Genomic DNA, 113,093 nt, shown 5'->3' with positions numbered 1-113,093 from the left:
ATGGCGGCGCTACATGCTGCCCAGGGGCGTCACTGGGGTCTGTCTGCGCATATCAAGGCCATTTATGCAGCGGGACGGCGTGAGGATGCGCTGGTCGAGGCACTATCGCTGATCATGTGGCCGACAGGCGTAAACCACTTCCTTGATGCCTGTGGCGTCTGGCTTGACATGATGCAGAGCGGGATCATCGAACCGTCCGAGCGCTTCCGCGTATGGGCAGAGACACCGGCGCAAGCAGGCCATACGCCCGCGTCGCCCCACTATTGATGAAGCGTTTCGTCAAGGCTGAAATCCGCCTGCCTGAATCTCTATCCGGAATTTACGCTCTCAAGCGTTGAAATGGCGCGCCCGAAAGGATTCGAACCTCTGACCCCCAGATTCGTAGTCTGGTGCTCTATCCAGCTGAGCTACGGGCGCGCATCGACTGTCTCGCAGTCTTTCAACCGGTAGCGCCAATTCATCAGCGCTGCGTCGGTGAGCAGCTAACTAACGGCTGCAATTTGGAAAAGCAAGGCGCAAAAAGAAAAATTTTGTCGGCATCGTGACAGTTTTCACAGATGCGTCACGAAGCCCAAGGGTGAACCGCGCAAACGCGCGGTTTCAAAAATCAATTCCTTCCTTCCCAGTTTCCGCAAATGCAGCGATCACCCCTCGCCGCGCCCCATGCGCTTGCGCGCCGAGGCGAGATTGACGGGGCGATCGGGGATGGAAAGCATGAAATGCGTGTATCCGGATCGCGATTCCACAAGTTCGATGGTCCCCCCGTGCGCCGTCACCAGCTCATGCGCGATTGCGAGGCCAAGTCCTGTCCCCCCGCTTCGCGCCGAACCGCGGAAAGCGGCAAAGAGATTGTCCCGCGCCTTTTGCGGCAGACCCGGGCCGGTATCGCTGACATGGATACGACACAGACCTCCGTCGCGAGATGCGCCGATTTCGATTCGACGCACCACCGATTTTTCTTCGCTCGTCCCCATGGCTTCGATCGCGTTGCGGGCCAGATTGTTGAGGACACGAAAGAGCTGGTCGGCATCGGCATCGACCTCCAGATCGCCAGGCACAGCGTTGATGAACTCAATATCGCTGCGCGACGGCTCCAGCATCGCCTCCAGCTCGTCCACGAGAACCGACAGGCGCAGACGAAACCGCACCGGTTCATCCTCGCGCGCCGCGCCATACGCCAGAACGCTCTCCGAGTAGGAAACAGCACGGTCAAGCGTGCGCACCAGCTTTGGCGCAAAGCTCTGCACAGCCGGATCACGCACACTGGCGAGACGATCCGACCAAAGCTGGGCGGATGCCAGGACATTGCGCATGTCATGATTGATCTTGGACACGGCAAGCCCGAGATCGGCCAGATGCTTCTGTTCCCCCAGCGTGCGCTGCAGACGCTTCTGCATCTTGGCAAGCTCCTCATGCGCAACGCCGAGCTCGTCACCGCGATCAGGATCAGGGCTCAGAACAGTCGTGGGATCGCTAGGACTTTCCGCGAAATCAAGCATCGAGCGGGTCATGGTACGAATCGGCCGGATCATCAGCTTGTTGATGACGGAGAAGACCAGAACGGCGGTGAACAGGGAGATGGCGAGGGAAAGGAGTGCAACATTGCGCGAATAGACCAGCATCGCCTTGCGCAGCTTTGCATCCGCAACCACGATTTCATAGCCTATGGCGCTATCACCTATATGGCCGGTGACGTGGATGATATTTTCCTTTTTGACGGCCAGCGTGGACAGCGCCTGCCAGACGGACTCGAGTGGCGATATGGCATCGAGCTCCACATGCAGATCAACCGTCGGCGGCTCATTGGCCATGATAAGCAGGCGCGAAGCCTCCCCGTCGCGCAGGCCCACGGCCTTGACGCCGAGGCCGCGCAGAACCTCGTTCTGCACCGCTTGCGAAAGATCCGCACTCTCATCCTGCGACAGGACGACGCCGACCGTTGAGGCCGCGCTGAGACGTTCCTCAAGCCAGCGCAACCGGAAATCCGCGATGGAGGGAATGAAGATCAGAATTTCTGCCAGAAGGACGAAGAGGGCCGTCAGCCACAAAAGCTTGGTGGAAAGACTTCGAGCCCGCGGCACGATGCGACCAGCTGCGGGACGCGGAATTACGCCCCTGCCACCCTCGTCATCCCTGCTATGCTGCGCCTGCTCCATTCGCACCTAATTCCCGCCCAAGCTTTTCTTACCCATAAATGAAGAAGGGAAACCAGCGCACCAAGACACGTTCCCGTCATAGGCTCCTGAAAGCTAGCATTTGCGGCGCGTGACGCAAAGTCTCCACAGGGCGCATCCATTGACTTTGAGCCGCCTCAACTCTATAAGGCGCGCGAACGTTCGGGTGCTCCGCAACGGCTTGGCTTGTCCAGGTCTCAGAGAACCCGACCTTGTTTCACCCAAATGCGATCAATTCAAGAAGGGCCGCACGCCGCGGTAATTAAATAAATGAAGCGCACCTATCAACCTTCCAAGCTTGTCCGCAAGCGTCGTCACGGCTATCGCGCACGCATGGCCACCAAGGGCGGCCGTGCCGTCGTCGCAGCCCGCCGCACCCGCGGCCGCAAGCGTCTGTCCGCGTAAAGCGGAGCGCCGCCGTTGTCGGGAAAACACCCCGAGCGGCTTCGCAAACGAGCGGAGTTTCTAGCTGTCCGGGGCGGTGAAAAACGTCGCGGGCGGCTTTTCCTGCTTGAACTGCGCGATCGCGGCGACGAGAAGCCGGCTCGGGTCGGCTTCACGGTCACGAAAAAGTGCGGCAATGCCGTGCGTCGCAATCGTATTAAACGCCGCTTGAGAGAAGCGGTCCGCCTGTATGCCGCTGACGCAATGGCGGTCGGCGTGGATTATGTGGTCGTAGGCCGATCAGACATTCTCGATGCATCATTCGATGCGCTGGGTGCAGAACTGGCACGACGAATTCGCGAGAAGCGTTAAAGGTCTTCTGGATGGAAAATAACCGTAATTTCTTCATTGTGATCGCGCTTTCCGTCGCGATCCTGACGCTGTGGCAAGTCTTCTATGTCAACCCGCGCATCGAATCCGAGCGCCAGGTTGCTCAAATCGAGGCAGAGCGCCAGACCAGCCAGCAGACCGACCAGGGCGCAAGCGGGCTACCGCAACACACGCAACCCCAGGGTCAGGCAAACGTGCCCGGTGCAAGCGGCGGCAGCGTTCCCGGCACTGACGGCACGACGACGCCTGCAACGCGTGAAGCCGCGATTGCAGCAACCCAGCGCGTGAGCATCGACACACCCGCCCTTTCCGGCTCCATCAACCTGACCGGCGGCAGAATCGATGATATTCGCCTCAAGGATTATCGCCTTACGGTCGATGAGAACTCGCCGACCATCGAACTCCTTAATCCGCAGGGGCTGCCGAATGGACAGTATGCCGAACTCGGCTACACCTCGACGCAAGCAGGGACGAACCTGCCTGGCCCGCAGACACAGTGGACAGTTCAGGGCAATGCGTCGCTTACCCCTTCGACGCCGGTGACGCTGACTTATTCCGCAGGCAATGGCGTGGAATTCACGCGTACCATCGCGGTGGATGAACATTACATGTTCACCATTACCGACGCCGTTTCCAACAACGGTTCGGCGCCCGTGCAACTTGCCGGTTACGGTCGCATCACGCGGTTCGACAAGCCCGCCACAGCAGCGGCCTACGTGCTGCACGAAGGCCTGATCGGCGTGACAGGCGAAAGCGGTCTGGCCGAAATCAGCTATTCCTCCATCGAAGAAGACAAGCAGATCACCCCTGGCAAGTCGACTGATGGCTGGCTTGGCATCACCGATAAATATTGGGCCGTGACGCTCGTGCCTTCCAAGGCCGCTCCGTTCCAGCCGCGCTACTCCTACTTCGCCGACGGCCGCCCACGCTATCAGGCCGACTTTCTGGGCGACACGCTAACGATCGCGCCAGGCCAGACGCAGAATTTCGAGAACCTCGTCTTTGCGGGCGCCAAGGAAGTGGGGCAGATCCAGACCTATGAACAGGAGCGTGGCATCCGCCAGTTCGACCTCCTGATCGACTGGGGCTGGTTCTATTTCATTACCAAGCCAATGTTCTGGCTGATCGACTCGCTGTTCAAGATTCTCGGCAATTTCGGTCTCGCCATCCTGGCAACGACCGTCATCGTCAAGGCCATTTTCTTCCCGCTCGCCAACAAGTCCTACAAGTCCATGGCGAACATGAAGAAGATCCAGCCGGAACTTATGGCGCTGCGCGAGAAGTACGGCGATGATCGTATGAAGCAGCAGCAGGCGATGATGGAACTCTACAAGCGCGAGAAGATCAATCCGGTGGCAGGTTGCTGGCCGGTGCTGATCCAGATTCCCGTGTTCTTTGCGCTCTACAAGGTGCTCTACGTCACCATCGAAATGCGCCATGCGCCGTTCTTCGGCTGGATTCAGGATCTGGCTGCGCCCGATCCGACATCGCTATTCAACCTGTTCGGCCTCCTGCCTTACGACGTGCCCCAATTCCTGATGATCGGCGTCTGGCCCATCATAATGGGCATCACCATGTTCCTGCAGATGCGTATGAACCCGACCCCGCCGGATCCGACCCAGGCGATGATCTTTACCTGGATGCCCGTCGTGTTCACCTTCATGCTGGCCACCTTCCCGGCGGGTCTGGTGATCTATTGGGCCTGGAACAACTTCCTGTCGATTCTCCAGCAAGGCCTGATCATGAAGCGCCAAGGCGCCAAGATCGAGCTGTGGGACAATCTGGCGGGCTTGTTCAAGAAAAAGGAAAAGCCCGCCGAGTAAAGCGCGGGCGTCCGACGAGTCTCTCTCACCTCCCCCCGATGGGGGAGGTTCCTGGCCAAGCCCAGGGTGGGAGTGAAATTGCGTAAGCAACGCGATTAAACTAATATTATCCTACCCCACCCGCCAATTATTTCCGCGAGACTTGACACCTCGCTTCGGCGGTCAGACCCTCCCCTCGATGCGAATGCGGGCATCTGCATTCACCTGATACGCGACTGGAAAGAAAGCGCCATGACCGAGACCGAACAGACCGATCCGCTCAGCGCGCGTATCTTCACCCTTCCCTGGATCTTCATTCGCGGCGTTCCGTCCATGAAGGTGCTTCCACCGGAGGGGCCGCCGGAAATCGCCTTTGCCGGGCGATCCAATGTTGGCAAATCCTCGCTGATCAACGCGCTCGTCAATCACAAGGGACTTGCCCGCACTTCGAACACGCCTGGTCGCACGCAGGAACTCAATTACTTTGTCCCGGACGGGTATAGCGGGGAGGCTGGCGACCTGCCGCCGATGGCGCTGGTTGACATGCCGGGCTATGGCTTTGCCAAGGCGCCCGTCACACAGGTAGAGAAATGGACGAAGCTGATTTTCTCCTATCTGCGCGGGCGCGTGACGCTGAAGCGCGTCTATGTGCTGATCGATTCACGGCATGGCATAAAGAAGATCGATGAGGAATCGCTCGATCTTCTCGATAAGGCCGCCGTTTCCTATCAGATCGTACTGACGAAGATCGACAAGATCAGGCAGACGGATGTGCCGAAGCTGATTGCGGAAACCAAGGACAAGATCGCCAAACGTCCGGCAGCGTATCCCGAGGTATTGGCAACCTCGTCCGAAAAAGGACTTGGGATGGACGAGCTTCATCAAGCCATCCTGACTGCGATCAAGAACTGAGAGTTTTCGCGCGACAGTCATTGTCGTAGCGCGCAGATATGCTAAAGCGGTCTCCGACTTTTTGGCCGAACAGACATCTACGCTCGCAATTCCGGACATAAAACCGGTGACCACTCTGCTGGAATTGCTCTAGGAGGACGCATTCTCATGACCGACGAAAAGCTTTCCAGCGCCGCCCAGCAAGCCGATCTTCTTTCCGCAGCCCTGCCCTTCATGCAGCGCTATGAAAACAAGACCGTGGTGGTGAAATATGGCGGTCATGCCATGGGCGATCTTGAACTCGGCAAGGCCTTCGCACGCGATATCGCCCTCCTCAAGCAATCGGGAATCAACCCGATCGTCGTGCATGGAGGCGGCCCGCAGATTGCCGCGATGCTCGCCAAGCTCGGCATCGAGTCCAAATTCGAAGGCGGCCTGCGCGTGACCGATGCAAAAACGGTCGAAGTGGTCGAGATGGTTCTGGCCGGCTCGATCAACAAGGAGATCGTCGCGCTCATCAATGCCGAAGGCGAATGGGCAATCGGCCTGTGCGGCAAGGACGGAAACATGGTCTTCGCCGAGAAGGCGCGCAAGACCATCCTCGATCCGGATTCCAACATTGAGCGGGCACTCGATCTGGGTTTCGTCGGCGAACCGGTCGAAGTCGATCGCACCTTGCTCGACCTCCTGGCCCGCTCCGAAATGATCCCCGTGATTGCGCCCGTCGCGCCTGGACGCGACGGCAACACCTACAATATTAATGCGGACACTTTCGCGGGAGCGATTGCGGGCGCGTTGCGGGCCTCGCGCCTGCTCTTCCTTACCGATGTGCCGGGCGTGCTCGACAAGGACAAGAAGCTGATCGACGAACTTTCCGTTTCGGAGGCGCGCGCGCTGATCGCAGACGGGACGATTTCGGGCGGCATGATCCCCAAGGTCGAGACCTGCATTGATGCCATTGAGCGCGGTGTCGAGGGCGTCGTCATTTTAAATGGCAAAACCCCGCATTCCGTGTTGCTGGAGCTGTTCACCGAAGTCGGTGCAGGTACGCTGATCGTCAGGGACTGATTGCCCAGGGCCGCGAAAGCGGCCCCTTTCTTATCCAAACCGTGCCAGCACTAGAATGCCGAAAACGATCAGGGCGCAGCCAAGGAACTCAAAGCGGTTAACACGTTCCTTGAAGAAGAAGATCGTCGTGGCGAAAGCGAAGAGCATTTCGACCTGCGCAAGCGCTTTTACCACCGCCGCCTGCTGGAGCGTCATTGCGGAGAACCAGCCGAAGGACGCGGAGGCACCGGCTATGCCGACGAGCAGCGACGGCTTCCAGGCCTTGCGAATGCGAACAAGCTCTTCGCGTTCCTTCCAGACGATCCAGGCGAGCATTGCCACGGTCTGCACGATGATGACGAAAGCAAGCGTCGTCGCTGCCTGAACGGCAAAATGCGGCCCGCCCAGGGACAATGACGCTGCCCTATAGGTAACCGAAGAGACGCCGAACAGCGCGCCCGATGCCAAACCGATGAGAGCGGTGCGACTGAAGGTCGACACGACCATCGCGCGCCAGGAAAAATCTATCCGGGCCACGGAGATCAGCATGACACCGACCACGGAAATGGCAATGGCCAGCACTGCGCCGGCGCTGATCGTCTCACCAAACAGGACCAGCGCGAACAGCGCCGCCTGCGCAGGTTCCGTGCGCGAATATGCGGTGCCAACCGCGAAATTGCGGAATGAGAAGAGATGAACAAGCAGAAACGTCGCGGCTATTTGCGTCGTGCCGCCTATCAGCGCCCATAGCATGAACCCCGCATTAAGCGCGGGAAGCGCATAGCCGGTAAAATGCAGGGTCAGCGCAAGATAGAGCACGACGAACGGCAGCCCGAAGCCGAAGCGCACAAAGGTCGCCCCGGTCGTTCCCATTGCGCCTTTCAGATATTTCTGCATCATCGAGCGAACGTTCTGCAAGAACGCCGCGGCGATTGTAATGAGCGCCCAAAGCTCCATATCGTGTCCCCTCTGACGCGCCTTATGGAAGATGAAGGAGGGAGTGGCAAGGACTTGTCGCAGCCGCGTTGCCGCGTCATAAGGAGGGAATGATCGATCATGCTCCCGACACCCGCCTCGCCCATGTCAAAGACTGGGTCTTTGACCTCGACAACACGCTGTATCCGAGCGGCAGCAATCTGTTTTCGCAGATCGGTGACAAGATGACTCTGTTCATCCGCGAGCTGCTGCAGGTCGAAGAAGAAGAGGCGACAAAACTACGGCGCGACCTCTATCTGGAATATGGCACGACCCTCGCAGGCCTGATGGCGCGCTACGACATTGATGCCAATGCGTTTCTCGACAAGGTGCACGACATTGATTACAGCTGGATCGACGCCGACCCGCGCCTGGGCGACATGATTGCAGGCCTTCCGGGCCGCAAATTCATCTTCACCAATGGCGACCGCAAACATGCAGAGCGCACGGCGCGCCAGCTGGGCATTCTCGACCATTTCGACGATATTTTTGATATTGTGGCCGCCGACCTCGTACCGAAGCCCGCCCGCGAACCCTACGACAAGTTCATGGCGTTGCATAAGATTGCCGGACCGAATGCGGCGATGTTCGAAGACCTGCCGCGCAATCTCATCGAACCCAAGAAGCTGGGTATGCAGACGGTATTGATCGTACCGAAGAATCTCGAGGAAGAGGTCGGCGAAGCAATCCACAACACGAACCCCTACGAACATGACTACATCGATTTCGTCACGGACGATATTGGCGGGTTCCTGGGTGATATCCTTGGGAAGTGAGAACGGGAGCGACAATCACCGCTCCCGAAACCACTTCATGGCAGTTCGTAGAACCTCTTGATGATTTCCCAGGCTTCATCGGCCGAGTCGACATAGTCGATAATATCTTCATCGCCGGGAGAGATCGTGCCCTGCTCGGCAAGATAGGGAATGTTGATTGCGTTCTTCCAGAACTCCTTGCCGAAGAGCAAAACCGGCACGCGCTCCATGCGGCCCGTCTGGATAAGCGTCAGCGTCTCGAAAAACTCGTCCATCGTGCCAAAACCTCCAGGAAAGACTGCAACGGCTTTGGCGCGCATGATGAAGTGCATCTTGCGGATGGCGAAATAGTGGAAGTTGAAGCAGAGTTCCGGCGTGACATATTCGTTCGGGGCCTGCTCATGCGGCAGGACGATGTTGAGGCCGATCGATGGCGCACCGACATCGGCCGCGCCGCGATTACCCGCTTCCATCACACCCGGTCCGCCCCCGGTAACGACCACGAATTCACGATAATAGGTCTTGGCGGAATAAGTAGAGCAGGCTTGCGCGAATTTGCGGGCCTCTTCGTAATATTTGCTGTTCTTTTCCAGGTTCTTCTTCTGAATGTCGTTCTTGGCCGCCCAGGCCGCACCGCCTGGCTCGGGCAACCGTGCGCCACCGAAAAGGATGACGGTGGAGCGAATGCCGCGCTCGGCCAGTGTCATCTCAGGCTTGAGAAGTTCGAGCTGCAGACGGACGGGGCGCAGCTCGCGCTGCGTCATGAAATCTTCGTCGTTCCAGGCAAGACGATAGGTCGGCGCGCGAGTCTGCGGAGTGTCCGGTATCTGCTTGGCGTGCTCCAGATCCTCGTCGGAATGCGGCAGCGGCGACCAGTTCGAAAATTCCTTATCGTCCATTTCTCGTTCCAAATTCCTTAAGCACACGATTCACCGCGTTGACCCTCCCCAAACCTTGACATAGGTTCGCGGCGAATTTCCGCCAATAAGCAAGATCTGCGCGCGAGCCTGCGCGCGCAAAGAGAGGGTACATGACGACATCTACACTGGCTTCGCTCGAAAAGACAATCGAGGACGCATTCGAAGCGCGCGACGGCATTTCCGTTTCAACCAAAGGTGAAGTGCGCGACGCTGTCGACGAAGCTCTCAATCTGCTTGACAAGGGCGAAGCACGTGTGGCCGAGCGTCAAGCTGACGGCAACTGGACGATCAACCAATGGCTGAAGAAGGCCGTGCTGCTGTCGTTCCGTCTCAACCCGATGGAAGTGATCAAGGGCGGCCCCGGCGATTCCGCGTGGTGGGATAAGGTGCCCTCCAAATTCGACGGCTGGAGCGCGAATGAATTTGAACGTGCGGGTTTCCGCGCTGTACCGAACTGCATAGTGCGCCGTTCCGCTCATATCGCCAAGAACGTCATCCTCATGCCATCCTTCGTCAATCTTGGCGCTTTCGTCGATGAAGGCACGATGGTCGACACCTGGGCTACGGTGGGCTCCTGCGCACAGATAGGCAAGAACGTACACTTGTCCGGCGGCGTCGGTATTGGTGGCGTGCTGGAGCCGCTGCAGGCCGGCCCGACCATCATCGAAGACAATTGCTTCATTGGCGCGCGCTCGGAAGTGGTTGAAGGTTGTATCGTCCGTGAAGGTGCAGTGCTCGGCATGGGTGTCTATATCGGCAAGTCGACCAAGATCGTCGATCGCGCCACAGGAGAAATCTTCTATGGTGAAGTACCGCCCTACTCGGTTGTCGTTGCCGGCACCATGCCCGGCAAGAACGTCCCTGGCGAGAACTGGGGGCCGAGCCTTTACTGCGCTGTGATCGTCAAGCGCGTCGACGAGAAGACCCGCTCCAAGACCTCGATCAATGAACTCCTGCGCGACTAGTCGCCTTTGACTTAAAGTGCGGCCTTGCCCAGCAAGGTTTCTCGGATTTTTGCCTCTACAAGAAGCCGTGGCGCGCAAGCGCTGCGGCTTTTTCATGAGGACAGGCAAGATCATGTTCGGGGATGGATTTCTATGGGCGGCGGGCAGTTTTCGCGGAAGGCTGTCGCAGGGTTCAGCTTTTCTCGTTGCGACGTGCCTGACGCTTGCCTCGGCAGCCTGCATAATCCTCTATTATTACACGGTGCTAGATTATATGCCTTCCGAGCCCGCCCCGGAGCTTGTGCGGGCCATCCTGTTCGAAACGCTCCCGACAGGCTGGCTGCTTTATGCAGTCAATGTAAAGCGCTTGCACGATTTCGGTTTCAGCGGCTGGTGGGCACTTGCCGGATTGGCACCCGGGATCGGCGATTTGATTTGGATCATCTACCTTGTGCCGGGAACAGGCGGCCCCAATCGATATGGCCGCGACACGAATAGTTCGGTGTGATCCCGGCGGCCTGGAACGAAATGCCCTGCCAGCCAATGCGCGAGTTCCTTATTGCTGCACCGAAAGCAGCAGCTTTGCCCCGCAGCGGATTTCCGCGCGAGGGAGAAAGGCCGGGAGGTGATCGCCAATCCCTGGAAAGCATCGGGCTTCCCGTGTTTGGCGATGAATGCGAGGGGGACATGAAGCCCGTCTCGGTATGCGGATGGATGAGGAAGTCGTGAGACGGGCCTCATGTTCGCTGCAAGGGAGCAAGCACCTCTCGTGCCCGACGGCGCCGCTTTTATTCATCCGGCTGCCCCCTTTCGCTCATGCCTGAACGATGAAGCGTTTCCTTTCCCCGCTCTGACCTGGGAAAAGGTGCCGGACGCGGTCACCCGCTTGCGTCCCGTACGTTGGTCCCGCTCAAGGCATGGGTGCGTGAAGCCCATGCAGTAGCGGCGTACGCCAGCGGCCCTTCCCTCAAGATCCGTCTGCGCAGACCAGAGCCCCTCGAGAAGTGCTGAGGACGATAATAAGCCAGGCTGCGGGGTGTGGGATAAATCGGCGCATGAACGACGGGATGAAGGCAGGATCTTCCCGCCTTTCCATTGAAACTATTGCGGAATATTTTCGCCCGCTCCGGCAAGGGCGAGAAATCCATCCACGATTTTGCTTAGGCGGTCTAACGACGACATTTCAGTGATATGCCTTGCACATTATCCCTGCGTCAACGATATGTAGGCCGCAAACGGGGATCAAGACGGGTGGTGGAAACGTGCAGACCGACAAAAGCATGAGCTGGGTATTCTTTGGGGCGACCGGTCGCATTTCCCGCATGGTCTTCCTGCTCGGCAATTTGCTGCTTGCGGTCATTCAGGCCTTTTTTGTCTATCAGATGGCCATCAGCCCGGAAGGAAGCGCGGCGCAAAGCAACTGGGCCGCCGTCGCAAGCATCCTTTATTTCTTCTTCCTCTGGCCGATGGTCATGCTCGGCATCAAGCGGCTCCACGACATTGACAGACCAGGCATTTTCTCGATCTCACTAGTCGTGCCGATCCTCTCCATCGCTGCCTTCATCTATCTCTGCGTGCAGCCCGGCACGGCCGGCGCCAATCAGTATGGCTACGAGACAAACCGGGCAAATCCGGTCGCGCCCAGAATCTGATACCAGAGCCGTGGTAAAACCCGATTGCCCTTGTACCGGCAATTGGGTATCGCTCCAGAATGTCAAAGTTCTCCGATCCCGCAGCTAATCTCGCAACTCTGATCGCCTGTCCATCGGTGACGCCTGCCGAGGGAGGCGCGCTTGCGGCACTCGAGGCTATGCTAAAACCGCTGGGCTTCCGCATCGAACGTCCCGTCTTTTCGGATGAAGGCACGCCCGATATCGAGAACCTTTATGCGAAGCTAGGAGATCAGGGCCCGCATCTCATGTTCGCCGGGCACACCGATGTCGTGCCTGTCGGGAATGAAACCGACTGGACGCATCCGCCTTTTTCGGCCGCTATCGCCGATGGGATGATGTATGGCCGCGGCGCGGTCGACATGAAGGGCGGCATTGCCTGCTTTATCGCCGCTGTGGCGCGCCAGATGGAGACGCATGGCCGCCCGAAAGGATCGGTCTCTCTGCTAATCACCGGAGACGAGGAAGGCCCTGCCATCAACGGCACGGACAAACTTCTTCGCTGGGCAGCCGAACGTGGCGAGACATGGGACGCCAGTATCGTCGGCGAACCGACTAATCCCGACCGCCTGGGCGACACGATCAAGATCGGTCGCCGCGGTTCGATTTCGGCGCGCCTGACCGTGCATGGCAAACAGGGACACGCTGCATATCCGCATCTGGCCGATAATCCGGTTCCAGGAATGGTGACACTGCTCGAAGCGCTGCTTTCCCAGCCAATCGATGCCGGAACAACAGAGTTCCAGCCGACCAATCTCGAGGTCACCAGCGTCGATGTCGGAAATAGAGCGACCAATGTCATCCCGGCGGCGGCAAGTGCGATCTTCAATATCCGTTTCAATGATAGCTGGTCGGCAGACAGCTTGAAGACGCACATTGCCGAACAGTTGGCGAAAACCGCCCGCGAGCGCCATCTGCGCCCGTACGGACATGACGATATTCGTTACGAACTGGAATGGCTCGGTCGCCCAAGTCCGGTTTTCCTGACGCGCGACGAGCGACTTATCGAGACCTTGAGTGCGGCTGTGACTCAAATCACAAAAACAACGCCGAAGCTCTCAACCTCCGGCGGCACTTCGGATGCACGCTTCATCAAGGATTACTGTCCCGTAGTCGAATTCGGTCTGGTTGGGCAGACGATGCACATGGTAGATGAGCGCGTGGCCCTTGCCGATCTTGAAACCTTGACGCAGATTTATGGCTTGTTCATCGCAAACTGGTTTGAGCGACAGTGAGGAAGGACCATTTTCATCTGCCTTCACGCATTAGCAGCCTTTGTCCTGTCAAGCTGGCTCGCACACAGGACGGCCACGGACCGAACGCATCATGATGCCAGGCGATGAACTGCACCGCTATCTGAACGGAGTCGTTCTTCTGCTGAAGGGCGACAAGAGGGGTTTGACGCATTTCGACTTTTCGCCCGATGGTTTCTGGTCTTCCTTCCGCGCCATTCTCGTGTGCTTGCCGTCGATGTTCATCCAGTGGCTGACCGCGGTTTACGGTCGTACGACTTTTCCGGACGACGAGATGAGTCCGGTCTGGCTTGTTCTCTGCCTTGCGCTGATCGATCTGGCGACCTGGATCATCCCGTTGATGCTGCTTTTCGTGCTGGCGAAGTTTCTGGATATCAGAAAACGGTTTGTCAGCCTCGTTGTCGCCAGCAACTGGTCGCTGGTGCTCTTCAACTGGCTTGTTCTGCCGATCATCTCGATTCGCTTCTTCTTTCCGGAGAGCGCATCGATCATCGAGGCATTGATGCTGCCCCTGGGCATCGCCATCATTTTCTTCAGCTGGCGGATCGTACACATGACGATCGACAAGCCCGTCGGCTTTTCGATCGCAATCTATGCTATGATGCTAGTGAGTTCGGTTATGACAGTTGCCTTCATGCAGAGCCTGCTTGGGCTGTCCTTCGCGGGCAGCGATTTCTGAGCTAATCGTAGTCCACCTGCATGAAATACAGTCCGTGCGGCGGCGCGACCGGACCGCAATGCCTGCGATCTTTCGCCTCCAAAGCCGCTTTGACATCGGCACAGTTCCAGGCCCCCTCGCCTACACGCTTCAAAGTTCCGGCAAAGGAACGTATCTGGTTATGCAGGAAGGAACGGGCCGAGGCGTGAATTTCCACCAGCTCGCCGTGCCGGATGACATCCAGCCGCTCCAATGTGCGAACAGGACTTTTTGCCTGACACTGGATGGAGCGAAAGGTGGTGAAATCATGCCGCCCGACAAGCGCTTGCGCAGCGTCGTGCATCGCATCCGCATCAAGAGGTCGTGCAACATGCCAGGCCTGATGGCGCTCCAGTGCCAAGGGAGCCCGGCGGTTGACGATACGGTAGATATAGTGGCGGCGGATCGCCGAGAAGCGGGCATCGAAATCATCCGCGACAGGACACACTTCCACGATGGCAATCGTGTGCCCCGCCTGTCCGAGATGCGCGTTCAACGCATCGCGCACCGTGTCCGGCTTCCAGTTCCTAGCAAAGTCGACATGGCCGGTCTGCCCCCTTGCATGCACCCCCGCATCGGTGCGCCCGGCACTTGCCACCCTCACCGTTTCGCCAGAAAATGCCAGCGCCGCCTGCTCTATCGCCTGTTGAACAGAGGGCTGCTCCACACGCTGACGCTGCCAGCCATGATAGGACGTGCCGTCATATTCGATCAGCAGGCGATAGCGCGGCATGGTTAAGAGCCTTTCCCTTTTCGCGGCGATCTTCGCATATCCGAATGCTGCGCGGCGCTGTGAAGCGCTCTAAACATTTCTACGTGATTCCGACGCGGAACCGATTCCCATTTCGCTGGAAATTACTCTAAAGCCGGTCAAAGGCGCGCGGATAGACGAGCCGACCCACCTCCGGCGCGCTGTCGGAAAAGACGCGTGCCTGCAATTGCGCGCATTGATAATCACTATCGAAACCGGCGGCGCGGTCATGCGCATAGCCGAAACGCCCGTAGTAATCCGGATCGCCCAGAACGATGCTCAAGGTCTCATTGCGCTCTTCAAGCAGTGCATGCGCCCGGGTGATGAGGGCTGTACCAATGCCACAAGCCTGCGCATCAGGCTCGACAGAGACAGGTGCCAGCGCCACCGCCGGAGCCTGCGCCTGCGCCTGGCCGGTTTCGACGACAAGGCGCGAGAAGGCAACATGGCCAAGCAGCTTGCCTTGCTTTTCCGCCACAAGCTCAAGCACGATGGAGCCTTCCGCCGCCAGCATCTCCACCAGACTGGCCTCAGCCGCGATGCCGAAGGCCCGCTCGACCAGGGCCTTGATCGCACCACGATCGGAAGCAACGGCCTCACGAATATTGAACTCCGCGATCATGTAATATCCAGCTCCAGGCTAGAGCCAAGCCCCCTGAGGAAATCCGCGCCCGAGACAGGGCGAGAACCGGCACGTTGCACTTGAACAAGCTCGACGCTCCCCTCCGCGCAAGACACGACCGGCCCCTGCGCATCATCATCGGCAAGGCGGCTTTTCAGCACCTTGAGACGCTCCTTGCCCTTGGGCCCGTTAAATTCGCACCAAGCGCCGGGAAACGGCGAAAGTCCGCGGATCATATTGTGCACGTCGCGCGCCGGCCTTGCCCAATCGATACGCGCCTCGGCCTTGTCGATCTTTCTGGCGTAGGTCACTCCCTCTTCCGGCTGCGCGGTCAGCGGGAGCGAGCCGTTTTGGAGCTTTTCCATGGCCTCGACCATGAGAACAGCCCCGGCCTGGCTCAAAAGATCGTGCAATTCTCCGGTAGTCATGTCGCTATCGATCGCAACCTCTTTGGTCAGCGCGGTGGGCCCGGTATCAAGCCCCTCGTCCATTTTCATGACCATCATGCCCGTGCTCTCGTCCCCCGCCATGATGGCACGGTGAATGGGAGCGGCACCACGCCAGCGAGGCAGCAGCGATGCATGAGCATTGTAGCAACCGAGCCGCGTGCCTTCGAGAATGGCCTGGGGCAGAAGCAGGCCATAGGCGACGACAACTGCGACATCGGCTTTCAGTGCAGCAAATGCCTGCTGCTCTTCGACCGATTTCAGCGAAACAGGCGTACGCACTGGAAGCTCAAGCTCTTCGGCAGTCTTCTGCACCGGCGATGGCGTCAGCTCCAGACCACGGCGTCCCCCAGGCCGCGGAGGCTGCGAATAAACACAGACGATTTCATGGCCCGCCGCATGCAGGGCGCGCAGCATCGGCACCGAAAAATCCGGCGTTCCCATGAAGATGAGGCGCAAGCCCATGAAATCAGCCCACCAGCGGCTGGTCTTTCGCCAGCTTCTTGAATTTGCGGACCACCATTTCACGCTTGAGCCGCGAAATGTGATCGATGAAAAGAACCCCGTCCAGATGGTCGATCTCATGTTGCAAACAAGTGGCCATCAGGCCGTCAGCCTGTATTTCCTGCTCCTTGCCGTCCCGGTCAAGATAGGAAACCGTGACCTCGGCAGGACGCTCGACCTCGGCATAATAATCCGGGATAGAAAGACAGCCCTCTTCATAGACCGAACGCTCGCTGGAACTCTCCAGGATCTTCGGATTTATAATGACGAAAGGCTCTTTCTCCTCCCCTTCCTTCGAAAGATCGATCACCAGCATGCGTAGCGGCAGGCCGACCTGGATCGCGGCAAGACCGATGCCAGGCGCGTCATACATGGTTTCCAACATGTCGTCGGCCAGCTTGCGCACGTCTTCATCGACCCGCTCCAGTGGCTTCGAAACCAGACGCAGCACTGGGTCCGGCAAGATGATGAGCGGTTTGATAGCCATGAACAGTCACCCGGAGCGCCGGCCCGATCGCAATCTCGCGATATTGGCGCGCTCTACCTATTTTCGTTTCCTTCAGCGCGCAGAGGAAGTACGCGCTCTTCTTGGCCTTCGATTAAGGCGAATGGCGCATAAGGTCAATCTATGCAAATTCCACATGTTCATGATTTGATCTGGTTTTGTGTTCGGAATCGCGTATGGTTCAGTCATGGAAAACATTTCGTCGACGCTTGAAGCACAGCTTTTTGGCCCCGTGACGCTGGGGATGGCCCTGGCTTTTGCCTTACTCGCCATCATTCTCCTTTGCCTTTCTGCGGCAGTGCGGCTTTGGCGCGGAGAGGACAGGGAGAATGTGGAAGACGATCCGCGTGTCGAGGCCATTTTACGGAGTCAGGCGGAAATGCAGGGGCGTCTCGGAACGATGGCAGAGATTTTCGGCTCCCGACAGGCGGAGCTTAACCGAAGCCTGACGCAACGGCTGGATTCGATGGCCGGGCGCATCGGCCAGTCGATGACAGATCAGCAACGGGCCACGCATGAGAACCTTTCGCGTCTGCAGGCGCGCCTCGCGGTAATCGATACGGCACAGAGCAATATACAGAGTCTGGCAGGCCAGGTGGTGGAACTGCAATCCATCCTCTCCAACAAGCAGACGCGCGGCGCTTTCGGGCAAGCGCGGATGGAAACGATCATTGCAGACGCCCTGCCACCGGGAGCCTATGAGTTTCAGGCGGGCTTGAGCAATGGCGCACGGCCCGATTGTACCGTGCGGATGCCGAACGGCGCGCCCAGCCTGGTGATCGATGCGAAATTCCCGCTGGAGTCGTGGAATGCCATGCGCAAGGCGGAGACGCCGGAGATCGCCAAGATCGCAGCGCAAAATTTCCGCCGCGACATGGATGTCCATATACGCGCCATTGCGGAGAAATATCTGATAGCTGGAGAGACACAGGATACGGCGTTTCTCTTCGTGCCCTCGGAATCAATCTTTGCGGACATTCACGAGCAATTCGAGTCCATCGTGCAACGGGCGCACCGGGCGCGTGTGGTGATCGTCTCACCATCACTGCTGCTCCTTTCCGTCCAGGTGATCCAGGCAATCCTGAAAGATGCCCGGATGCGTGAGCAGGCCCATCTGATCCAGGCCGAGGTCGCACATCTGACAGAGGATATGCGCAGGCTGGACGAACGTGTCGCGAAGTTGCGCGGCCATTTCGACATGACGGCGCGCGACATCGATTCCATTCTGGTTTCGACATCGAAAGTGATCAAACGGGGCGAAAAAATCGAAGCACTGGAGCTTGGCGAAAAAAGGGAGGCGACGAGGGAGAGCGAGACGGCGCCCGCACCTCGCAAAGCAGAACCGGCGCCTGAACCAGCCGCAAAATCACGCACCGGAAACCTGAGATTGCGGCTGGTCGATGGCGAAGATTGACGAGCGGGAGGCGGTGCGCCAAGACGGCAAGGTGTGACTGCACTGTTCACCGAAGCGCTACTGGTGGCAGAAGCGAGCAAGGCCTAGATGATGCGCAACTGTTCGGCTTCTGAACAAGGCATCGACGGCATTTGACCGAGGTGCATCAAGAGGACCAAAGAAATGGAATTCGGGCTTTACACATTCGGCGACGTCGCGCTTCCGGGGGCCGAGGGCGTCGATCCACATCAACGCATGCTCAATCTGATGGAAGAAATCGAACTGGCTGATCAAGTCGGACTCGATGTTTTCGGCCTGGGTGAGCATCATCGTCCCGACTATGCAATTTCTGCTCCCGCAGTCGCGCTCGCCGGTGCGGCGACCCGCACGAAGAAGATCAAGCTGTCGAGTGCCGTCACCGTTCTGTCCTCGGACGATCCGGTACGCGTTTTTCAACAATTTTCGACGCTCGATCTCCTGTCTTCGGGGCGGGCCGAGATCATTGCCGGACGAGGCTCATTTATCGAATCCTATCCGCTGTTTGGCTACAATCTCGAGGATTACGATCTGCTTTTCGCGGAAAAGCTCGAACTGCTGATGCAGATTAACGAGAGCGAGAAGGTGACCTGGCAAGGTCAGACACGCGGCGCGATCAATAATCGCGGCGTCTATCCGCGACCTTTGCAGAAGAACCTGCCACTGTGGATCGCCGTGGGCGGAACGCCCGCCTCGGCCGCACGTGCCGGTGCGCTCGGACTTCCGCTGGCGCTTGCCATCATCGGCGGGCAGCCGCGCAGATTCGCACCGTTGCTTGATCTCTATCGCCAAGCGGCTCGCCGCACCGGGCAGGATGAAACAAAGCTCAAGACCAGCATCAACGTGCATGGCTTCGTGGCCGAAACCTCGCAGGGCGCGCGGGAGGATTTCTACCTGCCGCAGAAGCAGGTTATGGACCGCATTGGCCAGGAGCGTGGCTGGGGGCCTTCCACCAGGGCGCAGTATGATGCGTCGACGGGCCCCGAAGGCGCGATCTTCATCGGCAGCCCCGAAGAGTTGGCCGAGAAGATCATCGCGCATCACAAGATCTTCAAGAATGACCGCTTCGTGATTCAGATGGCTATCGGCAACGTGCCGCACACCAAGATGATGAAGGCGATAGAACTCTACGGTACCCGGGTCGCGCCAATGGTACGCAAGGAAATCGGCGCCGTAGCAGCAACGGCTTGAGGCTTTCGCGGGACCGGAATTTCCTGGCCGCGCCCGATCAGTTCCAGAAGAGCATGCCCTCAGTCCGGGGGGCATGTCTCTTCCCGTTTCATTCCGTCTGTATCTGTGACCTGCCGCATGGATCATCGTGCCCTGTGGCGCGTTAACGCCTCGCCAGATGATTCCAGAAATCAGGAGAGAATGCATGGGCGAGAGCGCCGGGCCGCCGCACAAGCAGGAAGAGATGGAGGCATCATGGCCGATCGCCTTCGACCGGGGCCGCGCCATCTTCATGATGATCCTCGGCCTTTTCATGATCGCGCTTTGCGCAGCCCTCTATTTTGCCCGCGACTTCTTCATGCCCGTGACGCTGGCTTTTCTTCTGGCGCTGACCCTGACGCCGATCGTCCGCTTTCTCGGCCGCCATGGCATACCCGCCGCGGTCTCAGCACTGGTGATCGTCCTATTCTCGCTCGTTCTGGTCAGCATGGCCGCCTGGGCGCTTAGCGGGCCGATCATTTCGCTCATTCAGGACGGGCCGGAAATGGGGCGCAAGCTTGCTGTCCGTCTCGAGGAGATGCGCACGCCCTTCACGCCGCTTTTGCGCATCGCCGAAGAGCTGGAGCGTATTTCGGCGGCCGGATCCCCGGACGATACAGCCCCCACCGTCCAAGTGCGCCAGCCTGGCTTCATGACCCGTGCGGCCGGCGATCTGTTCTCCATGGTGGCGCTGATCGCGATCACCTTCGTCCTCTCAATATTCCTGCTTTCCTCAGGCACGCTGTTTTACGAGAAGCTCGTCAAGTCCTTCGCGCATATGAGCGCCAAGAAGCGTGCCCTGCGCATTGTCTACGATGTGGAGCGCGAAATCTCGCTCTATCTGCTGACGATCACGGTCATAAATGTCGGCCTTGGTTTCGTCATTGCACTGGGACTGTGGGTGATTGGCATCCCGAATGCATTGCTTTGGGGCGCCATCGCCGCATTGATGAACTTCCTGCCTTACATCGGCGCCACCCTGACCACGATCGTTGTGACAGGTGTGGCCCTGGTCACCTTCGACACGACGAGCCAGGCTCTGCTGGTGCCGGCCTTCATGATCTGCTGCAACATGCTGGAGGGGCAGTTCATCACACCACTTCTGGCTGGTCGCAGGTTGGAATTGAATGCGGTTGCGATCTTCATAGCACTCGCCTTCTGGTCCTGGCTCTGGGGTATTGTAGGTGCGTTGATTGCCGTCCCGCTTCTCGTCATCACAAAGGTCATGTGCGATCACTTCGAGGCTCTGCAGCCTTTCGGCCACTTCCTCTCTGCGCAGGCACCACCCGACCCGCCGGAGACCGCGAAAGAAGAGGGACAGATCGACGAACCGAACGAAATCGAAACGGATCGCGCCAAAGGACTCATGTTCTAGCATATGGTTTTCATGAAGCCTGCTTCAGCATTGCTGATTTGATGGGAGGGGGAAGCGTTCCTATATCGCTTGAAACAGTGACCCAAGGACATCGCATATGATCCCGCTTTCCGTGCTCGACCTTTCGCCCGTTCCCAGCGGCAGCAATGTGGCTCAGTCGCTGCGTAACACGCTTGATCTGGCGCAACATGCGGAAGGCTGGGGGTTCAACCGCTACTGGCTGGCGGAGCATCACAATATGCCAGGTATCGCCAGCGCTGCGACCTCGGTGGTGATCGCACATGTCGCGCAGGTGACGAAGACGATGCGGGTCGGGGCTGGTGGCATCATGCTGCCCAACCACGCGCCGCTGATCATAGCGGAGCAGTTCGGCACGCTGGCGGCCCTGCACCCCGGTCGCATCGACCTGGGGCTTGGACGCGCACCGGGAACCGACATGCTGACAGCCCGCGCGCTGCGCCGCGACCTCGAAGCCTCTGCCAATAATTTTCCGAACGATGTCGTCGAACTCATGCACTATTTCTCAGCTTCCGAAGAAGGTGCACGCCTGCGTGCCATTCCCGGCGAGGGCGAAGATGTCGATGTCTGGATCCTCGGTTCGTCGCTGTTCGGTGCGCAGCTGGCGGCAATGCTCGGTCGCCCCTATGCTTTTGCCTCGCATTTTGCGCCTGCCGAGATGGCCGGGGCCTTACAGATCTATCGCGAACGTTTCGAAAACGGGACCCGCCCCCATGCCATGCTCGGCCTCAATATCGTGGCCGCCGATACGGATGAAGAAGCGCAGTTCCTGTTTTCCTCGCAGCAGCAGGCGTTTGTGAACATTCGGACCGGCCGTCCCGGTCAGCTTCCTGCGCCAGTCGAGGGTTACTACGAAACGCTGGACGAACACGCGAAGATGGTTCTCGAGCATGCGCTTTCCTGCGCTATCGTCGGCTCGAAAGAAACGGTGCGCAAAGGCCTCTCCGCCTTCATCGAACGCTGGAAACCGGACGAGTTGATGATCACTGCGATGATCCACGATCACAAGAAACGTGTTCGCTCCTACGAGATCGTCGCCGAGGTCATGCGCGAGGCGAATGTGGGACAGGCAGAACGAGTCATTTCAGCCGGCTGACCAGGCTCCTGTCTGGAAAACAGGTGGGCGAAAGATCATTCTTCGCCTGCCAATGTCCTATGGAGCGGCGCGTCTTGAAGCCCGGCAGGCCATCGGCGCCGCCAACGTCATAGCCCAGCTTGACCAGGGCATTTTGCACGGAAGCGATTTCCGATCGATAAAGGGCATCGGTCTTTTGCCAACCGCCGGCGAAGCGGCTGTCACCATAAGCGATGCGATCTCCCGCATGGCCGACGAAAAGCGCATAGGCGTCGCTCTCATTATAGGCCTTCAACACGTAGAAATTGGGCGTGACGATGAAGGCCGGTCCATATCGACCGGCAGGCATCAAGAGATAGGCTTCCGCGTTCGTCTCGTGCGGCGGAAACGCCTTTCCGCCAACGCGAGCAATGCCCAAGGCGGCCCAGTCGGAAATGCGGCGCCCCTGATCCGGGCCCTCCAGCGCGCATGACACGGAAGCAGGCACGGTCACCTCGAAGCCCCAGTCGCGACCTCTCACCCAACCCTTCTGCGCCAGATAGTTGGCGATGGAGGCTAATGTATCGGCATCCGAATTCCAGATGTCGGCACGACCGTCGCCATCCCCATCGACTGCATAGCGCAGATAGGAGGTCGGCATGAATTGCGGCTGACCGAGCGCGCCTGCCCATGAGGATTTCATCGTGGCGCGAGTGGCCAGGCCCTTCTGGATCATTTCGAGCGCGGCCAGAACTTCCTCGCGAAACATCTCCTTACGGGCAGCGAGAAAAGCCTTGGTGGCCAGAACCTGCATTGCGTCATGCGGGATCTTCGCCGTGCCGAAGGCCGATTCGCGGCCCCAGATGGCAAGCGCGATGTGGCCCGGCACACCATATTGACGCTCGATACGTTGCAGAGTAGCGCCAAGATTGCGCGCCCTCGCCCGTCCACCGGCCGTAACGCCGCCAAGTGTATTCTCAGCGAAATAGGCCGCAGGGGAGCGAAATTCCGCCTGATGCTGCTTACGCGGCCCGTCCTGTTTCCTGCCGGGAATGACGAGATCCGGAAGATCCAGATTGGGACGCATGCCTTCGAAACTGCTTCGGAACGTACGCTCCGAAACACCGCGCGACCGGGCTTCCGGCCATAGATCATTGGCCAGCCATTGCCGGAAACCACCGTTAATATCCGCGCGCGCTGGCAAGACGGCAACTGCCAGAAGAACGCAGGAGAGAATCAGTTTTCGAAGACGCTTGCTCATGCGCTGCATGATTGGCGCGCAATGCGTGGCGCACAAGACGCTGACGCGATTTTTATCGTCCGGCTCACTACCGCTGCCGCTGATTGCGGCTTGTTCACACTAGAAATTCGTGCGGGCGCGAAGAGCTGCGGTCAGCGTTCCCTCGTCGAGATAGTCGAGTTCCCCGCCAACGGGGACGCCGTGGGCAAGACGAGTGACCCTCACCTCGTAGCCCGACAGCTGGTCGGTGACATAATGCGCGGTGGCCTGGCCCTCCACGGTGGCATTCACGGCCAGAATGACCTCCGCAACCGCGCCTTCCGCCACACGATCGACCAGCGAGCGGATATTCAGCTGATCCGGCCCGACGCCATCGAGCGGCGACAGGACGCCACCCAGAACATGATAGCGCGCGTTCATCGCCGAAGCCCGCTCCAGCGCCCACAGATCGGAAACATCCTCGACGACAATCAGCGTGGCCTCGTCGCGCCGCGGATCGGTACAGACGACACAGGGATCGACCGTATCGACATTGCCGCAACGCGAACACACCTTCACATTATCCAGCGCATCACGCATCGCAACGGTGAGGGGAGCGAACAGCTGATCCTTCTTCTTGATCAGATGCAGGGCTGCCCGCCGGGCCGAACGCGGCCCGAGCCCGGGCACCTTGGCCAGAAGCTGGATGAGACGTTCAATTTCAGGACCGGCAATACGCTTCGACATGACAGATGCTGCTTAGAATGGAAATTTCATGCCGGGAGGGATCGGCAGTCCGGCAGTCAGTTCCTGCGTACGTTGCTGCACGATGGCTTCGACCTTCGCCTTGGCATCATTGTGAGCGGCCAGGATCAGATCCTCGAGGATTTCGGCTTCGTCGGCCTTGATGAGCGAGGGATCGATCCTGAGCGCCTTCATTTCCGACTTACCGGACAGCGTGACCGATACCAGACCGCCGCCGGACTGGCCGACGGCCTCGATATTGGCCATTTCTTCCTGCATATTGGCCAGCTTCGACTGCATTTCGCGCGCCTTGCTCATAAGGCCCATCAGATCTTTCATCTTTCGCTCCTGGTAGAAATGGCGTCTCGGCGCCTAAAACAGATCGTCTTCGTCGAGATCAATGCCGTTCTGAACGCCTTCAGGCGTAATCATCTCGTCATTTTCCTCATCGACTTCCGCCTCGGCAGCCAAACGCACGTCAAGCACCTTAGCGCCCGGAAACTTTGCAAGAATGGCGGCGACCGTCGGGTCGGAACGTGCATCCTCGAAGACGAGTTCACGCTTCTCGTTTTCCTGCTCGGCGATGGTCGCGCCACCCTGTTCCGTGGATACAGATACCACCCAGCGGCGCTTGGTATAGAGATGGAGCTTGGCGGTGATCTCGGCAGCCAGTGTCTTTGGCGCGTCCTCAGTGAAAGAGGCCTCCAGAAGACCAGGTTCCACGCGGACGGGCCGTACATAAAGCTTTAGTTGCGACTTGAATTGTACATCGCGGTTCTGCCCCGCAAGCTCGACCATGTCGGCGAGTGACCGTATTTGCAGCCCGACATCCGCAACCTCCGGCTCCGGAACGCGCTCAAACCGAGGATTGCTTTGCACGAGGCGCATTGCAGGCGCATTCTGCTGCGAGGGCTGTGCCATCATGCGGGGACGGCCACCGCCGGCTTGGGCCTGCGCCACTGCGCCGCCGCCGCTCGGGCCGCCCGAATAGGTGCCGCCATTTCCGCCGGACGTAGCACTATCCTGTAATCCCTTGATAACTTCATCAAGCGGCGGCAGGTCCGCCGCGTGCGCCAGACGGATCAGCACCATTTCGCCGGCAGCATATGGGCGCGTCGCGCTCTCGACCTCTCCGATGCCTTTCAAAAGCATCTGCCAGGCCCGGGAAAGCACCTTGACGGAGAGCGTGGTGGCGAATTCGGTGCCGCGACGTCGTTCGTCCTCCGAAAGGGACATGTCTTCGCGCGCATTCGGGACAAAACGCAGTCGCGTCACCAGATGCGTGAAATCGGCAAGATCGGTCAGCACAGTGGCGGGGTCGGCGCCGGCCTTGTATTGCGCGGCAAACTCATCGAGGGCAGCGGTAACATCGCCCTTCATGACATGATCGAAAAGATCCACGATGCGAGCACGATCGGCAAGCCCCAACATGGCTCGTACGGCTTCCGCCGTCACGTTGCCGGCGCTATGGGCGATTGCCTGATCGAAGATGGAAAGCGAATCGCGCGCAGACCCCTCGCCCGCTCGCGCAATCATCGCCAGCGCTTCGTCTTCGACCTCGATGGCTTCCTTAGTGGCGATGGAGCGCATATGCGCGACCAGCTCGGCAGCGTCGATGCGGCGCAGGTCGAAGCGCTGGCAGCGCGACAGAACCGTGATCGGGACCTTGCGGATCTCAGTGGTTGCGAAGATGAATTTCACATGTGCAGGCGGCTCTTCAAGCGTCTTCAGCAGCCCGTTGAAGGCCTGCGTCGAGAGCATATGCACTTCATCGATGATATAGACCTTGTAGCGTGCCGAGACGGGCGCATAGCGCACCTGCTCGATAATCTCGCGAATATCGTCAATGCCGGTATGAGAGGCAGCGTCCATCTCGACCACATCGACATGACGACCTTCCATGATGGCGCGGCAGTGCTCACCTTCGACGGAAAGATCGATGGAAGGTTGATCGACCTTATCAGTGCGGTAATTCAAAGCTCGCGCGAGGATGCGAGCTGTCGTCGTCTTGCCTACACCGCGGACGCCCGTAAGCATCCATGCCTGTGCGATACGACCTGCGGCGAAGGCGTTGGTCAAGGTGCGGACCATCGGCTCCTGACCGATAAGACCCGTGAAATCGGAAGGACGGTATTTGCGCGCCAGAACGCGGTAGCCGGGTTTCTTCTGATCGTCCGCCATGGTCCTCGGTTTTTCCGGCTTGTCGTTGACCTAAACTGATCGGACTGAACGCCGGCGTCAACCGGCCGGACCAGTGATCCAACGAAGCTTTTAGCACGCCGCGAAAATCGTTTCCGATCTTTCGAGCCCATGCGGTCGCGCAAAATGAAAAGGTGGGAGGCTGGCACGATGACCCGTGCCGGGCTCGTTAGGGCTGCTTCCTTCCGGACCTGACCCGGTTGGCGAGTGGCTCGTCCACCACCAACCTCCCGCGCTTCATATCGTCAATCGGCACAGGAATTGCAAGCGGTTTCAAAAATTTCCGTAAAATCATCTCCTTGCCAACCGCCCGAAATTAGATAACTCTTCTGGCTGATAACCGGCCTTTTGCCGGACGTAACATAATGAGGCGATGTATGGCGGCTGAACGCTTCGTTCTCGACCAGAGACTGGAGGGTGATTCCATCAAACTCACCCGGCTCGGTCTCTGTACACTTCGCCTCATGAACGACAGCCGGTGGCCCTGGCTGCTGCTCGTGCCGCAACGCGTCGGCATCGAAGAAATCCATCAGCTTACACCGCTCGACCAGACGATGCTGACCTTCGAAACGGCGCTCGTCAGCGCAGCACTCAAGGAAGCGACGGGTTGCGAGAAAATCAATATAGGAGCACTCGGCAATCGCGTCCGCCAGCTCCACATCCATGTGATCGCCCGCAATGAAGCCGACACCAACTGGCCAGACCCCGTCTGGGGCTTTGGAAAAAGGAAAGCCTATCAGGATGACGAATGCAAGGAGCTACGCAAGCGCATACTCGGGAAGCTGGAAGCACAAAACATTTGATTGGGCGCGGTGATATCTTGAATTTCATGCCATATGAGCCAAGCGCGCGTACCGCTTTTTCGGGCAATAGCATCCAGCGACATAGCGAGCAGCGAACGGAAGACAGTCTCCCCGAGGCAATTGCTGACGCGTCCAGTCGCTATCTTCTCCTCAAGGGCACGAAAGTGTTTTGTGCAGTAGATGGTCCGGAGCATCAGATCTGGCACGATCGGGAGACTGCCGAGACGCACTCGGACGGCTTCAAGAATGCGATTCTGCTTGGCCATGATGGGGGAAAGGCAATTATCGCCGCACCCTGCAGCATGAATGCGGAGGAACCGGAAGACGGCTTTGCAGCCGTCGAACTGCGCAGCTTCTACATGCTGGGGCTTGCCAACACCCGCGATCAAGGTGCGCTTGCCCAGGCCGCATCATGGCTTGCCTGGCACGATAATAACCGCTTCTGCGCTCGCTGCGGCGGCGAGAGCCAAATGCGCGCCGGCGGCGTAAAACGCGTGTGCCTTGCTTGCCAGGCCGAGCATTTCCCTCGTCTCGACCCCGTGGCGATCATGCTGATCAGCTTGCATGACCGTTGCTTGCTTGGCCGAAGTCATCATTTTTCGCCTGGGCGCTATTCGACACTGGCAGGCTTTATCGAAGCAGGTGAAACAATCGAGAATGCCGTGCGGCGCGAGGTATTCGAGGAGGCCGCGATCAAAGTCGGGGAGGTGCATTACCATGCCAGCCAGCCCTGGCCTTTCGCGCATTCGCTGATGATCGGCTGTTATGGCGAAGCTCTGAACGAGAAAATCGACTTCGACACTGAAGAGCTGGATGACTGCCGCTGGTTCAACCTGGAGGAAGTCAAGGACATGCTGGCGGGATGTCACAAGCATGGCTGCGAAATACCGCCGCCAGGCGCGATCGCCTGGCGTTTGATAGCGGATTGGGTGGAGATGAAGGAAGGCCGCGCCTAGCTTTTTGCGGGATATCCCTCACGCGCTTCATGAGCGTGATAAACCCCGAGCACCCGCACTTCGCGCGAGAAGAAAGACAGTTCCTCAAGCGCAAGTTTGACATTGGCGTCGTCCGGGTGGCCTTCAATATCCGCATAGAACAGCGTGGAGACGAATTTCCCGCCGAGCTGATAGCTTTCCAGCTTTGTCATGTTGATGCCATTTGTTGCAAACCCGCCGAGCGCCTTGTAGAGCGCTGCGGGAATGTTGCGCACCTGGAAGATGAAGGTCGTAACCATGAGATCGACCGCGGAAGTGCGCGGCGCGATCTTCTTTTCCTTGGAAAGAATGACGAAGCGCGTAACGTTATTATCGGCGTCCTCGACATTCTCTTCGATGATATCGAGGCCGTAGAGTTCTGCCGCCAGGCGCGGCGAAAGCGCTGCCTGCGTGCGATCCTGCATGTCGCGCACCAGGCGTGCCGCCCCCGCGGTGTCGCCGGCGATGATCGGCTTCCACCTGTTTTCGCGAACGAGATTACGGCACTGGCCCAGCGCATGCACATGGCTGTGAACCGTGGTGATTTCCTTCTTCTTGACGCCTGGAAGCACCATGAGCTGGAAATGGATCGGCAGGAAATATTCGCCGACAATGTGCAGCTTGGAACGCGGCAGAAGATAATGGATATCGGCGACCCTCCCCGCCAGCGTGTTCTCGATGGGGATCATGGCAAGGTCGGCACGCCCCTTCTCCACTGCCACGAAGGCATCCTCGAAGGTCGGGCACGGCAGCGGCTCCATGTCCGGAAACATGTCACGGCAGGCGGTGTCGGAATTGGCTCCTGGTTCGCCTTGATAAGCGATCCGGTTCGTTGCTTTTGCCATGACGTTCATCCCTGCGTGGCGAGTATTTTGCGGGCGCGTTCCAGATCCTGCGGCGTATCGACGCCAAGAGGTACGGAACGCACGATTTGTGCATCAATGCGCATACCGGCTTCAAGCGCGCGTAATTGTTCGAGGCTCTCGCGCCTTTCGAGCGTCGACGGCCTCAGCGATACGAAGCGTTCGAGCGCAGCGCGGCGATAGGCGTAGAGGCCTATGTGGTGATAGAGCGGCCCTTCGCCATGAGGCGCCGTGGCGCGGGTAAAATAGAGTGCGCGCAGACGATTGTCCGCAACCGGCGAACCGACAATCTTCACAACGTTAGGATTGAGTTTCTCTGATTCGTTCTCGATTTCAACGCCGAGCGTCGCGATATCGACGCCATCATTGTCAAACGGAAGCAGTGCAGCCTTGATGATCTCCGGTTCGATCGTCGGCAAATCGCCCTGGACATTGACAATCGTGTCGAACCTGCCTTCCGGATCCACCGTCTGCAACGCCTCGAAGATGCGGTCCGAGCCGGATGCATGGTCAGCGCGGGTCATGACTGCCTCATGGCCGTTGGCACGCACGGCATCTGCGACTTCCAGACTATCGGTCGCAACAACCACCGCGCCAAAGCCCGCAAGTGCGGCACGATCCGCGACGTGAACGATCATCGGTTTGCCCGCAATGTCGGCGAGCGGCTTGCCTGGAAGCCTCGTGGAGGCCATACGGGCAGGAATGAGAACAAGGCTGGACATGCGATCTGCTCAAACGTCTTTCACGGCGAAGTGTCAAAAGGTCTCACTTTGATAAGCCTTATATGTGTTGCAAGCCTTTCGCAAAAGACCTAGTTTTCGGGCGTTTCCAAAGTCCGGCGGGAGAGGCCGGACCAGTAGGTAAAAACGGGCGCGACTGTGGGTTCCGCGGTCGGGTGGAGGAGCCTAACGCGCATGGACTCATTTGAATTCAACAAGATATTGGGCGCAGTGCTCGGTGTCGTCTTTCTTGCATTTTCTGCCAGCCTGGTTTCCGACTGGCTGTTTCATTCTCCGGCACCCGAACAGGCCGGCTATGCCATCGAGGAAACAGAGGTGGCAAGTTCCGCCGCGCCGGAAGAGGCGGCAGTGCCAATCGCCAATCTGCTGCAAAATGCCGATGCAGCACGCGGAGAAACGTCCTTCAAGAAGTGCACCGCCTGCCACTCCGGTGAAAAGGGCGGACCAAACAAAGTCGGCCCGGACCTGTGGGACATTGTCAACCGCCCGATCGCCACGCATGAGGGATTTGCCTATTCGGGAGCGATGAAGGAATTCTCGCAAGGCGGACAGGAGACGTGGACTTTCGAGCACCTGAACGATTTCCTGCTTTCGCCAAAGGGCCTGGTGCGCGGTACCGCCATGGGCTTTGCCGGCATCAAGAAAGACGAGGAACGTGCCGATCTGATCGCCTATTTGCGGACACTTTCCGATAACCCAGCGCCCTTGCCGGAGCCGGAAGCTGAGGACGCGACGGCTCAGGGCGAGGCAGGTGGCGCGCCAGCCGAAGGTGAACAACCCGCTGAGGGCGAGCAGTCCGGTGGCGAGCAACCCGCGCCCCAGGACGATCAGGCGCAGCCGCAACAGCCACCGGTTCAAAATCCCGATGCACCAGTTGAACAGCCTGCCCAGCAGAACAACGCGCCAACCGGCGACGGAAGCGCTCAACAGCCGACACAGGGCGAGGACACGCAACCGCCTTCAACTGACGGAAACCAGCCACGGCCTGTCCCGGCACAATGATCCCTTAAAGCCCAGCGCACGCGTTGGGCTTTTTCATTTCTGACGCCAATTTGAATTTCTCCTCATTTTCATCTGCCCTGTTTGGTTTACATTGCAAATGTCGGATCACGATTGTCGAAGGATCCGATCTGAGCGCGACCTGACAAAGACGCGCCGGCGGTGAAAATGTCGCGGCGAACACAGTCTCGACACGGTCACCGGCTTCGATGACGAAGCGTCACGTTGGCGCGCAGACAGTTTAGACGACTTCGCACCAGGACAACTTCCGATCCTGGCTCACGAAGCGTTTCGAAGAGGACGCAATGGCCCTGACCAATCGAGCACTCGTTTTCGCCCTCCCCTTCCTCGTGGCATCTACCTTCCTCGCGCAGGCACAGGAAAAAGTCTGGCACACGACCAGCTCCCTGCAAGACGAGACAAAATATGGCGAAGATTTCGAGCGTTATGATTACGTCAATCCGGACGCGCCTAAAGGCGGCACTCTGAATTCGACGGTCCTGGGCACATTCGACAGCTTCAACCCCTTCATCACGCGCGGCACGCCGGCAGCCGGATTCACCGATTTCGGAGGCGGATTACTTTACGATACACTGATGGAACAGGCGACGGACGAACCGGGCGTCAGTCATCCGCTTATCGCGGAAGCCTTATCCTTTCCAGACGATTACTCCTCTGCCAGCTACCGCCTCAACCCTGACGCCAAGTGGCACGATGGCAAGCCAATTGCTGCGGAGGATGTGGTCTGGACCTTCGACTTCCTGAAAAAGAACAGCCCGCGCTACATGGCTTATTTCGCCAATGTGACGAAGGCTGAAGCCGTTAATGAGCATGAGGTGCTTTTTACGTTTGACCAGAAGGGCAATCGCGAATTGCCGCATATCATGGGGGATCTTGTCGTACTGCCCAAACATTGGTGGGAAGGCACGAATGCACAGGGGCAAAAGCGCAACATTCTGGAACCGACATTGGAGCCTCCGCTTGGCTCCGGCCAATATAAGGTGAAAAGCTTCCGCCCGGGTTCGAATATTGTCTGGGAGCGCGTCGACGATTATTGGGGCAAGAGCGTACCGGTGAAGGTGGGACGCGGGAATTTCGGCATCCAACGCTTCACCTATTTTACCGACGACAACGCGATCTGGCAGGCTTTCATCAAAGGCGGCATCGAAGACATCCATGTCGAGAGCACTGCGCGGCGTTGGGCGACAGGCTATAGTTTTCCCGCTTTCGAGAATGGTAGCGTAGTGAAGAAGGAGTTTCCGATAGAGCGGACTGCCACTATGCAGGCCTTCATTCCCAATATGCGCAAAGAAAAATTCCAGGACGTGCGCGTGCGTGAGGCGCTGACCCTCGCCTTCGACTTCGAGACGCTCAATCGCACACAGATGTTCAATTCCTACAAGCGCACACAGAGCAATTTCCAAAATTCCGAGCTTGCCTCCAGCGGTGTACCGCAGGGTCGGGAACTTGCCCTGCTGGAGCCATTCCGCGACCAGCTTCCGGCCGATCTTTTCACCAGGGAGTTCAAGCTGCCGGTCAATGAGAATCCACAGCACCAGCGCGACAATCTGCGTCGGGCATCGCAACTCTTCCGGGAGGCCGGCTGGACAGCCAAGGATGGGAGGCTGATCAATGAAAAAGGCGAACAATTCACGATCGAGTATCTCGGACGGTCGCCAAGCGATGAGGTTATTGCCGGTAGTTTCCTCGCCAATCTGCGCCGACTCGGCATCAATGCCACAATGCGCATTGTCGATACGAGCCAGTACATCAACCGCGTGACCAGCTTCGATTTCGACATGATCACCTATCGCATGCTGCAATCGACGTCGCCCGGCAATGAACAACGCGATTATTGGGGCAGCCGCGCCGCAGATCAGCATGGTTCGCAGAACGTCGCCGGCATCAAAAGCCCGGTTGTGGATGCGCTTGTCGACAAGATCATCTTTGCGCCCGACAGAGAAGCGCTCGTCACGGCAACGCATGCGCTCGATCGCGTATTACAGTGGAATTATTACATGATCCCGCAGTGGTATCCGTCCACCATCAACATCGCCTACTGGAACAAGTTCGGCATGCCGGAGAATCAGCCGGGATATGCTGGCGTAGACATAGAATCCTGGTGGATCGAAGCGGCACAGGAAAAGGCCGTGGAAAAAGACATAGACAAGACACCTCAGCAATAGGAGGTGGCAGAGATGACCACGCGACGCGATTTTCTGACCCTGGGGTCTGCCGGCTTCGTTTTATCGATGCTGCCGGCGAAACTCTTTGCCAAGGCGCCACGCGGTACGCCGATGCACGGACTATCGGCTTTCGGGGAGCTGAAATATCCTGCGGATTTTACGGCTTTCGGCTATGTCGATCGCAGTGCACCGAAGGGCGGCACGCTCAATTTCCAGCCCCCGAACTGGGGCTTCAACCAGAACACAGTTACATTCAACACATTGAACTCCTTTACCATGCGTGGCGACGCACCACCTCGGATGGAACTGTGTTTCGATACGCTGATGACACGCGCATTGGACGAGCCGGATGCCCTTTATGGTTTGATAGCCAAAACCGCAACGATCTCGGAGGATGGCACGGAGATCATGTTCGAACTCCGTCCGGAAGCACGTTTTCATGATGGCTCACCGCTGACGGCCGAAGACGTGGCTTTCAGCTATACGATTCTGAAAGAGCATGGACATCCCTCACTTTCTCTGGCGCTCGACGCAATGACGGAGGCGGTTGCCGAAGGGCCGCAGAGCTTCAGGCTGCGCTTCTCGCGACCGCAGAACGAAAAGCTTTTCCTGCAAATCGCCGTTTATCCGATTTTTTCTAAAGCTTATTATGATGGCAAGGATTTTGCCGCTTCGACGATGGAGCCGCCGCTTGGCTCGGGCGCCTACAATGTAGGACGCGTGCAGCCCGGCACGGTCATCGAGTATGAGCGCGTGCCCGATTATTGGGGCGCGGATCTGCCTGTCAATCGCGGCCAGAACAATTTCGATCGCATCCGCATCGAGTTCTACCAAAACAGGCAGGCTTCATTCGAAGCCTTCAAGAAGGGCCAAATCAACTTTCGACAGGAGTTTTCCTCACAGAGTTGGGCGACGGGCTATGACTTTCCTGCGCTGCGCGAAAAGCGGGTCATTCGCGGCGAAATTCCGGCCACCAGACGTCCGATGATGCAAGGCATGGCGTTGAACCAGCGACGCGAGCGCTTCAGAGACGTGCGCGTAAGGCGTGCCCTGGCGCTCTGCTTCGATTTCGAATGGACGAACCGGAATTTCTTCTACGGCTCCTATGTCCGCTCCAACTCCTATTTCGAGACTTCCGATTTCAAAGCCTCCGGCCCCGTCCCGCAGGATGAGCTGGCGCTGCTCGAGCCATTGCGCGGCAAGATCCCCGATGAAGCTTTCGGCGAGGCATTCGTGCAGCCGGCATCGGATGGGTCAGGCAGCGACCGAAAACTGCTTTCGCAGGCGCTGAAGCTCTTCAACGAAGCAGGTTGGAAGCGTGAAGGCAGCAGGCTCGTCAATGACATGGGAGAGCCATTCCGCCTCCAGCTCATGATCGACGAGGAAATCTGGGTGCGAGTCTTCGGGCCTTTCGTGAAGAACCTGCGCGCCATCGGTGTGGACGCCAGCCTCACCTCGCCGCTCGACGGCGCGCAGTATCAACTACGTATGAACGATTTCGATTTTGATGCTGTGACGGCCGCTTTTTCCTTTACCTCTTCTCCGGGACGTGACGAACTGGAACAATTCTTCCACTCTCGCACCGCCCAGCTGAATGGTTCACGCAATCTTCCCGGTATTGCCGATCCGGGCGTCGACGCATTGATCGAGATGATCGCGGAGGCCGATAGCCGGGAAAGTTTAAACGTGTCTATGCGTGCGCTCGATAGGGTCTTGCGCGCAAGGCTCGACTGGATTCCAAATTGGCATTCGGCGAATCAGCGTCTCGCCTACTGGGACGAGTTCGGTTTTCCGGAAACCCAGCCAGAATACGGGTTTCCGGTGGAGACCCTGTGGTGGCACGATAAGGAAAAGGCGAAAGCGATTGGCAGAGGCTGACTTTAGCAAGATACCATACCGAAAGGCCTGCGCCTGATGGGAGCCTATATTCTTCGCCGCCTGCTTTTGATGATCCCGACTATTCTGGGAATCATGGCGGTTTCCTTCGTCGTCGTGCAATTTGCTCCAGGCGGGCCCGTCGAGCAGGTGGTTGCCTCCCTGACCGGGCAGGGTGGCGGCAATGAGATCGGTGGCGGTCAGGCCTCGGATTTCTCCGGAGGCGGCGGCTTCGACAGCGGCGCGAATTCACGCTATCGCGGCGCGCAGGGCCTCGATCCTGAATTCATCGAGCGGCTAGAGCAGCAATTTGGCTTCGACAAACCGCCGCTTGAGCGTTTTCTGACCATGATCTGGAACTATGCCCGCTTTGATTTTGGCGAGAGCTACTTCCGCGACATTTCGGTGGTCGATCTCATCGTCGAGAAAATGCCGGTTTCAGTATCGCTCGGCCTCTGGATCACCCTGATTTCCTATTTAATCTCGGTGCCGCTCGGCATCCGCAAGGCGGTGCATGACGGCTCAAGATTCGACGTCTGGACGAGCGGTATCGTCATTATCGGTTACGCCATTCCAGGCTTTCTTTTCGCCATCCTGCTGATGGTGCTCTTCGCCGGCGGCTCGTTCTTCGACTGGTTTCCGTTGCGCGGTCTTACCTCGGAAAATTTCGCAGAACTCTCCTGGCCCGAGAGAATCATCGATTACTTCTGGCACCTGGCATTGCCGCTCACCGCGATGGTACTTTCGGCTTTCGCAACCACTACACTTCTGACCAAGAACTCCTTCCTCGATGAAATACGCAAGCAATATGTCGTCACGGCGCGGGCAAAGGGCCTCTCGGAGCGTCGCGTGCTCTATGGCCATGTCTTCCGCAATGCCATGCTGATCATTATCGCGGGCTTTCCCGGAGCTTTCATCTCCGCCTTCTTCACGGGGTCGCTGCTGATCGAGAACATCTTCTCCCTCGACGGCCTCGGCCTGCTCGGTTTCCGGTCCGTGGTCGAGCGTGACTATCCGGTGGTCTTCGGCACACTCTACATCTTCTCGCTAATCGGCCTTTTCGTCTCGCTTCTGTCCGACCTTCTCTACACCTGGATCGACCCGCGCATCGATTTCGACCGGAGGGATGTGTGATGACCGACGGTGACATCCAGGAAAAAGCACTTACAGAAACCGTCCGGCGCAAGCGACCGTTCCTGTCCCCGCTCAACCAGCGCCGCTGGCAGAATTTCAAGGCGAACAGACGCGGTTACTGGTCACTATGGATATTCCTCGCGCTTATGGTTCTGTCGCTGTTTGCTGAATTCATCGCCAATGACAAGCCTATCATCGCGTCGTACAAGGGCGAGATCCTCTTTCCGGTGGTGGTCAACTATCCTGAAGAGAAATTTGGCGGCTTTCTGGCGACGACGGATTATCGCGATCCGTTCATCCGCGACGAGATCGAAGCCAATGGCTGGGCGATCTGGCCTCCAATCCGTTATTCCTATCGCACCGTGAACGACGAAATTCCGGAAGCTGCCCCAACCAAACCAAGCTGGCTCTACAATGCGGAGGAGCGTTGCGCGCGCTATCCCCAGGGCGCTGCCGATCCCGAATGCCGACCTGGCAACTGGAACTGGCTAGGCACCGATGATCAGGCGCGCGACGTGCTGGCGCGCGTCATCTACGGTTTCCGCCTCTCCGTCCTCTTCGGCCTAACTTTAACGGCGGCATCGGCGGTGATCGGTGTGGCGGCCGGCGCGGTTCAGGGCTATTTCGGCGGTTGGGTTGATTTGATCTTCCAGCGCTTCATCGAGATCTGGTCTTCCATCCCGGTTCTCTATCTCATTCTGATCATCGCCGCGATCCTGCCGCCCGGCTTCTTCGTGCTGCTTGGGATCATGCTTCTCTTTTCATGGGTCGCGTTCGTCGGCGTGGTACGCGCCGAGTTCCTGCGTGCCCGCAACTTCGAATATGTGAATGCGGCTCGCGCACTCGGGGTGAAGAATTCAACCATTATGATGCGCCACCTGCTACCAAATGCCATGGTTGCAACGCTGACCTTCCTACCGTTCATTCTCAATGGTTCAATCTCGACGCTGACCTCGCTCGACTTCCTCGGCTTCGGCTTGCCGCCCGGCTCGCCCTCGCTCGGCGAGTTGCTTCGTCAGGGCCAGCGCAATCTCTCCGCCCCGTGGCTCGGCATGGCCGGCTTCTTCACGCTTTCCATCATGCTCTCCCTGCTGATCTTCATCGGCGAGGCGACGCGTGATGCCTTCGATCCGCGAAAGACCTTCAAATGAGCGGTCCGCTTCTTTCCGTACGCGATCTTTCAGTCGCATTTAACCAAGGCGGCAGCGAAACGGTCGCCGTCGATCACGTCTCCTTTGACATAGGAAAGGAAGAGACGGTCGCGCTCGTGGGCGAATCAGGTTCCGGCAAGTCCGTGACTGCGCTTTCCGTGCTAAAGCTGCTTGCATATCCGGCGGCCTCGCATCCGAGCGGGAAAATCCTGCTTGACGGGACGGACCTGCTTTCGCTTGATGAAAAGGCGCTGCGCAAGGTGCGCGGCAATCGCGTCACCATGATCTTTCAGGAGCCGATGACATCGCTCAATCCGCTGCACACGATCGAGCAGCAGATCGGTGAAATCCTTTCGCTCCATCGTGGGCTGGGCAAAGCGGCAGCGCGCAAACGCACGCTGGAACTGCTCAACGAAGTGGGGATTCGAGAAGCCGACAAACGTCTCGGCTCCTATCCGCACCAGCTTTCGGGCGGCCAGCGGCAGCGCGTCATGATCGCGATGGCGCTCGCCAACGAGCCGGAATTGTTGATTGCGGACGAACCGACAACTGCACTTGATGTGACCGTGCAGGCCCAAATCCTCGAGCTACTCGACCAATTGAAAAAGAAGAATGGCATGTCGATGCTGTTCATCACGCATGATCTGGGCATTGTGCGCCGCATTGCCGACCGTGTCTGCGTCATGAACAAGGGTAAGATCGTCGAGCACGGCCCGACGGAGGACATATTCGCCAATCCGCAGCATCCCTATACCCAGCATCTTCTGGCCGCTGAGCCGAAGGGTAGCCCGCCGGCGGTGGACGAGCAGGCAAAACCCGTCATGGTGGGCAAAGAGGTCAAGGTCTGGTTCCCCATAAAGTCGGGTTTCTTTCGCAAAACCGTCGATCACGTGAAAGCCGTCGACGGCATCGATGTGATCGTGCGGGCCGGCCAGACACTGGGTATCGTCGGCGAGTCCGGGTCGGGGAAGACGACCCTCGGACTGGCGCTGTCGCGCATGATCTCTTCGCAAGGCGAAATCACATTTGACGGAAAGTCGATCAACGGACTTTCCTTCTCCGAGATGCGACCGTTGCGCAAGGAGATGCAGATTGTCTTCCAGGATCCATTCGGCTCCTTGAGCCCGCGCATGTCCGTCGCCGAGATCATCGAGGAAGGCCTGAAAATCCATGCACGGGATCTCGATGAGGATCAGCGTGACGAAGCAGTGACTTCGGTACTGCGCGAAGTCGGCCTCGATCCTGAAACGCGCTTTCGTTACCCGCACGAGTTCTCCGGTGGGCAGCGTCAGCGCATTTCCATCGCGCGCGCCATGGTGCTGAAGCCGAAATTCGTCATGCTTGATGAACCAACATCGGCCCTCGACATGAGTGTACAGGCGCAGGTCGTCGATCTGTTGCGCGATTTGCAGCGCAAGTATCAACTCGCCTATCTGTTCATCAGCCACGATCTCAAGGTGGTGCGAGCACTGGCCAATCAAGTTATCGTCATGCGCAATGGTCGCGTCATAGAGGCCGGTCCCTCAAGCCAAATCTTCGAGAACCCGCAAGACGATTATACAAAAGCCCTTATCTCGGCCGCCTTTCGCATCGAAACGACGGAGGCAGGAGCCGTCGCTCAATAGATCGCATTCTGCGCGGGCCAATAAAAGAATATTTAGAGAAACATGAGACAGGTCATCTTTTGCCGAGGCAGAAGATGATCCACGACGATGTCAGAAATATTTTTCTATTAAATATTTTTTATCTTGCGTTGATGGCAATCTATTGCGTCATCTTTGAGATTTCATTTTCCTTTTCGACCGGAATGTTTTTTGGCTCTCTGGCCGTCGGGTACGCGTCGGGAATGCTGCTCACACTGATCAAGCCTATTGCCTGGATCGGTCGCGGCTTGATGCTCGCTGCCCTTCTCGGCTGGTTCTGTCTCAACAGCACCTTGCTGCAGAGCATCCGCGTCTATGACGGGCTTGACACCTATGACTGGTTCTTTGACTGGATCGACAGCCTGACAGGATATTCCTGGGAAAGCGCTACGCTCTTGGCGTCCCGCCACCCCTTCGTCGCCGAAGCCATGAACTACGTCTACAATTCCAGCATACAACAGATCTTGCTCCTGTTTGTCTTGCTGGTTCTGTTCCGACCCCAGCATGAAGCGGCGCGCATGATCACAACGAACGGCGTTTCTCTAATGTGCGCCATGCTGATCTGGTGCGCCTTTCCAAATTTTGGTCCTTCGGCATACATCCAGCTTGAACCTGGGCTGTCGCAGATTGCGCATGTCAGCGTCGACAATAATTACGGTGCGAAGATGGTTCACGCGGCGACACATGGCCTTACCTCGATCGATTTCGACACGGTTATCGGCATGATCTCATTCCCGTCATATCATATGGTCCTGACCTGCCTTATCCTTTATTTCTGCTATCCGATGCGACCCTTGTTTTGGGTGGCCGTGCCGGTGCACCTTCTGACCATTCCCGCCATCCTGGTTACAGGCGGGCACCTCGTTATCGATCTGATAGGCGGCATCGGCGTGTTTTTGGCAGGCCTCAAGTTGAGCGATTATCTCTTGTCGCGTCGACTGCCCATGTCGTACGCCCGCTTTGTTCCAGGCCCCCTCACTCCGCTGGAGATGAACGGGGAGCCGATCTTCAAAAGACGCCTCCGCGCACGCTGATTTGGCCGCCTCCCTTGTTGAACCAGCTTCATAAAAATCATAAGCATCAAGAAATCCAATATGCTGGTGCGGGAGATGATGGTGATGGTCGACGCAAACAAGGGAAAGATCCTGCTCTCCGTGACGGGCTTCAACCCGAAGAAATGGCATGGCCTGCTTTCGCCCGAGCGAGAGGTGGTTCTTGAACCGGCTGGCGAGACCGATCCTTCGATCACCCACGCTGTGGTCTGGTACCACCCGGCGGGCCAACTCGCGAAGCTGCCTAACCTGAAGGCAATCTTTTCCATCGGGGCCGGCGTGGATCACATCATGACCGATCCCGACCTCCCCGATGTGCCGATCGTGCGCGTCGTCGCTGAAAATCTTACACAACACATGGTGGAATATGTCGTCTGGCGCGTGCTTGATCATCACAGACAAGCCAGCCATTATCGCAAGCGCCAAGGCGAGAGCGTCTGGCAGGGCATAGAGCAACGGGCGGCGCCGGATGTCACGGTGGGTATCATGGGCATGGGGACGCTCGGTGGTGCCGTTGCCAAGGCGCTGACCGCCATAGGCTTCAAGGTGAATGGCTGGAGCCGTTCGCAGAAGACTTTCGAGGGCGTGAAAACTTATAGCGGCCAAGGGGAACTCGATAGCTTTCTGGGAAAGACCGACATTCTCGTCGTGCTTTTACCGCTGACGCCACAGACGCGCGGCATCATCAATTACGACCTGCTTTCGAAGCTGCGAAAGGAGCACGGCGGGCCCGTCCTCATCAATGCCGGACGCGGCAAGCTGCAAAGCGACACGGACATTCTGCGTGCGCTGGGCGATGGCACGTTGCGTGAGGCAAGTCTGGATGTGTTCGAGCAGGAACCCCTTCCCGCTTCCAGTCCGCTCTGGAAACACCCGAAGGTTTTCATCACGCCGCATGCGGCTGCCGAGTCCGATCCCAACCATCTGGCTCCGCTCATGCTGGCGCAGATGGACAAGATCGAACGCGGCGAAACACCAGATAACATTGTCGATCGGAGCGCGGGCTATTAAGCGCTAGCCGACGAGAATTATGATCGTGCCTCGATGGCCTGCGCGACGTCGTCTGCCATCTTGAGGGTCCGGATGATCAGCGGCACGGCGAGCGCAAGCAGGTTGCGATCGAGGCCGCGCGCCGCCTGGGCCTCGCGCACCTCCTTCGCAACGGCTACCAAAACCGGAATGAAGCGCAGGACCATGGACAGTGCAAGGCTGATCTTTGCCGCGTCGAGGCCGAAGCGCTGTAAAGGTTGAAAGCCGCGCTCCATCGCCTCGAGCATGGCGGAGGTGCGCGTGGTCAGAGTCACCAGCGACGCCGCCCAGACGAGAATGGCGAAACGCAGGATCGAAATCACCGCGACCAGCCAATCCTGAAACCACCATTGCGCGAGAAAGATCATACCCAGGAACCAAAGCACCGGCTTGATCTGTCCCAGGAATAACGAAAACGGAATGCGAGCCAAGGCGTATAGGCCGGCACAGAGCATTAGCGCTGCAAGAAGAAGCAGTGGCGAGGCGATGACAAAGATAAGCGTTCCGGCCAGCGCCAGAAGCAGGAGTTTAAGCCCGGGTGCCAGTGCATGCACCGGACTATCCGCTTCATGGTAGAGTGAGGCGGCGATCATGCCATCAGATCCAGATAGCGCTGCAGCGCTATCGATGGACGATCATCAACCACCACTCTGCCCTGGTCGATAAGGATGACGCGCTCGAAATCGGCGACCAGATCGAGATCGTGCGTGACGACGATAGCACGTTGTGGCAGCGCGTCGATCATTCTGGCGACACGCCGCTTGTTGCGCAGATCGAGCAGCGTTGTCGGTTCATCAAAGACGATGATCTCGGGCTGCATGATGAGCACGCCCGCAATGGCGATTATCTGCTTTTGGCCACCGCTCAGAAGATGGGTAGGATGCTTGCGGAAGGCGCTCAGATCATAACGTTCCAGCACCTCTGTGATACGCCTTTCCTGCTCGGCGCTGTCGAGCTTCAGTGCCCTCAATCCGAAAGCCAGGTCTTCTTCGACAATGGGATAGACAATCTGGTTCTCAGGATTCTGGAAAACGAAGCCTACTTTGCGGCGGACCGCCCTTGCATCCTTCGCAGTGTCTATACCATCGACCGTCACGCGCCCATGCGTTGGCATTTGCAGGCCGTTGAGAAGTCGCGCGAAGGTGCTTTTGCCAGAGCCGTTCGCGCCGACAATGGCGATCCGCCTTTGCGTCAATGAAAGCGAAATGTCCTCCAGCACCGTGCGATTACCAAAGCGCTGGGAGACATTTTCGATTTCAATCATGGTCAAATGCTCAAGCGGACTTGGCGATGATCAGGGGGTAGGTGTTTCGCACGGTGACCGAAACCAGTGCGACGGCCGCGATCTTGATCGCATCACCGATGAGGAAAGGGGCGGAGCTGATAGCAACCTGCGCCAGCGGCAGGCCGGTCATGACGCTGACCCAGACCATGCCGATCGCGTAGAGGACCACGACGCCGCCGATGAAGGCGAAGAAACCGGCTTTCCACACATTCAAGCTGTTCCAGTAACGTTCGAAAAGTGCGCCTGTGACAAAGGCACTGGCCACCCAGCCGAAGATGAAGCCGGCGGTCGGGCCATAGAAAATGCCAAGTCCTCCGCGACCGCCAGCAAGAAGCGGCATGCCAATGGCGACGAGAACGATGAAAAGAACGACGGACAATGCACCACGCTTGGCGCCAAGAATCGAACCGGCGAGCAACGGCCCCATAGACTGCGCGGTGATCGGCACCGCGATTATCGGCAGGGTGAGTGGCGGAAAGATGCCGAGTGCTGCCGTCAAGGCTGCGAAAAGCGCAATGAAAACGATGTCACGCGTGCTCATGAATTCTCCAATAGAACCGTATCTCCGGCAGACATCGACCATATTCATGGTGCAATTGCCAGTCGAATTTGCATGGTGGCAGGCCTTTAGCCGACCACTCTGCGGAAAGCCGTTGGCTGACCATAAAGATAGGCGATGCGTGCAATTGCTTCCGCAAGCGGCTCGGACGCGACGCTCATCGTATGCCCGTTAGCGTGTATAATTCGCGTCGCGTCCTGCAAAATCGCCACGTGGCCCCTCCAGAAAACCAAGTCACCACGCCGGATATTCTCCAGATGAGAGCCAGCGTCAATATCGTCGCCAAGCCGCTCCTGCATATCCGTGTCGCGCAGAAAAGGACGCCCAGCCATCGCCAGAGACAGTTGAACAATGCCGGAGCAATCAATGCCGAAACCGGATGTACCGCCCCAGAGATAAGGGGTTTCCAGGAGACGTTCCGCCGCAGAAACATAATCTTGCGCCACTTCGCCGTCCGCAGAGAGATGGCCAAGAATTACTGCTCCACCCGTGGACAGAATCCCGTACTGTGTGCCGCGTTTTTCCGTTGTGCCTGCAACGTCGATACGCGAGCCCATGGAAAGCGGATGCAGGCGCGGGGACCGCAAGTCGGCATCGGAGTAGACGAAGGTACGCGGTGCCTTGATGACATGAGTGACGGGCGCTCGACCAGCATCGAGTTCGCTTTCCGCGATGTAGCCGACATAGCCGTCGGTCATCCCCTGCACCCAGGCGTAACCATCAGCACGGTCGAAGACCGTTACGTCCTGTCCGAATAGAAACTGCGTATCGATGCTCGAATTCTTGGATGGTTTGCGGCAGACATCGGCCACCGGTACGGCGACGTGGGCAATTTCGCCGGTTACGAACCGTGCCGCTTCAACCTTGCCCTCAAGTCTGGCATCGGCCAGATCGACCCGGTATGCATGCAGCCGCGCATCAAGTGTGGACATGGAAAACTCCGCTCTTTTCGCCGACCAGATCGCCCAGCCGCTCCACATAGAGCGCTCCCTCGACAGTCCGGCGGATCAGCACGTTGCGCCGATCCTTCTCATCCCGATGCCGCGACACAAGCATCATCGCCCCCATTGTGTCGAGCGCTCGCGTGATCACGGGCTTTGTCACCTTCAATTTCGCTGCCAGACCACGGATCGTGTGCGGCGGCGGCTCCAGATAGATGGTAAGCAGAATCGCCAGTTGCCGCAAAGACAGATCCGGCTGCTCCTCAACAACCTGCGTCAGCACAACGGAGTGCAGAAAGCCGAGAGAAACAATCGGATCAGGCTGTGTCATCATTCACCATAGCGCTTGACGAGCACGGCGAAGATGGCGCGGATGGCCTGCGCTTCACCGCCGATGCCGGCATGCGGTTTGGCGGTCGGATTCCAGCCAAAAATATCAAAGTGCGCCCAAGCCTTGGCATCCGTCACGAAGCGCTTCAGGAAGAGCGCGGCCGTGATTGAACCGGCAAATCCATCTGTCGTGACGTTGTTCATGTCGGCAATACGGGAAGAAAGCTTGTCGGCATAAGGCTGCCAAAGCGGCAGACGCCAGAGCGGATCGACCAAATCCCGTCCGGCCTGTTCCAGAGAGGCAGCCAGTTGTTCATCATCCGTGAAGAATGGTGGCAGGTCTGGCCCAAGCGCGACGCGTGCAGCACCGGTCAGAGTCGCCATATCTATCAGCAAATCAGGCTTTTCTTCATCTGCCAATGCCAGAGCGTCGGCCAGAACGAGGCGGCCCTCGGCATCCGTATTACCTATCTCGACAGAAAGTCCCTTGCGGCTTTTCAGGACGTCGCCCGGCCGGAAGGCATCGGCAGAAATGGAATTCTCAACGGCCGGGATCAAAACACGCAAGCGGACCGGCAGATTCTCCGCCATGATGAGCCGCGCAAGCGCCAGAATATTGGCCGCGCCGCCCATATCCTTCTTCATCAGCAGCATGCTGCTCGGGGGCTTGATATCCAGACCACCCGTGTCAAAACAGACGCCCTTCCCCACAAGCGTCAGCTTCGGCGCCTCGTCATCGCCCCAGCGCATCTCCAGCAGGCGCGGTTCCTGCGCCCCTGCCCGACCTACCGCGTGGATCATAGGAAAATTCTTGTCGAGCAGTTCTTTGCCGGTCGTAACCGAAACATCCGCGCCGAAGAGAGATGCCACGTCGCGAAACGCCTTCTCCAACTCCTCAGGCCCCATATCGTTCGTTGGCGTATTAATGAGATCGCGGGCGAGCGTGACGCTTGCGACGACAGCTTCCAGATGCTCCCCGTCTACGCCTTCCGGCAACAGGAACTGGATCGTATTTTGCCTGGAAGGTTTGTAGAGCGAAAACTCATAGGCTCCAAGGGCGAGCCCAAGACAGGCCTGGAAAGGATCGATGGGCATGTTGGCAAAGTGCCATGTTCCTTTAGGGAGTAGCCTTGCCAAGCCACCAGTTGCCAAGCCGCTGTAAAAATCGCCACCTGCGCCCATCCCGAAAAGCGCCGATTGCACGCGGCCTGTACCGTCTGCGATCAGCAGGAGCTTGCCCGCCTCACCGTCGAAAGCATTGGCGTTTGCCCATCCCTTTTGGTGATCGGTCAGATCAGCGCGATCAAGCGTGCCTTTTTCAATCAGATAGACTGGTAGTGAATCACCGATGGTAACGAATGAGACAGGCATGGGAATTCCTTGTACGGAGCCGAACGCGATGCGGCGCTTTAATCAATCATTAGGGTTAACGGATTATTTCTAACGCAAGGGAAGTAGTTGTTTCCTCATCATTGATCCGATTTGCATGCATGAACAAAGGCCAACATGATGCGCGCCCTGATGATAACCACCGCCATCGCATTTTCAATCGGCCTTGCAGGCTGCACGCATGATCGCCGCGATCCGATGACGACAGGTTCCATCGCGCCATCCGGCAGTGATGCCACCAACGCACGATCCCTGGCGCAAATTGGTCAGGCTTACGCAAAGAATCCGAAAGATGGGCGCATGGCCATGCGCTACGCTTCGGCTCTTCAGGCAAGTGGCAATGCAAACCAATCACTGGCCGTCATGCGAAAACTTGCCATCGACTATCCAACGGACCGGACGGTACTGGCTGAGTACGGCAAGGCGCTTGCAGCGGCGGGAGAACTCAACCAGGCACTTGATGCCATCCGCCGTTCTCAGACACCGGAATATCCCGACTGGCGCCTGCTTTCCGCCGAGGCTACGATCCTCGATCAGCTCGGGCAGGTGAACGAAGCGCGAGTCCTCTACAATAAAGCACTCACAATAAAGCCTGGCGAGCCTTCGGTTCTTTCCAACATGGGTGTTTCATATCTTCTCGAAGGCGATCTCGCCAACTCCGAACGATATCTGAAGCAGGCTGCTCAGGCGCCCGGAGTTGATCCGCGTATTCGGCAGAACCTGGCCCTGGCAGTAGGACTTCAGGGCCGTTTTCAGGAGGCGGAGCAAATAGCCGCGCGTGATCTTCCGTCCCAACAGGCGCAGGCAAATGTGGCTTACCTGCGCTCCCTGCTCTCGCAAAAAAATGTCTGGAACGATTTGCGCGATCAGAAGACGAAGGCGCAGTAATTATCGTCTCATCTACGGAAAACCCGCGACGGATGGCCAACTTTTCCCCGCAAGACTACAGCTGCATCACCTGAAGAATTGCCGGCCCGATAATGACGGCGAAAAGTACAGGCAGGAAGAACAGGATCATCGGCACGGTCAGCTTTGGCGGAAGGGCAGCGGCCTTTTTCTCGGCTTCCATCATGCGCATCTCCCGGCTTTCATTGGCCAGTGTCCGCAGCGCCGTAGCAACGGGCGTACCGTAACGCTCAGCCTGAATGAGAGCCTGCATCACGTTCTTGATCGCGTCCAGTCCGGTCCGGTCCGACAGGTTCTCATATGCCTGTCTTCGTTCCGGCAAATAGGACAGTTCCGCTGTGGTCAACGCAAGCTCCTCGGCCAGATCGACCGACTGCATATGAATTTCTTGCGCAACGCGCCGTAATCCCGCTTCCACCGACATGCCGGATTCCACGCAGATAAGCAGCAGATCGAGAGCGTCAGGCCAACCTCTTCGGAGGGAGGCCTGACGCTTGGACGTCAAATTTGAGATATAGAGGACGGGCAGATAAAAACCGAAATAAGCCGCGACAAACATGATGATCAGCTTCCGCTGAAACGACGCGGTTGGATACATACCGACCACAAAAAAAAGAACCGCAGTCAATATAAGGACGCCAATCGGCAGGGCAAAGCGGAAAAAGAGGAAGCGCGTCATCGGGTTCTCACCGCGCAAACCTGCCTGACGCAATTTGATGAGCGTGCTTTCGTCGGCCAGGAGCTTACGCAAGTCGAGCTTTTCGACAATCTGCCGCATACCCTTGGCGTCATTTTCACGCAGGCGCCCGCGCTGACCTTCCGCAGACAACTGGGCGCGCCGCTTCGCCATCATCGCATCGCGCTCCAAGGCGACGCTTTTCATCCGCTCCTTCATCGGATCGGGTCCGAGCGACGGCAGCAGCGTGAAGACCGTCGCGAACATGGCGATGGCCACAAGCAACGCGATTAGGAAGGACGGATCGCCGAGAGTACCTGCAACTATGTCGGAAATCATCTCACACCTCGAAGTCCATCATCGCGCGCATCACGAATATGCCAATCCCCATCCAGGTTGCAGCACCCGCCAAAATCAGGTTGCCAGTCGTCGTCGTGAAGAGGGGCATAAGATAGTCCGGCGTCATGACATACACAGCAAGTCCCACCAGAATGGGAAGCGAACCGATGATCCCGCCTGACGCCTTTGCCTCCATCGACATCGCCTGCACCTTCGCCAACATCTTCTTGCGCTCGCGCAAAACCTTAGCAAGATTGCCGAGCGCTTCGGACAGGGAGCCGCCTGCCTGTTGCTGTATCTGCAGAACGATCCCGAAGAAATTCGCTTCCGGACATGGAATGGTTTCGCTCATCTTCAGCGCGGCTTCGGGAAGCGGCATTCCCATCTGCTGGGCCTCCACGATCCGCCGAAACTCGGTCTTCACCGGCTCCTTTGCCTCTACCGCGATCAGTCTGACTCCGTCATTGATAGGCAGACCCGATCGGACGGCGCGTACGATGATCTCAAGCGCGTTCGGAAATTCATTCAGAAACGCCTTTATACGCTTCTTGACGCGACGCTTCAGATACCAGCGCGGGACACCCAGCGAACCAACGATGAGAGCGCCCCCTACAGCATAGAGCGGAGCACGCAGAACAAAGGCAATGAGGGCAAGAGCGCACCCGGCCAAGATTGAAAACATATAGAATTTGCGCACGTCAACATCGAGGCCAGCCTGCCTGATCTGCACCTTCAAAGGAGGCTTTTGCTTGTCGACGTTCTGACGTTGTTCGAGATCCTTCAAGGTTTCCTGAACATTCTTCTTGCGCCGTTCGCTTTCCTTGGACTTGTCGAGTGTCTGCCGGCCGGATTTATCCCGGCTACGCAACCCAGAAGATTGCATTCGCTTTTCTATGGCTGCTTCCTTCTGCAAGGACGGGAGCAGAACAGCATAGGCGACGCATGCGACAGCAAAAGCCGTAAGCAAGACAAAGAGCAATGTCGTCATGGCGTTTCGACCTTTCGAATCCTGATGATACAGCCGACCTGCGTTGCCTTCCCTCAGGCGTCGCTCGGCCCCAAGGCTTCCAGCGCGCTCAGAAGGCGCTGTTCCTCATTGTAATAACGGGCGCGGTCCCAGAAATATGGACGCGTGATGCCTGTGGATCGGTGTTCGCCTACGAGCTTGCCGTTCGCATCCTCACCGACGATATCGTATTTGACGAGATCCTGCGTGATGATGACATCGCCTTCCATACCAGTCACTTCGGTGATGTGGGTGATGCGGCGCGAACCGTCGCGCAGGCGCATGGCCTGGATTATGATATCCACCGAGCCGACAATGATTTCACGCACAGTCTTCTGCGGCAGGGAAAAGCCCCCCATCGCAATCATGGACTCAATACGATTGAGGCACTCGCGCGGCGAATTCGAGTGGATCGTGCCCATTGAACCGTCGTGGCCAGTGTTCATTGCCTGCAACAAGTCGAAAACCTCGGAGCCGCGTACTTCACCGACAATGATGCGTTCGGGGCGCATACGGAGACAGTTCTTGACAAGGTCCGTCATGGTGATCTGACCTTCGCCTTCGAGGTTTGGCGGGCGCGTTTCAAGACGCACCACATGCGGCTGCTGCAGCTGCAATTCGGCAGAATCTTCGCAGGTGATAATCCGTTCAGTACGGTCGATATAGTTGGTCAGGCAGTTCAACAAGGTGGTCTTGCCCGAGCCGGTCCCGCCGGAGATGATGATATTGCAGCGCACGCGACCGATAATCTTGAGTATCTCGGCTCCCGGCTCCGAAATCGCACCGAACCGCACAAGCTGATCAAGCGTCAACTTGTCCTTCTTGAACTTACGAATTGTGAGCGCGGCGCCATCAATGGCCAGTGGCGGTGCAATGACATTGACGCGCGAACCATCCGGCAGACGCGCGTCGCAGATCGGACTTGCTTCATCGACGCGACGTCCGACCTGACTGACTATACGTTGACAGATGCTGAGCAGTTGTTGGTTATCACGAAAGCGAATACCTGCCCTCTCCACCTTGCCCCCGACCTCGATATAAACGTCGGTTGCCCCGTTCACCATGATATCGGCAATATCATCGCGTGCCAGAAGCGGGTCGAGAGGACCGTAGCCAAGAACGTCGTTACAAATATCCTCGAGTAGTTCTTCCTGCTCGAAGATCGCCATCGCAATATTTTTGGCGGCGATGATCTCGTTGAGGATATCACGGATTTCCTCGCGTGCAGCGGTGGGGTCGAGCTTGGCCAGTTGCGACAGATCGATCGTCTCGATCATCGCGGAGAAAACCTGCTGCTTTGTCCGGTAATATTCATCCGAGCGTTCGACGCGCTTGGGTTCCGGTGGCGGCGGTGCAGCGCGTTGCACCGGAGCGGGAGTCCGCGGCGCTTCCGCCGGTCGTTCCAGAACGGCTGTATCGACCGTCTGCGCATCGCGCGGAGCCGCCCGCGGCGGTTCGACAGAACTCCGCGATTCGCCCGATTTTCCTCTTTTGCCGAACATCCTGCTTATCCGTTCATAACGTCGTTCACTTGCGTTTCAGACGGTCAATGAGACCTGCCAAGCCGCCGAGCTTGCTCGAATTCTTCTTGGTCGTTGCGGCTACTCGACCCGTCAACATATTCGCAATCTCGTTAAAGGATTGCGAAATGGGATGCTTGGGTTGTAGCTCTCCGATCATTCGGCCATTATTGGTTGCTGTGCCGAAAAGAGCTGGATCAAAGGGAATCTGAGCCGAAGGCTGGATGTCCAGCGCGTGACTGAAATCCGCTGCGGAAATCTCAGGTCGCTTCGGCATGCCAACCTGATTGAGGATCAGATACGGGGTGCTGTCATTGGGCCTATTTCGGCGCAGCATATCCACGAGGTTCTTTGCATTGCGCAGACAAGCGAGGTCGGGCGTAGCGACAATGACAACGGCATCAGCCTGAATCAGCGTGGCTTTGGCCCACGCCGTCCAGACATGCGGAATATCGAGGACGACATGCGGCGCCGTCCGCTGCATGACTTCGATGACCTGCACAAAGGCATCTGCGGAAAAATCATAAGCACGGTCCAGCGTTGATGGAGCAGCGAGCAGAGATAGATGATCGCCGCATTTAGCCAGAAGACGGTCGATGAACATTTCGTCCAGACGATCGGGCGAAAAGACCGCCTCCGAGATACCTTGAGGGGGGTCCTGATCGAAGTTGATATTCGCGGTTCCGAACGCCAGATCCATATCGGCCAGAACGGTTTCGAGCTCGAAATTCTGCGAAAGCGTCCACGCCAGATTATGCGCGATCGAAGATGCGCCTACCCCGCCTTTGACACCGACAAAAGCAAAGCTTTTGCCTATAGGTCCCTTATCGGGATCCATGAAGAGCTCGGAAATCATACGCAGTACATCGGCAAGCGACAACGGCGCCACAGTATATTCCGACACACCGGAACGCATCAGCTCGCGGTATAGCCATACGTCGTTGAAATGTCCGATAATAGCTACCTTGGTGTTGGCGTCACAATGTTCTGCCAGATCGCCAAGCGCTGCCATCAGCTCCTGCGCACTCATGCGGCTTTCTATGATGATGAGATTGGGCGTGGGCGCATCGCGATAAAATTCGATCGCAGCAGCGATACCACCCATGTTCATCTTCAGATGCGCCTTCGCCATTCTCCGATCCAAGGACGCCCGTCTTACCGGTTCGGCAACGCCTTCCGATTCACAAAAAGCATGAATGGTGACGCGCGGAATAGGCCGCAGCGAGTTCATTATTGCGGCATTGTCCTGGTGCCCTTGAACCCTGTCATGGTCCGTCCGGTAAGCCAGTTCGGCAGTATCGTTCTCAGTCATGTCAATAGCTCAGGGCTGGGGACCAGGCGCCGCTTTGTCCGCGATAGGTGGAAAGAACACCGCCACGCTTCGTTTGATCGATCTCACCGAGTTCGCGCGGGCCGAGCAGGTCATTGGGATTGGCCAGCTGCGCCGCTATGTTGTTTTGATAGGAGCAGCCAAAATTTCGATAATGACGGTTCTTCTCATTATCCATCAGGTTCTCCGGCCAGTTGCCGCACGGCGCGACTTGCGCACGTACCGCCATGTAGCTCAAGCGTACCGGCGGCGCGACTTCATCGGGTCCCGCCTGATATGTTTGCTGGATGATCCGGTCCTGCCTGATGCCACGCGAGTGCGCGTATTGACGGAAGTCCGCCGCGGTGCGAAGGGCAGCCGCATCATTCTGGCCGCCAGAGGGAATGGTGATCGCCAGCACGGGGGCCTTTGCCGCGTCGTAGCGGGAGAGGAAACCCGCCAGCGTATGGCGCTGATCTATCGACATGCCGTAATGATCCGGCGGAACTGGCAGATCGATGACATGCTCCTTGTCGGCCACGACCATCGGATGATTGGTCCGGTAATCGTCGATTGACGAGACCTGCGTACGGTCGATGGAGTTTGCGCAAGCGCCCAACGCCATGCAGGACGCCAAGGCTGCAAAGATCGAGAGGCGTCGCACCCCAGTCCGAGAACTTGCCGAAAACATGCTGACCCCCGTCATTTGTAAATATAGCCAACGACGCCGTGATACTGCCCTTGTGGGACCTGGGCATTCGCTGTGCCGTAAAGCTTGTTGATCCGTCCAAGGAAGATCGCGGCCGGATCCGACTCCGCATTGAAATTGTCGTCGGGCTTGGCGAGATCCTGACGCGCGGTCGGGCGCGCGAGATATGGCGTTACGATGATGACCAGTTCGGTCTCGTTGCGGACGAAGCTGCGGCTGCGGAACAACGTCCCGAATACGGGTATTTTCGAAAGCCCCGGCAGCCCGGAATAAGCCTGCCGTACGTCATCGCGGACCAGCCCCGCGATCATCATCGAACCACCTGAAGGCAGTTCAACCGTCGTTTCGGCCAAACGCTTGCGCAGCGAAAGGAAGGTTGTGGCGAGCTGCCCGGCACCAGCCGATAATGATGACGAATCCTCGGTGGTGGGCTCGGAGACCGATGTCCGCAGCTTCAGACTAATGCGCCCGGGAGAAAGCACTACGGGCTGGAATTCGAGCCCGATGCCGTAATCAATCTGGCCCCGCTCATAGACGATGCGTTCAGCGCCCGTCACCTCGTTTTCCTCAACCGCCTGACCAGTAATCATGTTGAACTGGCCGCCGACCCGGAAAGTCGCCTGTTCGCCCGATACTGCTGTCAGAGTGGGCTCGGCGAGCGTCTTCATGACACCGGCCTGCTCCATCGCATTCAAATATGAGGTCAGGCTGCTCGTAGCTAGCGAGACACCACTGCCCGTAATGGCATTGGCAGCGACGCCCGTAGCCGGGAGCGAGAAAGCGCCCCAGGTAATGCCGTTAGTGGTGCCGCCGCCTGTCATGCTGACGCCGAGCTGCTTCATGACGTTGCGCGAGACTTCCGCAATAGTCACCTTCAACATGACCTGGTCTTCGCCAACCACCTGAAGCAGATTGACGATGCGGCTTGTGCGGCGCGTCGTGTCCGGGTTGGAAATATCGGCGCCCGCGACGCCGCCTGCACCGCTGGCCGTACCCGCGCTCATTTGTGTATATTGACCGGTGGTTGCTTCACCGCCCGACACATAGAGCGTCGCCAGATCGATTGCGCGCTGCGAATCAAGCGGCGTCTGCACGGTTCCGCTGAGGACTACGTTGTCGTTGATGAGTTCGGCCTTGATATCCGATTCGGGAATAAAGCGCTTGAGGTGCTCTTCCAGGCCGGAAACATCGCGTTCGATTGCAAGATCTATATTGGCGATCTGCGAACCGTTCGGCCCGAAGACGAAAATATTGGTTTGGCCCACTGCCTTGCCGAAGAGGTAGATGCGGCGTGACGTCCGCGTCACGGCATCTGCAACTGCCGGATTGGCGACCAGCACGTCATAGGCATCAGACGGCAAATCGACGATGATCGATTTGTTGAGGCCAAGCTGAACTTTCTGGGCATTCGCCGAACTCGTTATAGACGAGACCTGTGCGCTAGCCGGGCCGCTCGTCAGAGCAGTCGTTGAAAAAAGCGCAGCGGCGGAAAGAACGGCGCGAAGGGTGTTCCCGGCAAGGTGTTTCATCAATTGGTCCCCACTTCGCTCATTTCACCATTCTTGATTAGACGTATCGTGTCACCTCGTCCGCCGCCGTTAACGAGATAGGTTGCCGCTGGTCCCACGCCTTCCTGTGCATCCGAGATGGAGCGCAACGCAAGCGTGAGGCTGGCTGCCATCTGGCGGGCGGCCGTCAAAATCCTCGCCTGCTCTTCATCGAGCTCCAGCGTTGCAGTATTTCCGATTTGCGTCTTGTTACCTGACGCGTCTTCCTGAATGGTCTGATCGATCGCCAAAACCTTGACGTTGCTCAGGACGATTTCTGTCAGAAAGCGGGTGGCTCCATCCGTCGTTTCGGAGCGGGTCATGATGATATCGACGAAATCATTCGGCAAAATGAAGCCGCCGGCAGCAGAATCCGTTTCGATACCCAGGGCGACGGCACGTTTACCGGAGGGCAGCAGCGCAGAAAGCACGTTCTGGCCGGGCGAAATGAGTTTTGCCTTGTTCATCGGCTCGCCCCTAAACAGAGGTGCGCGAGCCGTCGAGCCGGTGAGAGTCTCGATCGCATCGGGTTCGACTACCTTCTGAATGAACGAGGCATTCACGGCGTCGGTGGGCCATTGTTGCCAGGCAAGCTGGCCGTCGATCGAAGCGCCGACCGGAAGATCGCTTTGAACCACCAGAATTTCCGACAATGCAATCTGTGGACCGGCTTCTTCATGAATGACCTGCGGCGGTACCGACGTCATATTTCTGGCGATGAAGAAAGCGCCACCGGCGGTAACGGCTGCGACCGCCAGAACCACTGCGCGCGATATAGCCATTGTCGGGACCTCTTTAAACGATTTCAACGTCCCGTAACTATTGCTGCAATTCGTCAAATTACGGTTAATCTTTGGTATTCAGACGTACTTAATATATCGTTTATGTAATATATTATGCTTTTCTTATATGTACTTAGAAGGATGCCTTGATCGCCCACTGCATCAGAGGAGTGGCCGGATACACGATGACGGCCGCTATGCCGAGCGCAATTCCGTAAGGAACGCCCTGCTCCGTATTAACGATGTTCTTGAGGAAAACATTGCGTCCGTAGACAATGTCGAAAGAGCGTCCTCGCAAGACCAGCATGAGGATCGCCAACCCGCCACCGATTATTGCGGCATAAAGCAGATAAACAACCAAGTTGGCGTCAAAACCGATCCAAAGGGCGGTGGATGCAAGCAATTTCGCGTCGCCTCCCCCCATACCACCAAGAGCAAAAAGCGCGAAGGTGACGCCGAGCACCATGGCAAAGGCTGCGAAGTGCCAGCCGAACGCATACCAATCCATGCCTGTCAAAGGTGCGAGAATTGCGAAGGCAATAATCAGTGTAATGGAAATGCGATTTGCAATCGTCATGGAAAGAAGGTCCGACAACGCCGCAAACATCATGCAAAATGGAAAAATGACGAAAATGGCTGCTTGAACCATACGACTTCTACCCCACAAACAAACTGCCCTCGCTGAAGCGCAGACCCGCCAACGCGGTATGTAAAAGAAAGTCCTGATCAAGACGTAAAGGCGTGCGACGATTGTAGCTTCGGTGCCTGAACGTCATGATCATCTGCACGAATCGAAGCCCGCGCCTGTTACACAGGCGCGGGCGAGAAACCAAAGGCTGGAGCTACCCGTTAGGTGCTGCTGTTTGCGGCACCGATCTCGCTACCGATCTTGGTGAAGGATTCCTTCATCTGCGTACCGAGCGTGGTGAGAGCACCAATGCAGACAACGGCGATAAGGGCTGCAATCAAACCATATTCGATGGCCGTCGCACCAGATTCGTCCTGTGCAAATTTTACGAAAACATTCTTCATATTCAAACTCCAACAACGTTGTACAAATTATCAACAGCGGCTTGTGCCTGCCGCTTGACGAGCCGAATATGCCTCCGAAATCTCTCTGCAATGGAAAAATTATATTTTTAATTATACAATATAAAAACGGAAATACATTATAGGTAATAAATAATAAACCAGAAAATTCAAGCAAGTTATATTATTGTGCATTATTAAATTATATAAGTACACAAAATTATCGAACTAGATTTCATTAATAGGGAATTCACCATTCTTCGCCATGATGGAAAAAATGATCCGGCCTGGAGCACAACTAATGCGGCGTATCCCCCTGTCTATAAGAACCAACCTCTACATCGCATTCCTGGGCGGCGTTTTTCTTGCAACCCCAGCGCAAGCAGAGATCAACGTCACTATAAATAAAGCCGCAATCCTGCGCATCGGTGAGGCTGCAGAAACGGTCGTTGTCGGCAACCCAGACATCGCCGATGCAACAGTGCAAGATGCCCGAACCATCGTCCTGACAGGTAAGAACCCTGGCAATACGAATATTGTTGTGCTGAACCAGCACGGCAACCCGATCGTCGACGAGACGATATTCGTCGGAAACGAGCAGGAGGGATCAGTTCGGATTTATCGGCGCGCGGAGAAACAGGTTCTTTCCTGCACTCCCTTCTGCGAAAGCGCCTATAGCGCTGTGAAAGAACAGTAGGCATCCCACATCGCTCTTTCCGAAACAAATCGTTGTGCGCCCTTTGAACGGGCGCATTTTACTTATTTCGGAAACATTTCTTCAAAGAAGATTCAGCATTATCGCCGCCACTGATTGATTTAATGGATTTTCGATAAATGCTGCAAAAATCCCCAAGGCGAATACGCTCGGGCCAGTCTCAATTCAGACGCAACGAGGATGGAGCAACGGCCGTTGAGTTTGCGATTCTGGCGCTGCCCTTCCTTATGCTTGTATTTAATACGCTTGAAACAGCCTACTCCTTTGCAGGACGCCAGATGATGGCCCACGCCGCTGACAGTGTTTCGCGCCAGTTCCGTACCGGGCAGATGCAGTCGGTTGATAAAGTCTCTCTGGAAACCATGGTTTGTGACCGGATCAAGCTCATGGTCCGTCCGGGATGCCCCGATCTTATCGTCGACATGCGAACAGCCGGAACCTTTGCCGAGCTCACTCAGGTCCAGATTGACCGCGATGGGAAGATCGTCGGCGACAATTACAAATATGAGATCGGCGGCGCCATGGAGAAGAACATGCTTCATGTCATGTACAAGTGGCCGATTTTTACCGATCTAGTTGGCCGTTTCGCTTACCAGATGCCGAGCGAGCGCGGGAAAATGCTGATCTTTGCCACCGCGATCTGGCAAAATGAACCTTTTTAGTGGCGGAAGAACAATGCTCGCTCGTTTTTTCAATGCAGCACCAAGACGTTTCGCTTCCGATCGCCGCGGCGTTGCGGTTGTCGAATTCGCCATTATCGCACCTCTGTTGATCATGATCTACTTGATGATGGTGGAGGCGAGCCAGGCGATCGACACAAACAAGAAACTCGACCGTTCTGCTTACATGGTTGCCGACCTGATCACCCAGCAATCCAGCATCAGCAGGCAGGATATCGACGCCGTCTTGACGCTGGGCCGCAACCTTCTGCGTCCATATGATAGGTCCGTAGCCCAGATATCGGTCGCCATGTACAAGAAGGACGGTGGTTCAGGGAAAATGGAGTGGTGGAATGCTACTGATATCAGCCATAAACCCGTCGCGGTAGACCCCTCTCCCCCAACGTCGCTGGCCGATGGTGATTTATACCTGAAAGCGGCAGTCGACCTCAGGTACAAACCGATCCTGACCTACAACAACTCGCAAGACAGCCTCAATCTGACTAATTTCAACATTAGCATGGGCTCGACGCGCGTCCTCGTTCCTCGAATGGACAATACGGAGTGCGCTGACTGCACGAAGAACTAGGATTAATCGGTGCGTTGCGTCTCGATCCACCCGTCGAACACGGCGATGGCAGGTGCAACATCGGCTTCGGTCGCTTCAACGAAGCCAGCATTGTAGACCGGCTCGAGTTGCTCGAACAGCTCGAGGCTCGTGGTGTCCTCTCCCTCCATCATGGAAAGCAGGAGCTTTCTCGCTTCTGCGGGGACGTTTTTTCGAACCGCATGAATGCCAAGCGGCAATATTGCGCCGGACTCCCATACGAGCACTATCCCGTCATCGGAGTTTTCAGAGAGCTGGATGCGTTCTCCTTCAAGAGAGACCAGCTCCCAATCGAGGATCATGTCGGCCTTGTTCTCGGCAAAGAGTTTGCGTGCCTCCTCCTGCGTGGGAGCAGGCAGTATCTTCATATCTGCGGGAAAACCGTATTCCGCACGTACCAGATCCCATGCATGAAACGACACGGTGTCTTGCGCGGCGACAAGCCGCCGCAAGCGTGCAGCCCCGTTGCTCCGCTCGCGGATAAGAATTTTCTGCCCGGCGACCCGTAAATTCTCTTCTCCGTCGACCCGCCCCAGCGGCATTACAAGCGGCGACACGCATTTGCAGAACCGCGTACCGGCCGCATAAGCCAGAGAGGAGTAAATCGCGTAGTCGACCCGCCCGCTGGCCTGCGCGTCGATCAGGCTCGGATAATCCCGCACCAGGACAATGTCAGCCGGCATTCCAAGTTGCCTGGAAAAGGCTTCTCGGATGAGGGTTCGATCCGGCAGCGGCTGCCCTGGCTGAACAACGAGACCTATCTTGAAAGTTCCAATCTGGTCGCGCCAGCCTGCTTCCTGGGCTTGAGAAAAAGTGGCAAGGAGACTTAAAGAAAAACAAGCAGCCACGAGAGCAGACAGGGAGGGCTTCGGCATGAGCGACCACCTCTTTTTGCGAACATCGACGGGATCGGCATTTCGATTGCCGATATCGTAGCATCGCCCTATCTACGAGGATAGGCAAAGACAAAAACAGGGTTTGCGTCTGCTTACCCTAGACAGGAAGCGGAATTGGGATGGCCAGAGCCTTTTTGTTCGTTCTCGACTCGGTCGGCATCGGTGGCGCGAAGGATGCAGCCCGCTATGGAGACGAAGGCGCGAATACGCTTGGTCATATCACGGCCGCCTGTGAAAAAGGGCAGTGCGACAGCCGACTAACCGGGACCGGCCCCTTGAAGCTCCCTAACATGATGGCGCTTGGCCTGCCGCAGGCCATGCAAATCGCCACAGGGTTTCGGATGCTTGACAATGTTACGCTCCTGCCCGGCGCCTTTCACGGAGCCGCGGAAGAAACCTCAAGCGGCAAGGATACGCCCTCCGGCCATTGGGAAATCGCAGGCTTGCCCGTCACCTTCGACTGGGGCTACTTTCCAAAGACCGCTCCGTGTTTCCCGGCCAAGCTCGTTCATGACATTCTCCAGCGCAATGGCCTCACCGGCATATTGGGCAATTGCCATGCCTCCGGCACGGAGATCATTGATCGTCATGGCGAAGAACACATCCGCACGGGCATGCCGATCTGCTATACTTCGAGCGATTCCGTCTTTCAGATTGCAGCACACGAAACACATTTTGGGCTGGAGCAGCTTTATGCGCTCTGCGAGGACGTGCGCGCGCTCGTCGATCCCCTCAACATCGGGCGCGTGATTGCACGCCCCTTCATCGGTGAGAGCGCCGGAACATTCGAACGCACGAGCAATCGTCGCGACTACGCTGTGCCGCCACACAAACCGACCCTGCTCGACCGTCTGAAGGCTGGTGGACGCGAGGTTATCGGGGTTGGCAAGATCGGCGATATTTTTGCACAGAACGGGCTAACGCAAAATCGCAAGGCCAGCGGCAATATGGCGCTGTTCGATACGACCCTCTCAGCGATAAAGGACGCGCCAGCAGGAGGCCTCGTCTTTTCCAACTTTGTCGACTTCGACATGCTTTACGGCCATCGCCGCGACGTGCCGGGCTACGCTGCAGCGCTAGAGACTTTCGATGCACGCCTCCCTGAAGTCTTGGCTTTGCTGGAGGAAGACGATCTCCTGATCATAACGGCCGATCATGGTTGCGATCCAACATGGCCGGGTACGGACCATACCCGGGAACGCGTTCCGATCATCGGGTGGGCCGGGGGAGCACAAGGGGGCGACATCGGCCTTCGCACGACATTTGCCGATATTGCCGCAACCATTGCCGATCACCTTGACCTGGAGCCCGGCGAGAGCGGCAGATCTTTCTACAAGGCGGTCCAAACCAATGCCTGAGCTTCCCGAGGTAGAAACCGTTCGACGGGGTTTGCAGCCTGCCATGGAAGGCAGACTGATCGAGCGGCTGGAATTGCGCCGTAAGGATTTGCGTTTTCCCTTTCCGGAAGGACTGGCAGATGCTGTCGAAGGCCACCGGATCAGTGCTTTGGCGCGGCGCGCCAAATATCTGCTGATCCATCTAGAAAAGGAAGGGAGTCCCAGCCACGTCCTGATCAGTCATTTAGGGATGTCCGGCTCCTACAGAATCGAAACGAACAGCAACCAGACGCCTGGCGAGTTCTACCATGAGCGCAGCAAGCTTGCTGCTCACGATCATGTCGTCTTTCACCTGAGCGATGGCGAGGGAAAGCCGCTGCGCGTCATTTACAACGACCCGCGCCGCTTTGGTTTTCTGCTGATGAGCGCTCCCGCCCTCCTCCATGATCACCCGCTCTTAAGAAGTCTCGGCATGGAGCCGACCGGCAATGCCCTTGACGGAGCTTTTCTTAAAGCTGGCTTCGCAGGACGAAGGAGTCCGGCAAAGACGACGCTTCTCGACCAAAAGCTCATTTCCGGCCTTGGCAACATCTATGTCTGTGAGGCGCTATGGCGCGCCCGGCTTTCACCAATCCGCAGCGCTGCCAGCATTGCAACAGGGCGCGGATCAACGGATCGTTGCGAAGTGCTGGCAACAGCCATTCGCGATGTTATCGCCGATGCGATCGCGGCCGGAGGTTCGTCCCTTCGAGACCACATCCAGACGGATGGCACCATGGGCTATTTTCAGCACAACTTCGCCGTCTACGACCGGGAGGGCAAAGCTTGCCGTCATGAAGGTTGCAGCGGCACGATTTCGCGGATCACGCAGGCGGGGCGCTCGACCTTCTATTGCCCTGCCTGTCAGCAATGAGTCCGCACATCGGTTGTGCGAAAATCGCCGGTATGAAATTCCCAATACGCCCGGACGATGGAATTGCCTTGATGCCACGATGGGTTAAGGTGGCGGCCAATCATGCAATCGGAGGAATGCAAAGCCATGGCCTATGAAACGATCCTCGTCGATAAACGCGACAAGGTCGCCCTCGTCACCCTCAATCGCCCTAAGGCACTCAACGCGCTCAATACACAATTGATGAAAGAGTTGGTGACGGCGTTGACGGCGCTGGATACGGACGATTCCATCGCCGCCATCGTGGTGACCGGATCGGAGAAGGCATTTGCTGCTGGCGCCGATATCAAGGAAATGCAGGGCAAGTCCTACGCCGACATGTATCGTGAGGACTTCTTCTCCGAGTGGGAAGGACTGGTGCGGGTTCGCAAGCCAATCATCGCTGCCGTTGCCGGTTATGCGCTTGGCGGCGGCTGCGAACTCGCCATGATGTGCGATTTCATCATCGCCGGCGACAATGCCAAATTCGGACAGCCGGAAATCACGCTGGGTGTCATCCCGGGGATGGGCGGATCGCAACGTCTCACGCGCTTTGTCGGCAAGTCCAAGGCCATGGACATGTGCCTGACTGGTCGCATGATGGATGCGGCAGAAGCCGAACGTAGCGGTCTCGTGTCACGCGTCGTTCCGGCAGCCAATCTGGTCGATGAAGCAATCAAGGCAGCCGAGAAAATCGCAAGCTTCTCTCTCCCTTCCGTCATCATGGCGAAGGATGTGGTCAATCGTGCCTATGAGACGACCTTGGCGGAGGGCCTTCGTCTGGAGCGACGGATGTTTCACTCGCTCTTTGCTTTTGAAGATCAGAAAGAGGGCATGGCGGCTTTTGCTGAAAAGCGTGCCGCGAATTTTAAGAACAGGTAAGCCGGTTATCGACTCCGAATTGCGTCGCGTGCATGCAGTTGGGCGTTGACGCGAGAAGCTGGAGCGACTATAAGCCCCTCCAAGCAAAGGCAACCTCACTGGTTGCCACTTATTTTTGTGCGCTGTTGCTTCAGGCGATCGCGCAATTTACCGAGATCAAGAGAGGCATCATGGCCAATAAAGTTTCGGCCAAGAAGGCAACGCGTAAAATCGCTGCCCGCACCGAAGTCAACAAGAGCCGCCGTTCGCGGGTTCGTTCTTTCCTGCGCAAGGTTGAAGAAGCGATCGCCGCTGGCGACCAGCAGGCAGCATCCGCCGCACTCCAGGCTGCACAGCCTGAACTGATGCGCGCCGCCAACAAGCGCGTGTTCCATCAGAAAACGGCGTCGCGCAAAGTGTCGCGCCTTGCCAATCGCGTCAACGCGATCGCAGCCGCTTAAGGTTACAATCAGAGCGTTTAGAGGCCCGGCAATCATTTGCCGGGTTTTCTTTGTCGCATAAGGACTTGCGCCTGTATTCGCGCATGCCCGTATTCTTGGCCGTGCTTTGCAGATACACGCAAAGCGCGGTTTTTTTACGCCCGGTTTTTCGATAGTAACAACTCATTAACCATAGAATTTACTTATAAAGATCATAGGGTTGCCATAGTTTATCCATAGGTTATCCACAGGCGGAAATCGCTTTGATTGGCACAATCCTGTCAAGCATTTTTTTATTTTTTCGCTCACTGTGGGCGCTGGAATTCTAGGCTGTGAAAAAACGATTTGAATCACAACGGCTTTTCAGATTCGGGGGATTTCCGGAGTCGTGCGTCAAGCACTTTCATCGAATGGAATCGAAAAGAATCCGCCATCTGCGGCCTTGCCCTTTCCACGGGCATTTTCTAGTCTCAGATTTATCGAGAGGGACAGGGCGCGAGCCCACTATCCTAAATAGGCAGAAGATTTTCCACGACGCGGCCACACGCCGCGCGGCGGTTTTTTCTTTGTCTCTTCGATACTGGTTGAGGGTTGCAGGAAAAAGCATGATGCACGTCTGGCATAACTGCCGGATGCGGGGATTTTTGCATTCTTTTTTCTTGCTTCTCTTCAAGCAATACAACACGGCCCTCCCCCAATGACGGGACGAGGTCCGATACGACGGCGGGATACCGCTGCAACACATCTGCGGCCAGCTTCGGTCGCGGAGCAGCCAACAGGGATTATACGGATGCAAAGCGGCGCGAAGAGGGAAGTGACCTCTGAACTTTCCCTCTCGGATAATAATGAAGCAGACATCAACAGCCTCACCGTTCAGGATGATGGCGAGCGTATTTTCGATCGCGTGAAGTCTCAGCTGCGTGTTCGTCTGGGCAGCGAAGTCTATTCGAGCTGGTTCGGGCGCATGAAGCTCGACGAAGCTGGCAAGGGCCTCGTGCGCCTATCGGTCCCGACCGCATTCCTGCGCTCCTGGATTAACGGTCACTATCTCGACATGATCAGCGACATCTGGCGTCAGGAAGACGCCGACATGCTGAAGATTGAAATCGTCGTGCGCAGCGCGGCACGCCGCGCCCGGGTTACACCGGATGCCGAGGTGGCTGCTGCACCCGTGGCCCGCAAGATTTCTAGACCTGCCGATGCCGCTCTATCCTCGAGCACTATCGTCAGCGCTCCGGAGAAAATCACTCCCATCCGCAATGGCGGCTTCATGGAGAGTGAGGCGACATCGCATACTGTTCTCGGCTCACCGCTCGACAACCGCTACACCTTCAGCTCCTTCATCGAAGGCCCGTCAAACCGCGTTGCCTTTGCAGCTGCAAAAGCCGTTGCCGAGCAGGCCGCCAATGCGGTGCGTTTCAATCCGCTGTTCCTGCATGCAAGCGTTGGCCTCGGAAAAACCCACCTTCTTCAAGCGATCGCGGCGGAATCACTCCAGCGCAATCCCTCCTCACGCGTCGTCTATTTGACAGCTGAATATTTCATGTGGCGTTTCGCAACTGCCATCCGTGACAATAACGCGCTCACCCTCAAGGAACAGCTGCGCGACATCGACCTTCTAATCATTGATGACATGCAATTCCTGCAGGGGAAATCGATCCAACACGAGTTCTGCCACCTGCTCAACATGCTGCTCGACAGCGCCAAGCAGGTGGTGGTTGCCGCCGACCGTCCGCCATCAGAGCTGGAATCCCTGGAGCCGCGCGTCCGCTCACGCCTCAATGGCGGCGTTGCGCTCGAAATGTCGATCCCCGACTATGATATGCGGGTGGCCATGCTCAAGGTTCGCCTGGCGAGTGCGCAACGTGAGGACGCTTCGATCGACATTGCCGATGATATCATCGCGCATGTGGCCCGCACCGTGACCGGCAGCGGTCGCGAGCTGGAGGGCGCATTCAATCAGCTTCTCTTCCGCCGCACGTTCGAGCCCAATCTCGACATCGATCGCATTGATGAGATTCTCGGCCACATGTATCGTGCGGGCGAACCCAAACGTGTGCGCATCGAGGATATTCAGCGCATCGTAGCTCGGCATTACAATGTTTCGAAGACGGAACTTCTGTCTAACCGTCGCACCCGAACCATCGTCAAGCCACGCCAGGTTGCCATGTACCTGTCGAAGGTCATGACACCCCGTTCTCTACCGGAGATTGGCCGCCGCTTCGGTGGCCGCGATCATACCACCGTGCTGCACGCAGTTCGCAAGATCGAAGATCTGTCCGGCAATGACAATACGCTGGCGCAAGAGCTCGAGCTGCTGCGCCGTCTGATCAGCGATCAGGCCTGATCCTCAGGTTACGACTGCTTCGGAGAAGGCCGCCGTCTCGTGTTGCGGCCTTTTCCATATGCCGAATTATGCGGATGGCGTATCATCGGAATTATCCACGATTTGATCGCGAGCAGATGAGGCTCGTCATTAGGGCCTCGACACGTTGCACGAGCGACGCGGGATTTTACCCGGATATGGAGACCCTCGTCAGCTATGCTCAAGGTCTTTTTCGACAAAGTGGAAAGCGCGCTCCCCTTCGATTTTCAGGACGCAATCCGCGACGTAGCAAAACAAGCCGCCCTTCCCGGCCTGCAGCAGCTTGAGGATTTCTTGGACAGTTCCGCCGTAAATGGTGAAGAACACCCCTCACCTCTTGCTATCGCGGGCAATTTCCTGTCAGTTTGCGGGACTTGATGCCGGGTGAAACCCAGGCCTATGCGGCAAGCCTGCATTCAGAATAGATAGAAGAGACAGTCGACCATGCGTGTGATCCTCGAACGCTCCAACCTTCTGAAATCCCTGAACCACGTGCATCGCGTGGTGGAGCGCAGAAACACCATTCCGATCCTGTCCAACGTCCTGTTGATCGCCGATGGTGCGAGCCTCGAGCTGAAAGCAACCGATCTCGATCTCGAAATCACCGAAGCCGTTCCGGCGCAGGTCGAGGTCAAAGGGGCGACCACTGTTCCTGCCCATCTGCTCTACGATATCGTGCGCAAGCTTTCCGATGGTGCGGAGGTCATGCTCAAGCTCGATGACAATGGCGCGGCCATGACCGTGACCTCGGGCCGTTCGAATTTTCGTCTCCAATGCCTCCCGCAATCTGATTTTCCGGAGCTTTCCACGGGATCGTTCTCGCATATGTTCCGTCTGGAATCGAGCAGCCTCAAGGGCCTCATCGACCGTACGCAGTTTGCGATCTCGACAGAAGAAACGCGCTATTATCTCAATGGCATTTTCGTTCATACGCATGGCGAAGGCGAAGATATGCAACTGCGGGCGGTCGCGACGGATGGTCACCGTCTAGCGCGCGCCGAACTGCCAGCGCCCGCCGGCTCGGAGGGCATGCCCGGCATCATCATTCCGCGCAAGACCGTTTCGGAACTGCAGAAGCTGGTAGACAGCCCCGACGTCATGGTCATTGCCGAGCTGTCCGACACGAAGATCCGCTTTACGATCGGTTCTGTGATCCTGACCTCGAAGCTGATCGACGGCACCTTCCCGGATTACCAGCGCGTAATTCCAAGTGGCAATGACAAGGAACTGATCATCGATCGCCAGAGCTTCGCTCAAGCCGTCGATCGCGTCTCCACTATTTCCTCGGAACGCGGGCGCGCCGTAAAGCTGTCCATCGCGAGCGGACAGATCACGCTGACGGTGAACAATCCCGACTCCGGCAGCGCGACCGAGGAATTGGCCGCTACCTACGAAAACGACTCGCTCGATATCGGCTTCAACGCGAAATATTTGCTCGACATCGCAGCCCAGATCACTGGACCGGAGGCTCGCTTCCTGTTTGCCGACGCAGGATCGCCCACGCTGGTGCGCGATCCGGCCGACGAGAACGTGCTCTACGTCCTGATGCCGATGCGCGTATAGGCTCAAAAGAGCTTGACCGGAAATGCCCTCGGGTTCACTGAAAACACATGCGTGAACCCGATGCCCTGCCCGAACATATTACCCGCCTGAGCCTCACCGGCTTTCGCAACTACGCATCGGTTTCTCTATCGCTTGCGCCCGGCCCCGTCGTTCTGACGGGCGAAAACGGGGCCGGCAAGACCAATCTGCTCGAAGCTGTTTCCTTACTGGCGCCCGGCCGCGGCATGCGTCGCGCACAGTATGCGGATATAGCCAGGACCGGCATGGAAAACGGTTTTGCAATTCATGCCGAATTGGAAGGAAGCTTCGGAACTTGCTCGGTGGGAACGGGCACCAGCGGAATGGCACCTTCCGAGGTCGGCCGCCGCATCCGCATCAATGGCGCGCAAGCACGTTCTTCCGACGAACTTCTCGAGTGGATCCGCATCATCTGGCTGACTCCTGCGATGGATACGCTTTTCACCGGTCCGGCTGCGGATCGTCGCCGCTTTCTGGACCGAATGGTTCTGACGATCGACCCCGCCCATGCGCAGCGTTCGCTCGACTTTGAAAAGGCAATGCGCTCACGCAACCGGCTGCTCTCCGATAATGTGCGCGACGCGCTGTATTTCGAAGCCCTGGAGGTGCAGATGGCCGAGACCGGCACAGCAATCGCCGCCGCCCGCATGGAAGTCGTGCGGCTTCTCGTTGCCATGATCGAGCGTTTACCGGACGACAGCCCCTTTCCCAAAGCGGATCTGGCTCTTGCAGGTTCGCTGGAGGAAGAGCTTTTGACCTCAGGCCTGCCAGCCGTCGATGTTGAGGAGCTTTACCGCGAACGCCTTTCACGAGAGCGCGAACGAGACCGCGCGGCAGGGCGTACGCTTGAAGGGCCCCACCGCTCGGATTTGCTCGTGCGCCACCGGCCGAAGGGAATGCCTGCCGAATTTTGCTCGACCGGCGAACAGAAGGCGCTACTGATAGGGCTGGTGCTTTCGCATGCGCGTCTCTGCGGCGAACTCTCCTCGACTGTACCGATCCTGCTGCTCGACGAGGTCGCGGCCCATCTCGACGCGGGTCGCCGCGCCGCGCTTTTTTCCATCCTTGAAGAATTGCGCAGCCAGGCTTTCATGACCGGAACGGAGCCGGAGCTGTTTTCCGCTCTGCAAGGCCGAGCGCAATTCTTCGCTGTCAGCGGCGGCACGGTGATCCCGACATGACCATACTCTCCGAAGACGAGATTGAACGCTACGCCCGCCATATCGTTCTTTCAGAGGTTGGAGGGGCCGGCCAACAGAAGCTCAAGGCAGCACGGGTGCTTGTCATCGGTGCTGGCGGGCTAGGATCGCCCGTTCTGCTTTATCTTGCAGCGGCAGGGGTGGGTAAACTCGGCATAGTCGACGATGACACAGTCTCGCTTTCCAATCTGCAGCGGCAAGTCTTGCACGAAACTTCTGACATCGGCGTGCCGAAGGTGGAGAGTGCCAAAACAGCCACCAAAGCGCTCAATCCACATGTAAAGATAAACGCTTTCAACTTCCGATTAACCGAAGAGAACGCGGCATCCATTGTCCAGACGTTCGACATCCTCATAGACGGTTCCGACAATCTCGCCACGCGGCTTCTTTGTGCCGAGACTTGCGAGCGTTTGGGAAAGCCGCTCATCTACGCTGCTATCTCCCGCTTCGACGGGCAAATTACCGTGTTCGCGCCGCATCTGAACGAAGCAAACCCGCGCTATCGCGATCTCTTCCCACATATGCCTGACGAGGCCTCGCTACCGACCTGCGCCCAGGTCGGTATTATTGGCGCGCTTCCGGGTGTCATTGGCACACTTGCGGCGATGGAAGCCATCAAGCTCATAACCGGTATCGGAAAGCCTCTGATAGGGCGACTGCTACTCTATGATGGCCTGAATGCGAGCTTCGAGGAAATCCTCTACAGGCGAAGAGAAAAGTCATGATTAACCGGACGCACTGATGCAGATTTAGAGGACTGGAGCGATCTGCTCGCGCTCATCCTCGATGCCTCTGCCTATATGGACGGACGTATCGACCCGCCCTCAACTCGACCTCGCAGGACTCCAGGCCAAAGCTCGAGATGAGCTTGCTTATGCCGCGCGACAGGACAATGAGATTGTCGGCTGCGTCATCTGCAAGCCCGAGAGTGATTGTCTCTACATTGGTAAGCTCGCCGTCAGCCCGAGAACTCGCGAGCATGGCATTGGAAGGCTGTTGCTCGATACGCGATTCAGGAAGCAAGACGCCTGAAGCTGCCGGCACGTCGGCTACAGATCCAGATTGAACTCATCGAAAACCATGCGCGGTTTGCAAAGTGGGGATTTGTCGAAACCGCTCAAACCGCACATCCTGGCTTTAACCGCCAACGTCGATAGAAATGCACCGCATGATCTAGCTGAGAGGGCTAAATCCGGTTCGGGAGCACGCGGTCCGGTGGGCGATGCCCGTCGTAAAAGGCGCGAACGTTGATGATGACCTTCTCGCCCATGTCGATGCGCGCCTCAATGGTCGCAGAGCCCAGATGGGGCAGGAGCACGGCCTTGCCCTGGCGTGCAAGATCGAGAAGCTTCGGATTGATCGACGGCTCGTGCGCGAAGACGTCCAGCCCTGCGCCGGCGATCTTGCCAGCCTCCATCAGCTCGATCAACGCTTCTTCATCGATGATATCACCGCGGGCAATATTGACGATGAAGGCGGATGGTTGAATGAGCGCCAGACGGCGCGCCGATAGAAGGTGAAACGTGGCCGGCGTGGAAGGACAATTGACCGAGATTATGTCCATGCGGGCCAGCATCTGGTCCAGGCTGTCCCAATAAGTTGCTTCCAGCTCGTCTTCCAGCGCCGGCGAAACGCGATTGCGGTTGTGATAGTGGATCGAGAGCCCGAATGCCTTGGCGCGGCGGGCAAGCGCGGTTCCAATGCGTCCCATGCCAACAATGCCAAGACGTTTGCCCCAGATACGACGACCGAGCATCCAGGTCGGCGACCAGCCCCCCCATTTGTCCTGGTCAATGACCACATGCGCGCCTTCGACCAAGCGTCGCGGCACGGCGAGCAAAAGTGCCATGGTCATGTCAGCCGTGTCTTCCGTCAACACGTTTGGCGTATTTGTTACAACAATGCCGGCTTTGGCGGCAGCAGCAACGTCGATATGATCGACACCATTGCCGAAGCTGGCGATCAGCTTCAGGTTCTCGCCGGCCTTGGCAATCAGCTCCGCGTCAATGCGGTCCGTAATGGTGGGAACCAGCACGTCGGCCTCCGCCATTGCCGCGGCTAGCTGCTCCTGTGACATCGGCGTATCGTCGATATTGAGCCGCGCGTCAAACAGCTCGCGCATGCGGGTTTCCACAGGATCGGGCAATTTTCGCGTAATGACCACCAAGGGTTTCTTTTTGCCGGCCATCATTTCCTCAAATTTAAGGGTCGTTAAAGACCTCTTTAACCAAGACCGGCGACAGTGGGTGTCACCGGTTCGATCTCCTCCCCCCTTCTCTAACAAGACAGGGGGATGATGACAAAGAAAAACCACCTTGTTTCAGACGCGTTTGAATTTGGGGCTCTTGTAACATGCGTAAAGGCGGCGTCTCCGCTTCTCTCCTGGCTCTCGCTACATTCATTGCGGCTGTCGGCACATTCAACCTGACGCCTGTCACCATTGCTCTGGCGCAGGAGACCCGCGTCGGCCCGAGCGGCCTTCCTCTGCCCCGTTTCGTCTCGCTCAAGTCCGGTCGCGTCAATGCACGCGTCGGTCCCGGCCTCAACTATGCGATCAGCTGGCTTTATATCAAGGCGGGGCTGCCCGTCGAAATCATTCAGGAATTCGACAACTGGCGTAAAATCCGAGATTCGGAAGGCGCTGTCGGCTGGGTCAACCAATCTCTGCTTTCGGGACGACGGACGATTCTTGCCGCGCCCTGGGAAAAGGACAAGGAACAGCTCATACCTGTCTATTCGCAGCCGCAGGACGGCGCGCGCTTGATCGCGCAGGTTGAGCCGGGCGCGTTCGGCCAGTTGCAGCAGTGTAACGGCACCTGGTGCCAGATCAGCTTCAACGGACGCGAAGGGTGGATGGACCAGACGCGCCTCTGGGGCGCCTATCCCGGAGAAAAGATCGAGGAATAATTGTCAGGCGCTATAAACAGCATCGAGAGCAGGAACGCCCTCGCATGAAACAATGCCGCGCTCGACCAGATCTTCCAGATGCGCGAAGACCGACAGAGCGGCCGCGCCATGCAGACGCGGATCGGTATCGCGATAAATGGCCTTGACCATGTCGGAAATCAGCCGATCACCCTTCTTCAAACGCTCGACAATGGCGCTTTCCCGCATACGTCGGTGCGTTTTCATCGCACGCACGAAGGGCTTCGGCCGCAGAACCGGCCCGCCATGACCCGGGTAATAGATACGATCTTCCCGTTCCAGCAGGCGATCGAGTGAATCCATGTAATCTGTCATGGACCCATCAGGCGGCGCCACGATGCTGGTTGCCCAAGCCATAACATGATCGGCCGAGAAAAGAACGCCCGTGCCGACCAGGGCAAAGGCGGCATGATTTGCACAATGTCCCGGCGTAAAGACGGTTTGCAAAGCCCAGCCATCGCCCTCAATCAGATCGTGATGCTCAACGATAACGTCCGGCGTGAAATTCGTATCGGCAGAAGCTTCGAGACGATTGACTTCACCTTCATGCAAAGCGCGCGCCGCCTTGTGCGGACCGATCGCGACCATGACCGCGCCGGTCTTCCGTGCCAGCATGGGCGCTAACGTGGAATGATCGGCATGGGTGTGACTGACGAAAATATGGCTGACCGGCCGATCGTCGATGGTCTTGAGAAGGCTGGTAAGATGCGCTTCGTCAGCCGGGCCCGGATCGATGACAGCAAGCGTCTCCGTACCTATGATATAACTGTTCGTGCCCTGGAAGGTGAAGGCGCTGGGATTTTTGGCGGTGATGCGCCGAATGCCGTTCTCAAGCTGAACGGGCTGACCGTGATCGGGCTTAAAATCCAGAACGAACTCCATTCAGTGCAACCCCGCTACTCATGCCCTTTCGCGCGACCATAGCGAAGCCAAGCGAAAGGATAAAGACGTCAGGTACCGGGCTGGTCTCAGGAATCGCCCATCTTGAGCGCCTGGATGAAAGCTTCCTGCGGAATATCGACCTTGCCGAACTGCCGCATCTTCTTCTTGCCTTCCTTCTGCTTTTCCAGGAGTTTGCGCTTGCGCGTAGCATCACCGCCATAGCACTTCGCCGTCACGTCCTTGCGCAGGGCAGCAATCGTTTCGCGCGCGATCACATGGCCCCCAATAGCTGCCTGGATCGGGATCTTGAACATGTGACGCGGGATCAGATCCTTGAGCTTTTCGCAAAGTTCGCGGCCGCGCTTTTCGGCGGCATGACGATGAACCATCATCGACAGCGCGTCGACCGGCTCGCCATTAACGAGGATCGACATCTTAACCAGATCGCCTTCGCGCAGTTCCAGCATCTGATAGTCGAAGGAAGCGTAGCCGCGCGAAATCGACTTGAGGCGATCGTAAAAGTCGAAGACGACCTCGTTGAGCGGCAGATCATAAACCAGCATGGCGCGTGTCCCTACATAGGACAAATCGTGCTGGATGCCACGGCGATCCTGACACAGCTTGAGGATCGACCCCATATATTCATCCGGCGTCAGGATGGTGGCGCGAATCCATGGCTCATCAATATGGTCGACCTTGACGACATCCGGCATGTCGGCTGGATTGTGTAGCTCGCGCTTCTCGCCACTTGTCATCGTCAGCTCATAAACAACGGACGGGGCGGTCGCAATCAGGTCGAGATTGAACTCGCGTTCCAGACGCTCCTGAATGATTTCGAGGTGAAGGAGACCCAGGAAGCCACAGCGGAAACCGAAACCAAGTGCGGCAGATGATTCCATCTCGAACGAGAAGGACGCATCGTTTAGACGCAGCTTGCCCATGGCCGCGCGCAAGTCCTCGAAATCATCGGCATCAACAGGGAAAAGGCCACAGAAAACGACCGGTTGCGCTGGCTTGAAGCCCGGCAGTGCCTGCGGCGTCGGGCGCTTGTCCTCTGTAATCGTATCGCCGACGCGCGTATCGGCAACTTCCTTGATCGAGGCTGTGATGAAGCCAATCTCGCCTGGTCCGAGCTCGCCGACAGTAACCATCTTCGGCGTGATCACGCCAACGCGCTCGACCGGATATTTTGCGCCAGTACCCATCATGCGAATGGTCTGGCCCTTTTTCAGAACGCCATCAATGATGCGAACCAGAACGATGACGCCAAGATAGGAATCATACCAGCTATCGACCAGAAGCGCTTTCAGCGGTGCATCGCGATTGCCTTCCTTCGGTGCCGGCAACTGCGTGACGATGGCTTCCAGAACCTTGTCGATGCCCAGGCCGGTCTTGGCAGAAATCTCGACGGCTTGCGAGGCATCAATGCCGATCACTTCCTCGATCTGCGTCTTGACGCGCTCTGGCTCGGCAGCCGGCAGATCCACCTTGTTCAGTACAGTGACGATCTCGTGATCATTGTCAATTGCCTGATAGACATTGGCCAAGGTCTGCGCTTCCACGCCTTGGCTGGCATCTACGACGAGAAGCGAGCCCTCGCACGCGGAAAGCGAACGTGACACCTCATAGGCGAAGTCGACGTGACCGGGCGTATCAATCAGATTGAGCACGTAATGCTCGCCGTCCTTGGCGTCATATTCAAGACGCACCGTATTGGCCTTGATCGTGATACCGCGCTCGCGCTCGATATCCATCGCGTCAAGTATCTGATCTTTCATCTCGCGCTCTTCAATCGAACCGGTCATCTGGATCAGACGATCGGCAAGGGTGGACTTGCCGTGGTCGATGTGGGCAACGATGGAGAAATTGCGAATATTGGACAGCTTTGTGCTCATGGCCCGCATTTAGCAGTAGCCGAGGCAAAGGAAAAGCAGGAAACGTTCGACATTTTGCCATAGATGCCGGAAGGCCACCCTTTCTTCGGCCAAAGCCCGGATAAGCGCCGGAACCGGAATGAAAGCGGGCTGTTTCCATCGACGGGACATAGTTGCAACTCGCGGCTTGAAATTTCGTCGCGCTTCACCTTTGTTTGCCCCTATGAGAAAAAAACATTTGCCAGAGCCCTTACCTCCCACCTCTCGATCAACCTCGCTTACCGGTCCGCTCGTCATCGGTGCCGCAATTTGCTTTATCGCCTTCCTGATCCTGAGCCAGTTGATCAACCCTGATGAGCCGTTCCCCGTGGATCAGCAGCTCATTCTGGCCTTTCGGTCTGCGACCGATGCCAATATCGCCATCGGCCCAAGTTGGCTGCAGGAAGCCGTACGCGATGTTACGGCACTCGGATCGTCAACGCTTCTTTGTTTCGTCTACCTCGTCGCTCTCTATTTCCTGGGGCGGCTTGGGCGTGTTCCGGATGCAATCTTCCTGACACTCGCCGTTGCCGGTGGCCAATTCCTGTCGACGTTGCTCAAACTCATCGTGGCGCGTCCTCGACCCGATATTCTTGAACCACTGATGGCGGTCCATTCAGCGAGCTTCCCAAGCAGCCACGCGATGATGTCGATCGTGCTTTATCTGACGCTTGCCTCGATCCTTGCCGGCATAGTCGGGCAAATGCGCGTCCGTATCGCCTTTTTTAGTCTTGCCTTCCTCATCACCTTCGCGATCGGTATCTCAAGGCTCTATCTTGGCGTCCACTGGCCAAGCGACGTCCTCGGCGGCTGGATCGCCGGTGGAGGCTGGGTGCTTCTGTGCTGGCTGCTGCGGCGCTGGTATGAAGACCGAAAAACAACAGCATAGACTTCTCGAAATGCCGCCTCTTCGGCGGCATTTTTGCATGGCTTCCCTATTCCTCCTGCTTATTGACCCTGCAGCCAGCATGTCTTAATTTAGAATAATTCTAATCTGGATACAGGTCGATGCTTTCCTTTTTGCGCCGCAACCATAAACGCACCTTAGACAGTCTGTCGGAGGCGGAGATCCTTGCCCTCGCCATTTCCTCGGAAGAGGATGATGCGCGCATATATCGCGCCTATGCAGATGGCCTGCGTGATGATTTTCCGGCTTCGGCAACCGTTTTTGAGGAAATGGCGCAGGAGGAAGACGAACATCGTTCGCAACTGATTGCGCTTTTCGAGCAGAGATGCGGCAATGTGATCCCGCTCATTCGCCGAGATCACGTGCATGGCTTTCCGGAGCGCAGGCCGGACTGGCTGGTGAAGCCATTCGGGCTGGAGGCCGTTCGCAACCAGGCAGAGGCCATGGAGCGTCAGGCCGAGCGTTTTTATCTGGCAGCTGCAAAACGCTCGCAGGATCCGGCTATTCGCGACCTTCTTGGCACTCTTGCCGCCGCGGAGAGCAACCACCAGACGCTAGCCCGTGATCTTGCCGATAAGCATCTGCCGATGGAGATAGCTGAAGAAGAGATAGGCAAGGAGCGTCGCCAATTCATTCTGACTTACGTACAGCCTGGCCTCGCTGGCCTGATGGACGGTTCGGTTTCCACACTTGCGCCAATCTTTGCCGCAGCTTTTGCGACGCAAGATACGTGGCAGACTTTTCTCGTCGGCCTCGCAGCCTCGGTCGGAGCCGGTATTTCGATGGGCTTTACAGAAGTGGCGTCCGACGACGGCAGGCTGTCGGGGCGCGGTTCGCCGGTCAAGCGGGGTCTCGCAACAGGCATCATGACGACAGTGGGCGGACTGGGGCACACGTTGCCTTATCTCATCCCGCATTTTAATACAGCCACGGCAATCGCTTTCGCTATCGTCTTCGTCGAACTCTGGGTAATCGCTTATATCCAGAACCGCTATATGGAGACGCCCTTCTGGCGTGCTACCTTGCAAATCGTGCTTGGTGGCGGGCTGGTTCTAGCCGCAGGCATGCTCATCGGAAGTGCCTGAAACGAAGAAGGCCGATGTGATGCACCGGCCTTCTCGCCTGAAATCTTCGGGTTTATGCCAGACCTTCGAATAGCGCCGTCGAAAGATAACGCTCGGCAAAGGATGGGATGATGATGACGATCGTCTTGCCTTCATTTTCCGGCCGGGACCCGACTTCGATCGCAGCCTGCAAGGCTGCGCCTGAAGAAATGCCGACCGGAATGCCTTCGAGACGCGCCAAGAGACGCGCATTGGCAAAAGCATCGTCATTTGAAACCGTAACGACCTCATCATAAACCGTGCGATCGAGAACGGCTGGCGCAAAGCCCGCACCGATGCCTTGGATCTTGTGCGGTCCTGGCTCACCGCCCGACAGGACCGGTGAAGCGTCAGGCTCCACGGCAATAATGCGGACGTCGGGCTTGCGCTGCTTCAGAACCTGGCCGACGCCGGTGATCGTGCCGCCAGTACCAATACCGGAAACGAGTATGTCGACCTGGCCATCCGTATCGTTCCAGATTTCTTCCGCGGTAGTGACGCGGTGAATCTCGGGATTTGCAGGGTTCTGAAACTGCTGCGGAATAATGGCATCCGGCACCGATTGCGCCAATTCTTCTGCCTTGGCTATAGCTCCCTTCATGCCTTTCGCGCCTTCCGTCAGCACAAGCTCGGCTCCCAGCAACGCCAGCATCTTGCGTCGCTCTATCGACATGGTTTCAGGCATGGTCAGGATGAGCTTGTACCCTTTCGCGGCCGCCGCGAAGGCCAAGGCGATGCCGGTATTGCCGGAGGTCGGCTCGATCAGAGTAGACTCACCGGGCTTGATCTTGCCTTCACGTTCCAGCGCTTCCAGCATAGCAACGCCTATGCGATCCTTCACGGAGGCAATCGGGTTAAAAAATTCAAGCTTGGCCAGCAGCGTGGCCTTGACGCCTTTTTCCTTCGCGAATTTTTCAATCCTTACCAACGGCGTATCGCCGATAGTTTCGGTTATATTGGCATAGACGCGACCGCGTCCATGCGTGCGTGCAACAGGCTTAGCGTCGGACATAAGAACCTCCAAAGATTTTGGCAATTCTATTGCAGGAGGAGCGATTTTCCAGCCGAATTCATGCAAGAAATGGCATAGCCTTAGAATGAATTTCTAGCAGGAACCCCTCCTGCGACCACTTATTTCTTCAAGTCGCGCTACTTAAAGAACAAAGCCGATCCCCCTGTTCCAAGGAACGTTTCTGCTTTCCGTTCCGTTGTCCCCATACACGAAATGGAGGCTCTTCAATGCTGAGACTTGAACATGGCATCTGGGTCGTGGTTGCAGACGGCGAGAAAGCGCTCTTCTTGCGCAATGAAGGCGATACTGAACTGCCCAACCTGAAAGTCGCGCAAGAAATGGAAAAAGACAATCCAGCAACGCGAGAACAGGGCACAGATCGTCCCGGGCGAATGAGCGATGCCGGATCTGAGCATTTCAGTGCCATGGAAGAAACGGACTGGCATAGGATAGAAAAGGAGCGTTTTGCCGATACGATTGCAGATAAGCTCTACAAGCTCGCGCATGAGAAAAAGCTTGGCAAGCTTGTCCTGATCGCGCCGCCGACGGTTCTAGGCGATATGCGCAAGAAGCTGCACAAGGAAGTCAGCGATCTGATCGTCGCTGAAATTCCCAAAACCTTGACCAACCATCCAGTTGACCAGATCGAGAAGCATCTGCTCGCCCTCTGAGGATATCGGGTTGAGCAAAAATCCGCCGGGCTGCTGTCCGGCGGATTTTTTAAAGATTATCCGTCGTGACCTTCAAGGATCATCATCATCTTTGCCACTGCGTGCTTTTCGCGAATCGCTTTCGCCGCCTGATATTCCGGCGCATTGTAGCAGTCCTTCGCCGCCTGCATGCTTTCAAATTCGATGATCACGTTGCGCCCGGCGCTATCGCCCTCGAGGGACTCGAATGGGCCTCCGCGTGCGAGGAATTTAGCACCATAGCGTTCGAAGGCGGGTTTGGCCGTCGCGATGTAATCCTTGTAGCCTTCGGGGTCGTTCACCTGAACATGAGCAACCCAGTATGCCTTTGGCATTTCTTCCTCCCTTGGAATCAAACGATGGCCGATCGCATCTCGGCAATAATGGCTTCCGCGACTGCGCGTGGGTCCGGGGCCTGCGTTATTGGCCGTGCCACGACCAAATGGCTGGAACCTGCACGGATGGCGTCCGCTGGTGTCATGACACGTTTCTGGTCGCCCGCGGCGCTGCCTGCCGGTCGGATTCCGGGCGTGACAATTGCCATATCCGAGCCGACAAGGGCGCGAACCTTCTGCGCTTCCTGTGCAGAACAGACGACACCACCCATACCCGCGTCGCGTGCTTGTGCAACGCGGCGTAGGACCAGCGCCTCCGCCCCTTCGGCATAACCCGTCTCACGTAGATCGGCGTCGTCCATGGACGTCAGAACGGTGACGCCGAGCAGGCACAAGCCCGAGTCTTTGGCCGCCTCCACCGCTGCACGCATCGCCTTGGGATAAGCGTGGAGCGTCAACATGGTGACCCCCATATGGGCAATATTCTCCACCCCGCTTGCCACTGTATTATCGATGTCGAGCAATTTCATGTCGAGAAAGACGTTCTTGCCCTCCTTGAGAAGGTCGCGTGCCAGTTCAAGGCCACCGACAAAAGCCAGCTGGTAGCCAATCTTGTAAAAGGAAACGCTGTCCCCCAGGGTTGTTACGAGCTTTTCAGCTGTTGTCCGATCTGGCAAATCCAGACCGACGATCAAGCGGGTCTTCATATTTTTCAAGGCTCCCTTCTTCCAGCAATAGCGGCGGCATAGTCCACCAGACGCCGGGCCACAAGCCGGATTGCCTTGCGATCGGCTTCTTCCCGTAACGTTCCATCCGCATCGAAAGCTTGCGATGCACGAGAAATCGAACATTGCCGCGCAATGACTTCGACATTGCAGGCGTTGAGCACGGCTCGCAAATGCACAAGGCCGCGCATGCCACCGAGCTTGCCCGGCGAGGACGAGCAGAGCGCCGCCACCTTGTCATCGAAGGGTTTTATCTTCGGATCATGGCCTTCGACGCGGCTTACCCAGTCGATTGCATTCTTGAGAAGCGGCGGCATTGAGCCATTATATTCAGGCGACGCAATCAGAAAACCGTCATGACCTGCAAACTGCCGCGCGAGCGCGATGGCAGCCCTTGGCAGCCCCTCCTCAGCTTCCAGGTCCTGATCCATGATTGGCAAGACGTAGTCGGCAAGAGAGATACGCGTTACTTCCGCACCTTCGGCTGCGAGCGCAGCCTGTGCGGCATCCGCGGTCAAGCCGCTATAGGCACCGGTGCGCAAGGAACCCGCGAAAACAAGAATACGAACCGACACGTCGATTCTCCTCATAATGATTTTAATGCGGAGCCTGGCTCCGCACTCAATCAAGCAGAGGCGCGACGATAAATCCACAGCTGCGCTGGCGGAATGTTGCGCAAGACGAAGTCGAAATGTTCGACCGTATAGTCTCCCTTGCCAGAGGGCACAGGAGATTTCGGACCATAGGTGATCTGGATGACAGGGCGACCGGATGGAATTCGGGCCAAAAGCTTCTCTATATAGGCGACGCGCTCCGGCACCGGAAAATTCAGAAGCGGGACGGCGGAAATGACACTGTCGAACTGTGTCTTGCCTTCGTCACCAAGCGTCTTGTCGAGATCAAAGGCATCGCCATTGATCAGATTGACGCCAGGATAATGCTGCTGGAGATGCGCGAAGAACTCCGACGAATATTCGATCGCTGTGAGCTTCTCCGGTTTCACACCGCGCTCCAGGATCGCTTTGGTGATGACGCCAGTGCCCGGTCCCAGCTCAAGAACCGGAAGGCCTGAGGCGGGGTTGACGACGGAAGCCATGCGTCGCGCCGTGATGCTGCTGGTCGGAATGATAGCGCCGACGGCTTTCGGGCCGTCCATCCACCCTTTGAAGAAGCGCAGCTCCTCATCGAACCTGGAGCCGAATTTCTTCTTGCGTTGCGGACTTGCGCTCATCTGGCGTCCTCTCCCATTGAGTGCCTGTTTCTGCGCCGATTCATATGACGCTTAGTCAAATCAGCATTCTAGCAAACTAGGGACAAATCAAGACCTGAGAGCAATTTGAATGAATTTATCCGGTTTCAGATCCTTTACCCCCTTTCTGCCGGTATATCCAAAGTTTCGCAGGGGGAACGTTGCGCAACACATGCCCGCCAAACTTGAGCTCGTAGCTTCCGCCGTTCCGTGGAACCGGTGCCCGATGGCCGTAGCTGAACTGGATAATGGCACCGTCAGGCCGAATATATTTCAGAAGCTCTACGATGTAGGAGATACGCTCAGTGACGGGATGGTTTAGCAAAGGTAGAGCTGACACAGCGCATTGGAAAAGGGGCGCCGTTTCGCTTGGATCGCCCAGATGCTGGTGCAGATCGAAGGCACTGCCCTGGATGAGCCTTATGTCGGGGAAATCCCTGGACATGCGTTCTGCGAAGCCCGGATCGAACTCTATCGCGGTCAGCCTGGCAGGCTCCAGGCCACGTTGAAGGATAGCGCGGGTGATGGAGCCTGTACCCGGGCCGATCTCCAGTACAGGCAGGGGATCGTCGGGATCAACAATCGCTGCCATTCTTCGCGCGAGAGCCGTCCCCGTCGGCACGAACGCGCCAATGCGGCGCGGGTGGCTCAACCAGGTGCGAAAGAACTGCAAATCATGATCAAGCCGGGCAATGAACCCTCGTTTGGATGAAGCTGACATCGAAATCCTCGTGAGAGGATGGTTGCGTCCCGTTAATCCTCTCAGGTTCCCGATTTTTCACTAAAAGAGTCGAGGAAATCTTTCATCTTCTTGAAAAAGCCCGTCGATTGGGGGCTATTTTCCTGTGACGACAGCTTCTCGAACTCTTCGAGCAGCTCACGCTGGCGCTTCGAAAGATTTTGCGGGGTTTCGATCTCAACCTGAATATACAGATCGCCAAGCTGCGTTTGACGCAGAATTGGCATGCCCTTGCCTTTGAGGCGGAATTGACGATCATTCTGCGTACCTTCGGGCACCCTTACGCGGGTCTGAGTGCCATCCAGCGTCGTAACCTCAAAATCCCCACCGAGAGCTGCCGTCGTCATTGAAATCGGCACCTGACAATAGAGATCAGCGCCGTCGCGCTGAAAGAACTGGTGCGGCTTGACTGACAGGAAAATGTAGAGGTCCCCGGATGGTCCGCCGCGTAATCCCGCCTCCCCTTCGCCAGCAAGACGGATGCGTGTGCCGTCTTCAATGCCCGCCGGGATGTTGACCGACAGCGAGCGCTCCTGCGTGACGCGCCCCTGGCCGGCACATTTCGGGCAAGGGTCCTTGATCGTCTGGCCGCGGCCATGACATTGCGGGCAAGCCCGCTCGACCGAGAAAAAGCCCTGGCTGGCACGTACGCGGCCTGCACCATGGCACATGGAACAGGTCACCGGCGCAGTCCCGGGCTTTGCCCCCGATCCCGAACATTCGTCGCAGGCAATGGAGGTCGGCACGCGTATCTGCGCTGTCTTGCCGGTGTAGGCTTCCTCGAGCGTGATTTCCATATTGTAGCGCATATCTGCGCCGCGCTCGCGGCCATTCGGGGAACGACGCTGACGGCCGCCGCCCATGATATCACCGAAGATGTCTTCGAATATATCGGAGAAGCCTCCGCCACCAAAACCGGCACCGCCACCGAAACCACCGCGACCGCCATTTTCAAAAGCGGCATGGCCGAAACGGTCATAGGCCGCGCGCTTCTGCGGGTCCTTCAATGTTTCGTAGGCTTCGTTGATTTCCTTGAACTTATGCTCCGCGGTCGCATCGCCTGGATTTTTATCCGGATGATACTGCATGGCGAGACGACGAAACGCGACCTTCAGCTCCTTGTCGTCGGCGTTTTTTGCTACGCCGAGCGTTTCGTAAAAATCTGCCTTCATCGATCGAGATTCCCAAATGAGTGCCTGCGCACGAACAAAGGCGCGAGCAAAACGCTCGCGCACCCTTGCGCGCTATCTAGGTGCTAGGGGTCGCAAATGCCATAGTTTGGCGCGTTTTTCCAGTGTGTCGGTTGCGCTTTCGGGGAGTGCCCCCGCGCTCAGCCCTGTGGCACCCGATCATTCTTGCGGCTGCCGCCCAGTCTGGAAAGAAAATAGCCGGCAACCGGGTTCTCCAGAAAGCGGAAAGACAGCATGGCAATGATAATGGTAATCAGCATAGAAACCGCCACGTAGCCGAAGAAAATCCCGCTCGAATGCCCCTCCAGATAGCGGCTCCAGATGAGCGAGAACATGAGGCTCTCGACGACTGGATGCCACAGGTACACACCAAACGAGACGATAGCGGCTGGCCGCAAGAAGAGGGGATAGGCGCAGACCGCCGGCCTGTTCTTTTCAGTGACCGCGGCTAAAAAAATTGCCAGCGCGATCAGCGCGATGTTTACATAGACGGTCATGCCAATGAGCATGCTGACGCAGGTCGCCATGACGGCAATCCACGGATAGAGAGTGCTGACTATCCGTAATCTGGACCGCGCTGCCAGCACGGAGATAAAGGCTCCGAGCGCAAAATCCGCGAAAACGCGATATGCGCCCCAGCTGTCAATATCGATCCAGCGCCTGAAAGGCGTGACGCCACTTGCGACCAGCGCTTCGAGAAACGCAAAAGACAATAAGACGAGGAGCCCCAAGCCTCCGAGCCCGGCGCGACGATATGCAATGAGGATGACCGGAAGCATAAGGTAGGCGAACCATTCAGCCGATAATGACCAAGAGACAAAGTTGAAGCTCAACCGGTCCTCAAACCCCCAGGCATGAACCAGGAGTAACTGCGTCGGAAGAGCGGACCAGTCGAACAGGTCAGGATTGCCACCAGTGTTCGACCACCCCACCTGCACAGCAAGACCGACGAGTACGAAGTAGGCAAGCGTGAAGAGATGCAGCGGATAAAGCCGCGCCAGGCGCTTTCCGAGATAGGTGAGATAAGTCGCTACGTCTTTCACCTCGCGCTCGTAACGCGTGAATATCAGGAACCCCGAAATGATGAAGAACAGGTCGAGTAGCGGGCGCAGGCGCTCCAGATCGTCCTTGACCCACTGTGTCTCAGGCGGCGCAAAGTGGCTGAAATGATAAAGCATGATGAGCAAAGCCGCCAGGAAACGCCATATCTCAAAAAAGCGGTACCGGATCATGCCTGAAGCTGCCTCGCAATGGGACAGCTCATGCCATCCTTAGCAATTTCTTACATGAAAGATTTAGAAAACTCTTAGCGCCCGTTCCAGCCTAAATCGCAACGAATTTCAGGCAGCGAAATACGATGCGAAACAGCGCGCGAATCTATGATTATCGGATTTCAAATGCTCGCCTGAACAGCCGGCAAATGCAAAGCCCGGCGCTATGGCCGGGCTTTGGTCTTGGTCTGAGAAAGATCAGGCCGACTTCTTCTTGTCGTCGTCGTTGATTTCCTCGAAGTCTGCATCGACCACGTCGTCACCTTCCTTACGCGCGGCGGCTTCGGCATCAGCGGCAGCAGCCGCTTCTTCGGCCGCCTGGCTAGCCTCATACATGGCCTGACCAAGCTTCATGGAGGACTGGGCAAGCGCTTCAGTCTTTGCCTTGATCTCGTCTGCGTCGTCGCCTTCCATCGCGGTTTTAAGCGCGGCAACAGCAGCGGTGATCTCGTTGCGATCGGCTTCCGAAACCTTGTCGCCATAGTCAGCCAGCGACTTCTCCGTAGAATGGACAAGCGATTCGGCTTGGTTCTTGGCTTCGACAGCCGCGCGACGCTTCTTGTCAGCCTCGGCATTGGCTTCGGCGTCCTTGATCATCTTCTCGATATCCTCGTCGGACAGACCGCCCGATGCCTGGATACGTATCTGATGCTCCTTGCCGGTACCTTTGTCCTTGGCCGACACGTTGACAATACCGTTGGCATCGATGTCGAAGGTGACTTCGATCTGTGGCACGCCGCGCGGTGCAGGCGGAATACCAACAAGGTCGAACTGGCCCAGCATCTTGTTATCGGCAGCCATTTCGCGCTCACCCTGCGAAACGCGGATGGTGACAGCGCTCTGATTGTCCTCGGCAGTCGAGAAGGTCTGGCTCTTCTTGGTCGGAATCGTCGTGTTACGGTCGATCAAACGGGTAAAGACGCCACCCAGCGTTTCAATTCCGAGGGACAGAGGGGTTACGTCCAGCAACAGAACGTCCTTGACGTCGCCCTGCAGAACGCCAGCCTGAATGGCTGCGCCCATAGCAACGACCTCGTCGGGATTGACGCCCTTATGCGGCTCTTTCCCGAAGAACTGCTTCACGACTTCCTGGATCTTCGGCATGCGGGTCATGCCGCCGACCAGAACGACTTCGTCAATCTCGGCTGCAGAAACGCCTGCATCCTTGAGCGCTGCCTTGCAAGGCTCGATGGTACGCTTGACCAGATCGTCGACCAGGCTTTCGAACTTCGCGCGGGTCAGCTTCAGCGTCAGGTGCTTCGGACCGGAGGCGTCTGCCGTGATGAAGGGCAGATTGATCTCCGTCTGCTGCGAAGCGGAAAGCTCGATCTTGGCCTTTTCCGCAGCTTCCTTGAGACGCTGCAGAGCCAGCTTGTCGTTGGTCAGGTCAATACCCTGTTCCTTCTTGAACTCGGCTGCCAGATATTCGACGAGGCGCATGTCGAAATCTTCACCGCCGAGGAAGGTGTCGCCGTTGGTGGACTTCACCTCGAAGACGCCATCGCCGATTTCCAGAACCGAGATATCGAAGGTACCACCGCCAAGGTCATAAACGGCAATGGTCTTGCCGTCTTTCTTGTCGAGGCCATAGGCAAGTGCGGCGGCAGTCGGTTCGTTGATGATGCGCAGTACTTCGAGACCGGCGATCTTGCCGGCATCCTTGGTTGCTTGACGCTGGGCATCGTTAAAATAGGCGGGAACGGTGATGACGGCCTTCTCGACCTTCTCACCGAGATAGGCTTCTGCCGTTTCTTTCATCTTCTGCAGCGTCATGGCAGAGATCTGGGCGGGCGACTGCTTCCTGCCGCCGGCTTCCACCCATGCATCGCCATTGTCACCACGGACGATGCCGTAAGGCACAAGCTTCTTGTCCTTTTCGGTGACCGGATCATCGTAGCGGCGGCCGATAAGACGTTTTACTGCGAAGACGGTGTTCTGCGGATTGGTGACGGCCTGACGCTTTGCAGGCTGACCGACGAGGCGCTCGCCATCATCCGTGAATGCGACGATGGACGGCGTGGTACGGGCGCCTTCCGAATTCTCGATGACCTTCGCGTCCTTGCCATCCATGACGGCTACGCAGGAGTTGGTCGTTCCAAGGTCGATACCGATAACTTTTGCCATGTTCTATTCTCTCCGCTTAGCAGACTGTCAGGACCCATCCGGCATTCCGTGAGACAGTCCCTGTTCTTCCAAGAATTACGCCCTGAACCGAGGAGGCCAAGGGCGATTTATGCCGCGTATATAAGAAGCAGAAATCCGGGGTGCAAGCATCGAATGGGCTGTTCCCAGCGCTATTTCACGCTTTCGCGAGCACATCTCATACTTCCCCGCCGCATGAGATGAGTCCTTTGCCAACGCTCTTCAAGGGCGGGCCATACGATCTTCATCACATTCCGCTATCGAGGCGAAGGCCGGAAGCAACAAACGCCTCCCGCCTTTATAATCATTCCTCAGGCGCGAAGCTCGGCACCCGTATGTTTCTTCACGTTTTCAATGACCGCCTTCGACAGTAGCTCGAAATCCTCGTCCGTCAGCGTACGATCCTGCGGCTGGATGACGATCTCGATGGCCACCGACTTGCGCCCCTCGCCCAGCGAGGGGCTTTCGAACACGTCGAAGACGTTGGTGCCGGCGATCAGCTTCTTGTCGGCATTAGCAGCTGCCTTGAGTATCGCGCCAGAATCGACGCCCTTGTCCACCACGAACGCAAAGTCACGACGCACGGCCTGGAAATTGGACAGGTCAAGACGCGGCTTCGTTCGCGTCGCCTTCGCCTTGGCTTCCGGAATGGCGTCGAGATAAACTTCGAAGCCTGCAACGGGGCCGGATACGTCGAGCGCCTCCAGCGTATCGGGATGGAATTCGCCGAAGGTTCCGAGCACATTCTTCGGGCCGAGCTTGATGACGCCAGAGCGACCGGGATGATACCAGACTGGCGCATTTGCCTCGATCTGCAACTTGTCCACTGGCGCGCCGCAGGCCTCCAATACCGCAAGCGCGTCGGCCTTGGCATCATAAACGCCGACTGGCTTTGCATTGCCGGACCAGTCACGCCCCCACGCATCCAGATGCGCAGTGCCGCGACGTACGCCGCCTGCCACTTTGCGCTGCCCCTTCGGCGTGTCATTTTCATAGGTGCCCGAGACTTCGAACAGCGCCACATCGGCAAAACCGCGCTGAGCGTTGCGTTGAGCGGCCAAAAGCAGGCCCGGCAGAAGTGAGGGACGCATGTCCGACATATCGGCAGCAATCGGGTTCGACAGCTTGAGCGCAGGCGCACCGCCACCGAAAAGTCTGGCCTGATCTTCAGCGATGAAGGACCAGGTGACTGCCTCCAGCATGCCGCGTGCGGCAAGCGTGCGCTTTGCAAGACGCGTGCGTATCTGTTCCGTCGTCAGGATGCGACTGTTGATGAAACCGAGCGAAGGCAGGGGCTGCGGCGCGATATTGTCGACACCGTGGATGCGCATGACTTCCTCGACCAGATCCGCCTTGCCATCGACGTCCGGGCGCCACGAGGGCACCTTGACTGATGCGGCTTCCCCCGTGCCTTCGACGACAAAACCGAGCCGCTCGAGAATAGCGCAAGCCGAATCGCTGGAAACCTCTATACCGGTAAGACGCTTCACTTCCGAGAACGAGAAGTCGACCGTCTTGGCGCGATAGGGCTTGTACCCGACAATTTCGGCTTCCGACGGCGTACCGCCGCAAATTTCCGTTACAAGACGCGTGGCGATGTCGAGACCCGGCACCATCTGCTCTGGATCCACGCCCCGCTCGAAACGATAGCGAGCATCCGTAATGATACCCAGTGTTCGACCAGTGCGGGCAATGTTCAGCGGTTCCCAAAGTGCCGATTCGATCAACACATCAGTGGTATTCTCATCGCAACCGGAGTCTTCACCGCCCATGACGCCTGCGATCGATTCCACGCCCTTATTATCTGCAATGACGCACATATCGCTGCCGAGATTGTATTCGCGCCCGTCGAGAGCCAGCACCGCCTCGCCTTCCCGTGCGCGGCGAATGACGAGATTTCCGGATACTTTCGCAGCGTCGAATACGTGCAGCGGGCGTCCGAGGTCGAAAGTCATGTAGTTGGTGATATCGACCAGCGCGTTGATTGGACGTTGACCGATGGCGATCAGGCGCTTCTGCATCCATTCGGGAGAAGCGATGTTCTTGACGTCGCGCACCAGACGCAGCCCGAAACCGTGGCATAGGTCATCCGCTTCGATGGTCACCTTGACAGGACAAGCGCCCTTGCCTGCAATTGCCGGGACTTCGAGCGATTTTAACGTACCAAGGCCAGCGGCCGCGAGGTCGCGCGCAATGCCACGAATGCTGGTGCAGTCGGGACGATTTGGCGTCAGGCCGATCTCGATGACCGGATCGTTGAGTCCTTTATAGTCGGCAAAAGCGGCACCGACCGGCGCGTCCGCCGGCAATTCGATGATGCCGTTATGTTCGTCCGACAGTTCAAGCTCACGCTCCGAACACATCATGCCATGGCTTTCCACGCCGCGTATCTTGCCAACGGACAAGGTGACATCCAGACCCGGCACGTAAGCGCCAGGAGGCGCAAAGGCACCAATCAGGCCGGCACGCGCGTTGGGGGCGCCGCAAACGACCTGGATCGCATCACCTTTGCCTGTATCGACACGCAGCACCTGAAGCTTGTCTGCATCGGGATGACGCTCCGCGCTGAGGACCTTCGCTATGACGAAGGGCTTGAACGCGGCGCGATCGTCAACGCTTTCGACCTCAAGGCCGATTGCTGTCAGCTTGTCTACGATTTCCTCAAGCGTAGCCTCTGTTTGGAGATGATCCTTGAGCCAGGAGAGTGTGAATTTCATTGGTTTTCCTTGTCAGCCATGATTTGCAGGCTGCGTCCGCCAGTGGAAACTGGAATGGAAGTGGTACCGGGGGCCATATTGATCAGCACCATCGGCGTCTGTCAGCTGCTCAGACCGCCAAACAGCGTCGGCAGATCGAGCGGACGGAAGCCATAATGCTGGATCCAGCGAACGTCGGCGTTGAAATAGTCGCGCAAATCCGGCATGCCGTATTTCAGTGTGGCGATGCGATCAATGCCCATGCCCCAGGCAAAGCCCTGATATTCGTCGGGGTCGAGCCCACCCGCGCGCAGAACATTCGGATGCACCATGCCGCAACCGAGGATCTCCATCCAGTCGCTACCCTCGCCGAAGCGCACTTCACCTGGCCTGGACCGATCGCACTGGATATCGACCTCCATGCTCGGCTCGGTAAATGGGAAAAAGCTCGGGCGAAAGCGCATCTTGAGCGACGGTACTTCGAAGAAGGCCTTGCAGAATTCCTCCAGCACCCATTTCATGTTGGCGACATTAGCCGTCTTATCGATTACCAGCCCTTCGACCTGGTGGAACATCGGCGAATGGGTGGCGTCCGAATCCTGGCGATACGTCTTGCCCGGAATGACGATACGGATCGGCGGCTTCTGCTTCTCCATCGTACGAATCTGTACAGGAGAAGTATGGGTGCGCAGAAGCTTGCGCTCGCCATTCTCATCCGGAGGAAAGAAGAAGGTGTCGTGCATTTCTCGTGCCGGGTGCCCTACCGGGAAATTCAACGCCGTGAAATTATAATAGTCGGTTTCGATGTCCGGACCTTCGGCAATAGAGAAGCCGAGATCCGCAAAGATTGCCGTAATTTCGTCGATAACCTGGCTGATCGGATGGATGCGACCGCGCTCCGCCGGAGACGAACGAACCGGCAGCGTGACGTCGACGGTCTCTTCCTTGAGACGCGCTTCCACGGCGATCCTGCGTAATTCCGCTTTACGGGCGGCGAGCGCCTCGGTGACGATGTTTTTCAGGCCATTGATGACCGGTCCTTGCACCTGGCGCTCTTCGGCACTCATGCCCCCGAGCGACTTGAGCCTCTCGGAGATCGCACCCTTCTTGCCGAGCGCGGCAAGGCGTACGGCCTCAAGCGCCTGTTCATCGCCTGCGGCGGCAATATCGGCCAGCAGGGACTGTTCGAGAGTTTTAAGATCGCTATTGCTCACGTCGGCACCGTTTTGTCTGAAATTGGGTCTGATACTGCGTCACAGCAAGAAGGTAGTAAGCACTTACTTCCTTCGTGGCCAAAAGAAAACCCGCGCAAGGCTTATCGCCCAGCGCGGGTTTCCTAATTTCGGTGAAGCTCAGGAAAGACGCTGGCGATTAAGCGACAGCGCTTTCAAAAGCGTTCGGCGTGGTATCCTTGAGATACTCAAGAGCCTTCTTGGCCGAAGCAACAAGGGCAGCGAACGCAGCCGGTTCGTGAATGGCCAGGTCGGACAGGACCTTACGGTCGATTTCAATGCCAGCCTTGTTCAGTCCGTCGATCAGACGGCCATAGGTCAGGCCGTGTTCGCGGGCAGCAGCGTTGATGCGCTGAATCCAGAGCGCACGGAAATTACGCTTGCGGACCTTGCGGTCGCGATAGGCGTACTGCAGCGACTTTTCGACAGCCTGCTTTGCAATGCGGATGGTGTTCTTGCGGCGGCCGTAGAAGCCTTTGGCTGCGCTCAGAACCTTCTTGTGCTTGGCGTGGGCGGTAACGCCTCTTTTTACACGTGCCATGTCATGATCTCCTTAAAACAGTTCCGAACTCAGAGCCCGCCGCCATTCGGCAGGTAGTTCTTGACGACCTTCTTTGCATCAGGCTCTGCGAGAACCATGGTGCCGCGGGCGTCGCGAATGAACTTGTTCGTACGCTTGATCATGCCGTGGCGCTTGCCAGCAGCTGCTGCCAGAACCTTACCGGAACCGGTGATCTTGAACCGCTTCTTTGCAGCGGACTTGGTCTTCATCTTGGGCATTTTGCTATCCTTCTTCTAGCGCAACAGCGCGCTTGTCTTTTGCATTCAGGCAGACCAAGGCCTGAAAAGCATAGCAAACCGCCACGGCATGCCCTGCCGGACGGTTGCGAACGCGGCCTTATAGCTGCGCATGCGGGAAAGTTCAACTATCCCTGCGCAATTTTTAGCCGATCCCGGGTAATGACAAAGCCGCCGCGATTTCGCGGCGGCTTTTGAGAATCGACCGAGAATTATCTCGGAGCCAGCACCATCATCATTTGACGGCCTTCGAGCTTGGGCTCGGCCTCGACCTTGGCGATTGGCGCGGTTTCTTCCTTGACCTGAAGCAGGAGCTTCATTCCAAGTTCCTGGTGCGCCATTTCGCGGCCACGGAAACGCAGCGTGACCTTGACCTTATCGCCTTCCTCGAAGAAGCGTCGCACAGCCTTCATCTTCACCTCGTAGTCGTGGGTGTCGATGTTCGGACGCATCTTGATCTCTTTGATCTCGACGGTCTTCTGCTTCTTGCGGGCTTCGGCGGCCTTTTTCTGGTTCTGGAACTTCAGCTTGCCGTAGTCCAAAATCTTACAGACGGGAAGTTTCGGGTTCGGAACGATCTCCACGAGATCCAGTCCCGCTTCCTCAGCAAGCCGCATGGCTTCTTCGATTGGCGTTTCGCCCTGGTTGATTCCTTCAGCATTGATGAGCTGAACGGAGGGAACGCGAATTTGGCGATTGATGCGTGGCCCTTCCTTGACAGGGGCAGTCGCCTTAAAAGGTCTGCGAATGGTCGTAGTCTCCTCAGTAATTTACGATAGCAGTTTGCTCGTTAAAGGTCATATAGGCCCAACGTCTTGCAGGCTCAATAGCATGGACGCTTGAGAAAATCACGCCCCCGCTGCCAATTTTGCGGCACAGAGGCGCGATTTTTCGGCTAATCCAACACAGAAGCAACAGTGGTTTCGAAGGAAAGATAGACATGACGACAACCCATCTCAAGACGCTGGACGTGGATGGCAAGCAGATCGCCTATCGCTTTCGCGAGGGGAAGACGCAGCCGGGACTGGTCTGGCTGGGCGGTTATCGGTCGGACATGTTGGGCACGAAGGCGGAGGCTCTGGATGCGTTTGCCGAGCGAAGAGGTCACGCGTTTCTGCGTCACGACTATTCCGGTCATGGGGAATCCGGCGGCGATTTTATGCACGGAACAGTCTCCGCCTGGGTGAGGGAAAGCCTTGCCATCTTCGACGAGAAAACAAGTGGGCCGCAAATCCTGATCGGCTCATCCATGGGAGCCTGGATTGCCCTGCGTATGCTGGAGGAGTTGCACAAGCGCGGAGAAAAGCAACGCGTTGCGGGCATAGCCCTGATTGCGCCTGCGCCCGATTTCGTCATGGAGCTTGTCGTTCCACAAATGCGCGCTGAAGATCGCGAGGCACTGGAAATCCAGGGCTACTTCGAAGTGCCATCCCGCTATCCCGGCATGAGCGCCATCTACACGAAAGCCCTGATCGAGGATGGACCCAACAATCGCACGCTCGGCAAGATGATCGATACACATTGCCACGTCCATATCCTGCAGGGATTGCAGGACGAGGATGTACCTTACGCTCATGCATTGAAGCTGGCGCAATGCCTGCCTTCCGACGATGTGACAATGACGACTGTGAAGGACGGAGATCATCGGCTATCGCGTGAGCAGGATCTGGCGTTGCTGGTTCGTACTATCGAAGGCATGATCGCTGATCTTTGACGAGCATTGCAAACTCCTGCGCCACGCCTATCTTTGGCATCATCATGAAAGCTGATTCTGGACTGTAATGGGCTTCGGTCTTTTTCGACGCAAACGAACGGTTGAAACCCGCGCCACATCGCATGTCGTGGCGGGGAAGGTCGTACCACTGCGCGTGGTGGAAAACGAACGCGCAAAGCGGCTGACTCTGCGCATCGAGACCGGGGGCAAGGGCTTGCGCGTGACCATTCCCAAAGGGTTGCGCAATACCGACATTGAAGGCTTCCTCGATCGGCACGAAAACTGGATCGTCACCAAGCTTTCCGCCCTGCCCGAGAACCCCGTTGTGCGGCATGGCATCCGTATTCCCGTGCGCGGCAAGTCACATCTCATCGTGCACGTACCGGGAACGCGCGGAACGGCAAGCCTCAGCGAAGATGAGCGCGGACCACTACTCCTCGTCTATGGTGCAGCCGAACATCTTCCGAGGAGGATCGCGGACTTTCTCAAAAAGCAGGCCCGTGAGGATATAGGGCGCCTGGTGGCTAAACATGCCGCGACAGTTGGGCGCAAGCCGAAGGCCATCCGCTTCAAGGACACGACTAGCCGATGGGGTTCCTGCACCTCCGACGGTACGCTCTCCTTTTCCTGGCGCATCATGATGGCACCAGCACCGGTGATCGACTATCTTGTGGCGCATGAGGTCGCGCATCTGATAGAGATGAACCACGGCCCGAATTTCTGGACGTTATGCGAAAAGCTCTGCCCCGAAACCAGACGCTGCAAGGATTGGCTCAAACGTAACGGCACCGCGCTGCACGCCATTCGCTTCAACTAACTAAGCGATTTAGGTACTCGACACCGCAACGCGTTCATAGCAGATGAAGCCAAAATCAGGACAAATCCCATGGATATCAAAATTTGCGGCCTGAAAACGCCCGAGATCGTAGCGGCCGTGATCAATCAGGGTGCAAGCCACATTGGTTTTATCTTTTTTCCCAAAAGCCCCCGCCATGTGCAGCCCGAGGTTGCTGCCACGCTGGCCCAGGCAGCGCGCGGCAAGGCAAAGATCGTTGCAGTGACCGTCGATGCAGACGACGCCCTCCTGGAGGATATCGTATCAACGCTGAAGCCGGATATTCTGCAATTGCACGGCCATGAAAGCGTCGCGCGCGTACAGACGGTGAAAGAGCGTTATGGCGTGCCGGTAATAAAGGCTTTCTCAGTGCGCGAAGCTGCCGATCTGGATGCCGCCTTAGCTTATGTCGGCGTGGCCGACCGTCTCCTCTTTGACGCCAGGGCGCCGAAAGGTTCGGAACTTCCCGGCGGCAATGGCGTAAGCTTCGACTGGACATTGCTGGCGCGCCTTGACGGGAGCATAGATTACATGCTTTCCGGTGGGTTGAATGCGGAGAATGTCGCAGCGGCGCTGGCTCAGACCGCGCCTGCCGGTCTAGACGTTTCATCGGGCGTGGAAAGCGCGCCCGGCGTGAAGGACGAGACCCGCATTGCGGCGTTTTTTGAAGCGGTGCGTAAGGCCCGCATATAGGGATATGAGATGGCTGACCTGTCATCTCGACAATGGGTGAGATGACAATGACGACGGCAACGCTTCCCAATTCGCTCCGGACCGGACCTGACGAAGATGGCATGTTCGGAAATTTCGGCGGTCGCTTCGTTGCCGAGACGCTGATGCCGCTGATCCTGGAGCTGCAGGCGGCCTATGAAGCTTCAAAGACCGATCCAGAGTTTCAGGCCGAGCTTTCATCCCTCTCCACCCACTATGTCGGACGGCCCTCCAAGCTCTACTTTGCCGAAGGCCTAACAAGACATCTTGGCGGCGCAAAGATCTATTTTAAGCGTGAGGACCTGAACCATACAGGTTCGCACAAGATCAACAACTGCATTGGTCAGATCCTTCTTGCTCGAAAAATGGGCAAGACGCGCATCATTGCCGAAACCGGTGCCGGCCAGCACGGCGTGGCGACTGCAACCGTTGCAGCCCGCTTCGGCCTGCCCTGCGTGGTCTACATGGGTGCGACGGACGTCGAACGGCAGAAGCCGAATGTCTTTCGCATGAAGCTTCTCGGTGCAGAGGTCATCGCCGTCAAATCCGGCAATGGCACGCTGAAAGATGCCATGAACGAGGCTCTGCGCGATTGGGTTACCAATGTCGATGACACCTATTACTTGATCGGAACCGCAGCAGGCCCGCATCCCTATCCTGAACTGGTGCGCAATCTGCAATCGGTGATCGGCAAGGAAGCCCGCGAACAGATGATCGAGCGGGAGGGCCGGCTGCCGGATGCAATCATCGCTGCTGTTGGCGGCGGCTCCAACGCGATCGGCATGTTCCATCCCTTCCTCGATGATTCCAGCGTCAAGATTTACGGTGTGGAAGCCGGCGGGCGCGGCCTCGAAGGCGTCGAGCACTGCGCCTCGATGAATGCTGGCAGACCAGGGGTTCTGCACGGTAACCGTACCTACCTCCTTCAGGATCAGGATGGCCAGATACTCGAGGGTCACTCGATTTCGGCCGGTCTCGATTACCCGGGCGTCGGTCCTGAGCATTCCTGGCTGCGGGATACGGGCCGCGTGGCCTACGTGCCAATCCTTGACGACGAGGCGCTGGATGCCTTCCAGCTCTGCACCCGAACCGAGGGCATTATTCCGGCACTGGAATCGGCGCATGCAATTGCCTATGCCGCCAAGCTCGCTCCAACCATGGGCAAGGAACAAACGATCATCGTCAACCTGTCAGGCCGTGGCGACAAGGACGTACATACCGTCGCGCAGATGATGGACATGGAGATATGAAGTCTCGGTGAGTAATTTTGTCGACATCCAGGTCACTTGCCCCGACGAGGCGACGGCAATCGCGATCGCCGAGGCCTGCGTTTCACAGCAGTTGGTCGCCTGCGCCAATATTGGCGCACAGATGAAAAGCCTCTATCGCTGGAACGGGGCCATCGAACGTGACGCTGAAATCAGATTGATGCTCAAGACGCGGGCGAACCTGTTCGAGAAGGTCGCAGCTCTCGTGCGGGGGTTGCATCCTTACGAGACACCCGCGATCTTTGCGCTTCCAGTAAGCCATATCGACCCGGCCTATGGGGCATGGATCGAAGCAGAGACGGTCGCGCCACAAGACGAGTATCGTCCGCGTCGGGCGCGTTTTGCCCGCCTTGTTCAGGCTGGCCCCGCGACGATCAAACTTTCGACGATCAGCGTGTCGGATGCACATGTGGATGAGGATGCCGTCAACATTGCGGCGGCGTTCCTCGGGCTCCAAGGCGCTATGATTGCCGCTACCGACCATCGGAACGCCGGCTTTGCTGTTCTGCATCATGGTGAGGAAGCTTGGTGGCTGCTGTTGCACTGGTGGCTGGAAGGAGGTATCGCGACGCAGAAGCTCTGGCGCGCCGACCTTGCGTCAGGTGGTGCCTTTGCGCCTGCCGACCCGCTCCTCATGGCTTGTGTCTGGGAGTTGTCTGTGATCGATTTTGAACGCCGCGCCTGGATGCGCACCGCAATGGCAGGTAGACCTGTATCGGTCTATCTGGACGATAAATTTCCCGAGGGAACTGCATGACCACGCGTATCGACCGCCGCATGGCGAAGCTAAAAGAAGAAGGCCGTCCGGCACTCGTCACTTATTTCATGGGCGGTGACCCTGATTATGAGACCTCGCTGAGGATCATGAAGGCATTGCCGAAGGCAGGCAGCGATGTGATCGAGCTTGGAATGCCTTTTTCTGATCCCATGGCCGACGGCCCGGCAATCCAGGCTGCCGGCCTGCGCGCTCTGAAAGGCGGTCAGACGCTGGCCAGAACCATGCAAATGGCTTCTGATTTCCGCAAGCAGGATGACGAAACCCCGATCATCCTGATGGGCTATTACAATCCGATCTTCGTCTATGGTGTCGAGCGCTTCCTCGAGGACGCGATAAAAGCAGGCATCGACGGACTGATCGTCGTCGACCTGCCTTCCGAGATGGACAAGGAACTGTGTATTCCTGCGATGAACGCAGGCATGAATTTCATTCGTCTCGCGACGCCCACGACCGATGATAAGCGCATGCCCAAGGTTCTGCAGAACACGTCCGGCTTCGTCTATTACGTGTCGATGACGGGCATTACCGGCTCTGCCCTGCCTGACACGTCGAGGATTGGCGCAGCGGTTGCGCGTATCAAGAGCCATACGGATCTCCCTGTTTGCGTCGGTTTCGGCGTCAAAACGGCGGAGCAGGCCCGCGTGATCGGCGCATCTGCCGATGGCGTCGTGGTCGGCACGGCGATTGTCAACGCAGTCGCCAATGTGCTCGACAAGAATGGCAAGATGACCGCTGACCCGGCAGAGGCCGTGGCAACGCTGGTGAGCGGCCTGTCGGGTGGCGTGCGCCAGGCGCGCCTTGCATCCGCCACACAGGGCTGACACATACTAGCTGAGAAGACAGCGCTCTTTCGTGTGTCCGTAGCGCACGGTGCGTAGTGGAAAAAGCATTATGTGCAAGGCGAGCATGCCTGCCCTGACGCGCCAACACTGGACAAGCAAGCGCGCTTACCCGATAAGAGCCGCCACTGCTGCTTAGGAAGACAAGATGAACTGGATCACCAATTACGTCAGGCCGAAGATCAATTCGATGCTCGGACGCCGCGAAGTGCCGGAAAACCTCTGGATCAAGGATCCCGAGAGCGGTGAAATGGTGTTTCACAAGGATCTGGAAGAAAACCAGTTCGTCATCCCTTCTTCCGGCTATCACATGAAGATCAGCGCGCAGGATCGCCTGAAGCACTTCTTCGATGATGGACGCTACGATACACTGCCCAATCCGAAGGTTGCAGCCGATCCGCTGAAATTCCGTGATGAGAAGCGCTACACGGACCGCATCAAGGACGCACGCGCCAAGACCGGCATGGATGATGCCATAGTCAACGGCGTCGGCCTGCTCGAAGGTGTCAAGGTCGTCGCGACGGTGCAGGACTTCCGCTTCATGGGCGGTTCGCTCGGCATGGCGGCAGGCGATGCGATCATCACTGCCTTCGAAAAGGCCGTGGCCGAGCGCGCGCCGCTCGTTCTCTTCGCCGCCTCGGGCGGTGCTCGCATGCAGGAGGGCATACTTTCGCTGATGCAGCTCGCCCGCACTACCGTTGCAGTCGATCGTCTCAAGGAGTCGGGGCTGCCCTACATCGTTGTCCTGACCAATCCGACCACCGGCGGCGTCACCGCGTCCTACGCAATGCTGGGCGATGTCCATATTGCCGAACCGGGTGCGTTGATCGGCTTTGCCGGACCACGCGTCATCGAGCAGACCATTCGCGAAAAGCTGCCCGAAGGCTTCCAGCGTGCCGAATATCTGATGGAGCATGGCATGGTGGACATGGTCGTGTCGCGCCTTGAAATGCGCAGCACCGTGGCGCGGCTTGTGAAGCTGCTGATGAAGGTGCCGGCAACGGAAATCGCGCCAGCCAAGCAGGAAATCCTGCCGCCGCCAGCCCCGGCGGAAACCGACAAGCACGCCTGATCGACTATTCGGTTGATAGCGAAGGGATACGCAACGCTGCGTATCCCTTTCCTTTTGCCGGTTTGAAAAAGGGGTTCTATGATTCATGGCTTGTGGCAGTGCGTCATGCACGGAGAAGTGAAATGAACCTGAAAAGCGCGGCGGCATTGGAAATTGAGCGGTTGGAGAGCCTGCACCCGAAGGGCTTCGATCTTTCTCTGGATCGCATTCGCCGCCTGATGGAACGCCTCGGCAATCCACATCGCCGTCTTCCGCCCGTCATTCACATTGCCGGCACGAATGGCAAAGGCTCCGCAACCGCCTTCTGTCGTGCGCTTCTGGAAGCGCGGGGGCTTACTGTGCATGTGCACACGTCGCCGCATCTCGTGAACTGGCACGAGCGCTATCGCCTCGCTGGGAAACTTGTTGATGACGATCTTCTTGCTGAAACCATAGCCCGTGTCGCGAAAGCCAATAATGGCGAAGCCATAACGGTCTTTGAAATTCTCACGGCCGTAATGTTCGTGCTTTTTTCAGAACATCCGGCGGATGTTGCCATCGTCGAAGTGGGCCTTGGTGGTCGCTATGATTCCACGAATCTGATCGAGAAGCCTGCCTGCGCGCTGATCATGCCGATCTCGCTCGACCATGAGACTTATCTCGGTGACCGCGTCGAGCTGATTGCCGCCGAAAAGGCCGGCATCATCAAGCGAGGCTTTCCCGTCGTGATCGGCGCACAGGAGTCCGACACAGCTCTGGAAGTGCTCAGTGATACGGCGCTGCGCCTGCAATGCCCGCTCACTGTCTATGGTCAGGATTTCGTGGCGCTCGAAGAAAATGGTCGCATGGTCTATCAGGACGAGCATGGCCTGTTCGATATCAGCCTGCCCGTGCTGCCCGGTCGTCATCAACTTGCCAACGCGGCGGCGGCAATCGCGGCGTGCAAGGCAGCCGGTTTCCCGGTTTCGGCGCGCATGGCGGAAGAGGCAATGCTCAATGTGCGCTGGCCAGGTCGGATGCAGAAGATCGAGGGCGGCAAGCTCACCAGGCTAGCGCCAAGCGGCGCGGAAATCTGGCTCGACGGCGGTCATAATCCCGGGGCGGGCATTGTCGTCGCCGAAGCTCTGGCGGAGCAGGAAGAACGTTTTCCGCGCCCGCTCTTCCTCATCTCCGGCATGCTGAACACGAAGGACCAGACCGGTTATTTCCGCGCCTTCGAAGGCATGGCCCGGCGCGTCTATACCGTGCCGATCACCAGCTCGAATGCAGGTGCGCCGGTCGGTGAACTAGCGGCTCGAGCGATGCAAGCGGGACTTAACGCCGAACCGATCAGCTCGATCGAACATGCCTTGCAGCTTCTGAAGGAGAATTGGGACCCGGACGAGATCGCGCCTCGCATTCTCATCGGCGGATCGCTTTATCTCGTGGGCGAGGCACTGGAACTGAACGGCACGCCCCCCACCTGAAACTTCTGGCAACCAAGAACGCCCGGCACTTTGTCCGGGCGTTCTTAGTTTCACGTCGATATGGATCAGAGGTTGCCCTGCACCCAGCTCGAAAGAGCGCCCTTGGGGGCCGCTCCGACCTTGATATCGGCGACTTCGCCTGCCTTGAAGAGCGCCAAGGTCGGGATGGAACGGACGCCGAACTGAGCTGCCAGTTCCGGGTTCTCATCAATATTGAGCTTGGCGATCTTGGCTTTCCCGGCAACCTCACCTGCAATTTCTTCGAGCGCAGGGGCGATCATCTTGCAGGGACCGCACCATTCGGCCCAGAAATCCACGACGACGGGAACGTCGGAGTTCAGTACTTCTGCCTGGAAATTATTCGTATCGACCTTCACGGTTGCCATGAGAGGCTCCTTTGCCTGATTTTCCGACGCGGAATCGACGCCGGTCGTTGCATTTCATCTGGTGCATATCGAACGTCGGTTCAAGTGTAACGCGCCTGCCACTGTGGACAAGATGGCTTGCTTGTCGTCCCTCCAGTTCCAATTATCTTCAAAGGGATGATTTTAATCGTGTTTTGAACCCTCTATCAAATTGTACAAAGCGCGCTCAGAATTATTCAACGCAAATCCTGAGTGTTGCAGTTTAGAATAATTCTAAGGTTCTGATTTATTACGTTTTTTGACTTCCTGGCTGGAGAGTCGGATTGACTTTCTGCTGCAAGGGGCATTTTAATGTCCCCACGCTCGCAAGCGTATCCTTTGATGTCTTGGCCTTGAACCGGAATGATTGAAGGACGTGCCGCACAAGCTTTGCGCATTTGCGCAGCAACATGTCACATGTTGCCCTTCCAGCTCGTGCCGCTGTCTCACATTTCCTAAAACAGGCCAACCATTCTCCTCCAGAGAGGGCGCGTTTGCGAACTACCGTCTGGCTTACGGTGTCGCGCCCGTAACCCAGACGGCCAGACTGACGGGGCGTTTCTTCCGCCCGTCGGTTCAGTAAGCCGTAAGCTCTTCCATACCCCGCTCCCGAGGGTGGAAGGGTCGCCAACTGAGGACGTGTGTGAATGCTTGTTTGCCAATGCAACCTCATCACCCAGAAAGAGGTTGAGGATACGATCATCGATCTGCTCAACCAGGATCCCTGGCAGCTTATCGTGCCCGCCAAGGTCTATCACGCCATGAAAAAGCGTGGTCGTTGTTGCGGTTGTTTCCCAAATGTGGTCGAAACAATCATCCGGGTCACGGAACAATATCATCGCGACGCGGAGCAGTCGGCCGAGATAATCTGCTATCTCGACCGGGTGAGACAATTGCGCGACGAATTCGGGAGAAAATTCAATGAAAGGCGATCCACGGGTCATAGAGCGGCTTAACGAAGCGCTCTTCCTGGAGCTTGGTGCCGTCAATCAGTACTGGTTGCATTACCGCCTCCTCGACGACTGGGGCTATACGAAGCTTGCCAAGAAAGAACGTGCCGAATCCATCGAGGAAATGCAGCACGCCGACAAACTGATCGAACGCATCATTTTCCTCGAAGGCCATCCGAATCTGCAGTCTGTTGCGCCACTGCGCATCGGTCAGAACGTTCGCGAGGTTCTGGAAAGCGATCTTGCGGGCGAACACGATGCCCGCACCTCCTATAAGAAGTCGCGCGAAATCTGCGAGGAAATTGGCGACTACGTCACCAAGAACCTGTTCGAAGAGCTTCTGGCTGACGAAGAAGGCCATATCGACTTCCTCGAAACGCAACTGGAACTGCTCGACAAGATTGGCGAAGAAAAATACGGTCAGTTGAACGCTGACAGCGCCGACGCGGCCGAGTAGTAACATTGCATGAGAATGATGGCGGTGGAAACCGCCGCCATCATTCTCCTGACTATCGACTAGATGAGCTGACCAAGATCGCTGGCAGCAAGCGCGCGACGAATAATGGCAACAAATTTATCGCCTGCTTGCTCGACACTCCCGCTATTATCGATTGAGACGACCCTCTCCCCTGCAGAGACCGCCTTGCTACGGGACATGCGCGCCGCGACATCATCCGCCGTTTCCCGTCCCCGGTTTGCCAGGCGCTGTACGAGAATTTCAGGCTGTGCCGTGATTTCCACGACGACGACTGTACGGTAGCGATCACGTAGCGCCGGGATTACGGCACGCGACAAGTTCGCAATCACTACACTGCCCTGCGCAATCGCGCTGTCGAGTTCGGTCGGAAGACCGTAATGGAGACCATGCGCTTCCCAAGAAAGAGCAAATGCCCCTGTCTCCCTGGCTGCACAGAAAGCTTCTACGCTAAGCGCCTCGTGATCTTCTCCCGGAGCCGTTGCCGGGCGGGTGATTATGCGACGAGCGAAAAGAACGCTTTCCTTGGAAAACCGTTCGCGTGCGTAGTCAATGACAGTGTCCTTGCCAGCGCCACTAGGTCCGACAACGGCAATGAAGACACCCTTGCCGCCCTGATCCTCGACGGTGAGACGACGTTCATCAAACGGCGTGTGGAGAACGGGGCTGGTCATGCGACACGGTCTCCTTCGCGCCAGACGGTGCGTACGACCGGAACGTGGTCATCGACCCGCACCCGCACCAGGTCGGCGCGGCGGCCGACCTCGATTGCGCCGCGGTCATTGAGACGGATGGCTTCAGCAGGGTTTTTAGTGACCATACGGATGGCTTTTGGCAGATCGACACCATCAACCACTTCGCCGAGATAAAAAGCCGCCTGGATCATGCTGAAAGGGATATAGTCCGATGAGAGGATATCAAGCGTCCCTTCTTCGGCCAGTTCACGTGCCGCGATGTTGCCCGAGTGGGATCCCCCTCGAACGACATTTGGTGCTCCCATGAGGACGCCCATGCCGGCCATGTGTGAGGCTTTCGCCGCCTCCAGCGTGGTCGGAAATTCAGCGACCGCGATGCCCTGCGAAATAGCTTCATCAACATGGGCAATGGTCGCATCATCATGGCTGGCGAGAACAAAGCCTTTCGTCTTCGCCAGTTCCGCGATTGCCTTACGATTTTTGTCGGAGTAAAGCCCCGACTCCTCAACCCGGCGCTTGCAGAAGTCCTCGAACTGCTGATCCGTCATCTTCAGCTTGCCTTTGTAATATACCGCATAGGCGTCAAGGCTGGCGAATTGGCGCTGACCCGGCGCATGATCCATTAAGGATGCAAGGCGCACGCGTGAGTCGTTTTCGAACAGGCGAAAACCCTCCAGGCAGTTATCTGTAGAGACTTCGCAGCGCAGGTGCAGGAAGTGATCGGCGCGCAGACGATTGGCGCGAACACCGTCCTCGATCGCATTGCCAAGCATGCGTATCTCTTCGTGCTGAATATCGCTGTCGCGATCCACGCCGATACGCAGCGCGTCGCACACGGTCGTGATGCCGGCAGTAGCAATCTGTGCATCATGTGCCTGCACGGCAGCAAGCGGGTTCCAGCGAACCTTGGGGCGTGGCGTGTAATGGCTTTCGAGATGGTCGGTATGAAGCTCGACAAGGCCAGGGATGATATACTCGCCGTGCATGTCTTCACCGTTCCGGGGCGAGCCAGTATCGATCTCGGCGATCAGACCGTTACGGATCACCAGCGTGCCGTTGATTTCCTCATCCGGCAAGACGATGCGGGCGTTGGTCAATACGGTTTCGGTCTTCATTTCAGGCAAACTTTCTTTTTTCTTGCTGTCCCAGCGCGTAGTAGGATTGGATATGGAATGGCGCGCCAGGTTCAGGCTCGACGAAAAGCGCGAGGCCCGCGATTTCGAGCGGCTTGTTCAATACCATGTTGAAATGGCTCTCGAGCGCCGCACGCAGTTTTGGCTTGATAGCCGTATCGGCGCGGCCGCTCAGCGTCATGTGAAAGCGGAACGCTTCGAAGACGTAGGGATAGCCCCACTGCATCAGATTGCGGCACTCAAGTTGACTGAGGCCGTCGGGATTACGGCGTTCGATTTCTACTTCCGTCAGTGGAGCGCGGAATGGCTCGAAATGGCTGACGACTTCACCGGCCAAGGTGTTCAGCGCCGCACACGGTTCAGAAGGGACGAGTGCAAAAAAACCGTCGAGATCACCCAGAACAAGCTTGGGTATGGAGAACGGAGATTGCGTTGCAACGAAACGCGACAACGCCGCATCGAGCGCGGCTTCGCTTTCGTTGGCAGCAAGACGAAACGGCGCCTTAAGCGTTGCATGAAAACCGTAACGGCGTGCGGAGGCCGTGTGAAAAGCAACTTCGACTGCCGAGAGTGCACCGCTGGAGGCAGGCGGCGTCAAAGCCCCGGTAAATGCGCTGCGTCCCAGCCATTCCTCGGCCAGCGCCGTCAATATATGATCCCGTGATGGCGTGAAGTAAATGGCGTAGCGCATTTCCGAATCTCCAGATGCGACGCTCTCCAGCCTCGCCTTTACGGTTCGCCTGCAAACCGTCGAATCAATCAAAATTCAAACCAGCTTGCTAGCTGGTTTGAATGACAGAATGACGACTGTGAAACAATGTTTCACGACATTTACGCGCCTTGACCTTCAATGGTGGTTTCGACCGATGAGGCGCGAGCGGATCGCATTGGAGATGTTGTCGAATAGGAACACGACCATCAAGATCAGCAGAACCATATAGGCGACCTTATCCCAGTCCGCATTGGTCCCCATGGCCTCAAGGAGCTTGAGACCGATACCACCGGCGCCGACGGCACCAATAATCGTGGCCGAACGCGTGTTCGATTCCCAGAAGTACAGTGATTGCGAGACAAAGACCGGCAGAACTTGCGGCAGCACGCCAAAGCGGTTGACGTTGACTGTGCTTGCACCCACAGACTTGACGCCTTCGCGCTGCTTGTCATCCACATTTTCCAGCGCTTCCGCATAAACCTTGCCAAGCGCACCCGTATCCGTGAAAAAGATGGCCGCTATGCCAGGGATAGGACCTGGCCCAAAGCCACGGGTGAAGAACAGCGCCCAGATAAGCATGTCGATGGAGCGCAGGAAATCGAAGCTGCGCTTCATGAACCAGTTGGCGGGTCGGCTCTGCGTAATATTGCGGGCCGCGATGAAGGCGAGAGGCAATGCGACGAGTGTGGCAAACAACGTGCCGACAAAGGCCATGACAAGCGTCTGCATCAGCTTGGAGAAAATGTCGGCGTGCTGCCAGACGGTATTGCCTAGGAACTCGTCCTTCATGTAGCCGATGTTGCTGCGCTCAGGATCGATGCGTTCGCCAGCAAAGGCAAGCGCGCCAAGTTCGCCCCAGCTCCTTCCCCAAAACGGCGAGCGCGTGTCGAAGAAGAAGTTCGCCCATCCCATGAAACGCCGCTGGACGAAGACTTGATTTGTCCGGATTTCGGCGCTGCCCTCAAATCCGTAATCCACAACGACCTTGTTGCCGTCCTGGATGATCGCCGCCGGCGCATCAGTCGGAGCGGCAGCAGCATCCTGGGAAATATTGACGGTGTACAGATCGCCGCCGACATAGACATCCACCTTACTCGGCGTGACCTCAAGTCGATCGTTCTGGCTGCCGTACGAAACCGAGTATCCCCCGCTCTGCGTTGGCTGAAGCCAGTCGATATCCGCATCAGCCGGATATTGGCCACGCGTCGACCATTGTGCACGTACCGTGCCATCATCCTCAAAGCGAAGACGAGGTTGAGCACGCCATGAATACCAGTCCTGGAGGTAGACTGATGCACGATCCCAGCGCCCCTGCATGAAGGCCGGACCAATGTTAAACGCGAAAAAACAGACGATGAGATAGGCCAGAATAACACCCGCACCTACGAAAAGGCCGTAGCGCTGCATGAAGCTGCGGTGGAAGATGGCTGGATAGGTGTCGAGAATACGTTCGCGCTCGCTCGCGCTGATCTGCGGGACGGACGGCATCAGACTGCTCCCTTACCGAATGCGAAGGCATGTTCGCCAGTGAGCCGACGACGCAGCCAGGCCGAGAACTGATCGATGACGATAATGCTGATGAGCAACAGGATAATAATGGCATACGTCTTTGCCGCATGGTCGCGACCGATGGCAAGCCGAAACACCTCGCCGATACCTCCGCCACCGACTGCACCGATGATGGTGGAAGCCCGGACATTGATCTCCGCTCTCAGCAGTGCATAGGACACGAAATTCGGCAGAACCTGCGGCACTATGGCGAAACGCACACGTTCGAGCCACGTCGCCCCTGTCGCGCGCAAACCTTCTTCCGGTTTCATGTCGGCATTCTCGACAACCTCGAAGAACAATTTTCCGAGCGCGCCGATCGTGTGGACGGTGATGGCTATGATAGCGGCGATAGGACCGATTGACAGAATCGCGGTCAACAAGCCTGCAACGACGATCTCAGGAAAAGCGCGCATGACTTCCATCGTGCGGCGTGTGAACCAGCGTACGGCCCCAGAACCGACAAGATTGGTTGAAGCAAAGAAGCAGAGTACGAAGGCGATGGCCGTTCCGATGATTGTGGCGATGAGAGCAATGTTGATGGTGATAACAAGCTGATAAATGAAATGCGGAACATAAAGCGTTTCGGTTATGTAAATGCGTTCGGACGTATAATTATATTTCAGCGAGCCATCCGCATAAGGAGACGGCAGGTCGAACATGGCGCGGAGGATTTCCAGCGGACTGTCCGGAACGAAATTGCGCAGGAAGTCGAACGTGTATGGAAGGCGCTCGAAAAATTTTCCGGAGTTGGCATTGTTGGCGAAGTTCATCGAGGCCACGAGAAGAATGGCGAAGATGATCAACGCGAGAACCGTATAGATGCGGCGAACCAGCAGTTGCTGCTGATAATGCTGCATCATGAGTGACGCCGAGGGACCAAGCCCCGCAAAGCTGCTTTGACCGGACTGCGCCATGCCGAACCTTTCCCGAATGAACGAGCGGCACCGTTTCCGGTGCCGCTGCAAGGCTGCCTGAGCTGATTAGCTACCGATAACGGACTTACGAGCGTCGATGATCGTCTGATAGAAAGACTTGTCGACCTTCAGGTAATCCTTGTTGTCGCCGCCGGTGTAGGAGATGAAGCACTCCTTGTCTGTCGTCGGCAGGTTGAAGAAATACTCTTCGATCTTGTCGCGGATGTCCTGTGGAAGCGTATTGCTGACCATCAGCGGACCGTTCGGGATCAAAGGCGACTTCCAGACTTCGACGATGTCGTCGGCATCAAGATTACCCTTGTTTATCATCTGGTGAAGATTGCCGGACGAGTAGCCTTCTGCCCAGGAGCCAACACCCGAACCGAAAGTGGTGCCGACGTCGAACTTGCCATCGAGAACGGCGAGAACGAGGTTTTCATGGCCGCCGCCAAATCCTTCTTCAGAGAAGTATTCCTTGACCGAGACGCCGATTTCCTTTGGAAGAGCGACGTTAGGAACCAGAAAGCCCGATGTGGAATCTGGATCTGCAAAGCCGATCTTCTTGCCCTTGGCGTCGGCAAGCGTCTTGATGCCGGAGTCCTTGCGAGCAACCATGATAGAGTAGTAACCGCTGGAGCCGTCACTCTGCGTGTAGGTCAGGATCGGATCGACCGCACCTGGCTTCTGCAATTCAATTGCAGCGTATGAGGACGCACCCATGGACGCGATATCAATGGTGCCGCCGAGCAGACCCTGGATAACGCCGTTATAGTTAGGCGATGGGAAAATCTGGACGTCTTCAACGCCGGTCGCAGCCTTGAGGCCAGGAACCACACATTCAGTATTGCGGATCATGTCAGCCGCGTTCTCCGAGCCGTCAAGGCCGATGCGCAGAACCTTGACGTCCTGAGCCATGGCCGAACCTGCGACGACGCTCATGGCGACGGCAGCAAGAAGAGCTTTCTTCAACATTGTTTCATCCCCTGTTGATCCGGCCATGCCGGAAGACACCTAGTTGAGTACCTGCCCTTTACGCGGGCGAACGATCTTGGCGAATCCTCATGCTCCGGCTGGTGCCACGAGCTGCGGTTCGACGGATGGCGTAGCTCCCGAAGCGAGCTTGTTTGCTGGTATGTTGATCGAGGTCGAGGTCATGCTCTCATCGATATCGTTGCTCTCACCGCCATAGATTTCGCGAACAGCATCCAGCGTTAGATCGACGGGAGGCCCGTCGAACACGACAGAACCCTTCGACATGCCTATGATCCGCTCGCAATAGGTCCGGGCGGTATCGAGCGTATGCAAATTGGTTATGACGGTGATGCCGTCGCGCTGGTTGATGTCCTTCAGCGCGTCCATGACAATCTTCGCGTTAAGCGGATCCAGCGATGCGATCGGCTCGTCAGCGAGCAACATGCGCGGCTGCTGCATGAGGGCACGGGCAATTGCCACACGCTGCTGCTGACCACCGGACAGAGTGCCAGCCGGCTGCAGTGCAGTCTTCTCGATGCCAAGACGTTCGAGTGCGGCCATAGCCATCATACGTTCTTCATCGGAAAAAATGCTGAGCAGGCTGAGAATTTGCGAACGGTGATTGAGACGACCGAGCATGACATTGGTCAGAACGTCGAGACGAGGTACCAGATTAAACTGCTGAAAGATCATGGCACAGTCGCGCTGCCAGCTACGAAGCCGGGCACCACGCAAGGAAGACACTGCGCGATCGCCGAAATGAATGCCGCCCTCGCTTGTGTCCGCCAGACGATTGATCATACGCAGCAGTGTCGATTTACCAGCACCGGAACGGCCGATAATGCCAACCATCTGCCCCTGTGGGATGCTCAGACTGACGGCGTTAACCGCAATATTCTCGCCAAATCGGCGCGTGACATTGCGAATTTCCAGCATGTGCGATCCTCTTGTTGGCAAAGACCACAAGGTCAATTTCCGAGGCTGACTACCGAAGTTGCATGAAGTTGCTGTGTCAGAGTTGTGTCAGTTCTGTAACGGCTAACGATCCAGGCACGATTCGCAGGGTTTCTCCGGAATTGTTCACAAAAGAAATTTTCGTCTCTCCGGCTATTTCACGGCGACATGTCACTAAACAGTGCGGCGCCCGGCTCTGCCGGTCCGGGCACCGCACTCCACATATAAATTCGCCGGCTAATTTTTCTCATACTTATCAAGAAAGCGTTCTGCTGAGAGAGTGCGAAAATCGTCAAGCGCGGCTCGCAACCGGGCGTGGCTCCAGTCCCACCAGGCTAGCGCCTCATAGCGCACAGCAATCTCTGGATTGAAGCGTCGCCGGATCGGTCTCGCCGGGACGCCGCCGACAATAGTATAGGGTTCAACGTCGCGAGAGACGACAGCACCTGCCCCTACGACCGCTCCATTGCCGATCGTCACACCCGGCAGGATGGTGGAGCCGTGACCGAGCCATGTATCGTGACCGACAATGACGCGACGAGCGCGACGAGCCGCGAAAAAATCATTCTCGTGTTCGGCATCGTCCCAGTAATCGGACGCCCGATAGGTGAAATGATGCAGTGTCGCGCGTTCAACGGGGTGATTGGTCGCGTTAATACGGACATTGGCAGCGATATTGCAGAACTTGCCGATCGTGGCACCCCAGACCATGCCGTCTTCGGTAATATAGGAATAGTCACCCAGTATGCTTTCGGTAATACGTGTGCGTTCGCCGACCGCTGTATAGATCCCGAGTCTCGAATCCACTATGCGGGCCGTCTCGTGGACGGAGGGGCTTATAGAAAGCTTGCTCATTCCGCCGTTTTCCCGGGTGCAAAACGTGTGACGTCGATGACGCTATCGGCCACCTGTTTGCGCGTTTCCGCATCGTGAAAAATACCAAGCATAGCAACGCCGCGGGCTTTCTTCTCGGCTATCAGTTCAACGACCGCGGCCGCATTGGTCGCGTCGAGCGATGCGGTCGGTTCGTCGAGAAGCAGGATCGGATGATCTGTAATGAAGCCACGAGCGATATTGACCCGCTGCTGCTCCCCTCCGGAGAAGGTCGCAGGCGGCAGGTGCCACAGCCGTTCAGGTACATTAAGCCGACGAAGCATCTTCTCAGCCCGCTGCCTCGCCTCCTTGCGTTCCATACCGCGTCCTACCAGTGGATCGGCCACGACATCGAGCGCGGAGACCCGCGGAACAACGCGCAAGAACTGACTCACATAGCCCATTGTATAATTGCGCACGTCGAGAACGGTACGCGGACTCGCAGTTGCCAGATCAACGGCAGCGCCGCGATGGGCCACGACAATATTTCCGGCATCGACCGCGTAATTACCGTAGATCATCTTCAGGACCGAGCTCTTTCCTGCCCCTGAAGGACCGCCAAGCACTGCAAGCTTCCCCGCCTCAAGGAAGAACTCGACGTTACGCACGACGGGCAGCTCAATACCATCGCGCAAATGCATGACGAAGCTCTTGTCGAGGCCGGTAACGATCAGCGGACGGGCCGCTGGAAGGGAGGGCGTATAAAGGGAAACCATGACGTCAGACCTGCAGAATCGAGGAAACGAGAAGCTGGGTGTATGGCGCGCGCGGATCATCCAGAACACGATCCGTCAGACCGTGCTCGATAATGCGCCCGTTCTTCATGACGATCATGCGCTGCGACAGAAGACGGGCGACCGCGAGATCGTGCGTAACGACTACGGCGGCCAAGCCAAGATCAGTGACCAGACCCCGCAGGAGATCAAGCAGCCTCGCCTGCACGGAGACGTCCAGCCCCCCCGTCGGCTCGTCCATGAAAATGAGGCGCGGAGCGGTGACCAGATTCCGTGCGATCTGCAAGCGCTGGCGCATGCCACCGGAAAAAGCGCGCGGCTGATCGTCCACCCGGTCAGCCGCAATTTCCACCCGGCCAAGCCAGTCAATGGCGCTGGAGCGGATATTGCCATAATGGCGGTCGCCCACAGCCATCAGCCGCTCACCTACATTGGCGCCTGCTGAAACCGACATGCGCAGTCCATCGGCCGGATTCTGATGCACGAACCCCCAATCCGTGCGCATCAGCAACCGCCGTTCCGCTTCGCTCATCGCGTAAATGTTGCGCCTCGATCCATCGCGCATCCGATATGTAACCGAACCCGAATTTGGAAGGATCGCCGTCGAGAGGCAATTCAGGAGGGTCGATTTGCCCGAACCGGATTCGCCCACAACGGCCAGCACCTCGCCCGGATAGAGTTCGAAGGAGATATCCTCGCAGCCCTTGCGATTGCCATAGAGCTTGGTCAGTCCCTCAACGCTCAGCAAAACGTCGTCATGTATGGTCATGGCTCAAACCTTTCCTGCCAGATGGCCGGTGTGTCCGTTCGCTCTACGGTCTTCGCAGAAGTCGGTGTCCGAGCAGACAAACATGCGTCCGCCACGGTCGTTTAGAACCACCTCGTCGAGATAGACGCCTTTGGCGGCACAGAGGGCGCAAGGCTCCTCGAAAGTCTGGATCTCGAAGGGATGATCCTCAAAGTCGAGGCTCTCCACGCGAGTGTAGGGTGGCAGTGCGTAGATGCGCTTTTCGCGACCGGCTCCGAATAGCTGCAAGGCGGGAGACATATGCATCTTCGGATTATCAAATTTGGGGATAGGCGATGGATCCATCACATAGCGTCCCTCGACCTTTACCGGGTAGGCATAGGTCGTGGCGATGCGGCCATGACGAGCAATATCCTCATAAAGCTTCACATGCATGAGCCCATACTCTTCCAGCGCATGCATCTTGCGCGTCTCGGTTTCACGCGGCTCAAGAAAACGTAACGGCTCCGGAATCGGCACCTGATAAACCAGAACCTGGCCCTCCGAGAGCGGGTATTCCGGTATGCGGTGACGGGTCTGGATGATAGTGGCGTCCGCCGTGTGCGTGGTCACCGCCACGTTCGCGACCTTCTGGAAGAAGGCCCGGATGGAAACGGCGTTCGTTGTGTCGTCCGCCCCCTGATCGATGACCTTGAGCCGATCATCCGGACCGATGATCGAAGCCGTGACCTGAACACCGCCTGTGCCCCAGCCATAGGGCATTGGCATTTCGCGACTGGCAAACGGCACCTGATAACCGGGAATAGCTATTGCCTTGAGAATGGCGCGGCGGATCATCCGCTTAGTCTGCTCATCCAGATAGGCAAAATTATAGGCTGCAATTTCGCTTTGGGAGGAAACATCTTGCAGGCTCATGCGTTTGACCTCCGATTCGGGGATAATTCTATGGAATTCGGATTTTTCATTGCCATTCTGATCGCCGTGGTGGCGGGCTTCGGTGTCTGGCTGTCATATTGGCTTGGAGAACGAAACGCTTCGCGCAACGGGAAATAAGGCTTCATTCGGCTGCCTCCTGCAGGCCTTGCGCCTTGGCTTTCGCCTCTTGACGCAGGCGCCGCACCAAATCGAGTTCTGCCTGGAAATCCACGTAATGCGGCAGCTTGAGATGCTCCACGAAGCCGGTCGCCTGCACGTTGTCGCAATGCGACAGGACAAATTCCTGATCTTGCGCGGGAGCCGTCACATCTTCGGCGAATTCTTCCGTGCGTAGCGCGCGGTCACATAGGGCCATGGCCATGGCCTTGCGTTCCGATTGGCCAAAGACAAGGCCGTAGCCGCGAGTGAACTGCGGCGGCTGGCTGGCCGACCCCTTAAACTGATTGACCATCTGGCATTCGGTGAGGCGAATGCGGCCAAGCGGGAGGGAAAAATCGAGTTCCGGCACGTCCAGTTCCAGTTCCACCTCGCCGATACGCACTTCGCCAACGAAGGGATGCGAACGGCCGAAGCCACGCTGTGTCGAGTAGGCAAGCGCCAGAAGAAATCCTTCATCGCCACGCGCCAGCGTCTGCAACCTTGCCTCGCGCGCCATAGGATATTCCGGGGAGCTACGGGTAACGTCTACCGGTTCGTCCGAGCTCGCATCACCGTCCGCCTCTATCAGACCTTCGCGCGCCAGGAGGTCAGAGACACGCGCCATCGGTTCGGCGTGCCCTTCCGTCTTACGGAGAGGCGCATCAACCTCTGCCCCCCTTGCCAGTTCAGGATCGAGCAGACGGTGCGTGTAATCAAAAGTCGGCCCCAGCACCTGTCCGCCCGGCAAATCCTTGTAGGTTGCCGAGACACGGCGCTCGACCAGCATGGCGGCGGTATCGACCGGCTTCGAATAGCCGAAGCGTGGCAAAGTCGTGCGATATGCGCGGACGAGGAAAATTGCCTCGATCATGTCGCCACGCGCCTGAAGCAGCGCAAGAGCGGCAAGATCCCGGTCATAAAGCGAACCTTCAGCCATGACGCGATCGACGCCCAACGCAAGCTGTTCAACGATCTGCGATAACTGGAGCGCAGGCAGGTTGCGGTCACCGCGGCGGCGGTCGGCCAACAGACGATGCGCATTCTGGATGGCGGCTTCACCGCCCTTGACAGCGACATACATGGCTCACACCTCCAGAAGATTGATGCGCGTCGTGCGCGGGATGGATAAAAAGCCTTCCGGCCCGCAGAGGATCAGATCGACACCCAGCGGAAAGCGTGCATTGTTGCCTTCCCACTGGGCGACGAAGTTCTCGGGCAAGCCTTTTGGGGAGGCGGTGGAGAATGTTCTTATGCCAGGTCCATTGAGGCGCAGATGCTGACCGCCGGAGAGCGACGGCACCTGCACGATAAGGGTGGCGGAACGATCCGGAAATTCCTGCTCGCCTGGAGCAAATGCCGCAAGATCGGAAAGTTGCATTGCATCACCTGTGAGCACGAAATCGGCGAGCGCCTTGTCATCAACGATGGATGTGCCGCAGTGGAAGCCAAGCCAGGCACGTACGACCTGCGTGTCCAGGTCAGCGTCGAGCCAGAGCGTCGTGTCGTAATCGCAAAGTGTGAGCGCTGCGAGGGCGGCGAGAGGTGTCAGTGGGAGCGGCGGTTTAGCCGACGTGTCGGACCGATGAACCGTGCCAGGTTGCGCCATGGCACCCATGATGGCACGGAAGCCTGCCTGCAGTTCCATGACGGGGTCGACCAATCCGCCTTCAATCGTCTGTTCGGATGCTCTCGTCTGCATCAGTCTTCTCCCCGAACCATGGTGAAGAAGTCGACGCGGGTGGCAGCTGTCTCCCCAATACGTTTCTCATCAAGCTGTTGCTGCTCGGCTTCAAGCGGAGCAATGATGACCTGCTCAACCAGGTCGCGTCTATCCGGGTTCTGCCAGTGTGCGTCGACCAAGGCCGCGATGCGAGCCTTCTTACGATCGGTGCCAAGGCAGTAAGAATGTCCGACCACGCCATCGGCGCTGCGCAAGGAGGCCCTTGTAACGGTTATCTCGCCCACATTGAACGCGCCGCCGCCACCGCCCATACGCCCACGGACTGTCACGAGACCGGTTTCGGGTGCCCGAATATCTAAAGCTTCGGACGGTAGCCCGGCAAAATCGTAAAGCTCCACCAGACGACTACTTGAAGCTTGCGCCAGAACGGCCATGATGCGCCGTCTGGCAGGAGAATGTTGCTTGTCCATTTCTCACCACTTGCGTTATTTGTCTATATGTGTAGACATCTATACAAATTGGTATAGCAAGGTGGGATGACCGAAACATGACAGCAGACGAAAAACCTGCGGTGGCGTCGACGCGTTTACGTAAACAGGGCGGAGTTGCGCTTTGGCGGCAGATTGCCGACGGTATCCGCCAGGGCATTCGCGAGGGCGTGCTCGGCAATGGAGAAAGACTGCCGCCGGAAACGGATTTGGCAGAGCGGTTCGGCGTCAACCGCCATACAGTTCGCAGCGCAATTGCAGCGCTCGTTCAGGAAGGAGTACTACGTGCGGAACAAGGGCGCGGAACTTTCATCCAGAACAAAGAGCGCATCGTCTATCCCATCAGCAAGCGTACGCGGTTTTCACGCGGCATTGACGGTCAAGCACGCAGCACAAGTGGTCGCATGGTTGATTGCCTGACCGAAGTTGCATCTGAAATCGTCGCCACCATGCTGGCGCTTGATCCGAAAAGCCCGGTCGTCAAGCTGAAAAGCGTAAGCTTAGCGGACGGCCTGCCGCTATCCTCCGCTACCAGTTGGTTCGACTCGAGGCGTTTTGAGGGTATCGGTAAAATCTACGAAAAGACCGGTTCGATTACGGCAAGCCTCGCGCATTTTGGGGTCGAAGATTACACGCGGCGCTCGACCACGATATCCGCGCGGCACGCTGACGAAATCGAATGCCGTCTCCTTAGTTTGGCACCGGGAGCAATCGTACTCGTGACTAAGGCCATCAATATCGATGCTAGTGGCAAACCAATTCAGTTTTCCATCACCCGGTTCGTAGCCGATCGCGTCGAATTGTCAGTTTCTCCTGAAGAAAAACTGGAAGCGTTGTAAACGATCCTTATGCATACCATCGTCTCCTTACCCGCCCTCCCCGTCACTGCCGTTCTCGGCGATCTTACCCATGTTCTCGAACATAAGGGATGTGCAGTACTGGTGGCGCCGCCTGGTGCCGGCAAGACGACATTGGTTCCCTTGCATCTCCTGCAACAGCGTTGGCGCGGGAATGGCAAGATCATCGTGCTGGAGCCGCGTCGACTGGCGGCGCGTGCGGCGGCACGGCGCATGGCAAGCCTGCTTGGCGAAAAGGTCGGGGAGACCGTCGGCTACGCGATGCGTCTCGATAGCCGCCAATCTGCAAAGACCGGAATTCTGGTCGTTACCGAGGGCGTCTTCGCCCGCATGGTCCTCGATGATCCCGAACTGGCAGGCATTGCGTGTGTCGTTTTTGACGAGTTCCACGAACGGTCGCTCGATGCTGATTTTGGGCTGGCCCTCACGCTGGATGTCCGCGGCGCGCTGCGGCCAGATCTCCGGCTCCTGGTCATGTCGGCAACGCTGGACGGCGCACGTGTGGCGCAATTATTGGACGGCGCACCTATAATTGAAAGCCAAGGCCGCGCCTATCCAGTCGAAATTCGCTATCGTAACAGGGATGCGGCGACAAAAATCGAGGATGCAATGGCATCTGCCATTCGGAGCGTTCTTGCAGAAGAGGAGGGGAGCATCCTCGCCTTTCTGCCCGGTCAACGTGAAATAGAACGTTGCATGGAACGATTGACCGGAAATCTGCTACCGAGCGTTGATCTGGTTCCGCTCTTTGGCCAGCTCGACGGCAAGTCGCAGGATGCAGCGATCCAGCCACCCCCCGCAGGCCGGCGCAAGGTGGTGCTGGCAACCTCCATTGCCGAAAGCGCGATTACCATTGATGGCGTGCGCATAGTGATCGACTCCGGATTGGCGCGGTTGCCGAAATACGAGCCAGCCACCGGCCTGACGCGACTGGAGACGTTGCGCGTATCGCGGGCATCTGCCGATCAACGTGCAGGCCGCGCCGGTCGCACCCAGGAAGGCATCGCGATACGGCTCTGGCGCTCGGAACTGACGAATTCCCTGCCCGCTTTCGCGCCTCCCGA

The 113,093-nt window shown here is 57.4% G+C and carries 114 protein-coding genes, 1 tRNA gene, 1 other RNA gene and 3 pseudogenes (2 of these 119 cut by a window edge); 56 read left to right on the top strand and 63 right to left on the bottom strand.

The features are described 5' to 3' along the window. Positions 1-267, top strand: partial view of a hypothetical protein gene (locus IE151_RS05725; protein WP_189488815.1) — the end only. The gene continues 441 nt to the left of window position 1, outside the view; only the last 267 of its 708 coding nucleotides appear in the window; the start codon falls outside the window, past its left edge; the stop codon is at positions 265-267. 73 nt (positions 268-340) lie between these two features. On the opposite strand, the gene IE151_RS05720 is transcribed toward IE151_RS05725, so the two are convergent. Continuing rightward, positions 341-417, bottom strand: a tRNA-Arg gene (locus tag IE151_RS05720). Positions 418-644: 227 nt separating this feature from the next. Next, positions 645-2,156: a sensor histidine kinase gene (locus IE151_RS05715; RefSeq protein WP_189488814.1), complete on the bottom strand. Its 1,512-nt coding sequence runs from the start codon at positions 2,154-2,156 to the stop codon at positions 645-647. A gap of 288 nt (positions 2,157-2,444) precedes the next feature. Here IE151_RS05715 and rpmH point away from each other — a divergent pair, with 288 nt between their 5' ends. From rpmH to argB, 5 genes are all read left to right on the top strand, one after another. Beyond that, positions 2,445-2,579, top strand: a complete 135-nt coding sequence (gene rpmH / locus IE151_RS05710) for a 50S ribosomal protein L34 (RefSeq protein WP_189488812.1) — start codon at positions 2,445-2,447, stop codon at positions 2,577-2,579. A gap of 15 nt (positions 2,580-2,594) precedes the next feature. Then, a complete protein-coding gene (rnpA, locus tag IE151_RS05705; RefSeq protein WP_189488810.1) occupies positions 2,595-2,930 on the top strand; it encodes a ribonuclease P protein component in 336 nt (111 codons plus the stop codon). Positions 2,931-2,941: 11 nt separating this feature from the next. Beyond that, the gene (gene yidC, locus IE151_RS05700) at positions 2,942-4,771 is read left to right on the top strand and encodes a membrane protein insertase YidC (protein ID WP_189488808.1); all 1,830 of its coding nucleotides are present in this window, start codon (positions 2,942-2,944) and stop codon (positions 4,769-4,771) included. A gap of 231 nt (positions 4,772-5,002) precedes the next feature. After that, positions 5,003-5,662, top strand: coding sequence for a ribosome biogenesis GTP-binding protein YihA/YsxC (gene yihA / locus IE151_RS05695; protein WP_189488806.1), 660 nt, complete (start codon positions 5,003-5,005; stop codon positions 5,660-5,662). 147 nt (positions 5,663-5,809) lie between these two features. Beyond that, entirely contained in the window at positions 5,810-6,709 is a 900-nt protein-coding gene (gene argB, locus IE151_RS05690) for an acetylglutamate kinase (protein ID WP_189488804.1), read from the top strand. 30 nt (positions 6,710-6,739) lie between these two features. Here the strand turns inward: argB and IE151_RS05685 are convergent, their stop codons facing one another. After that, positions 6,740-7,645: a DMT family transporter gene (locus IE151_RS05685; RefSeq protein ID WP_189488802.1), complete on the bottom strand. Its 906-nt coding sequence runs from the start codon at positions 7,643-7,645 to the stop codon at positions 6,740-6,742. An 89-nt stretch (positions 7,646-7,734) separates the two neighbouring features. Between IE151_RS05685 and IE151_RS05680 the strand changes: the two genes are divergently transcribed. Continuing rightward, positions 7,735-8,439, top strand: coding sequence for a pyrimidine 5'-nucleotidase (locus IE151_RS05680; RefSeq protein WP_189488800.1), 705 nt, complete (start codon positions 7,735-7,737; stop codon positions 8,437-8,439). A 35-nt stretch (positions 8,440-8,474) separates the two neighbouring features. Here the strand turns inward: IE151_RS05680 and IE151_RS05675 are convergent, their stop codons facing one another. After that, positions 8,475-9,317, bottom strand: a complete 843-nt coding sequence (locus IE151_RS05675) for an LOG family protein (RefSeq protein ID WP_189488799.1) — start codon at positions 9,315-9,317, stop codon at positions 8,475-8,477. Between the two features lie 131 nt (positions 9,318-9,448). Here IE151_RS05675 and dapD point away from each other — a divergent pair, with 131 nt between their 5' ends. The 5 genes from dapD (at position 9,449) to IE151_RS05650 (ending at position 13,884) form a co-directional block, all read left to right on the top strand. Further along, on the top strand, positions 9,449-10,303 hold the full coding sequence (gene dapD / locus IE151_RS05670; protein ID WP_189488797.1) for a 2,3,4,5-tetrahydropyridine-2,6-dicarboxylate N-succinyltransferase: 855 nt from the start codon (positions 9,449-9,451) through the stop codon (positions 10,301-10,303). Between the two features lie 67 nt (positions 10,304-10,370). Further along, the gene (locus IE151_RS05665) at positions 10,371-10,790 is read left to right on the top strand and encodes a DUF805 domain-containing protein (RefSeq protein ID WP_210310862.1); all 420 of its coding nucleotides are present in this window, start codon (positions 10,371-10,373) and stop codon (positions 10,788-10,790) included. Positions 10,791-11,562: 772 nt separating this feature from the next. Beyond that, positions 11,563-11,934, top strand: coding sequence for a DUF805 domain-containing protein (locus tag IE151_RS05660; RefSeq protein ID WP_189488793.1), 372 nt, complete (start codon positions 11,563-11,565; stop codon positions 11,932-11,934). Between the two features lie 59 nt (positions 11,935-11,993). Then, the gene (gene dapE / locus IE151_RS05655) at positions 11,994-13,187 is read left to right on the top strand and encodes a succinyl-diaminopimelate desuccinylase (RefSeq protein WP_189488791.1); all 1,194 of its coding nucleotides are present in this window, start codon (positions 11,994-11,996) and stop codon (positions 13,185-13,187) included. Positions 13,188-13,278: 91 nt separating this feature from the next. Beyond that, complete coding sequence (locus tag IE151_RS05650; RefSeq protein ID WP_189488789.1) at positions 13,279-13,884, top strand: hypothetical protein; 606 nt, start codon at positions 13,279-13,281, stop codon at positions 13,882-13,884. 1 nt (position 13,885) lies between these two features. Here the strand turns inward: IE151_RS05650 and truA are convergent, their stop codons facing one another. From truA to def, 4 genes are all read right to left on the bottom strand, one after another. After that, positions 13,886-14,635: a tRNA pseudouridine(38-40) synthase TruA gene (truA, locus tag IE151_RS05645; protein ID WP_189488787.1), complete on the bottom strand. Its 750-nt coding sequence runs from the start codon at positions 14,633-14,635 to the stop codon at positions 13,886-13,888. A gap of 127 nt (positions 14,636-14,762) precedes the next feature. After that, entirely contained in the window at positions 14,763-15,275 is a 513-nt protein-coding gene (locus tag IE151_RS05640; RefSeq protein WP_308430491.1) for a GNAT family N-acetyltransferase, read from the bottom strand. Next, complete coding sequence (fmt, locus tag IE151_RS05635; protein WP_189488786.1) at positions 15,272-16,186, bottom strand: methionyl-tRNA formyltransferase; 915 nt, start codon at positions 16,184-16,186, stop codon at positions 15,272-15,274. The genes IE151_RS05640 and fmt overlap by 4 nt, the downstream gene beginning before the upstream one ends. A 4-nt stretch (positions 16,187-16,190) precedes the next feature. Continuing rightward, positions 16,191-16,712, bottom strand: coding sequence for a peptide deformylase (gene def / locus IE151_RS05630; protein WP_189488785.1), 522 nt, complete (start codon positions 16,710-16,712; stop codon positions 16,191-16,193). Between the two features lie 205 nt (positions 16,713-16,917). On the opposite strand from def, the gene IE151_RS05625 reads away from it, so the two are divergent. From IE151_RS05625 to IE151_RS05610, 4 genes are all read left to right on the top strand, one after another. Continuing rightward, entirely contained in the window at positions 16,918-18,144 is a 1,227-nt protein-coding gene (locus IE151_RS05625; protein WP_189488784.1) for a DNA recombination protein RmuC, read from the top strand. Between the two features lie 162 nt (positions 18,145-18,306). Next, positions 18,307-19,350, top strand: coding sequence for an LLM class flavin-dependent oxidoreductase (locus tag IE151_RS05620; protein WP_189488783.1), 1,044 nt, complete (start codon positions 18,307-18,309; stop codon positions 19,348-19,350). A gap of 184 nt (positions 19,351-19,534) precedes the next feature. Next, positions 19,535-20,743, top strand: coding sequence for an AI-2E family transporter (locus IE151_RS05615; RefSeq protein WP_189488782.1), 1,209 nt, complete (start codon positions 19,535-19,537; stop codon positions 20,741-20,743). A 97-nt stretch (positions 20,744-20,840) separates the two neighbouring features. Continuing rightward, on the top strand, positions 20,841-21,857 hold the full coding sequence (locus IE151_RS05610) for an LLM class flavin-dependent oxidoreductase (protein WP_189488781.1): 1,017 nt from the start codon (positions 20,841-20,843) through the stop codon (positions 21,855-21,857). Here the strand turns inward: IE151_RS05610 and IE151_RS05605 are convergent. The 5 genes and pseudogenes from IE151_RS05605 to ffs form a co-directional block, all read right to left on the bottom strand. Beyond that, positions 21,841-23,076, bottom strand: a complete 1,236-nt coding sequence (locus IE151_RS05605) for a lytic murein transglycosylase (protein WP_189488780.1) — start codon at positions 23,074-23,076, stop codon at positions 21,841-21,843. The genes IE151_RS05610 and IE151_RS05605 overlap by 17 nt on opposite strands. A gap of 99 nt (positions 23,077-23,175) precedes the next feature. Beyond that, entirely contained in the window at positions 23,176-23,781 is a 606-nt protein-coding gene (recR, locus tag IE151_RS05600; protein ID WP_189488779.1) for a recombination mediator RecR, read from the bottom strand. A gap of 12 nt (positions 23,782-23,793) precedes the next feature. Beyond that, positions 23,794-24,117, bottom strand: coding sequence for a YbaB/EbfC family nucleoid-associated protein (locus tag IE151_RS05595; RefSeq protein ID WP_189488777.1), 324 nt, complete (start codon positions 24,115-24,117; stop codon positions 23,794-23,796). A 33-nt stretch (positions 24,118-24,150) separates the two neighbouring features. Then, positions 24,151-25,965 (bottom strand): annotated as a pseudogene (locus tag IE151_RS05590) (DNA polymerase III subunit gamma/tau); the annotation flags it as partial. 146 nt (positions 25,966-26,111) lie between these two features. Further along, positions 26,112-26,208: signal recognition particle sRNA small type (gene ffs / locus IE151_RS05585), an RNA gene on the bottom strand. A 146-nt stretch (positions 26,209-26,354) separates the two neighbouring features. On the opposite strand from ffs, the gene IE151_RS05580 reads away from it, so the two are divergent. Both IE151_RS05580 and nudC read left to right on the top strand, forming a co-directional pair. Further along, positions 26,355-26,780 carry an HIT domain-containing protein gene (locus tag IE151_RS05580; RefSeq protein ID WP_189488773.1) on the top strand — a complete coding sequence of 142 codons (426 nt, stop codon included), beginning with the start codon at positions 26,355-26,357 and terminating at the stop codon, positions 26,778-26,780. A gap of 26 nt (positions 26,781-26,806) precedes the next feature. Continuing rightward, positions 26,807-27,736 carry an NAD(+) diphosphatase gene (gene nudC / locus IE151_RS05575; RefSeq protein WP_189489050.1) on the top strand — a complete coding sequence of 310 codons (930 nt, stop codon included), beginning with the start codon at positions 26,807-26,809 and terminating at the stop codon, positions 27,734-27,736. Here the strand turns inward: nudC and IE151_RS05570 are convergent. Both IE151_RS05570 and IE151_RS05565 read right to left on the bottom strand, forming a co-directional pair. After that, complete coding sequence (locus IE151_RS05570) at positions 27,733-28,599, bottom strand: prephenate dehydratase (RefSeq protein ID WP_189488771.1); 867 nt, start codon at positions 28,597-28,599, stop codon at positions 27,733-27,735. The two genes, nudC and IE151_RS05570, sit on opposite strands and share 4 nt — an antisense overlap. Positions 28,600-28,604: 5 nt before the next feature. Further along, on the bottom strand, positions 28,605-29,339 hold the full coding sequence (locus IE151_RS05565; protein WP_189488769.1) for a 3-deoxy-manno-octulosonate cytidylyltransferase: 735 nt from the start codon (positions 29,337-29,339) through the stop codon (positions 28,605-28,607). Between the two features lie 192 nt (positions 29,340-29,531). Here IE151_RS05565 and IE151_RS05560 point away from each other — a divergent pair, with 192 nt between their 5' ends. The 8 genes from IE151_RS05560 to IE151_RS05525 all read left to right on the top strand — a co-directional run bounded on the left by IE151_RS05560 (position 29,532) and on the right by IE151_RS05525 (position 40,408). Next, positions 29,532-30,359 carry a c-type cytochrome gene (locus tag IE151_RS05560; RefSeq protein WP_189488766.1) on the top strand — a complete coding sequence of 276 codons (828 nt, stop codon included), beginning with the start codon at positions 29,532-29,534 and terminating at the stop codon, positions 30,357-30,359. A 302-nt stretch (positions 30,360-30,661) separates the two neighbouring features. After that, entirely contained in the window at positions 30,662-32,542 is a 1,881-nt protein-coding gene (locus IE151_RS05555) for an extracellular solute-binding protein (RefSeq protein WP_189488764.1), read from the top strand. Between the two features lie 12 nt (positions 32,543-32,554). Further along, positions 32,555-34,420 carry an extracellular solute-binding protein gene (locus IE151_RS05550; protein ID WP_189488762.1) on the top strand — a complete coding sequence of 622 codons (1,866 nt, stop codon included), beginning with the start codon at positions 32,555-32,557 and terminating at the stop codon, positions 34,418-34,420. Between the two features lie 36 nt (positions 34,421-34,456). Next, positions 34,457-35,551 (top strand): microcin C ABC transporter permease YejB, encoded by a 1,095-nt coding sequence (locus IE151_RS05545; RefSeq protein WP_189488760.1) that lies wholly within the window; start codon positions 34,457-34,459, stop codon positions 35,549-35,551. Further along, complete coding sequence (locus IE151_RS05540; protein WP_189488758.1) at positions 35,551-36,702, top strand: ABC transporter permease; 1,152 nt, start codon at positions 35,551-35,553, stop codon at positions 36,700-36,702. The genes IE151_RS05545 and IE151_RS05540 overlap by 1 nt, the downstream gene beginning before the upstream one ends. Then, the gene (locus IE151_RS05535; protein ID WP_189488755.1) at positions 36,699-38,327 is read left to right on the top strand and encodes an ABC transporter ATP-binding protein; all 1,629 of its coding nucleotides are present in this window, start codon (positions 36,699-36,701) and stop codon (positions 38,325-38,327) included. The genes IE151_RS05540 and IE151_RS05535 overlap by 4 nt, the downstream gene beginning before the upstream one ends. A 221-nt stretch (positions 38,328-38,548) precedes the next feature. Then, positions 38,549-39,379, top strand: coding sequence for a phosphatase PAP2 family protein (locus IE151_RS05530; RefSeq protein ID WP_189488753.1), 831 nt, complete (start codon positions 38,549-38,551; stop codon positions 39,377-39,379). 84 nt (positions 39,380-39,463) lie between these two features. Beyond that, complete coding sequence (locus IE151_RS05525) at positions 39,464-40,408, top strand: 2-hydroxyacid dehydrogenase (protein WP_189488751.1); 945 nt, start codon at positions 39,464-39,466, stop codon at positions 40,406-40,408. Positions 40,409-40,425: 17 nt separating this feature from the next. Here IE151_RS05525 and IE151_RS05520 read toward each other — a convergent pair whose 3' ends face one another. The 6 genes from IE151_RS05520 to IE151_RS05495 form a co-directional block, all read right to left on the bottom strand. Further along, the gene (locus tag IE151_RS05520) at positions 40,426-41,019 is read right to left on the bottom strand and encodes an energy-coupling factor transporter transmembrane component T family protein (protein WP_189488749.1); all 594 of its coding nucleotides are present in this window, start codon (positions 41,017-41,019) and stop codon (positions 40,426-40,428) included. Continuing rightward, positions 41,016-41,696 carry an energy-coupling factor ABC transporter ATP-binding protein gene (locus tag IE151_RS05515; protein WP_189488747.1) on the bottom strand — a complete coding sequence of 227 codons (681 nt, stop codon included), beginning with the start codon at positions 41,694-41,696 and terminating at the stop codon, positions 41,016-41,018. The genes IE151_RS05520 and IE151_RS05515 overlap by 4 nt, the downstream gene beginning before the upstream one ends. Positions 41,697-41,700: 4 nt before the next feature. Continuing rightward, complete coding sequence (locus IE151_RS05510) at positions 41,701-42,252, bottom strand: biotin transporter BioY (RefSeq protein ID WP_189488745.1); 552 nt, start codon at positions 42,250-42,252, stop codon at positions 41,701-41,703. A gap of 86 nt (positions 42,253-42,338) precedes the next feature. Then, the gene (locus IE151_RS05505; protein WP_189488743.1) at positions 42,339-43,202 is read right to left on the bottom strand and encodes a C40 family peptidase; all 864 of its coding nucleotides are present in this window, start codon (positions 43,200-43,202) and stop codon (positions 42,339-42,341) included. Further along, entirely contained in the window at positions 43,189-43,545 is a 357-nt protein-coding gene (locus IE151_RS05500; protein WP_189488741.1) for a MarR family winged helix-turn-helix transcriptional regulator, read from the bottom strand. The genes IE151_RS05505 and IE151_RS05500 overlap by 14 nt, the downstream gene beginning before the upstream one ends. After that, complete coding sequence (locus IE151_RS05495; RefSeq protein WP_189488739.1) at positions 43,542-44,912, bottom strand: leucyl aminopeptidase family protein; 1,371 nt, start codon at positions 44,910-44,912, stop codon at positions 43,542-43,544. The genes IE151_RS05500 and IE151_RS05495 overlap by 4 nt, the downstream gene beginning before the upstream one ends. A gap of 135 nt (positions 44,913-45,047) precedes the next feature. Here IE151_RS05495 and IE151_RS05490 point away from each other — a divergent pair, with 135 nt between their 5' ends. Further along, positions 45,048-45,818, top strand: a complete 771-nt coding sequence (locus tag IE151_RS05490; RefSeq protein WP_189488737.1) for a tetratricopeptide repeat protein — start codon at positions 45,048-45,050, stop codon at positions 45,816-45,818. Positions 45,819-45,873: 55 nt separating this feature from the next. Here the strand turns inward: IE151_RS05490 and IE151_RS05485 are convergent, their stop codons facing one another. From IE151_RS05485 to IE151_RS05445, 9 genes are all read right to left on the bottom strand, one after another. Continuing rightward, positions 45,874-46,848, bottom strand: coding sequence for a type II secretion system F family protein (locus IE151_RS05485; RefSeq protein ID WP_189489048.1), 975 nt, complete (start codon positions 46,846-46,848; stop codon positions 45,874-45,876). A 4-nt stretch (positions 46,849-46,852) separates the two neighbouring features. Continuing rightward, positions 46,853-47,839, bottom strand: a complete 987-nt coding sequence (locus IE151_RS05480; protein ID WP_189488735.1) for a type II secretion system F family protein — start codon at positions 47,837-47,839, stop codon at positions 46,853-46,855. A gap of 53 nt (positions 47,840-47,892) precedes the next feature. Then, positions 47,893-49,359, bottom strand: a complete 1,467-nt coding sequence (locus IE151_RS05475; protein WP_189488734.1) for a TadA family conjugal transfer-associated ATPase — start codon at positions 49,357-49,359, stop codon at positions 47,893-47,895. A 25-nt stretch (positions 49,360-49,384) separates the two neighbouring features. After that, positions 49,385-50,689, bottom strand: coding sequence for a CpaE/TadZ family protein (locus tag IE151_RS05470; protein ID WP_189488732.1), 1,305 nt, complete (start codon positions 50,687-50,689; stop codon positions 49,385-49,387). 1 nt (position 50,690) lies between these two features. Beyond that, on the bottom strand, positions 50,691-51,377 hold the full coding sequence (locus IE151_RS05465) for a CpaD family pilus assembly protein (protein ID WP_280517235.1): 687 nt from the start codon (positions 51,375-51,377) through the stop codon (positions 50,691-50,693). An 11-nt stretch (positions 51,378-51,388) separates the two neighbouring features. Beyond that, positions 51,389-52,924 (bottom strand): type II and III secretion system protein family protein, encoded by a 1,536-nt coding sequence (locus IE151_RS05460; protein ID WP_189488728.1) that lies wholly within the window; start codon positions 52,922-52,924, stop codon positions 51,389-51,391. Beyond that, positions 52,924-53,724, bottom strand: a complete 801-nt coding sequence (gene cpaB, locus IE151_RS05455) for a Flp pilus assembly protein CpaB (protein ID WP_189488726.1) — start codon at positions 53,722-53,724, stop codon at positions 52,924-52,926. Before cpaB ends, IE151_RS05460 begins: the two co-directional genes overlap by 1 nt. Before the next feature lie 133 nt (positions 53,725-53,857). Continuing rightward, positions 53,858-54,373 (bottom strand): A24 family peptidase, encoded by a 516-nt coding sequence (locus IE151_RS05450; protein WP_189488724.1) that lies wholly within the window; start codon positions 54,371-54,373, stop codon positions 53,858-53,860. Positions 54,374-54,573: 200 nt separating this feature from the next. Further along, on the bottom strand, positions 54,574-54,756 hold the full coding sequence (locus IE151_RS05445; RefSeq protein WP_189488722.1) for a Flp family type IVb pilin: 183 nt from the start codon (positions 54,754-54,756) through the stop codon (positions 54,574-54,576). 298 nt (positions 54,757-55,054) lie between these two features. Here IE151_RS05445 and IE151_RS05440 point away from each other — a divergent pair, with 298 nt between their 5' ends. The 3 genes from IE151_RS05440 (at position 55,055) to IE151_RS05430 (ending at position 56,716) form a co-directional block, all read left to right on the top strand. Continuing rightward, on the top strand, positions 55,055-55,450 hold the full coding sequence (locus tag IE151_RS05440) for a pilus assembly protein N-terminal domain-containing protein (RefSeq protein ID WP_189488720.1): 396 nt from the start codon (positions 55,055-55,057) through the stop codon (positions 55,448-55,450). Between the two features lie 137 nt (positions 55,451-55,587). Beyond that, complete coding sequence (locus IE151_RS05435) at positions 55,588-56,130, top strand: TadE/TadG family type IV pilus assembly protein (RefSeq protein WP_189488718.1); 543 nt, start codon at positions 55,588-55,590, stop codon at positions 56,128-56,130. Between the two features lie 13 nt (positions 56,131-56,143). Further along, positions 56,144-56,716, top strand: a complete 573-nt coding sequence (locus tag IE151_RS05430; RefSeq protein ID WP_189488716.1) for a TadE/TadG family type IV pilus assembly protein — start codon at positions 56,144-56,146, stop codon at positions 56,714-56,716. Positions 56,717-56,718: 2 nt separating this feature from the next. Here IE151_RS05430 and IE151_RS05425 read toward each other — a convergent pair whose 3' ends face one another. Beyond that, on the bottom strand, positions 56,719-57,609 hold the full coding sequence (locus IE151_RS05425) for a PhnD/SsuA/transferrin family substrate-binding protein (RefSeq protein WP_210310861.1): 891 nt from the start codon (positions 57,607-57,609) through the stop codon (positions 56,719-56,721). 140 nt (positions 57,610-57,749) lie between these two features. On the opposite strand from IE151_RS05425, the gene IE151_RS05420 reads away from it, so the two are divergent. From IE151_RS05420 to IE151_RS05375, 9 genes and pseudogenes are all read left to right on the top strand, one after another. Further along, positions 57,750-58,988: a phosphopentomutase gene (locus tag IE151_RS05420; RefSeq protein WP_189488711.1), complete on the top strand. Its 1,239-nt coding sequence runs from the start codon at positions 57,750-57,752 to the stop codon at positions 58,986-58,988. After that, entirely contained in the window at positions 58,981-59,880 is a 900-nt protein-coding gene (gene mutM, locus IE151_RS05415; RefSeq protein WP_189488709.1) for a bifunctional DNA-formamidopyrimidine glycosylase/DNA-(apurinic or apyrimidinic site) lyase, read from the top strand. Before IE151_RS05420 ends, mutM begins: the two co-directional genes overlap by 8 nt. A 126-nt stretch (positions 59,881-60,006) precedes the next feature. Next, a complete protein-coding gene (locus IE151_RS05410; protein ID WP_189488707.1) occupies positions 60,007-60,780 on the top strand; it encodes an enoyl-CoA hydratase in 774 nt (257 codons plus the stop codon). A 170-nt stretch (positions 60,781-60,950) separates the two neighbouring features. Next, positions 60,951-61,220 (top strand): 30S ribosomal protein S20, encoded by a 270-nt coding sequence (gene rpsT, locus IE151_RS05405; RefSeq protein WP_189488705.1) that lies wholly within the window; start codon positions 60,951-60,953, stop codon positions 61,218-61,220. A 769-nt stretch (positions 61,221-61,989) separates the two neighbouring features. Then, entirely contained in the window at positions 61,990-63,546 is a 1,557-nt protein-coding gene (gene dnaA, locus IE151_RS05400; RefSeq protein WP_189488703.1) for a chromosomal replication initiator protein DnaA, read from the top strand. Positions 63,547-64,008: 462 nt separating this feature from the next. Further along, positions 64,009-65,127 (top strand): DNA polymerase III subunit beta, encoded by a 1,119-nt coding sequence (gene dnaN, locus IE151_RS05390; RefSeq protein ID WP_189488698.1) that lies wholly within the window; start codon positions 64,009-64,011, stop codon positions 65,125-65,127. Positions 65,128-65,174: 47 nt separating this feature from the next. Beyond that, positions 65,175-66,326: a DNA replication/repair protein RecF gene (gene recF, locus IE151_RS05385; RefSeq protein WP_189488697.1), complete on the top strand. Its 1,152-nt coding sequence runs from the start codon at positions 65,175-65,177 to the stop codon at positions 66,324-66,326. Then, entirely contained in the window at positions 66,323-67,069 is a 747-nt protein-coding gene (locus IE151_RS05380) for a molybdopterin-synthase adenylyltransferase MoeB (RefSeq protein WP_189488694.1), read from the top strand. Before recF ends, IE151_RS05380 begins: the two co-directional genes overlap by 4 nt. A 42-nt stretch (positions 67,070-67,111) precedes the next feature. Further along, positions 67,112-67,521, top strand: a pseudogene (locus tag IE151_RS05375) (GNAT family N-acetyltransferase). Between the two features lie 9 nt (positions 67,522-67,530). Here the strand turns inward: IE151_RS05375 and IE151_RS05370 are convergent. After that, positions 67,531-68,532 (bottom strand): 2-hydroxyacid dehydrogenase, encoded by a 1,002-nt coding sequence (locus IE151_RS05370; RefSeq protein WP_189488692.1) that lies wholly within the window; start codon positions 68,530-68,532, stop codon positions 67,531-67,533. 164 nt (positions 68,533-68,696) lie between these two features. Here IE151_RS05370 and IE151_RS05365 point away from each other — a divergent pair, with 164 nt between their 5' ends. Then, positions 68,697-69,251 carry an SH3 domain-containing protein gene (locus IE151_RS05365; protein WP_189488690.1) on the top strand — a complete coding sequence of 185 codons (555 nt, stop codon included), beginning with the start codon at positions 68,697-68,699 and terminating at the stop codon, positions 69,249-69,251. Positions 69,252-69,254: 3 nt separating this feature from the next. Here IE151_RS05365 and IE151_RS05360 read toward each other — a convergent pair whose 3' ends face one another. After that, on the bottom strand, positions 69,255-70,151 hold the full coding sequence (locus IE151_RS05360) for an MBL fold metallo-hydrolase (RefSeq protein WP_189488688.1): 897 nt from the start codon (positions 70,149-70,151) through the stop codon (positions 69,255-69,257). 86 nt (positions 70,152-70,237) lie between these two features. Continuing rightward, positions 70,238-72,046 (bottom strand): translation elongation factor 4, encoded by a 1,809-nt coding sequence (lepA, locus tag IE151_RS05355; RefSeq protein ID WP_189488686.1) that lies wholly within the window; start codon positions 72,044-72,046, stop codon positions 70,238-70,240. 217 nt (positions 72,047-72,263) lie between these two features. Between lepA and IE151_RS05350 the strand changes: the two genes are divergently transcribed. Together IE151_RS05350 and mbfA are read left to right on the top strand one after the other, a co-directional pair. Then, the gene (locus IE151_RS05350; protein WP_189488684.1) at positions 72,264-72,953 is read left to right on the top strand and encodes a phosphatase PAP2 family protein; all 690 of its coding nucleotides are present in this window, start codon (positions 72,264-72,266) and stop codon (positions 72,951-72,953) included. A gap of 119 nt (positions 72,954-73,072) precedes the next feature. Further along, positions 73,073-74,056, top strand: a complete 984-nt coding sequence (mbfA, locus tag IE151_RS05345; protein ID WP_189488682.1) for an iron exporter MbfA — start codon at positions 73,073-73,075, stop codon at positions 74,054-74,056. 52 nt (positions 74,057-74,108) lie between these two features. Here the strand turns inward: mbfA and cysK are convergent, their stop codons facing one another. Continuing rightward, positions 74,109-75,086, bottom strand: coding sequence for a cysteine synthase A (gene cysK / locus IE151_RS05340; RefSeq protein ID WP_189488679.1), 978 nt, complete (start codon positions 75,084-75,086; stop codon positions 74,109-74,111). 227 nt (positions 75,087-75,313) lie between these two features. On the opposite strand from cysK, the gene IE151_RS05335 reads away from it, so the two are divergent. Next, complete coding sequence (locus IE151_RS05335) at positions 75,314-75,757, top strand: baeRF12 domain-containing protein (protein WP_189488677.1); 444 nt, start codon at positions 75,314-75,316, stop codon at positions 75,755-75,757. A gap of 56 nt (positions 75,758-75,813) precedes the next feature. On the opposite strand, the gene IE151_RS05330 is transcribed toward IE151_RS05335, so the two are convergent. The 13 genes from IE151_RS05330 to infC all read right to left on the bottom strand — a co-directional run bounded on the left by IE151_RS05330 (position 75,814) and on the right by infC (position 88,901). Continuing rightward, on the bottom strand, positions 75,814-76,110 hold the full coding sequence (locus IE151_RS05330) for a DUF1330 domain-containing protein (RefSeq protein WP_189488669.1): 297 nt from the start codon (positions 76,108-76,110) through the stop codon (positions 75,814-75,816). 17 nt (positions 76,111-76,127) lie between these two features. Further along, positions 76,128-76,817, bottom strand: coding sequence for an orotidine-5'-phosphate decarboxylase (pyrF, locus tag IE151_RS05325; RefSeq protein ID WP_189488667.1), 690 nt, complete (start codon positions 76,815-76,817; stop codon positions 76,128-76,130). Between the two features lie 5 nt (positions 76,818-76,822). Further along, positions 76,823-77,410, bottom strand: a complete 588-nt coding sequence (locus IE151_RS05320) for an NADPH-dependent FMN reductase (RefSeq protein ID WP_189488665.1) — start codon at positions 77,408-77,410, stop codon at positions 76,823-76,825. A 50-nt stretch (positions 77,411-77,460) separates the two neighbouring features. Next, positions 77,461-78,066, bottom strand: coding sequence for a phospholipid N-methyltransferase PmtA (gene pmtA, locus IE151_RS05315; RefSeq protein ID WP_189488663.1), 606 nt, complete (start codon positions 78,064-78,066; stop codon positions 77,461-77,463). 115 nt (positions 78,067-78,181) lie between these two features. Next, positions 78,182-78,805, bottom strand: coding sequence for a class I SAM-dependent methyltransferase (locus IE151_RS05310; protein ID WP_189488660.1), 624 nt, complete (start codon positions 78,803-78,805; stop codon positions 78,182-78,184). 41 nt (positions 78,806-78,846) lie between these two features. Then, positions 78,847-79,995 carry a molecular chaperone DnaJ gene (gene dnaJ / locus IE151_RS05305; protein WP_189488658.1) on the bottom strand — a complete coding sequence of 383 codons (1,149 nt, stop codon included), beginning with the start codon at positions 79,993-79,995 and terminating at the stop codon, positions 78,847-78,849. 158 nt (positions 79,996-80,153) lie between these two features. Further along, positions 80,154-81,245, bottom strand: a complete 1,092-nt coding sequence (locus IE151_RS05300) for an acyltransferase family protein (RefSeq protein ID WP_189488656.1) — start codon at positions 81,243-81,245, stop codon at positions 80,154-80,156. 237 nt (positions 81,246-81,482) lie between these two features. Continuing rightward, positions 81,483-83,408, bottom strand: a complete 1,926-nt coding sequence (gene dnaK / locus IE151_RS05295) for a molecular chaperone DnaK (protein WP_189488654.1) — start codon at positions 83,406-83,408, stop codon at positions 81,483-81,485. Positions 83,409-83,737: 329 nt separating this feature from the next. Then, entirely contained in the window at positions 83,738-86,143 is a 2,406-nt protein-coding gene (gene pheT, locus IE151_RS05290; RefSeq protein ID WP_189488645.1) for a phenylalanine--tRNA ligase subunit beta, read from the bottom strand. A gap of 101 nt (positions 86,144-86,244) precedes the next feature. Continuing rightward, complete coding sequence (pheS, locus tag IE151_RS05285; RefSeq protein ID WP_189488643.1) at positions 86,245-87,336, bottom strand: phenylalanine--tRNA ligase subunit alpha; 1,092 nt, start codon at positions 87,334-87,336, stop codon at positions 86,245-86,247. A gap of 157 nt (positions 87,337-87,493) precedes the next feature. Further along, the gene (gene rplT / locus IE151_RS05280) at positions 87,494-87,895 is read right to left on the bottom strand and encodes a 50S ribosomal protein L20 (RefSeq protein ID WP_189488641.1); all 402 of its coding nucleotides are present in this window, start codon (positions 87,893-87,895) and stop codon (positions 87,494-87,496) included. 29 nt (positions 87,896-87,924) lie between these two features. Beyond that, on the bottom strand, positions 87,925-88,134 hold the full coding sequence (gene rpmI / locus IE151_RS05275; protein ID WP_189488639.1) for a 50S ribosomal protein L35: 210 nt from the start codon (positions 88,132-88,134) through the stop codon (positions 87,925-87,927). A gap of 230 nt (positions 88,135-88,364) precedes the next feature. Next, positions 88,365-88,901 carry a translation initiation factor IF-3 gene (gene infC / locus IE151_RS05270; protein ID WP_189489047.1) on the bottom strand — a complete coding sequence of 179 codons (537 nt, stop codon included), beginning with the start codon at positions 88,899-88,901 and terminating at the stop codon, positions 88,365-88,367. Positions 88,902-89,092: 191 nt separating this feature from the next. Between infC and IE151_RS05265 the strand changes: the two genes are divergently transcribed. The 9 genes and pseudogenes from IE151_RS05265 to IE151_RS05230 all read left to right on the top strand — a co-directional run bounded on the left by IE151_RS05265 (position 89,093) and on the right by IE151_RS05230 (position 96,814). After that, on the top strand, positions 89,093-89,866 hold the full coding sequence (locus IE151_RS05265; RefSeq protein WP_189488637.1) for an alpha/beta hydrolase: 774 nt from the start codon (positions 89,093-89,095) through the stop codon (positions 89,864-89,866). Between the two features lie 67 nt (positions 89,867-89,933). Then, a complete protein-coding gene (locus IE151_RS05260; RefSeq protein ID WP_189488635.1) occupies positions 89,934-90,683 on the top strand; it encodes a M48 family metallopeptidase in 750 nt (249 codons plus the stop codon). Between the two features lie 69 nt (positions 90,684-90,752). Continuing rightward, positions 90,753-91,394 carry a phosphoribosylanthranilate isomerase gene (locus IE151_RS05255; protein WP_189488633.1) on the top strand — a complete coding sequence of 214 codons (642 nt, stop codon included), beginning with the start codon at positions 90,753-90,755 and terminating at the stop codon, positions 91,392-91,394. Positions 91,395-91,441: 47 nt separating this feature from the next. After that, the gene (trpB, locus tag IE151_RS05250) at positions 91,442-92,662 is read left to right on the top strand and encodes a tryptophan synthase subunit beta (RefSeq protein WP_189488631.1); all 1,221 of its coding nucleotides are present in this window, start codon (positions 91,442-91,444) and stop codon (positions 92,660-92,662) included. 7 nt (positions 92,663-92,669) lie between these two features. Next, a pseudogene (gene cutA / locus IE151_RS17880) lies at positions 92,670-92,963 on the top strand (divalent-cation tolerance protein CutA); the annotation flags it as partial. A 3-nt stretch (positions 92,964-92,966) separates the two neighbouring features. Next, complete coding sequence (locus tag IE151_RS17875; protein WP_210310866.1) at positions 92,967-93,437, top strand: hypothetical protein; 471 nt, start codon at positions 92,967-92,969, stop codon at positions 93,435-93,437. Beyond that, the gene (gene trpA, locus IE151_RS05240) at positions 93,434-94,279 is read left to right on the top strand and encodes a tryptophan synthase subunit alpha (RefSeq protein WP_189488629.1); all 846 of its coding nucleotides are present in this window, start codon (positions 93,434-93,436) and stop codon (positions 94,277-94,279) included. Before IE151_RS17875 ends, trpA begins: the two co-directional genes overlap by 4 nt. 166 nt (positions 94,280-94,445) lie before the next feature. Next, positions 94,446-95,369 (top strand): acetyl-CoA carboxylase, carboxyltransferase subunit beta, encoded by a 924-nt coding sequence (gene accD, locus IE151_RS05235; RefSeq protein ID WP_189488628.1) that lies wholly within the window; start codon positions 94,446-94,448, stop codon positions 95,367-95,369. Between the two features lie 122 nt (positions 95,370-95,491). Next, a complete protein-coding gene (locus tag IE151_RS05230; RefSeq protein WP_189488627.1) occupies positions 95,492-96,814 on the top strand; it encodes a bifunctional folylpolyglutamate synthase/dihydrofolate synthase in 1,323 nt (440 codons plus the stop codon). A gap of 65 nt (positions 96,815-96,879) precedes the next feature. On the opposite strand, the gene trxA is transcribed toward IE151_RS05230, so the two are convergent. Next, positions 96,880-97,200, bottom strand: a complete 321-nt coding sequence (gene trxA / locus IE151_RS05225) for a thioredoxin (protein ID WP_189488626.1) — start codon at positions 97,198-97,200, stop codon at positions 96,880-96,882. 665 nt (positions 97,201-97,865) lie between these two features. Between trxA and IE151_RS05220 the strand changes: the two genes are divergently transcribed. Together IE151_RS05220 and bfr are read left to right on the top strand one after the other, a co-directional pair. After that, positions 97,866-98,174 (top strand): (2Fe-2S)-binding protein, encoded by a 309-nt coding sequence (locus tag IE151_RS05220; RefSeq protein WP_189488625.1) that lies wholly within the window; start codon positions 97,866-97,868, stop codon positions 98,172-98,174. Then, positions 98,140-98,625: a bacterioferritin gene (bfr, locus tag IE151_RS05215; protein ID WP_189488623.1), complete on the top strand. Its 486-nt coding sequence runs from the start codon at positions 98,140-98,142 to the stop codon at positions 98,623-98,625. The genes IE151_RS05220 and bfr overlap by 35 nt, the downstream gene beginning before the upstream one ends. 59 nt (positions 98,626-98,684) lie before the next feature. Here bfr and phnN read toward each other — a convergent pair whose 3' ends face one another. The 14 genes from phnN to phnG form a co-directional block, all read right to left on the bottom strand. Continuing rightward, positions 98,685-99,317 (bottom strand): phosphonate metabolism protein/1,5-bisphosphokinase (PRPP-forming) PhnN, encoded by a 633-nt coding sequence (phnN, locus tag IE151_RS05210; protein WP_189488621.1) that lies wholly within the window; start codon positions 99,315-99,317, stop codon positions 98,685-98,687. Then, a complete protein-coding gene (locus IE151_RS05205; protein WP_189488619.1) occupies positions 99,314-100,453 on the bottom strand; it encodes an alpha-D-ribose 1-methylphosphonate 5-triphosphate diphosphatase in 1,140 nt (379 codons plus the stop codon). The genes phnN and IE151_RS05205 overlap by 4 nt, the downstream gene beginning before the upstream one ends. Position 100,454: 1 nt before the next feature. Beyond that, positions 100,455-101,162: a DUF1045 domain-containing protein gene (locus tag IE151_RS05200; protein WP_189488617.1), complete on the bottom strand. Its 708-nt coding sequence runs from the start codon at positions 101,160-101,162 to the stop codon at positions 100,455-100,457. A gap of 156 nt (positions 101,163-101,318) precedes the next feature. Beyond that, positions 101,319-102,671, bottom strand: a complete 1,353-nt coding sequence (phnE, locus tag IE151_RS05195) for a phosphonate ABC transporter, permease protein PhnE (RefSeq protein ID WP_189488615.1) — start codon at positions 102,669-102,671, stop codon at positions 101,319-101,321. Beyond that, a complete protein-coding gene (gene phnE / locus IE151_RS05190; protein WP_189488613.1) occupies positions 102,671-103,648 on the bottom strand; it encodes a phosphonate ABC transporter, permease protein PhnE in 978 nt (325 codons plus the stop codon). Before phnE (IE151_RS05190) ends, phnE (IE151_RS05195) begins: the two co-directional genes overlap by 1 nt. A gap of 66 nt (positions 103,649-103,714) precedes the next feature. Beyond that, positions 103,715-104,620: a phosphonate ABC transporter substrate-binding protein gene (phnD, locus tag IE151_RS05185; protein WP_189488611.1), complete on the bottom strand. Its 906-nt coding sequence runs from the start codon at positions 104,618-104,620 to the stop codon at positions 103,715-103,717. Positions 104,621-104,707: 87 nt separating this feature from the next. Beyond that, positions 104,708-105,556, bottom strand: coding sequence for a phosphonate ABC transporter ATP-binding protein (gene phnC, locus IE151_RS05180; RefSeq protein ID WP_189488609.1), 849 nt, complete (start codon positions 105,554-105,556; stop codon positions 104,708-104,710). A gap of 255 nt (positions 105,557-105,811) precedes the next feature. Then, entirely contained in the window at positions 105,812-106,429 is a 618-nt protein-coding gene (locus IE151_RS05175; RefSeq protein ID WP_189488607.1) for a DapH/DapD/GlmU-related protein, read from the bottom strand. Then, positions 106,426-107,163 (bottom strand): phosphonate C-P lyase system protein PhnL, encoded by a 738-nt coding sequence (phnL, locus tag IE151_RS05170; RefSeq protein WP_244636618.1) that lies wholly within the window; start codon positions 107,161-107,163, stop codon positions 106,426-106,428. Before phnL ends, IE151_RS05175 begins: the two co-directional genes overlap by 4 nt. Positions 107,164-107,167: 4 nt before the next feature. After that, the gene (gene phnK, locus IE151_RS05165) at positions 107,168-107,944 is read right to left on the bottom strand and encodes a phosphonate C-P lyase system protein PhnK (protein ID WP_382344882.1); all 777 of its coding nucleotides are present in this window, start codon (positions 107,942-107,944) and stop codon (positions 107,168-107,170) included. A gap of 9 nt (positions 107,945-107,953) precedes the next feature. Continuing rightward, on the bottom strand, positions 107,954-108,844 hold the full coding sequence (locus IE151_RS05160) for an alpha-D-ribose 1-methylphosphonate 5-phosphate C-P-lyase PhnJ (RefSeq protein WP_189488600.1): 891 nt from the start codon (positions 108,842-108,844) through the stop codon (positions 107,954-107,956). A gap of 142 nt (positions 108,845-108,986) precedes the next feature. Then, a complete protein-coding gene (locus IE151_RS05155) occupies positions 108,987-110,084 on the bottom strand; it encodes a carbon-phosphorus lyase complex subunit (RefSeq protein WP_189488598.1) in 1,098 nt (365 codons plus the stop codon). A gap of 3 nt (positions 110,085-110,087) precedes the next feature. Beyond that, positions 110,088-110,702, bottom strand: coding sequence for a phosphonate C-P lyase system protein PhnH (gene phnH / locus IE151_RS05150; RefSeq protein ID WP_189488596.1), 615 nt, complete (start codon positions 110,700-110,702; stop codon positions 110,088-110,090). Then, positions 110,702-111,154, bottom strand: a complete 453-nt coding sequence (gene phnG, locus IE151_RS05145; protein ID WP_189488594.1) for a phosphonate C-P lyase system protein PhnG — start codon at positions 111,152-111,154, stop codon at positions 110,702-110,704. Before phnG ends, phnH begins: the two co-directional genes overlap by 1 nt. A gap of 77 nt (positions 111,155-111,231) precedes the next feature. On the opposite strand from phnG, the gene phnF reads away from it, so the two are divergent. Next, the gene (gene phnF / locus IE151_RS05140) at positions 111,232-112,011 is read left to right on the top strand and encodes a phosphonate metabolism transcriptional regulator PhnF (protein ID WP_189488592.1); all 780 of its coding nucleotides are present in this window, start codon (positions 111,232-111,234) and stop codon (positions 112,009-112,011) included. An 18-nt stretch (positions 112,012-112,029) separates the two neighbouring features. After that, positions 112,030-113,093, top strand: the start of a protein-coding gene (hrpB, locus tag IE151_RS05135; protein ID WP_189489045.1) for an ATP-dependent helicase HrpB. Its footprint extends 1,393 nt past the window's final position; the window shows 1,064 of its 2,457 coding nt (coding positions 1-1,064); it begins with the start codon at positions 112,030-112,032; its stop codon lies beyond the right edge, outside the window.

Source organism: Limoniibacter endophyticus (assembly GCF_014652835.1).
GTDB lineage: Bacteria > Pseudomonadota > Alphaproteobacteria > Rhizobiales > Rhizobiaceae > Limoniibacter > Limoniibacter endophyticus.
The sequence above is the reverse complement of the archived record's forward strand: the minus strand, read 5'-3'. Positions and strand labels throughout refer to the sequence as shown.

Excerpts from the sequence above, each read along its gene's own strand:
- IE151_RS05715 (WP_189488814.1), bottom strand. The coding sequence starts at position 2,156 with ATGGAGCAGGCGCAGCATAGCAGGGATGACGAGGGTGGCAGGGGCGTA.
- rpmH (WP_189488812.1), top strand. The coding sequence starts at position 2,445 with ATGAAGCGCACCTATCAACCTTCCAAGCTTGTCCGCAAGCGTCGTCAC.
- yidC (WP_189488808.1), top strand. The coding sequence starts at position 2,942 with ATGGAAAATAACCGTAATTTCTTCATTGTGATCGCGCTTTCCGTCGCG.
- yihA (WP_189488806.1), top strand. The coding sequence starts at position 5,003 with ATGACCGAGACCGAACAGACCGATCCGCTCAGCGCGCGTATCTTCACC.
- argB (WP_189488804.1), top strand. The coding sequence starts at position 5,810 with ATGACCGACGAAAAGCTTTCCAGCGCCGCCCAGCAAGCCGATCTTCTT.
- IE151_RS05685 (WP_189488802.1), bottom strand. The coding sequence starts at position 7,645 with ATGGAGCTTTGGGCGCTCATTACAATCGCCGCGGCGTTCTTGCAGAAC.
- IE151_RS05680 (WP_189488800.1), top strand. The coding sequence starts at position 7,735 with ATGATCGATCATGCTCCCGACACCCGCCTCGCCCATGTCAAAGACTGG.
- IE151_RS05675 (WP_189488799.1), bottom strand. The coding sequence starts at position 9,317 with ATGGACGATAAGGAATTTTCGAACTGGTCGCCGCTGCCGCATTCCGAC.
- dapD (WP_189488797.1), top strand. The coding sequence starts at position 9,449 with ATGACGACATCTACACTGGCTTCGCTCGAAAAGACAATCGAGGACGCA.
- IE151_RS05660 (WP_189488793.1), top strand. The coding sequence starts at position 11,563 with ATGAGCTGGGTATTCTTTGGGGCGACCGGTCGCATTTCCCGCATGGTC.
- dapE (WP_189488791.1), top strand. The coding sequence starts at position 11,994 with ATGTCAAAGTTCTCCGATCCCGCAGCTAATCTCGCAACTCTGATCGCC.
- IE151_RS05650 (WP_189488789.1), top strand. The coding sequence starts at position 13,279 with ATGATGCCAGGCGATGAACTGCACCGCTATCTGAACGGAGTCGTTCTT.
- truA (WP_189488787.1), bottom strand. The coding sequence starts at position 14,635 with ATGCCGCGCTATCGCCTGCTGATCGAATATGACGGCACGTCCTATCAT.
- IE151_RS05640 (WP_308430491.1), bottom strand. The coding sequence starts at position 15,275 with ATGATCGCGGAGTTCAATATTCGTGAGGCCGTTGCTTCCGATCGTGGT.
- fmt (WP_189488786.1), bottom strand. The coding sequence starts at position 16,186 with ATGGGCTTGCGCCTCATCTTCATGGGAACGCCGGATTTTTCGGTGCCG.
- def (WP_189488785.1), bottom strand. The coding sequence starts at position 16,712 with ATGGCTATCAAACCGCTCATCATCTTGCCGGACCCAGTGCTGCGTCTG.
- IE151_RS05625 (WP_189488784.1), top strand. The coding sequence starts at position 16,918 with ATGGAAAACATTTCGTCGACGCTTGAAGCACAGCTTTTTGGCCCCGTG.
- IE151_RS05620 (WP_189488783.1), top strand. The coding sequence starts at position 18,307 with ATGGAATTCGGGCTTTACACATTCGGCGACGTCGCGCTTCCGGGGGCC.
- IE151_RS05615 (WP_189488782.1), top strand. The coding sequence starts at position 19,535 with ATGGGCGAGAGCGCCGGGCCGCCGCACAAGCAGGAAGAGATGGAGGCA.
- IE151_RS05610 (WP_189488781.1), top strand. The coding sequence starts at position 20,841 with ATGATCCCGCTTTCCGTGCTCGACCTTTCGCCCGTTCCCAGCGGCAGC.
- IE151_RS05605 (WP_189488780.1), bottom strand. The coding sequence starts at position 23,076 with ATGAGCAAGCGTCTTCGAAAACTGATTCTCTCCTGCGTTCTTCTGGCA.
- recR (WP_189488779.1), bottom strand. The coding sequence starts at position 23,781 with ATGTCGAAGCGTATTGCCGGTCCTGAAATTGAACGTCTCATCCAGCTT.
- IE151_RS05595 (WP_189488777.1), bottom strand. The coding sequence starts at position 24,117 with ATGAAAGATCTGATGGGCCTTATGAGCAAGGCGCGCGAAATGCAGTCG.
- IE151_RS05580 (WP_189488773.1), top strand. The coding sequence starts at position 26,355 with ATGGCGGCTGAACGCTTCGTTCTCGACCAGAGACTGGAGGGTGATTCC.
- nudC (WP_189489050.1), top strand. The coding sequence starts at position 26,807 with ATGCCATATGAGCCAAGCGCGCGTACCGCTTTTTCGGGCAATAGCATC.
- IE151_RS05570 (WP_189488771.1), bottom strand. The coding sequence starts at position 28,599 with ATGGCAAAAGCAACGAACCGGATCGCTTATCAAGGCGAACCAGGAGCC.
- IE151_RS05565 (WP_189488769.1), bottom strand. The coding sequence starts at position 29,339 with ATGTCCAGCCTTGTTCTCATTCCTGCCCGTATGGCCTCCACGAGGCTT.
- IE151_RS05560 (WP_189488766.1), top strand. The coding sequence starts at position 29,532 with ATGGACTCATTTGAATTCAACAAGATATTGGGCGCAGTGCTCGGTGTC.
- IE151_RS05555 (WP_189488764.1), top strand. The coding sequence starts at position 30,662 with ATGGCCCTGACCAATCGAGCACTCGTTTTCGCCCTCCCCTTCCTCGTG.
- IE151_RS05550 (WP_189488762.1), top strand. The coding sequence starts at position 32,555 with ATGACCACGCGACGCGATTTTCTGACCCTGGGGTCTGCCGGCTTCGTT.
- IE151_RS05545 (WP_189488760.1), top strand. The coding sequence starts at position 34,457 with ATGGGAGCCTATATTCTTCGCCGCCTGCTTTTGATGATCCCGACTATT.
- IE151_RS05540 (WP_189488758.1), top strand. The coding sequence starts at position 35,551 with ATGACCGACGGTGACATCCAGGAAAAAGCACTTACAGAAACCGTCCGG.
- IE151_RS05535 (WP_189488755.1), top strand. The coding sequence starts at position 36,699 with ATGAGCGGTCCGCTTCTTTCCGTACGCGATCTTTCAGTCGCATTTAAC.
- IE151_RS05530 (WP_189488753.1), top strand. The coding sequence starts at position 38,549 with ATGCTGCTCACACTGATCAAGCCTATTGCCTGGATCGGTCGCGGCTTG.
- IE151_RS05525 (WP_189488751.1), top strand. The coding sequence starts at position 39,464 with ATGGTCGACGCAAACAAGGGAAAGATCCTGCTCTCCGTGACGGGCTTC.
- IE151_RS05520 (WP_189488749.1), bottom strand. The coding sequence starts at position 41,019 with ATGATCGCCGCCTCACTCTACCATGAAGCGGATAGTCCGGTGCATGCA.
- IE151_RS05510 (WP_189488745.1), bottom strand. The coding sequence starts at position 42,252 with ATGAGCACGCGTGACATCGTTTTCATTGCGCTTTTCGCAGCCTTGACG.
- IE151_RS05505 (WP_189488743.1), bottom strand. The coding sequence starts at position 43,202 with ATGTCCACACTTGATGCGCGGCTGCATGCATACCGGGTCGATCTGGCC.
- IE151_RS05500 (WP_189488741.1), bottom strand. The coding sequence starts at position 43,545 with ATGATGACACAGCCTGATCCGATTGTTTCTCTCGGCTTTCTGCACTCC.
- IE151_RS05495 (WP_189488739.1), bottom strand. The coding sequence starts at position 44,912 with ATGCCTGTCTCATTCGTTACCATCGGTGATTCACTACCAGTCTATCTG.
- IE151_RS05490 (WP_189488737.1), top strand. The coding sequence starts at position 45,048 with ATGATGCGCGCCCTGATGATAACCACCGCCATCGCATTTTCAATCGGC.
- IE151_RS05480 (WP_189488735.1), bottom strand. The coding sequence starts at position 47,839 with ATGACGACATTGCTCTTTGTCTTGCTTACGGCTTTTGCTGTCGCATGC.
- IE151_RS05475 (WP_189488734.1), bottom strand. The coding sequence starts at position 49,359 with ATGTTCGGCAAAAGAGGAAAATCGGGCGAATCGCGGAGTTCTGTCGAA.
- IE151_RS05470 (WP_189488732.1), bottom strand. The coding sequence starts at position 50,689 with ATGACTGAGAACGATACTGCCGAACTGGCTTACCGGACGGACCATGAC.
- IE151_RS05465 (WP_280517235.1), bottom strand. The coding sequence starts at position 51,377 with ATGTTTTCGGCAAGTTCTCGGACTGGGGTGCGACGCCTCTCGATCTTT.
- IE151_RS05460 (WP_189488728.1), bottom strand. The coding sequence starts at position 52,924 with ATGAAACACCTTGCCGGGAACACCCTTCGCGCCGTTCTTTCCGCCGCT.
- cpaB (WP_189488726.1), bottom strand. The coding sequence starts at position 53,724 with ATGGCTATATCGCGCGCAGTGGTTCTGGCGGTCGCAGCCGTTACCGCC.
- IE151_RS05450 (WP_189488724.1), bottom strand. The coding sequence starts at position 54,373 with ATGGTTCAAGCAGCCATTTTCGTCATTTTTCCATTTTGCATGATGTTT.
- IE151_RS05445 (WP_189488722.1), bottom strand. The coding sequence starts at position 54,756 with ATGAAGAATGTTTTCGTAAAATTTGCACAGGACGAATCTGGTGCGACG.
- IE151_RS05440 (WP_189488720.1), top strand. The coding sequence starts at position 55,055 with ATGCGGCGTATCCCCCTGTCTATAAGAACCAACCTCTACATCGCATTC.
- IE151_RS05435 (WP_189488718.1), top strand. The coding sequence starts at position 55,588 with ATGCTGCAAAAATCCCCAAGGCGAATACGCTCGGGCCAGTCTCAATTC.
- IE151_RS05430 (WP_189488716.1), top strand. The coding sequence starts at position 56,144 with ATGCTCGCTCGTTTTTTCAATGCAGCACCAAGACGTTTCGCTTCCGAT.
- IE151_RS05425 (WP_210310861.1), bottom strand. The coding sequence starts at position 57,609 with ATGCCGAAGCCCTCCCTGTCTGCTCTCGTGGCTGCTTGTTTTTCTTTA.
- IE151_RS05420 (WP_189488711.1), top strand. The coding sequence starts at position 57,750 with ATGGCCAGAGCCTTTTTGTTCGTTCTCGACTCGGTCGGCATCGGTGGC.
- mutM (WP_189488709.1), top strand. The coding sequence starts at position 58,981 with ATGCCTGAGCTTCCCGAGGTAGAAACCGTTCGACGGGGTTTGCAGCCT.
- IE151_RS05410 (WP_189488707.1), top strand. The coding sequence starts at position 60,007 with ATGGCCTATGAAACGATCCTCGTCGATAAACGCGACAAGGTCGCCCTC.
- rpsT (WP_189488705.1), top strand. The coding sequence starts at position 60,951 with ATGGCCAATAAAGTTTCGGCCAAGAAGGCAACGCGTAAAATCGCTGCC.
- dnaA (WP_189488703.1), top strand. The coding sequence starts at position 61,990 with ATGCAAAGCGGCGCGAAGAGGGAAGTGACCTCTGAACTTTCCCTCTCG.
- dnaN (WP_189488698.1), top strand. The coding sequence starts at position 64,009 with ATGCGTGTGATCCTCGAACGCTCCAACCTTCTGAAATCCCTGAACCAC.
- recF (WP_189488697.1), top strand. The coding sequence starts at position 65,175 with ATGCGTGAACCCGATGCCCTGCCCGAACATATTACCCGCCTGAGCCTC.
- IE151_RS05380 (WP_189488694.1), top strand. The coding sequence starts at position 66,323 with ATGACCATACTCTCCGAAGACGAGATTGAACGCTACGCCCGCCATATC.
- IE151_RS05370 (WP_189488692.1), bottom strand. The coding sequence starts at position 68,532 with ATGGCCGGCAAAAAGAAACCCTTGGTGGTCATTACGCGAAAATTGCCC.
- IE151_RS05365 (WP_189488690.1), top strand. The coding sequence starts at position 68,697 with ATGCGTAAAGGCGGCGTCTCCGCTTCTCTCCTGGCTCTCGCTACATTC.
- IE151_RS05360 (WP_189488688.1), bottom strand. The coding sequence starts at position 70,151 with ATGGAGTTCGTTCTGGATTTTAAGCCCGATCACGGTCAGCCCGTTCAG.
- lepA (WP_189488686.1), bottom strand. The coding sequence starts at position 72,046 with ATGAGCACAAAGCTGTCCAATATTCGCAATTTCTCCATCGTTGCCCAC.
- mbfA (WP_189488682.1), top strand. The coding sequence starts at position 73,073 with ATGCTTTCCTTTTTGCGCCGCAACCATAAACGCACCTTAGACAGTCTG.
- cysK (WP_189488679.1), bottom strand. The coding sequence starts at position 75,086 with ATGTCCGACGCTAAGCCTGTTGCACGCACGCATGGACGCGGTCGCGTC.
- IE151_RS05335 (WP_189488677.1), top strand. The coding sequence starts at position 75,314 with ATGCTGAGACTTGAACATGGCATCTGGGTCGTGGTTGCAGACGGCGAG.
- IE151_RS05330 (WP_189488669.1), bottom strand. The coding sequence starts at position 76,110 with ATGCCAAAGGCATACTGGGTTGCTCATGTTCAGGTGAACGACCCCGAA.
- pyrF (WP_189488667.1), bottom strand. The coding sequence starts at position 76,817 with ATGAAGACCCGCTTGATCGTCGGTCTGGATTTGCCAGATCGGACAACA.
- pmtA (WP_189488663.1), bottom strand. The coding sequence starts at position 78,066 with ATGAGCGCAAGTCCGCAACGCAAGAAGAAATTCGGCTCCAGGTTCGAT.
- IE151_RS05310 (WP_189488660.1), bottom strand. The coding sequence starts at position 78,805 with ATGTCAGCTTCATCCAAACGAGGGTTCATTGCCCGGCTTGATCATGAT.
- dnaJ (WP_189488658.1), bottom strand. The coding sequence starts at position 79,995 with ATGAAGGCAGATTTTTACGAAACGCTCGGCGTAGCAAAAAACGCCGAC.
- IE151_RS05300 (WP_189488656.1), bottom strand. The coding sequence starts at position 81,245 with ATGATCCGGTACCGCTTTTTTGAGATATGGCGTTTCCTGGCGGCTTTG.
- dnaK (WP_189488654.1), bottom strand. The coding sequence starts at position 83,408 with ATGGCAAAAGTTATCGGTATCGACCTTGGAACGACCAACTCCTGCGTA.
- pheT (WP_189488645.1), bottom strand. The coding sequence starts at position 86,143 with ATGAAATTCACACTCTCCTGGCTCAAGGATCATCTCCAAACAGAGGCT.
- rplT (WP_189488641.1), bottom strand. The coding sequence starts at position 87,895 with ATGGCACGTGTAAAAAGAGGCGTTACCGCCCACGCCAAGCACAAGAAG.
- rpmI (WP_189488639.1), bottom strand. The coding sequence starts at position 88,134 with ATGCCCAAGATGAAGACCAAGTCCGCTGCAAAGAAGCGGTTCAAGATC.
- IE151_RS05265 (WP_189488637.1), top strand. The coding sequence starts at position 89,093 with ATGACGACAACCCATCTCAAGACGCTGGACGTGGATGGCAAGCAGATC.
- IE151_RS05260 (WP_189488635.1), top strand. The coding sequence starts at position 89,934 with ATGGGCTTCGGTCTTTTTCGACGCAAACGAACGGTTGAAACCCGCGCC.
- IE151_RS05255 (WP_189488633.1), top strand. The coding sequence starts at position 90,753 with ATGGATATCAAAATTTGCGGCCTGAAAACGCCCGAGATCGTAGCGGCC.
- trpB (WP_189488631.1), top strand. The coding sequence starts at position 91,442 with ATGACGACGGCAACGCTTCCCAATTCGCTCCGGACCGGACCTGACGAA.
- trpA (WP_189488629.1), top strand. The coding sequence starts at position 93,434 with ATGACCACGCGTATCGACCGCCGCATGGCGAAGCTAAAAGAAGAAGGC.
- accD (WP_189488628.1), top strand. The coding sequence starts at position 94,446 with ATGAACTGGATCACCAATTACGTCAGGCCGAAGATCAATTCGATGCTC.
- IE151_RS05230 (WP_189488627.1), top strand. The coding sequence starts at position 95,492 with ATGAACCTGAAAAGCGCGGCGGCATTGGAAATTGAGCGGTTGGAGAGC.
- trxA (WP_189488626.1), bottom strand. The coding sequence starts at position 97,200 with ATGGCAACCGTGAAGGTCGATACGAATAATTTCCAGGCAGAAGTACTG.
- IE151_RS05220 (WP_189488625.1), top strand. The coding sequence starts at position 97,866 with ATGCTTGTTTGCCAATGCAACCTCATCACCCAGAAAGAGGTTGAGGAT.
- bfr (WP_189488623.1), top strand. The coding sequence starts at position 98,140 with ATGAAAGGCGATCCACGGGTCATAGAGCGGCTTAACGAAGCGCTCTTC.
- phnN (WP_189488621.1), bottom strand. The coding sequence starts at position 99,317 with ATGACCAGCCCCGTTCTCCACACGCCGTTTGATGAACGTCGTCTCACC.
- IE151_RS05205 (WP_189488619.1), bottom strand. The coding sequence starts at position 100,453 with ATGAAGACCGAAACCGTATTGACCAACGCCCGCATCGTCTTGCCGGAT.
- IE151_RS05200 (WP_189488617.1), bottom strand. The coding sequence starts at position 101,162 with ATGCGCTACGCCATTTACTTCACGCCATCACGGGATCATATATTGACG.
- phnE (WP_189488615.1), bottom strand. The coding sequence starts at position 102,671 with ATGCCGTCCGTCCCGCAGATCAGCGCGAGCGAGCGCGAACGTATTCTC.
- phnE (WP_189488613.1), bottom strand. The coding sequence starts at position 103,648 with ATGGCGCAGTCCGGTCAAAGCAGCTTTGCGGGGCTTGGTCCCTCGGCG.
- phnD (WP_189488611.1), bottom strand. The coding sequence starts at position 104,620 with ATGTTGAAGAAAGCTCTTCTTGCTGCCGTCGCCATGAGCGTCGTCGCA.
- phnC (WP_189488609.1), bottom strand. The coding sequence starts at position 105,556 with ATGCTGGAAATTCGCAATGTCACGCGCCGATTTGGCGAGAATATTGCG.
- IE151_RS05175 (WP_189488607.1), bottom strand. The coding sequence starts at position 106,429 with ATGAGCAAGCTTTCTATAAGCCCCTCCGTCCACGAGACGGCCCGCATA.
- phnL (WP_244636618.1), bottom strand. The coding sequence starts at position 107,163 with ATGGTTTCCCTTTATACGCCCTCCCTTCCAGCGGCCCGTCCGCTGATC.
- IE151_RS05160 (WP_189488600.1), bottom strand. The coding sequence starts at position 108,844 with ATGAGCCTGCAAGATGTTTCCTCCCAAAGCGAAATTGCAGCCTATAAT.
- IE151_RS05155 (WP_189488598.1), bottom strand. The coding sequence starts at position 110,084 with ATGTATGTCGCTGTCAAGGGCGGTGAAGCCGCCATCCAGAATGCGCAT.
- phnH (WP_189488596.1), bottom strand. The coding sequence starts at position 110,702 with ATGCAGACGAGAGCATCCGAACAGACGATTGAAGGCGGATTGGTCGAC.
- phnG (WP_189488594.1), bottom strand. The coding sequence starts at position 111,154 with ATGGACAAGCAACATTCTCCTGCCAGACGGCGCATCATGGCCGTTCTG.
- phnF (WP_189488592.1), top strand. The coding sequence starts at position 111,232 with ATGACAGCAGACGAAAAACCTGCGGTGGCGTCGACGCGTTTACGTAAA.